The following is a 113638-nucleotide window of genomic DNA, read 5'->3' on the forward strand; positions in this document are numbered from 1 at the left end:
CAAAAACCCCCCCCTTGCGCCAGGTGGCGGGGGGCTTCTATTTTGCGCGGTACCTCCGTCCTTAATAAACCCCAAATAACTCGCCCGATGTGGGGGGGGCCCCCGGCAACGGGGACACGCACTGCCATTTCGCGCGAGGTCTTCGTGAAAGGCTTTGATGCGTTCAATGCGGGCGCGAAGCCATTCGCGGTCGAAAATTTGCTGTTGGTTGAACAAGCCGCAGAGCGGGCATTGCAATGCGCTTGAAGATCATCGGCTCGGCGGCAGGCGGCGGCTTCCCGCAGTGGAATTGCAACTATCGCCTGAGCCGCGCGGCTCGCACCGGGATGGCTGGCGTGCATTCGCGAACCCAATCAAGCATCGCCGCCTCAGTGGATGGGGCCGGCTGGGTTCTCTTCAACGCCTCGCCCGATATCCGCCAGCAGATTGCGCAAACGCCTGAATTGCAGCCGGCGCAGGATGCGCCGTTGCGTTCGACACCCATCCGCGCGGTGGTGCTGACCAATGCCGATGTCGATCATGTCGCCGGCCTGCTCAGCCTGCGTGAGCGGCAGCCCTTCGCCATGTACGCAACGACACAGGTGCTGGCGACGCTGGAAGCGAACTCGATCTTCAATGTCCTCGATCCGGCGCTCGTGCCGCGACGCATCTTGCCGCCGGCTGAAGAACTGGCGATCTGCGACGCAGACGGCCACGACACCGGCGTGACTGTCGAGAGTTTTCCCGTGCCCGGCAAGATTGCTCTCTATCTCGAGGAAAGAAGCCGGCCGGATTCCAATTTCAGTTCCGACGCCGGCGACACGATCGGCGTCCGCATCGCTGGTGCCGGCAGTCACGGCTGCGTCTTCTATATCCCGGGCTGCGCGCGCATCGATGCGGCCCTGCGCACGCGCCTGGCCGATGCCGCCTGTGTCCTGTTCGATGGCACGGTCTACACCGACGACGAGATGATTGCCGCCGGCGTCGGCCAAAAGACCGGTGCGCGCATGGGGCATCTGGCCATGTCGGGAGACGAGGGGTCGATCGCCGGCCTGGCCGATGTGGGGATCGGCCGCCGTGTCTTCGTCCACATCAACAACACCAATCCGGTTCTGGACGAGAATTCGGCCGAGCACGCAGCGGTCAAAGCGGCTGGCTGGGAAGTCGCCCGCGATGGGATGGAGATGGAATTTTGAGTGATTTCCACGACGCGGCGAGGGGCGGCCTGTCCTCCAGCGAGCTCGAAGCCGTGCTGCGGCAGGTCGGTGCCGAGCGCTATCACAACCGCCACCCTTTCCACCACAGGATGACCAGCGGTGCGCTGTCGAGGACCGAGATGCAGGCCTGGGCGCTAAACCGCTATTGCTACCAGGCCGTCATCCCGCGCAAGGACGCCATGATCCTCGCACATGCGCAGGATCCGGCGTTTCGCGCCGCCTGGCGCAAACGCATCGAGGACCATGATGGCGAGGACGGCTGGAGCGGCGGCATCGCGCGCTGGCTGCATCTGGCGACCTCGCTCGGCCTCGATGCCGATGACGTGAAGAGCGAAAGGCTGGCGCTGCCGGCGACACGTTTCGCGGTCGGCGCCTACCTCGCCTTTTGCACGAACCGGACGCTGTTCGAGGCGGTCGCATCGTCGCTGACCGAGATGTTCTCGCCGCTCATCATCGGCGAACGGGTCCCGGCGATGCTGGCCAAATATGATTACATCACCGAGGATACGCTGGCCTATTTCAGCCGACGGCCCGAACAGGCCTCGCGCGACGCCGACTTCGCCCTCGCTTACGTGCTCGGCCATGCCGACACGGCGGAACGCCAGCAGCAGGCGATCGATGCGCTGGTGTTCAAATGCGATATACTGTGGGCCATGCTCGACGCGCTTCAACACGCCTATGGCGAGCCCGGAAACATCCCGCCCGGCGCCTTCCGTCCGGAGCCAGCCGAATGATGGCGCTGCGCGAAAGAGCTTTGGTGTCGTCGGGATCGGTGCCGTCGCTGCCGAAGCACGTGCGCATACAGTACGATCCCGTGCGGCAGGCGTTCGCCGTGCTTTCGCCGGAAAAGGTGTTTTGGCCGAACGACATCAGCCTCGATATATTGCGCCGCTGCGATGGACGGTCCACGGTCGGCCACATCATCGCCGAGCTTGCCGCGGATTATGACGCCGAACAGGAGGCGGTGGCGGCCGACGTCGTCGCCTTCCTGCAAGAATGGTCGGACAAGCTGCTGGTAAAACTATGAGCGAGCCCCTTCTCCCTCCGATCGGCATGCTGGCGGAACTGACGCATCGCTGCCCGCTGCAATGCCCGTATTGCTCCAATCCGCTCGAATTGCTGAAAGCCAATCGCGAACTCGATACACAGACCTGGCTTGATCTGTTCTCGCAGGCCGCCGATCTCGGCGTTCTCCAGGTGCATCTGTCGGGCGGCGAACCGACGCTGCGCCGCGACCTCGAGCAATTGATCGCCGGGCTTTCGGCGCGCGGCGTCTACACCAACCTGATCACCGCCGGCGTCGGCATTGCCGAAGGCCGCATCGAGGCGTTTGCCGAAGCCGGGCTCGACCATCTGCAGCTGAGCTTTCAAGGCGCACGGCCGGCGACCACCGACCGCATCGGCAATCACAAAGGCGGCCACGAAAAGAAGCTGGAGACGGCACGCCGCGCCCGCGCGGCCGGCCTGCCGCTTACCATCAACGCGCCGATCCATCGCCACAACATCGAGGAAGTGCCGGAATTCATCGACCTGGCGCTTTCTCTGGGCGCGGAGCGGCTCGAGATCGCCAACGTGCAGTATGCCGGCTGGGCGCTGACCAATCGCGATCAACTGATGCCCGAGCGCGCTGCGGTCGACCGTCAGGCGGAGATCGTCGCGGCGGCGCGCGAACGGCTCACCGGCATCATGAACATCGATTTCGTCACGCCGGATTATTTCGCCATCTATCCCAAGCCGTGCATGGGCGGCTGGGCGCGCGACGCCTTCATGGTGGCGCCGGACGGCACCGTGCTGCCATGCCATGCCGCACAGACCATCCCGTCGCTCAGTTTTGAGCGTTTCGGCCCGCGCACCCTGGCCGAAATCTGGACCGATTCGCCGGCATTCAACGCCTTTCGCGGCACCGACTGGATGCAGGAGCCCTGTCGCAGTTGCGAACGGCGTGAGATCGACTGGGGCGGTTGCCGCTGCCAGGCGATGGCGATTGCCGGCGACGCCGCCGCGACGGACCCGGCTTGCGCGAAATCGCCGATCCATGCGCGCATGGCCATGCTGATCGACGAAGCCCAGCGTGCTGCGGCAGTTCCTTCGAACGACGAACAATTCGTCTATCGGCGGATCGGCGTCGTCACCGAGCCCGCCTGACGCGCCTTCTTGTTTTTATGCATGTCGTTATCCCAAAACCGCTGCGCACCCTCGGGTCAGGGCCCGAGGGCATGCTTTTGGGCGACATGCATTATTTCCCGGTCTCGCGCTCGCGCACCGCGTCGGCGAATGCCAGTGCATCGCGATTGACGGCAATGTTGTGCACGCGAAAGATCGCAGCGCCTTTCAGCCGCAGGATAACGCTTGTTGCCGCTGTGCCGACGTCTCGCCCCTCGTCACTTCCGCCGACCAGGTGACGGGCAAGGCGCTTGCGTGACGTGCCGACGAGCAATGGAAAACCGAGCGCGCGCAATTCACCGAAGCGAGCCATGAGCTCGAGGTTTTCCTCGCCGTCCTTGGCGAAAGCGAAGCCGGGGTCGAGCACGATCCGCTCGTCCGGGATGCCGGCGTCGCGCGCGATCTCCAGCGATCTGTTCAGGAACAGGAACTGGTCCGCGATCACATCCGCCAGTTTTTCGCGGCCGCGCCCGGTGTGCATGATGACGAGGCCGGCGCCGGTTTCCGCCGCAACCTGCGCGATGTCGGGTTCGCGCTGCAGGCCATGCACGTCGTTGACGATATGCGCGCCCGCGGCGACCGCCAGCCGCGCCGTCTCAGCCCTGTAGGTGTCGACCGAAACCAGGCTGCCGCCGTCGGACGACAGCGCCTCGATGACCGGCAGGATGCGCGCTTGTTCCTCGCGCGCCGAAACGGCGCCGGCGCCGGGCCGGGTGGATTCGCCGCCGACATCGATGATCGCCGCGCCCTCGCCGATCATGCGCCGCGCCTGCTGCAGCGCCCGCTCCGGCCGGTCGAATTCTCCGCCGTCGGAGAAACTGTCCGGCGTGACGTTCAAAATCCCCATCAGCAACGATTGCGCGCCAAGATCGAGGTACCGTCCATGAGCAAGCTGCCAGCGCGTCATGCGTCAACCTTTTTCATCTCATTTTCATATCAGATGCAATTCGCGACAAGATTGTCACTCACACGAACCCGGTTTCCCCATCTACCTATGCTCGCGAAACAAAAGGAGCGTAGCAATGACCAGGGAAACGATCAGCTTTACTTACACGACCTATATTGTCTCGACACCGGGAAAGGTGTTCGAGGCCATAACCAAACCGGACCTCGCACGGCGCTACTGGGGCCACGAGAACGTCTCCGACTGGAAGCCCGGCTCGAGCTGGCAGCACATCCGCGCCAATGACGAACGGACCGTCGAACTCGTCGGCAAGGTCGTCGAGGTGTCGCCGCCGACCCGTCTCGTCATCACTTGGGCAAACGCTTCGCAGGCGTCCGATCCGGCGAGCTACAGCCGGGTGACCTTCGAGCTCGAGGAATACGAGGTCATGGTCCGGCTGACCGTCAGCCATGACGACCTCGAAGCCGGCAGCGGCATGGCGAACGGCATCAAAAAGGGTTGGCCGATCGTCCTCTCCAGCCTGAAATCCTTCCTCGAAACCGGCCAGGCGATCGATGTCTTCGCCAGGCCGCGCGCGTCCGAACGGGCGGCCTGAGCAGAACAAGGACCGAGCAGATGAGCACTCTCTACACCGGCGGATGCGCGTGCGGCGCGGTGCGCTACGAGGCCAAGGCAGCCCCGATCTTCGAGAACCACTGCCAATGCCGCGACTGCCAGAAAAGAAGCGGCACCGGTCACGGATCTTACCTGACGTTTCCGTCGCGGGCGGACGTGACGATCACCGGTGTGACGACGGACTGGCGTGTCGCGGCGGACAACGGAAATGTCAAAATCCATTCCTTCTGCCCGGTCTGCGGAACGCCGACCCACCTGACATACACTGCCATGCCGGACGTGATCACGGTCCATGCCGCAAGCCTCGATGATCCGGGCCGGTTCAATCCGACCGTGGTGACGTACGGTATCCGGGCCCTCCCCTGGGACAAGATGGAAACCGGGCTGACGACGTTCGAGAAAATGCCATCAGGTTGACGGCCCGGCGGGAGGGCGGACGCGCACTATTGTTCAGGAGGCGGATCTGCGCCCCTGCGACATTCAGCGGTTGCCGTACTCGTCATGGCGGCGCCACCACTCCTGGGGGAACTCGAGCCCGTTCTCGTTCCTTCCCCACGGAGCCAGGTCGAGGAAACGGTAGACCCCCATAAACGCCTCGGTGCCACGGGCGTAGGTCGAGTAGGTGTGGTAGACGGCACCGTCCTGGAGCGCGAAGACGCTCATTCCCTCCTTCTGCGGCTCGGCCCTGTCGACACGCTGATAGTTGTAGTCGGCGCCGTCTCTCTGCTGCTCTTCGGTGAAGGCGGCGCCGAGGTCGTATTTGAAATCGCTGCCGAGCGACGAAACCCACGGGAAGCGCCAGCCCATTTGCCGCTTGTAGTCCTGGATCTCCTGCAACGGGGCGATCGATTCGCAAACCAGGGTAATGTCGCGGCCGTTCAGGTGGGGGATGACGCAGTCGAAGTGATCGGCGATCAAGGAGCATCCGGTGCATCCCTGGCGCTCATCGGTGAGCCGGTATCCGTAGCCGAACATGAAATGATAGACGAAGAGCTGCGAGCGCCCCTGGAAAAGGTCGGCGAGCGAGGCGCTGCCCTCCTCGGTCTCAAACAGATACTCCTTGTCGATCCGAACCCAGGGCAGCTCCTGTCGCTGTCGCGCCAGCTCGTCGCTCTGCCGCATGAGCCTTTTCTCCGCCTCGAGCAGTGCGAGCCGCGCTCCGAGCCATTCCTCGCGTGTTCCGGTCTTGTGTTTCGTCATCGCTGCTGTCTCCTTCCTCGGGGATCTTCCTTTCCGTTTCTCGAAACAACTTGTTGCGTCAGGCGTTAAACTCAATGCCGGAGGCGAAACATGGCAGATGTGGCGGTTTCCGATGCACTGCCTGATCCCTACCCGCTTGTTGCGGCGCCCGTTGAGGGCGCGGGCGCCTCGTCGAATCATTTGCGTCGTTTGGAGGGCAGCATGAAATCGCCGACAGTGAGGGTTATGGCCGCGTCCGATGAAGATCCGGCGATCGGAACAATCTCGCTGGCGTTTGCAGCGGATCCCATGGCACGATGGACCTGGCCGCATGCACACCAGTACCTTGCGGCCATGCCGCGAATGGTCCGCGCCTTCGGGGCCAGGGCATTCTCAAACGGAAGCGCTTTTTGCACCGATGGCTATGTCGGGACGGCGTTGTGGCTGTCGCCCGGTGTGCATCCCGACGAGGAAGGGCTTGGTGCGGTTGTCGAGAGCACGGTTGCGCCCTCCCTTGCCCCTGAAGTCGCCGCTGTATTCGAGCAGATGGCCAAGTACCATCCGGCCGAACCGCATTGGTACTTGCCCGTGATCGGCGTCGACCCAGCGCATCAGGGCGAAGGCCACGGCGAGGCCTTGATGGCATACGCGCTCGCGCAGTGCGATCGCGATCACGCGCCCGCCTATCTGGAGTCCTCGAACCCGCGCAACATTCCGTTCTACGGGCGCCACGGCTTCGAACCGCTCGGCGCGATCCAGGTCGGTTCATCGCCGACGCAAGTCCCGATGCTGCGGCGACCGCGTTGAGCCAGGCAGGGCAGACGAGCGAAGCGTCAGCCGCCATCCCGTGGTGTCGGCGCAAGGGTATTTCGGTGAAGGGCATTTCGGTGACAGTGGACTTTTTGCCGTGCTCGGCCCGCCACGCCATCTGACAGAGGCGGAATTGGGAGAGGCCCGGCAACGCATTGAACCGCTCGTCCGGGCCGCCCAATCGAGCTTGGACCGGCTCTATCTTGCGGTGGGCGATGTCGGATGCTGCGTCCTGCTCGCCGATCGTGACGGCGTGCCGGTCGAACGGCGCGGTGCGCCTGTGGATGACGAGGCTTTTCATTCCTGGGATGGCTTCGGCTTCTCACCAGTCTGCCTGTTGCGGTCTGTCTGCTGGGCAACGCTGTCCGCCTGCACTTCCGTCTCGTAGGGCGAAGGCTGACCGCCACCGACGTCGCCCGCATCGGCGACACGCCCGTCTGGTTCTTCCGACGTTTTTTCTTTCGCTTCGCGCTGGGGTGTCGTCTCGGAACTCTTCCATACCTCTTCCGGGTCAGTCGGATCATCGGCGTCGGGACGAGCTTTTTGTCGTTCATGTCTCGAGTCAACGCCCGTGGTTTTAGAGATGTTGGGAGAATCGTCCTTGCGATTCCGTTTCTGGTCTCTTTGCATGATTTGGCTCCTTATCTCGCCGAAGGCCAACGAACGCAGGGAGCCGTTGTTCCTCGATGCGATCAGGATGCTAAACGGCAGCGATCCACTCAGGACGAGCCCCAAAACCGTTCACCGAGACAATTCGCCTGCGCCCCGCCCAAGATCATCAGACTAATGCGCTGGCCGGGGATGGAAGCCTGGACGCGCAGCGCATTGGAATTCGCCGGTCGTCTCCGCATGGCCAGCTACGGCCGGAACAGCCGTTTCAATACGAGATGGACCGGCAAGTAGGCGACCAGGGGCAAAAGCACCATGTACAGGCCGAGATACATGCGTGGCGGCAAGATCCTCTGCGGCTCCGGACCAGGCCCGTGCACCCAGTTGATGTTCTCGTCGGGCCGGGTGAACCAGTAACTTGCAACCAGTACCACCCAGGCGAGAGCGGTCTGCGCTTTGAACGCGCGGCGGTCGTAGCCTTGCCGGATCAGCATGAAAATAATGATGACCGGCATGAACAAATGAAAGCCGGACAGCGTCCTCGCATATGCGGGCTCCCTTGGATCAAACATGTAGGCAGCGAGCCCGGTCAGCTTGCCGCCGGTCACGAAGTCCGCCAACCAGGCGAACTCGAGCGGCAGAACGCCGACTGCCATCATCGAATAGAGGAGTCGGCTGCCGGTCCACAACGCGATCAGCACGGCAAAGAGCGCAATATCGGAGAACCACAGGAAATTGCCGGGGCCGTATCGCAACCAGTATACCGGCGTGAGCACGGCGACAAAAAGCGTATAGGGCAGAGTGATCCAGAGCGGGTATTTGGGGATTGGGGCTTTACTGCGCTGCTTTGCCGCCATGGCCGGCCCTTTCGCGGACTGGCGCGGCGGCAAACGCCAATCGTAGGCGCAAGGACTGCTCTCGAGCCATCAATGGCTTCGCCGCCTGGACTCAATCAGCTTTATCGATCCTGGATCCTTTATGCTTGCGAGGGTCTCGAAACCGACTGAGGTGAACGCGCGGATCTCGGGGATAAATGTTTGCAGCCTCATAGCGTTCCATCGCCGCCGCTTCAGCCGCCCGTCGGGCTAAATGTCGGGTGTTCAGTGGGAAGCTCTGGATCTCACTGAGGCTCTGGCCGGCGTTTCGGTAACCGGAGGATATGATGAAGGCGGATACGGTACGGTCGAGTTGATGTGGGGCGTCCTGGCATCGACTTCAACGGCATCGTGGGCGGCAATATAGGCCCCCGCGAACGATCGGTTCTACCCTCATCGGCCACAACTCGACTGTCGTTCCGCCTGGTTGGTGGTCAGCGACCGGAACATATCCGCGCCTTGTTTCGAAACTTCGTCGAGGCTCGCCTTCCTGCCGGCTGTCAGGTTGTGTTCGAGGGGGCCGGCGGGAACGGTGACGAAGCCAGCCCCTACATCGCAGCCACGGCGCGAGCGCTTGACGCAGAATGGCCAGAGCCGACGCTGATCAAGGGAACAGGCGGCACCGTTCCACTGATCGGGCTCCTCACCGACCGCCTTTGCTTCAATTGCATCGTCACGGGCTTCATCCTCGCCGACGATGCCATTCATGCCCCTAACGAGCGGTACGGTGTCGATCGGCTTCGCAAGGGAATACGCGGTTGGGTGCGCATCCTGTCGGAATTGCGGTAACATTACTCGGTTCGGTTCAGAGTCCGTGCCGAGACTCGTAAATCCCCATTTGGAGCACCGACAACATCCGATCCAGGACAGCAAGCATCAGCTTGTCATCGGGTGACGTGCTTGTGCTCCGTTGACCACGCATGTGATATAAAACACCGTGGCGCCGTTTTTGCGGTGCAATGGGAAGCTATCGTCGGCAATGAAGATCAGCGATTGCGATGAAATTGCCACCTGGCTCGCGGAGGCTGGGCTGCTTGGCATCCGCAGCGAGGAATCGCTTGTACAGGCCTTCTGCGAGCGTTGCGTCGAAGCAGGGCTGCCGCTGGGCAAGGCGTTTGTGATGATCGACACGCTGCACCCGATGCACGAGGCACGCGCCTTCTTCTGGGACGAAGACGAGTCGATCAGCTTCCGCGAAGAAGAATACCCGTCGAGCCGTGAGGGCAAGGGAGCGGAGTTGTGGAAGCGCAGCCCGTTTCTGGAGATGCTGCGGCGGCGTGAATTGACCCTACGTTGCCGGCTCGAAGCAGGCGAAACGCGCGGCTTTCCGGCGATCGAGGAGCTGCGCGATGCCGGCCAGACGGACTATCTTGCGATCGTCTATCGTATCCGGCAGGCGATGAGGGTCGAGGATGTCGATGCATTCTACGCCCGCTGGACCACAGCGCGCCCGGGTGGATTTTCGGAGGAGGAAGTCGCTGTTCTGTCCCGGCTTACACCGCATCTGGGATTGGCGGTTCGTTCGGCTGCGCAGACAAGGCTCACCAAGACGCTGGTCGAGGCATATCTCGGCCGGGGGCCTGGTCGCCAGGTGCTGAGCGGCGGCATCCGCCACGGCTCGGTGAAGAGGATCAACGCCGTACTCTGGTTCTCCGACATTACTGGCTATACGAACCTGTCCGAGTCGGTTCAAAACGATCAACTCGTGCCGTTGATCAATGACTACGCCGAAGCGGTCATCGGCGCAGTGAAGGCCGCCGGCGGCGATGTGCTGAAACTGATCGGAGATGGAGTCCTGGCCATCTTCACCAGTTCGCGGCCCGAATATTCCTGTCGCGCCGCGGTGGAGGCAGAACGCGACATGCGCACACGGCTGCTGCAGCTTGCCAAACGCCGCAAAAACGATGGCCTTTCTGTCGCCGACATTCACTTGGGCCTGCATGCCGGCAGGGTCTTCTACGGCAATATCGGCACTCCGGACCGTCTCGATTTCACCGTTGTCGGCCCGCCGGTCAATGAGGTCAGCCGGATCAGCTCCATGTGCGAGTCGGCCGGTCGCAATATGCTTTGCTCATCGGAATTCGCCGAGCTGCTACTCGGCGAGGAGCGCAAAAAGCTCGTTTCAGTCGGCCGGTTCGCGTTGCGTGGCGTCGGACGCGCGCAGGAGCTCTTTACCCTTGATCCCAGCCTGAGCCTGGAAGGCTCGCAGCCTTTGCCTGGTCCGCGGCGCCGGCAGGGGCGGGGCTAGTCGGAGGAAGGTGGACAAGCATGAATTCCCGGAACTCCGGAACATCAGATCAGTAGTCTCTCATGTTCCAACCCGCGGATGAGACTCTGATCAACCGTCGTCTCTGAATGTGAAAGCGCGCCGAAAATTAACCCCGGGGCACCGGAACGCTTAAATGTCTGATGCAGCGGCCCTTTCCGGGATATTCGAAGGGTCACGATAGGCGCCTTCTGAGACCCCAGGGCCACACTAATTTTGCGCCGCGATATGCCGCTCTGTAATTTCGGCCAGGCTGGGCCCGGCCCCCTCAATCCTCGCTTCAACCATGCCGCATCAGCTCCTTTTCAAGCGGCCACCCTTCTTTCCCTTCCAGTGGAAGGCAGGGCAGGCCTCGTCCTGCCCCTGCCTGTCCGGCGAGGACCGGGAGAACGGGGGACAAGCTGAAAACCGGAACGGGGATCGCCCACCCGAAGGGCGGGCCGGAGTCCCCGGAGCGGATTTCGGCCGGTGCTGCAGGCCGAAGCATGGGTACGGCGACCGTCGTCGACATGGTTCAGCGCCCCTGTGTTCGATCGGTCGCGATGCTCCGAGCGCGTCGTCGAGATACCGCTCGAGCTCGTCGGCGGCACGCCGGGCGCCGCCGACCTGCCTTTGTGCGGCGCCCTGTGCGGCTGCCGCCTCGCGGAAGCGCAGCTCGTCCAGCAGACTCCGGGCGAGCGCCTGCACCGTCTCTGCAGTGGCGTCGTCCGTGCGGAGCTCGAGGCCGGCACCGAGCTCTACAACCCGCCGCGCCACCATTGGCTGGTCCGCCCCCTGTGGCACGACGAGTGTCGGCACCCCGGTCCGCATCGCCTCGTTGACACTGTTCATGCCGCCGTGGGTCACGAAGAGCGCCGCCCGGGCCAGCACCTGGAGCTGCGGCACGGATTGGCGGGCCAGCACGTTGGCTGGCAGCGGACCCAGGTCTGCCGGTCGTCTTGACGTGCTGCTCAACAATGCCGGCTACGCTCATCTTGCTCCGTTTGAACAGACCTCCGAGGCTGACTTCAAAGCCGAGATCGACACCAATTTCTATGGTGTAGTGAACCTGACCCGCGCGGCGCTCCCGGTCATGCGGAGGCAGAAATCGGGACACATCATCAACATCTCGTCCAGCTCCGCTCGCTTCGGAAGTCCGGGGTCCACCGCTTATGCCGCCGCCAAATGGGCGGTCAGTGGTTTCACCGCATCACTGGCCAAGGAGGTTTTACCCTTCGGCGTCAAGACCATTGCCATCGAACCGGGCAGCATCCGCACCAACTGGACGCGGGTTGCCCGTGGCCACGCGCCGGCACTGCTCGACGAGTACGATCCGACAATAGGCGAGGTCATGCGGATGACCGAGAATTATGCGGGAAACGAGCCCGGCGACCCTGGCAAGGTCGCCAATGTGATCTTCGACTTATCGATAATCTGCCCGAGCAGCTGATTCTGGGACGTGATGCCTTAGAGCGCATAGCACAGACGGATGCCGTCCGAGCCCCGGCCGCGCTCAAGTGGGACGAGGTCAGCCGATCGACGGATTATTGAATGGAGGGTGTAAGGGCCACACGTGCTCTCCCAGACGCCGGTAATGTCTGGTTTTGGGCAGTGGCAATGGTACCCGGAATGACCAAGATCGGGCGCGAAGCTGCCGTTCACGTCGCGGCTTGCGTAAGTCGCTCTCCGGCCATCAGCGCTGGTTGCCACGAATGTCGGCTATCGGGCAGCAAAACGGGTTGCTGAAGGTCGGCTTGGGGTCATGATTCCGGTTCATCGCCGCTGCAATGACCGATGGATCACAGGACGCTCGGCATTTCGCGTTAGACTGCAGCTACGGCATTTTCGATCATACACTCAACCATCCTATTCGCACGTCGTTGCCGCCGTTCGCCGCACCTACCGATCGGAGGCCTTCCTGTGTGTAGTTGAACGCACGGCTCGACTAGCATCGCCGCGCTGCCGATGTCGGCATCTGAACGGCCGGAGGGCGGCGAACCACTTCTGGACCGGATTGCCGAGCAAACCGGAAAAGCCGTGAAATCGGGAAAACGCGGCCAGGCGGGGAAAGAAAATAGTGCACTGTCACCGTAATTCCAGGACGCTGGCCAAGGCGCAACAGGTCCGACAGCGCGGCGCGAAGTTGCGGCCCAGGAATTACGATCCTGACGCCAGACCAAGCGTTTGGCGCGCCTCGTTGACGGTGGCCACACGCCGGCCAAACTTCCCGACTGAGGCCGCCGCGATTTCAACAAGCTCGGCGTTGCTGCGCGCCAGGCGTTCCCTGGTGATCCTGATATTGTCCTCAAGTCCGGTGCGCACTGCGTCTGCTCCGCGCGCCAACGCCCATTCCATGACGATCGTCTGGTTGCGGCCTATTCCGGCCGCTGTCCAGGTGGATTGTGGAAACAGGAGTTTCGCTTCCGTGAGGAGCACATCGAGCAATCTCTCCTGCGCAGGCAGTGCGTTTTGCACGCCCATGACAAACTGGATGTGCGGGCGCTCGCCGATAAGCCCACCGTCGGCCAGCCGCCTGGCAGTGTGAAGGTGCGACAGGTCGAAGATCTCGATCTCCGGCAGCACGCCATTTGCCTTCATCGCGGTTGCGAGATCACCGATCAGGGCGGGATGGTTCTCGTAGACGATGGATGGGAAGTTGACCGAACCGGTCGAAAGCGAGGCCATGTCCGGTTTCAGATAAAGTGCCGAGCCACGCGCGGCAGGATCACGACCGCGCCCGCCGGTCGAAAACTGGACGATCATACCGGGGCAGTGCCTACGCACCCCCGCCTGAACAGCAGCGAAGCGCGTTGGTTCAGACGATGAACTCTGATCGTCATTGCGCACGTGGATGTGCACCAGCGACGCACCTGCTTCAAAGGCTTCCTGGGTCGACTCGATCTGTTCGGCCACGCTTATCGGCACCGCAGGATTGTCTTCCTTGCGCGGCAGCGAGCCGGTGATCGCAACAGCGATGATACAGGGTTCAGGCATGGCGATAAACTATCCGTCTATCTGGTCCATGAGCCAGCGGATCGCGAGCGGATAGCCCGCGGCGCCGAGCCCCGCGATCACGCCGGTGGCGACCTTCGATACCAGCGACCGATGATAGATCTCCTCGCGGCGATGGATGTTCGAGATATGCAGTTCGACGATCGGGCCCGGAAACATTTTGAGCGCATCGAGCACCGGGATCGAAACAAAACTCAAACCCGCGGGATTGATCAGAATGCCCGCGCCGTCGTCGATCGCCTCATGCACCCAATTGACGATTTCGCCCTCAATGTTCGACTGGTGAAAACGGACCGGATGGTCGCCGGCGGCGGCACGGCACATCGCCTCGATTTCTGCGAGTGTCGTCCTCCCATAGATCTCCGGCTCGCGCATGCCGAGCCGGTTGAGATTGGGGCCGTTGAGAACGAAGATTGGCTTGGTCATGGTCCTATCCTTGATAGCCCAGCAGGCGCGGCAGCCACAGCACCAGCGATGGGAAGAAGGTGATCAGCATCAGGGCGGCAATCATGGCGTAGAGAAACGGCATTACGTCGTGCACCAGGTCGCGCAGCGGCACCTCTGCGATGCGGGTCATGATGAACAGCAGCAACCCGTAGGGAGGGGTGACGAGCCCGAGCATGATGTTGACGACGACCATTACGCCGAAATGCACCATGTCGACACCGAGCGCCTGCGCCGTCGGAATCAGCACCGGCACGATTACCAGCAGGATAGTCGTGCCTTCCAGCACGCAGCCCAGGAGCAGCAGCAGGATGTTGACCAGGATCAGGAAACCCATCGGCGAAAGATCCCAGGACTTCAGGATCACTGACAGGGACTGCGGAATGTTCTCGACCGTAACAACGTAGTTGAACACCAGGGCGCCGGCGATGAGCATGCCGATCGAGGCGGTGGTGCGGGCGCTGTTGAGAAGCGCATGGTAGAGTTGGCCCGGCGTCACGCTGCGATAGATCGCGACCGAGATGAGCAGCGCGTAGCCGGCGGCGACCGCCGCGGCCTCGGTCGGGGTCATCACGCCGCCCCTTATGCCGACCAGCAGAACGACCGGCAGCATCAGCGCCGGAAATGCGCGCAAGGTGATCCCCGGCAATTCCCTGAGCGGCACCGGCTTCTCGACCGGAAAGTTCTTCCGGCGCGCGTCGATGGCGACGATGATCATCTGCGACAGGGCGAGAAGAAGGCCCGGCACGATACCGGCAATGAACAGGTGGCCGATCGATGCATCCGAGATCAGCGCGTAGATGACCAGAGGAATCGACGGAGGAATGATCGGGCCGACGACGGAGGTGACGGCTGTCAGCGCAGCGGCATAGCTCGCCGGGTACTTGCCATCCCTGGTCATGAGTTGCTGCATCATCTTGCCGGTGCCCGCGGCGTCGGCGATGGCCGAGCCGGACATGCCGGCGAAGATGATCGACTGCAGCACGTTGACTTGCGCCAGACCGCCGCGGAAACGGCCGACGACGGCGTTGCAGAATTGCAGCAGCCGGTCGGTCATGGTCCCGGCGTTCATCAACTCCGCGGCGAGAATGAACATCGGTACGGCAAGCAGAATGTAGCTTGTGTAGAGCCCGTTGAGGAGTTGCTCGGCCGACGTGCCCATGTCGAGCCCTGCAAGCCAGAGATAGAGGATCGACCCGGCGATCATCGAGTGACCGATCGGCAGGCCAAGCAGGGCCAGCGCTGTGATCGCAACGACTGACAGCGAAAAAGGGCTTGCGAGATTCATACGCCGGAGCTCGCTTTCGTGGGGTCAAATTCCGCCGGTGCTTCGCCGCGCAGAGCACGCCACGCCAGCCACAGGTAGCGGGCGATCACGGCGACCACGAAGACGAGATAGATCGAGAACAGCCAGTCGAAGCGTATCTTGAGATAGGCGGTGCTCTCGACCTTCATGAAGGTCACGTAGCTGAAGACGGCCGGAAAGGACCAGCCATAGAGCGCGACGAGAGCGATTGCGAAGGCAAGCGTCATTACCCGCCTGATGTCCGGACCGACTGTGGCGTAGAGGAGATCAAAACGGATTTCCTCCTCTTCACGAACGACGAACGCTGCGCCGAACAGCACAACCCAGATCCAGAGTACGACGGTGAGCTCGTTGCTCCAGCCGGTCGGCCAGTTGAGAAGGTAGCGAAAAGCAACCTGCAGCAGAAACGCGGCGAACATGGCGCCGATTGCGATGGCGATGGCGTTCTCGGCGCGCCGGTAGAGCCAGCCGCCGACCTTTCTCAATCCCGGGTTCATGATGCCTCCCTGACGGGCGTCTGGCCAAACCGGCCAGTCGGTCGCAAGCGGACCGGCCGGCGCGTTCGTCGCGTCAAAGCGCGTTGATCTTGTCGACCATCCCGGCAGGCCATTCTTTGGCCAGGTCGGAGGCAAGATATTGCTCCTGCACATGCTTGCGGAATGCTGCGACATCGGGCTCGTAGATCTTCAGGCCCTTGCCCTTGAATGTTTCAACGAGTTCCTTCTCGCGCGTCAGGTGTTTCTCTGTCGAGAAGTCGATCGCCTTGTCCGCCGCGGCCTGGACCTTTGCCTGCTTCTCGGCCCCCATCTCGTCCCACAGCTTTTTCGAGATGCTGAGAAGGTCGAAGCCGACAAGGTGCGAGGTAAGCACGATCTGCGACATGACCTCGTAGAATTTCATGTTCTCGACGTTGGGCAACGGATTGTCCTGCCCGTCGATTGCGCCTGTCTGCAGGCCGGTATAGACCTCGGCATAGGCCATTGGCGTAGGGTTCGCACCGAGCGCCTGGCCGAGGAATTGCCAGGCGTCGCCACCCGGCATACGCAGCTTGATGCCTGCCATGTCGGCGGGAGTCTTGATTTCCTTGTCCGGCTTCAGGCCGACCTGGCGCAGGCCGAAATAGGTAGGGCCGAGCACCCTCACGCCGAGCTGGTCCTCGGTCATCCTCTTCAGCTCCGCGCCGGCATCGCTGGCAAAGAACGCCTTAACGTGCGCAGCGTCACGGAACAGGTAGCCGGCGGTGACGATAGACCACGCTGGAATCTGCTTGGAGATGTCCTGCGGGGCAACGTTGCCCATCTCGAGGTTGCCGCGCTGGATGGCGACAAGTTCGGTGCCTTGCTTGAACAGGTTGCCGCCGTAATAACCCTCGAAGGCAAAGTCGTCCTTGATGGCTTCGGCGAACATCTTCATCATCTCGGCCCGGATGTCCTGTTCCGAGAACACGGCCGAGAAACGCAGCTTCGGCTTGTCCTGCGCGAAGGCGGGAATGGCGGTCGCGGCGGCGAGTGCGCCGGCGGCGACCATAAACAGGCGTCGGTTGATTTCAGCTTTCATGTCGATTTCCTCCCTATGGTCTTCATATGGTTATAGGCGTCATTGCCTTATGCGGCGGCCTCGAAATGATCTGCCATGGCGCGGCGGTCGGCCTTGCGCCCGGTGAACAGCTCGAACGCGCGGACGGCCTGATGGATCGCCATGCCGATGCCCGGCAGCGTTCTGCAGCCGATCGTACGGGCTGCGACCAACAACTCTGTTTCGGTCGGAAAGTAGATTATGTCGGCGACCCATTTTTCGGCTGTCAGAAGAGCCGTGTCGAACGGTGTTCCGGGGTACTTCGCCATGCCCACCGGGGTCGTGTTGACGATGCCGTTTGCCATGCGCACGGCTGCGGCCGGGTCCGGCCAGGTCTCGACGCGACCGCCGAACAAGGCGCCCATGCGCGACGCAAGATCCGAGGCGCGACCGGGTTGGCTGTCGAGGACGAACAGCCGGCCAACGCCCATTTGCATCAGCGCGTTTGCGACTGCGGCGCCCGCTCCGCCGGCGCCGAACATTGCGACACAGCCCATCGATGCGCCTGTCATCGCTTCGCGAAAACTCTCCGCGAAACCCCAGCTGTCGGTGTTGTGGCCTTCCTTGCGTCCGCCAGCGAAGACGACCGTATTCACCGCGCCTATCGCGCGCGCTTCCGGCGACAGCGCATCGAGGACGGGAATGACAGCCTGTTTAAACGGATGCGTGACGTTGAGGCCGTGAAAGCCTGCAATTTCCGCCGCCACGATCAAGTCGCTGATCGCCGCGTCCGGAATTCCGAGCCGGTCGAAATCGAGCAAAAGATACGAATAGCCGATGCCGAGGCGCCGGGCTTCACGCTCGTGCATGCCGGGAGTGCGCGATGACTGAATGCCGCGTCCGACGAGGCCAATCACGACCTTTTCGCTGTCGCCGCTGGCGGCGCCCTTGTGCTCGTCGGCAAGACGGCAAAGCAGGTCGACAAGGCTGTCGTCGCCCATCTCCCGAAATTCCTCCCTGTGCGGGCCGCCTCCCAGCCCAAATGCGGCAATTCCCGGATCGCCCTTGTGTTCACGCCAAACGCGCCGATAAATGAGCCGTCGTGATTTGCGAATAATGTACTAACTGGTTAGTTTAGTCAAATACCGGCTGCGCCGGGGCGGGAACTCAAACTGCATGGCCGTTATCAAGAAAGAACGAAAGCCGAAGCCGGACGCGAGCACGACGCGTATCCAGGACCCTGAGGGCACGCGCCGAAACATCCTGGAGATCGCCTCCAAGGAGTTTGCCCTGAACGGTTTGTCGGGCGCGCGCATAGACGAGATTGCGGCGCGCACACGCTTCAGCAAGCGCATGATCTACTACTATTTTGGCGACAAGGAAGGCCTCTACCTGCGCGCGCTCGAGAACGCGTATCGTCAGGTGCGCGAGGGCGAGGCTCAACTTGATATCGAAGGTCTGCCCCCCGTGGCGGCACTGACGCGCCTGGTGGAGTTCACGTTCGACCACCATCACCGACACGAGGAATTCATCCGCATGGTGATGATCGAGAACATCCATCACGGCCAATACCTCCAACAATCGGATGCGATCCGCGAACTGAACGTGACGGCGATCGACCACATCTCTCGCATCTATTCACGCGGTGTCGAAGAGGGGGTCTTCCGGCCGGGACTCGACGCGATCGAACTCCATTGGCAAGTAAGCGCGCTGTGCTTCTTCAACGTTTCCAATCGCACCACCTTTTCGATGATCTTCGGACGCGACTTCGGCGCGCCGGCACAACTCGAGCGGCTCAAACGCAACAGCGTGGAGATGCTGTTGCGTTTTGTCGCCACGGACGAAGCTCCCGCAGAACGCTGAGCGGCCGAAACTTGCGGTGCTGCCAGCGTTGCCTTAGTTATGTACGAACTGGTTCGTTCACGACAAACCAGGGAGGAGGCGCGTTTGAAGACGTCGATCGCGACGGTGTCGATCGCCGGTGACCTGGCGGAGAAATTCGCGGCAATTTCCGCCGCGGGCTTCGACGGTGTCGAAATCTTCGAGAACGATTTCCTCGCCTTTGACGGCTCACCGCGCGACGTCGGCCGAATGGCTGGTGACACAGGCCTGACCATAACGCTCTTCCAGCCGTTCAGGGATTTTGAGGGGTTGCCGGAGCCGCAGCGCAACCGCGCCTTCGATCGTGCCGAGCGCAAGTTCGACGTCATGCAGGAACTCGGCACCGATCTGATGCTGATATGCTCGTCGGTGTCGCCCGTCTCGCTTGGCGGGATCGACCGGGCGGCCATGGACTTTCGCGAGCTTGGCGAGCGCGCCGCCAGGCGCGGTCTGCGCGTCGGCTACGAGGCATTGGCCTGGGGGCGTCACGTCAACGATCATCGCGATGCCTGGGAAATCGTGCGCAGGACCGACCATCCGAACGTCGGGCTGGTTCTCGATTCCTTCCACACGCTGGCCCGCAGGATTGAGCTCGGCTCGATCCGTTCGATACCCGCGGACAAGATCTTCATTGTCCAACTCGCCGACGCGCCGCTGATCGACATGGACTTGCTCTATTGGAGCCGGCACTTCCGCAACATGCCAGGCGAAGGCGATCTGCCGGTGCGACAGTTCATGCAGGCGGTCGCGGCAACCGGTTATGACGGCTATCTGTCGCTCGAGATTTTCAACGACCAGTTCCGTGGCGGGTCGGCAAAGGCGATCTCCGTCGACGGACGGCGTTCGCTCGTATGGTTGATGGACCAGGTGCGGCGTGAAGAACCGGCACTTGACATGGCCATCCCGCCAATGCCCGACCGCATCGGGGTCGGAGGGGTCGAGTTCATCGAGTTCGCGGCCGATCGCCAGGACGCCGGACAGCTTGGATCGCTGTTGCGCATGCTCGGCTTTGTCGAGGCCGGTCGGCACGTCTCTAAGGAGGTCACGCTCTACCGCCAGGGCGAGATCAATATCGTCATCAATACCGAGCGGCAGGGCTTTGCCCATTCTTCCTTTGTTGTCCATGGCACGTCGGCATACGCGATGGGCCTGAAGGTCGAGGACGCCGCCGCCACGGTGGCGCGCGCCGAGGCACTGGGCGCGGAGATCTTTCACCAGCGGGTCGGGCCCGGCGAGTTGTCGATCCCGGCGATCCGCGGCGTCGGCGGCGGACTGATCTACTTCCTCGATGCCAAGACCGACCTGGCGAAGGTCTGGGACATGGAGTTCACGCCGGTCACGTCGGCAAGTTCCGGCAATGGCGTCGGCCTCACCCGTATCGATCATGTCGGGCAGACCATGGCACAGGAGGAGATGCCGAGCTGGCTGCTGTTCTATGTCTCGATCTTCAGGACGAGCAAGACCCCGATGGTCGACATCGTCGATCCGGCCGGCCTCGTGCGCAGCCAGGTTATCGAAGGTCTGGACAAGCGCTTCCGCCTCACGCTGAACGGCGCCGAGAGTCACCGCACCCTGGCTGGCCATTTCATCGCCGAAACCTTTGGTTCCGGCGTCCAGCACCTGGCACTCGCGACGGATGACATCTTTGCGACGGCGGCGAAGCTGCAGGCCAACGGCTTCGAACCGCTTCAGATATCGATGAACTACTACGACGACGTAGAAGCGCGCTTCGGTCTGGATCCGGAGGTCGCCGATCGGTTACGCTCGGCCAACATCCTTTATGACCGCGACGACAACGGCGAATTTTTTCAGCTCTATGCGCCGACATTCGGAGAGGGATTCATTATCGAGTTCGTTGAACGGCGCGGCGCGTATGCAGGCTATGGTGCGCCGAACGCACCATTCCGCATCGCCGCGCAAAAACGGCTGATGCGGCCCAAAGGAATGCCAAAGCTATGACGGATATGAACTTTGCTCGCATTAATGGCGCGACGATCCACTACCGGCATCGTCCCAAAACTGGCAGGCCGACGGTCGTCTTCGCCAACTCGCTCGGCACGGATATGCGCATCTGGAACGAGGTCGAGCGAAGACTGGCCGACGACTGTACATCCGTGGCGTTCGACAAGCGCGGACACGGCCTGAGCGAACTGGGTGGCGCGCCGCAAACAATCGAGACCCATGCGACGGACCTTACAGGGCTGCTCGACCATCTTGGCGTAAAGCGCGCGGTGATCTGCGGGCTTTCGATCGGCGGCGTCATTGCGCAATGCCTTTACAAGACGCGGCCGGATTTGATCGAGGGCTTGATCCTTTGCGATACGGCAGCGAAAATCGGCACAGTCGAGATGTGGAACGGGCGCATCAACGCGACCCTGTCGGAGGGCATCGCCAGCTTTGCCGACGACGTGATGCGAAAATGGTTCACGCCGGATTTCCATAAGAATCGCGGCGAGGAACTGGCGGGCTATAAAACGATGCTGACGCGCCAGGTTCCGGCCGGCTACGCTGCTGCCTGCGCGGCTATCCGCGACGCCGATTTCACCGCGACGACCGCCGCAATCAAAGTGCCGACACTCTGCATTGTCGGCGATCAGGACGGATCGACGCCGCCTGAACTGGTGGAATCGCTGGCCCGCTCAATCCCCGCCGCACGATTCGAGGTCATCTCCGGTGCGGGCCACATCCCATGCGTCGAGCAGCCGGAGAGGCTGGCCGGGCTGATCCGTGGCTTCCTGAACGACATGCCAAGAGAGCGCAAATGAGCAAGCCACGACACGGCGACCGATACGTCGAAGGGATGGCGACGCGCCGTTCGGTGCTGGGTGACGCCCATGTCGACCGCGCAGAGGCGGCCAAGACCGAATTCGACATTCCTTTCCAGGAACTGATCACGGAGGCTGCATGGAGCCACGTCTGGTCGCGGCCGAACATCACCAGGCGCGAGCGTTCCATGATCACCATCGCGCTGCTCGCCGCGCTGAAGCAGGACGAAGAGGTTGCGATGCATATCCGCGCCAGCGTCAATACCGGGGCGACGCGCGACGACATACGCGAGGCGCTGCTGCATGTGGCAATCTATGCCGGGGTACCGGCGGCAAATCATGCGATGAAGATCGCCAGGAAGACGTTCGACGAAATCGACGCTCAAGCCGGCTAATCATGACCAAGTCGCGCTTTCCCGCCAACCGCACGCCGGAAATCGGCGCCTTCTTTCCGCGCGACCGCAACTGGCATCCGCCGGCCTTCACGCCTGCCTATAAGACGTCCGTGCTGCGCTCGCCGCAACGGCCGCTTCTTTCCCTCGACAACACGCTGTCGGAGCTTACGGGGCCGGTCTTCGGCCAAAGTAATCTCGGTGAACTGGACAATGACCTCATACACAATTTTGCCGGGCCGGGCGAAAGCGCGATCGGGTCGCGCATCCTCGTCTATGGCCGCCTGCTCGACGAGCGCGGCATCGGCGTCGCCGGTGCGCTGGTGGAGGTATGGCAGGCCAACGCCGGCGGACGCTATCGACACAAGAAGGAGACTTATCGCGCGCCGCTCGATCCGAACTTCGGCGGCTGCGGCCGCACCATCACCGGCGAGGATGGCTCCTATTGTTTCCGCACGATCCAGCCGGGGCCATATCCCTGGCCAAACGGACCCAACGACTGGCGTCCAGCGCACATCCATTTCTCGATCTTCGGGCACGGCTTCGCGCAGCGCCTGATCACCCAGATGTATTTCGAGGGCGACCCGATGATCTGGAGGTGCCCGATCGTGCGGACCATCAACGACCGCCGCGCTATTGAAGGCCTCACCGCCGCACTCGACATGGAGGCAACGATACCGATGGATGCGCGGGCATACAAATTCGACATTGTACTGCGCGGCCGCCGCTCGACGCTGTTCGAAAACCGCATCGAGGGCAACTGATGGTCCAGGCTCTCGGCCGGCTGAAGGAAAGCGCCTCGCAGACCGCGGGACCCTACGTCCATATCGGGCTGACGCCCAACTTTGCCGGTATCTCGGGCGTCTATGAACGCGACCTTGGCACCGCGATGGTCAACGACAAGACCAGGGGCGAACGCATCAGGGTCAACATCCGAGTGATCGACGGCGCCGGCTCGCCGCTGAAGGACGCGCTCGTGGAGATCTGGCAGGCGGACGCCGCCGGCATCTACAATTCGCCCTCGGATCTGCGCGGCTCCGCCGACCCGAACTTTACCGGCTGGGGCCGGCTGCCCACCGACATGACGACGGGCGAATGCCTGTTCGAGACCATCAAACCCGGTCGCGTGCCGTTTTTTGACGGCCGCAAGATGGCGCCGCATTTGACGGTCTGGATCGTCGCGCGTGGCATCAACATTGGCCTTCACACCCGCATGTATTTCGGCGATGAGGAAACCGCCAACGCCGAGGATCCCGTCCTGATGCGCATTGAGCAGAAAGAGCGCGTGTCAACGCTGGTCGCGCCGCGCGATGGCGACATCTACAAGTTCGACATTCATCTCCAGGGCATCAACGAGACGGTCTTCTTCGACATATGATCGCAGCATTCGACAATCCCCTTCTGTCCGGGCCCCTCCTGTCCGGGCTTCTCGGCGATGAGAAGATGGCGACGCTGCTCGGCGTCGAGGCCGAACTTGCGACGATGCTGCAATTCGAGAAGGCGCTCGCCGACGCAGAAGCTGCGCTCGGCATCGTCCCGGCGGCTGCAGCAAGCGCCATCGGGCGCGTCCTCGACAACTTCCGGCCGGAAATCCAGGCCCTGAGGGACGCAACGGCGCGCGACGGCGTCATGGTGCCGGAACTCGTGCGGCAGATCAGGCATGCTGTCGGAGAGCCGCATTCGCAGCATGTGCATTTCGGTGCGACCAGCCAGGACGTGATCGACACGGCCATGATCCTGAGAATTCGCGCCTGTATCGACCTGTTGGAAGGACGGCTTTCGGCTCTGGTGGTCGCCTTCGCCGATCTCGGCCATCGGTTTGGCGATCGCACGCTGATGGCCCGAACCCGCATGCAGGCAGCAATTCCGATTTCCGTAGCCGACCGCGTCGCAAGCTGGCGCGAACCGCTCGTGCGCCACCATGAGCGGCTTCAATCGGTGCGGGGATCGGTTCTCGTCGTCCAGTTCGGCGGCGCCGCCGGGACACTCGAGAAGTTTGCTGACAAGCGCGCCGCCCTCCGTGCCGCGCTGGCCCGGCAGCTAAGCCTTGGCGACGCGCCGCAATGGCACAGCCAGCGCGACCGCATCGCTGAACTGGCCAGTTGGCTGTCGCTTGTGACGGGCGGCCTCGGCAAGTTCGGGCAGGACATTGCACTGATGGCGCAGGCAGGCGACGAGCTGCAACGGGCGGGCGGCGGTTCGTCGTCGGCCATGGCGCACAAGCGCAATCCCATCGACGCCGAGATGCTGGTGACGCTTGCCCGCTACAACGCGGTCCAATTGTCGGGAATGCATCATGCGCTGATCCATGAGCAAGAGCGCTCCGGTGCAGCCTGGACGCTGGAATGGTTGATCCTGCCGCAGATGCTCATGGCGGCTGGAGCATCGACCTGTGTCGCGGACAGGCTGGTCAGAACCATAGCGGCAATCGGAGGCAAGGTCGACTGATCCCAGCAGGGCGGCTCACGCCGTGGATCTTGCGATTTGGCCGTCTGCGCTTACCACTTGGTCAGACGATCAAGCGATCACGTGAATTACCACCAGCCACACTGAGCGCTCTCGCAGGCATCGAGTGGGTTGGAAATGGCCGTGCCCTGCTTTGCCGACAATTGTGCGGCCATACCCATGGCGACAGCTTTCCAGCCATCGTCCAACGTCACCTCGACCGGCCCTTCGCCTCGCAGGGCAGCGCAGAACCGCTGATGCTGATAGAAAGTCGAGCCGTTGTGATCGCCGGCCGTCAACAATTGCGGGTCGACCGGGATCTCGACGGTGTACGGTCCCTGCGGAGAGCGCGGGCTGACAATCAGCTGCGGCGTCGGCGCCGCGCCGAGATGAGCTGGCCAGAAGCGGCCGGGACCCGGCACCAGGCATTCGACTTTACCTCGCGCACCGACGGCGCTGATCTCCTCCTGATAGCGGCTGCCCTCTGCATACATGCACAGTTCCAGCATGGCGCGCGCGCCGCTGGCGAAATCGACCAGCACGTAGCCGCAATCCCAGATATCGGGTGTCTCGCCATCATAATTTTCGTCGAGATGGTTCACTTCCTGTCCGGCCGACGCCATGATCCTCACCGGTTCCGATTTCAGGATCAGCCGCATGAGATCGAAGAAATGGCAGCATTTTTCGACGAACGTGCCTCCCGATCGACGGTTGAAGCGGTTCCAGTGGGCCACCTTATCCAGGAACGGGTAGCGATGCTCACGGATTGTCAGCATCCGGATGCCGCCGGTGGCGTCCTGCGCCTGCTCGATGAATCGAGCGACCGGCGGCATATAGCGGTATTCCATCGCGACCCAGACTGGTGCGGTGAAAGTCGCGGCGAACGCCTTCACCGCGGCTGCGTCGACCGGATCGGTGAAAAGCGGCTTCTCGACCAGGATGGGCAGCGCACGGACAGCAGCGACTTCCCTAAGCTGCGCGAAATGCACATAGTTCGGACTGGCGATGAGCAAGCAGTCGACGCGCGGATCGGCCGCCACCTCCGCGATTGAGCCGGCGATCGACGCTTGCGGGGCAAGGTCTGCCGCGCGTGCGCGCATTGTCGCGTCGGGCTCGAAGATCGAAGCGACGCCGACATCGGGCAGCAGCGCGATATTGCGAAGATGCTCCTGCCCCATCATGCCGCAGCCGATGATGCCGTAGGAAATGTGCTTCGCCATAGCCGTTCCTTATCGCAGCCGCGCGACGTAGCGTGCGACGCCATGATCAAACCAGGTCCTGGAAAACTCCGCGCTGGCGCCGTCCTGCATCCAGCCGGTACGCTCGATGAAGCCGGCGGCAGCGCCCGGCGCGAGGCCGAACTCAGGCAGCGCCCATCCCGGCACCTGGCCGACCCCGACGCGGTCCTCTGCACGCAAGATCCAGATGCCGAGCGCCTTGCGGTAGTAGAGATAGAGCGAATCCGACAGTTCTTCGATAGCAACCGTCTCCGCACGGGAACCGTCGAGCCAGATCTCCTCCAGCGCCGCCGGCTTGCCGCTGAGGCTCCGCAGCCGTCTTATTCTATGGGCCTCGCTGCTCGACCCGAACACCGGCAGGTCCATCGGTTTCGCCAGCCGATCGACTGACAGAACGCGCGCCGTCGGCAGCCCGCCTCCCTCCAGGAGTTCCAGCCGGAACATGGAATAGACACTGGCCACGTCAGGTTGCGACCGTACGTAGTTGCCGGAACCCTGGATGCGACTGAGCAAGCCCTTGCGCTCGAGATCGCCGAGCGCCTTGCGCAAAGTGCCGACCGCTATTCCGAGCCCCGCAGCCATGTCGCGCTCCGGCGGAAGCTTCTCGCCCTCAATCATCCGCCCGGCCGCGATCTCGCGAATCAGCATTTCGCTGACCTGCTGATGCATCGGAAGCGCATAGGCGTTTCTGGACGTGGTCACATTGTCTCCAACGCAAAATTGATACACTATTGATCTACACAAACACGAATGATATGCAACAGGGAAATCCAGTCTCTGACAACAAGGAGTGCCGACATTGACGGTCGTTCCGGTGACGTCCGCAGATCTCGATGCTGCTGAAGTGTCGTGGTTTTCTGCTTTGTGTTCCGATGATTTCCGCTATCTCGGCGTACCGGATGGTACGCTGCGGTCGAGTTGGGAACACTGCTCCGATATCGTCAAGACAGCCGAAGGACTGGGCTTTCGCAATATCCTGTGCCCCTCCTCCTATCAGGTTGGCCAGGATACTCTGTCCTTCGTGGCGGGCTGCGCTCCGATAACCTCTTCGATCAACCTTCTCGCGGCGGTGCGTTGCGGCGAAATGCAACCGATCATGCTGGCGCGCACGCTCGCAACGCTCGACCACATGCTAAAGGGAAGGTTGACTATAAACGTCATCTCTTCCGACTTTCCCGGCGAACTCGCCGACAGCCGCTTCCGCTATCAGCGTTCGCGCGAGGTCATCGAGATCCTGCGTCAGGCCTGGACGCGCGACGAAATCAACCATCAGGGCGAGGTCTACCAATTCGGGAAAGTAACCGCCGACCCCGCAAAGCCCTATCAACAGAATGGCGGGCCGCTGCTCTATTTCGGCGGCTATTCGCCCGACGCGCTCGAACTCTGCGGCGCGCAGTGTGACGTGTATCTGATGTGGCCGGAGGCGAAGGACGTGTTGGCGCAACGCATGCGTGACGTTCACGAGCGTGCGGCCGCCCATGGCCGCACATTGGATTATGGCCTGCGCGTCCACGTGATTGTGCGCGATACCGAAGCCGAAGCCCGCGACTATGCCGAGGAGTTGGTTTCGAAACTCGACGACGAGCAGGGCAGAGTCATCCGCGCCCGCGCACTGGACGCGACATCCCTGGGCGTCGCGCACCAGGCAAAGAATCGCGCCGGCGCCGACGCACAAGGCTATGTCGAGCGGCATCTGTGGACCGGCGTTGGCCGCGCACGCTCCGGTTGCGGCGCCGCGATCGTCGGCTCGACCGATCAAGTCATGTGTGAGATCGAGGAATACCGGAAAATGGGCATCCGCGCCTTCATCTTCTCCGGCTATCCGCATCTCGACGAGGCCATGTCCTTCGGCAAGCGCGTGCTGCCGAACATCAACACCTGCTCGCTGCCGCATGCCTATGGCCGGGTGCCGGAAATCACCCCGCCGACTCCGCTCGGAACCGGGGAGCGGCGATGATGATGATGATGCGAATGCGCCTCAACGAGATTGAAGCTTCTATCGCAGCCCTTGGCCAGGAGGGCGCCTGATGTACCACTTCCTCAACCCCGAGCAGCAACCGATGAAAAGCTTCGTGCCCGGCCCCGACCGCAAGCGAGAGTTCCGCGACGCGCTCGGCCGGTTTGCGACCGGTATCACCGTCGTCACCACGTTGACGCCTGACGGTCCCGTCGGCATCACCGCGAACAGCTTTGCATCGGTGTCCCTCGACCCGCCGATCGTGCTCTGGTCGATCGGCCGGCATTCGAGGCGTTTTGCCGCCTTCGCAGGTTGCGAGCACTTCGCGGTTCATGTTTTGGGCGCGGAGCAGATGGAACTGAGCCAGCGCTTCGCTCGCACCGGTCAAGCTTTTGACGGCCTCCCGCACGACCTGAACGATGCCGGCGTGCCGCTGCTGGGTGGCTGCCTGTCGCGGTTCGAATGCGTGCGGATCTCCGGGCATGAGGGCGGCGACCATTTGATCGTCGTTGCCCGCGTAACCGCCGCGACCTTGCGAGACGGCGAACCTCTGCTTTTCTTCGGCGGAGGTTACGGACGCTTCGAAGACGGTTCGAACGTGGCCACACCGATGTAGTGATGGCCTGGCCCGGACAGCGGTGTGAACCATACGTCTCAGGCGCGAACCGGGCCGGTCGACTGGCGTTGCACGATATGGCAGGCGAATTCGATACGGCGCGGCGGCAGGTCCCCGCCGAGATCGGCGAGCAGCAGGTCGAGCGACGCCGCGCCGATCTCGCGCATCGGGATATGCATCGTCGTCAGCGGCGGGTTTTGGAAAGCCGCCTGCGGAAGGTCATCCATGCCCATGACCGACACGTCGGCAGGCACCTCGTAACCCGACTTCCGGATCGCCATCATCGCGCCGATAGCGAGGCTGTCGCCCGCGGCGAGCACAGCTGTGAAGTCGAGGCCGCGCGTCTCGATGCGCCGCGCAATCGCTTCGGCCGCAAGGTCCGGCAGCCAATCCGCCACCTCTACGGCCAGGTCGCCGGCCGCCAGGCCGCGCTCTCGCAGTGCATCCTGCCAGCCCTCGAAGCGGCGCTCGATCGTGCGCCGCCCGCGTCGCATCAGGAACAGGATGCGCCGGTGGCCGAGGTCGAGCAGGTGCTGCGTCGCGAGATGCGCCGCCGAGCGGTTGCATGGCGTCAGGCTCGAATGGTGCATAGCCGGGTCGTCGCCGTTTATGAGCACGATCGGCTTGCCGAAACCGCCGCTCAGCGTCAGCACCGCCTCGTCGTCAAGCGTCAGAAACAGGCAGCCGACGACGCTCTTGTCTTGCCTGGCGTCATCGAGCAGCGCGATCTGATCATCGGCGTCGGCGATCGAGCGCGGCACCAGCTCGACACCGAGAGTTTTTGCACGCTCGTTCAGTCCGTCGAGCACATAGAAGGTGAACTGGTTGCGGCCATAGTCGATCATCGCAGCGTTGCTTGCGGCGAGGATCACCTTGCGGCCGGCGATCGAAGTGGGGATCGTATAATTCAGCTTCCTGGCGGTTTCGATGATCGCCGACCGGAGGTCGCCGCGCACGCCCTTGCCGCCGGCAAGCGCCCGCGATGCCGTGCTGACGGATACGCCACAGCGCGCGGCGACGTCTTCGAGCCGCACGCGCCGGCTGGGCGTGCCGCGCTTCCCGCTTTCGACCTTGACGACCATCGGCTGTTTCCTCGCCAGGCCTGCATGCTGCAAAAAAATTTCAGATTGCGCAATAAAAAAACTTGTGGCACCCATTTGCCCGACATCGCGCAAACTTGGGAGGAGTGGTGGCGTCGTCCATGAGAGATATGCGCTCAAAGCTCGACCTGCTCGTGCGCGGCATGACCGGCCTGCGCCATGACGGCCGTTTCGACGAGCCCAACCTCGACGGCACGGCCGGCGACTACATCAGCTTCGATTCCTGGGAATGGCCGCAGGGTGTAGGCCTCTACGGCCTCGTTTGCCTCTGGCGGCACAATCGCGACCCGAAACTCCTGAAGACAATCGAAGACTGGTACGAGCGCCATTTAAGGGCGGGCCTGCCGCCGATGAACATCAACACTACCGCTCCGATGATGGCGCTGGCATTGCTCTGGGGGGAGACACGCGACCCGCGCTGGGAAACGCCTCTCGGCCAATGGGCCGAAAGGCTGCTTCGCGACATGCCTCGCACGCCCGAGGGCGGGTTCCAGCACAATGTCTCAGACAAGATCAACGACGACGAATTGTGGGACGACACGTTGTTCATGGCCGGCCTGTTCCTCGCTTTCCACGGCCGCGCGGCCGGCCGGCAAGCTTGCATCGACGAGGCTGTTCGCCAGTTCCTCGTCCATGCGCGCTATCTCGCCGACCCGAAAACCGGCTTGTGGTTCCATGGCTGGACATTTGCCGGCCGACATAATTTTGCCGGCGCTCTCTGGGCCCGCGGCAACGCCTGGATCACGGTCGGCATCCTCGACCTGATCGAAAATGGCGGTGTCGGCAAGCCAGTCGAAGCCTATCTGCTCGGCGTGCTGGAAGCGCAGATCGAAGCGCTGCTGCGCCTGCAGGCGCCATCGGGAGCATGGCACACTTTGCTCGATGACCCGACCTCCTATGAGGAGATGTCGGCCACCGCCGGCATCGGCTATGGTCTCATGAAAGCTGCGCGCCTGGGCTTCGGGCCCAAGGCGTGCGGTCCGGCGGGCCGGCGCGCACTCGACGCGGTGCTGGCCAGCATCGACGAGAACGGCGTGCTCGGAAACGTTTCCTATGGCACCCGCATGGGCCATGATCTCCAGTTCTACCGCGACATCCCGATCCAGCCTACCGGCTACGGCCAGGCCCTGGCGATCCTCTGCCTCACCGAGGGGATGATCCATGCCGAAGCTGACGAGGCAGCGGCATGACGATGCGCGTTCTCTTCGGCGCCGGTCCGGGCGACATCGATGGCTACGGGACGGAGCGGCTGCGCGCCGAGTTTCTGGTGGAGCGGCTGTTCGAGCCCGGCCGTATCGCCTTCGCTTACACCCATGTCGACCGCATGATCGTCGGCGGCGCGTGCCCAACCGGAGAGCCGCTGAGTTTCGGCGATGGCGCGGACGTCGGCACGCCTCATCTGTTCACCGCGCGCGAGATGGGCATCGCCAATCTCGGCGGCGCAGGAACGGTGAGCGTCGACCAGCAGCGCTTCGCGCTCGCCAACCGCGATGTGCTCTATGTCGGGCGCGGCGCTAAGCAAGTGACGCTCGAAAGCGACAGCGCCGCGCACCCGGCCTGGTTCTATATGAATTCGGTTCCGGCCGGCGCAGACATCAAGCATCGGCTGATCACGAAATCCGAGGCGAAGCCGCTCGAACTCGGCGAGGAGCGACGCGCCAACAAGCGCACATTGCGCATGTACATTCATCCGGAAGTCGCGCCTTCCTGTCTGCTGCTGATGGGCATCACGGATCTCGCTGCGGGCAGCGTCTGGAACACCATGCCCCCTCACCTGCATGAGCGGCGCATGGAAGCCTATCTCTATTTCGATCTCGCGGCGGAAGATCGGGTAATCCATCTGATGGGACGGCCGGACAATACCCGCCATCTGATCGTGGCCAATGGCGACTGTGTCATCTCGCCGGCCTGGTCGATCCATATGGGCAGCGGAACCGGCCCCTACGCCTTCGTCTGGGGTATGACCGGCGAGAACCAGGCCTATAACGACGTGTCGCCCGTGCCCGTTGAGACGCTGCGATGAACATCTTGGGACCGATCAAGCACGATCTTGCGCTACGCCGGCCACTCGCGCTCGGCGGCCCCGTCGTTTACTGGCTCGTCGGCACGACGTCCGAGCAGCGCTACGATGTTGCGGATCAGCCGATGCAAGGGGAGATGGATCCCTTCTTCTTCCTGACCAAGCACAAGAATTTCATCCCGCACGAATATCCCTGCCGAACCGAGTTTGCCGCCGAACGCCGCGGGAAACGGCCCAAGCCGCAGGGCGTGTTCGAGCCGGACCGTGTTTGGCTTCCGTTCGGCTCGCCGCGCGTCGACCTGTCGGGCTTCTGGTTCCGCCCGACCGTGGTCGCCACCTGGGCAAGTACCGTGCTCGACGCAAGCTCGGGCGGCAGGGCGCGGCTGCGGCTGCGCACCTGCGGCGGCGCCGTTTTGTTCGTCAACGGGATAGAGGCCGGCTGGATGGCGCCCTACGGGCGCAATCTCGAGGCTTCTCAGGATTTCGAGGTCGATCTCGTCGCCGGCGCCAACGAGATCAGCATCTGGTTCGACGATCTCGCCGAGCGTGACGCACGCTACTTCTTCCAACTCGACTATCTCCGGGGCCCAGTTGCCGAACAGGTCTTGCCCACGACCGTCAAAGGCGACGTCGCATCGGCCATGGAAGCCGCTCTCGACGCGATGCATTTCGAGCGTCCATTTTATTCCGGCGGCGAAGTGGCGCTGGTGACGGATGTCGCGCTGCCGGTTGCCGTGGATGTAGCTGTTGTGATCGAGGGCGACTTCATGTCGATCGAGGCGCCCGTGATCTTCCGCCGCCGCATCGAAGCCGGGGCAAGACGCATCACGATTGCCGCCGCGGAAGACCTTCCCGCCGACTTCCGGCATTTTGCCGTATCGCTCTCATCTTCAGGCTTTGTTGCCCAGCGGGTCTTCGGCGTCGAAATCTGTCATGCGGCGCGTCAGGGCCGCGCTCCCGCCGTCCTTGCCGACAGGATCGGCGAAGCCCTGGAACAGGTCTCCAACTTCGCAGAGGCCGATACCGTGCGGGCGCTGGCGCGGCTGGCGACCGGCCGTGGCGGCGCCGAAACCGACGCCATCATTGCTGCTGCACTGCCGGCGATCGAGGATTGCCACGACTGCGCCGATTTCATCCTGGTTCCACTGCTCTGGTGCCGTCGTGCCTATGGCGACGCGATCGCGGTCGATCTCCGTCACCGCATTGACGAGGCGATCCTCAATTACCGCTATTGGATGGATGAGCCGGGCAACGACGTGCAGTGGTACTTTTCCGAAAACCATGCGCTTCTGTTTCACACCGCGGCCTATCTCGGCGGCCATCTCCTGCCCGATGCCCGCTTTGTCCGCTCGGGGCGCACCGGCGCGGAGCAGTCGACCGTGGGCCTTGCGCGCGTGCGCGCCTGGCTCGATCATTTCGAGGCATGGGAAATGGCGGAATTCAACTCCGCGCCTTATTTCCCAATCGATCTCAAGGGGTTGACGATCCTTTACGCGCTTGGGCCAGATGCCGACGTGCGCCGGCGCGCCGGGGCTGCGATCAACCGCCTGCTCGAGATCGTCGCCCGCTCGGCTCAGCAGGGCATGCTTACCGGGGCGCAGGGACGCTCCTACGAACACACGCTGCGCGCCGCCCGTTCGCTGGAACTTTCCGGCATTGCACGCATGCTGTGGGGCAAAGGTTTTTATGGCATGCGCTTCCACGCCCTGCCGCAGCTTGCGCTCTGCCTGCGCGACCATGGGCTCCACGTCCCGCAAGAACTGACCGGCATCGCTTGCATGGCGGGCGACGACGCGCAGGAATGGTGCTTCGCGCAGGGCCAGAACCGGATCGCCAAGCTCTACCACTACAAGACCCGCGATTTCGCCATGGGAAGCGCAGCAGCCTATCGCTGGAACGAATGGGGTTATCAGGAAACGGTGCTGCACCTGCGCCTCGGCGGCAATCCCGACGCGCAGATATGGATCAACCATCCGGGCGAGACAATTCATTCGGGCTATGGCCGGCCGTCCTACTGGGGCGGCTCCGGATCTCTGCCGCGCGTGCATCAATACCGCGACCTGGCAGTTGTGCTGTTCAGCTGCGCTGCCGAGCAACCCGACTTTACCCATGCCTGGTTTCCACAGAGCGCGTTCGACGAAGCGTGGGTCAAGGAACATATCGCTTCGGCGCGCGGCGGCGATGGGTTCGCGATGCTGAAGGCCGACAGCGCCTTCGAGCTGGTCGGCCGCGGACCGACCGCTGGAAACGAGCTGCGCGTGCCGGGCCATCAAGCCGCATGGATCATCCGCTTGGGCCGGCGCCGGCAATACGGGTCGCTGGAGGAATTCGAGGCGCGGTTTTCTCAGCTCGCGCTCGGCCACGGAAAAAACGGCCTTCTGCATGTCAATGACCCGGAATATGGCGACGTGCTGTTCCATCCGGATGGCCGCATGGAGGCTGAGGGCCGTGTCGTCGATCCGGCCGACTGGCAGGTCAGCGGCGAAGCCACGTTGTTCGCAGCCGACGCCATCGCAACCAGGTGAGGATTGGATCAAAAGGAGCAGGACAAGCAGCTCGGACAGCGACAATCAAGCGGTGAAGACCGCAAAAGCGGAGGAGTGAACCATGAGAATGAATTCGATAATCCTGGGCCTTTCGGCGGGCCTTCTGTCGTCGACCGCGTTCGCAGGCGACGTTCGCGTGATGTGGTACTCGGACGGCGTCGAGGGTGAGGTCATACAGGACCTGCTCAACCGCTTCATGAAAGACAATCCGGACATCAACGTCATTCTCGACAATGTCGCCTACAAGGTTGTCCAGGAGCAGCTTCCGGTCGAACTCGAGGCAGGACGGGGCCCCGATATCGCCCGCGTCACCAACATCAAGGAACTCGCCGATCATTGGCTCGACCTGACGCCTGTGGTTGCCGATCCAGCATACTGGCAGACGAATTTCGGCGACCAGTTCGACTGGATGCGCCCTGACGGTTCCAAGGTCATTCCAGGCTTCATGACCCAGATCACGCTGACCGGCGGCTTCGTCAACAAGACGCTTTTCGAACAGGCCGGCGTGCCGATCCCGGCCGACACCGCAACCTGGGACGAATGGGTCGATGCCGCCGGCAAGGTGCAGCAGAGCCAGCAACTCAACGCAGCCTTTGCCATCGACCGCAGCGGCCATCGTATCTCGGCGGCGAACATCTCTTATGGCGCCAACTACATCGGCGGTGATCGACTGCCGGCGCCGATTGACGCCGGCACGAAAGCCTTCGCCGAAAAGCTGGTCAATTGGGTTGCCGACGGCCGCATGAACAAGGAAATCTGGGTGTCGGCGTCGGGCACCACCTATCGCGCCGGGGCCGACGACTTCATCAATGGGCAGATTGCCTACTATTATTCGGGCAGTTGGCAGGTTGCCAACCTGGCCAGCAAGATCGGCAAGAACTTCGACTGGGTGGCGACGGGCTCGCCGTGCGGCACCGCCGCCTGCACCGGCATGCCGGGCGGCGCCGCGCTGGTCGCCGTCAAATACACCAAGAACCCCGCTGAAGTCGGCAAGGTGATGGACTTCCTGGGCCGCGAGGACATCATGCGCGAATTCACCGAGCGCACCCTGTTCCTGCCCGCACACAAGGGCGTTCTCGCCGGCAAGATCGATTACAAGACCGATGACGAGAACGTCAAGGCGTCGCTCGAAGCCTTCCTGAAGGCATCGGGCAAGATCGCGCCGAATGCCGCCGCCCTGCCGGCATGGAAATGGGGAACTCCGGTCTATGGCGCGCTGGTGACCCGCATCAGTCAGGTCATGGCCGGCGAGCTGAAGCTCGACGAGGCTTTCGTCCGTATCGACGAGGACATCAAGGCACAGATGGCCGAGGCATCGAAGTAGCGTCGCGGCAGTGTCATGGCAGACGTCCGAAACGGCATAGCAACCCGCGCCGGCGCCACGATCCTGGCGCCGGTCGGCTGGCTTGCGAATGTTTTCGATGCGCCACTGCGCATGTTGCAACGGCGCACGGGCAGCAATGGCATGGCCGTGTTCTTCCTGGCGCCGAACATGCTGGTGTTCGGCATTTTCGTGCTGTTTCCGCTGGTCATCAACATCCTCTATTCGATGACCGGTGGCGGGGCGCTGTTCCTCGGCGACCGCACCTTCGTCGGCGCCGATCAGTATGGGCGGCTGTTCAGTTGCGGCAGCTATCTCGACCCGAAGAGCTGCACCGAGGACCTGTTCTGGATCGCGGTTTGGAACACCCTGGCCTTCGTCGTGCTGCAAGTGGCGATGATGGTCGCCGTGGCGCTTGTCACCGCACTCGTACTCAACCGTGAGTTGCGTGCGCGCAGTTTCTGGCGCGCCGTGTTCTTCTTTCCTGTGCTTTTGTCGCCAGTCGTGGTCGGTCTCATCTGGCGCTGGATCCTGCAGCGGCAGGGACTGCTCAACCTGATGGTGTTCGAGGCGGGCGGAACCCCGGTCAACTGGCTGGTGGAGCGCAACTGGGCCTTCGCGGCGACGATCATGGTGTCGGTCTGGGCCCATGTCGGCTTCTATGCGCTGATCCTTCTCGCCGGCCTTCAGGCCATTCCGAAAGACCTCTATGAGGCCGCCGAGATGGACGGCACGCGGCCCATGCGCGTCTTCTGGCGCATAACGCTGCCCTTGCTGGCGCCCAACCTCCTGGTGGTGCTGGTGCTGACACTCATCCGCGCCGTGCAGATATTCGATGAGATCTATGTGCTGACCGGAGGCGGTCCCGGGACCAGCACGCTGTTCCTCACGCAGTACATCTACGAGGTCGGCTTCGCCTCGATGCTGCGCAATCCGGGGCTCGCCTCCGCGGCCTCGATCCTCATGGGAGCGGTGCTGGTCGTGCTGACCTTGATCCAGTTGGGCATCGCAAGGCGCAACGAGCAGCGGGGGAAAATGCGATGAGCAGGGTTGCGGAATTTCTGTTCCGCCAGCGCGGCGGCGCCGGCTGGCACTGGACCGACGTTTTCACCTGGTTCTGGCTGATCGGCGGGCTGCTTGTCATGTTCGGCCCGGCGCTGTGGCTGGTCAACTCGTCGTTCAAGACGCCTGCGGCGCTGGCCGAGTTCCCGCCGACTGTTTTGCCCTATGTCACCGCCGAAGCTGTCGTGGAAGGGTATGAGGAGCCGCTGCAGCTCTTCGAAGTGCGCAATGACGACGGCAGCGTGCGCCTGCTCGCCGAAGTGCGCCGCCTCGGCACCGTCGCGCAGATGGTCGATCCCGCCAACCCGGGCGAGATCATACGCGTCAACATCCAAAACCGTACGCCCAAGCGCAGCATTGCCTTCGCGCTCGACAATTATGTCCAGCCTTTCCTCGCCTTTGACTTCTTCCTTTATCTGCGCAACTCGGTCTTCGTCACCGTGGTCGCCACCCTGATTACGCTCCTGACCAATTCGATGGCTGCATTCGCACTGTCGAAGTACAATTTTCGGGGACGTTCGGCTGTGATGATGCTTATCGTCGCGACGCTGATGGTGCCGCTTTCCGTCATTCTGGTGCCGCTCTATTCGGTGATCTCGGCAATGGGACTGTTCAATTCGCTATGGGGCGTGATCCTGCCTACAGTGGCGACGCCCACGGGCGTCTTCATGCTACGCCAGTACATGCTGACGATCCCCGACGAGCTGATCGATGCAGCGCGCATGGACAAGGCGTCGGAATGGCAGATCTACTGGCGCATCATCCTGCCGCTGACCGCCCCCGCGCTGGCGGTGCTGGCGATCTTTTCCGTCGTCTGGCGCTGGAACGACTTCCTCTGGCCACTGATCGTCCTGTCGCGCAAGGAGGTCTATACACTGCAGGTCGGTCTCAACACCTATGCCGGCCAACTCAATGTGCAATGGCATTACATCCTGGCCATGACCGTCGTCACCATGATCCCGGTCGTGCTGGTGTTCATTTTCCTTCAGCGCTTCATCACCACCGGCATTGCCGGCTCCGGTCTGAAATAGAGGCTATCATGAGCCAGATCACACTTACCGGCGTATCGAGGGCTTTCGGCAAGGTCGGCGTGCTGCACGACATAAATCTCGACATCCTTGACGGCGAGCTGATCGTCTTCGTCGGCCCCTCCGGCTGCGGCAAGTCCACGCTGCTGCGGCTCATCGCCGGGCTTGACCGGCCGACAGGCGGCGTCATCGCGATCGACGGCAAGGACGTGACCACCGTTCCGGCCGCCGACAGGGGATTGGCGATGGTGTTCCAATCCTACGCGCTGTACCCGCACATGAGCGTGCGCCAGAATCTGGCCTTCGGACTGGAGAACGCCCGTATGGCGCGCGCCGAAATCGATGCGCGCATCGCCGAAGCCGCGCGGATGCTGGAAATCGCGCCATATCTCGACCGGCGCCCCGGCCAGCTCTCCGGCGGCCAGCGCCAGCGCGTCGCGATCGGCCGCGCCATCGTGCGCAATCCAACCGCTTTCCTGCTTGACGAGCCGCTGTCCAATCTCGACGCCGAGCTGCGCATCTCGACACGCGCCGAACTGGCCGCGCTGCACGAGCGGCTGTCGGCGACGATGGTCTATGTCACGCACGACCAGATCGAGGCGATGACGCTTGCCGACCGCATCGTCGTGCTGCGCGCCGGCCGCATCGAGCAGATTGGCACGCCGCTCGACCTCTACAACCATCCGGCCAATCTGTTCGTCGCCGGTTTCATCGGTGCACCGCGTATGAACCTTTTGCCGGTAAAGGCGGCACCCGGGGCCACTGGCCGGTCAAGCCTCACGCTGGACGGTTCAGCTGGATTCGAGATCGACGGGAACGTCAGCGCGGCCAATGGCGACGTGACGCTCGGGCTGCGGCCACACCACATCAGCCTCGCTGATGCCGGCAAGGGAGACATTGCGGCCCGCGTAGCGCTGGTGGAAGCCCTCGGCTCCGAGACAATCATCCACACCAAGACAAGCGGCGGCCAGACCATGCTGGCGGTCGTCGCCGGCCAATGCCAGGTGGCTTCAGGCGACACGGTGGATCTAAAATTCGATACCAGCCATCTGCATCTTTTCGACGACACCGGCCTGCGCATCGCTGTGAGTTAGAAGTTGGTTAGCCCCGTCTGGGGCGTCATCATCTGCATGCCCCGCCTCCTCAATGACGCAGGCTGGCGTGGCGGGCATGCTCGCGGATCTCTTCGCGAGAAATGCCAGCATCGGCCAGTGTGCTGTCTGGGGCCTGCCTCAAGCTCGCAAGCGTCTGGCGATAGGCAAGCCAGCGGGCGAAACGGTGTCGAAGTCTATACAACATGATCGTCTCCTTTGGCGCGCAGAAAGCCCGCGCGCCTAGGTTGGTCGAAAGCGCAAAGCATCTGCGCGAAGCGCATCCGCGATCGCAAGGATTGCGCTGGCTTCTTGGCCGGCCGAGGCGCTTGTCACTGTCGCTTCCAGGCAGAATTGTCCAACGCCTCCAATGCCTCCATACTTGCGCGTGATGCCCGCTTCGCGCTACAGCCACGCTCGAAGGAGTTTTTCATTTCTGCAAAATGGATATCGACTGGAACGATCTGAGGCTGTTTCTCGACGTTGCGCGGCTGGGTGGCTTGAGCGCAGCGACGGGAACGACGCGCCTCAGCGCAGCCACCCTTGGACGACGTGTCACCGCGCTCGAAAAGCAGATCGGCGAACCGCTGTTCGTGCGCCAGCAGACAGGCTACCGGCTGACCCCGATCGGTGAAGAACTGCTGCGGCGCGCCGAAGACGTCGAGGCAGCAATGCAGTCGCTGACCCGCTGGCGCGAGGGAAACCTGCCCGACCGCATTGTCCGCGTCTCGGCCGGGCCATGGACCTCAGCCTTCGTTTCCGCCCATATCGGCGAGATCTGGACGGTCGATGACGGCATAAGGGTGGAGCTCGTCACCACCACCGACCGTGTCGACATCGGCCGCCGTGCCGCCGACATCGGCATACGCAGCGAGCGCCCGACCGAGCAGTGGCTGGCCGGCCGTCAGAGCGGCAAGGTCGCCTACGCCATTTATTCCGGACGCCGCCTGATCAACGGCATCGCCGCCGGGTTGTTCGTCGGCGTCACCGGCGAAGCGGCAAACATTGCCTCGGCGCGCTGGCTGCAAGCCCATCACGGGGACCGCATCGCCGTGCGCGGCAACAACACCCATTCGGTGCGCGAACTGGTGGCCGCCGGCGCCGGCCTTTCGATCTTCCCGTGCTTCGTCGGTGACAGCGATCCGCGGCTGGTTCGCGTCGCTCAGCCTATCCCCGAACTCGAAACCGACCAATGGATCGTCACCCATCACGAGGAACGTCACGCGCCGCCGATACGAAAAGTCGCCGACCGGATTGCCGCCTTGATGCGGGTGCACCAGCCGCTGTTTCGCGGCGAGACGCCGATCCGGTAAGCCTAAGGCGTCGATCGGCCGTCAACTGAGCCGCATGCTGGCACTCATGCCGGACTCCTGCGCCGTCAGGCCTAGGCCGTAATACTTCAACAGGGACTCGAACTCGCCATGCCGCTGCGTCCAGCCGCTATTCGCGGCACCGACCATCGAGCCCAGCGGACGCTTTGTTCCATGGCTGACCACCGTCAAAAGAGCGCTGTTAACCAAATTTTCTAACCCGCCAATGCTTATTCGCGCGACTGAAGGGGTGAGGTGATCGATGTGCGATTCGAACATAAGCGCATTTCCGCTGCATCGGCGGCGGAAATTGGTCGAAGGGATCGCCCTGGTCCTGGAGTCTAAGAACGGGGAGGACGCGAACGCCTTCTGGCGCAACACCGCCAAGGCAATTCTCCTTCAATTATCCGAATCAGGAATTGCACCCGGGCTGGCCGAACAGGAAGTCGGAACGCTTCTTCATGCTGTCTTGGATGATATAGCCACCCGCAGTGCGGCGAAACTAGCACAATAGCATTGGCTGGCTCACGACGATGGATTGCCGCGTGGCACCACTGCATCCGTCAAATGCAAGGTTTTTCAATGCGGATGAAAAGATAGCCGCGTTCGTCGAAATCATGCCTCACCGTTGCAGACACCAGCCAGTCGGGTCAGGAAGGGCTCGGATGAGCCCTGACGCCCCTTACTGCGCAATCGGGGAGGAAATCCTGCGCATGGGCGCGATCACGTTCGGTCTATGTAGCTGCCCCCACCATGCGCGCCTATAACACGAAGAAGTCGTCCACTGTGAGGAATGTGCTCGGGTCCAGGGCGGCAAACTTGACAGTCGCCGCTCCTCCTGCCCCGTCCACATCGAACAACAGATCGCCGGTCTCCTTGTCGTAAATGATGTGGTCGTTGTCATCGATGGCGTGCTTGCCGACGACGAAAACCGCAGCGGAAAGCGAGCCGGCCGACAGCCCGACGAATGCGGAGCTGTCCAGCCAGAACACATCGTCGAGCGCATTGAAGTCTTCTATCCTGTCGTAGTTCGCCGGCCCAAGTGCGTCGAACACGAAGACATCCCTGCCCCCCTCGCCGGCCAGCCGGTCGCGGCCGGCGCCGCCATTGAGGATGTCGTCGGCAGCACCACCTCGCACGTCGTCGGCGCCGGCGCCGCCGTTGAGGACGTCGTCGCCAGTGTCACCGCGGACGCCGTCTGCGCCCTCACCACCGCTGATCTCGTCATCGCCAGCGCCGCCCTTCAGCCAATCGGTGCCCGCGCCTCCAATGATGTCGTCCGCGCCCGCGCCGCCGAACAGCTGGTCGTGGCCGGCGCCGCCGTCGAGCGTATCGTTGAACGGGGTGCCGCTGATGCGGTCGCCCCCGCCCAGCGCGGCGACGAGCACAGCATGATCATGGCTTGCGTAGCTCGCGATGTTTTTGGCGTCGGTCAGGGTAATGGATTCAGCCGGCGGAGTGACGGTGATCGTAATCGTCGCCACATTGCTGTTGCCCTGGCCGTCCGTAGCGTAAACCGTAAAGCTGTCGGTGCCGATGAACCCTGCCTCCGGTGTGTAGTCGAACAGGTTTCCACTCAGAAAATCCGCATGATAGTGCAGGGTAGTGCCATAATGACCCTGGTGAAATGGGTAGTAGTTACCGTCGAAACTCGTCTCCTGCTCCAGGGTGCCGCTGTCCGGCCCGTCCAAGACGACAAAGTTCAAGAGATCGTAGTCGGCATCTGTCGCGCTGAACTTGACGTCGTCGAGAGATTGCGCCTGCGAAATCGACAAGTCCAGGTCGGCAACGTTGGGCGCGTGATTAACGAAGGTGTCGGACTGAAGCACGCCCCCTTTCAAGATGATCTGATGCTGACCGTATTGAGTGTTTTCGCCGCCGAAATATTCGTTCGCCCCGATCCATGTCACCGTGAGGTCGTCGGGGCTGTCGGCGCTGATCGAGATGATCCGGACCGACTGGAAGGCCGCCTGGTCGGACACGGTGCGGAGAAAATTGCCTTCGTTGTCGAAGACCTGCGTTTCCACTGTCGTCCAGGTTTCGGTCCTGCCCTCGTGGGTGAAGCTGGTGATGGTGAAGAAGCCATCGAAGACATCGACCGAAGCCAGTTCGATCCCACCGAAAGGGAAATCCGGCTTTGCGCCTATCGGTCCGATTACGTCGCCGTCTGTTTCCGTAATGCTGAAAAGGACCGAGTCAGGGGTCGGATTGGGATTCTCGGGTTCGTTCCATACGATGAGTTCGCTGCCATTGCTTAAGGTCGGCATCCTGTCTCTTCCTTGCCTTTGCCTGGACGTGCTGCGGATGGCCCCAATTCCAACGGTAACATGTTACGCGAGACGGATCGGTGACAAACCCAACCGCCTTTCGCCTTCTACGAATGTGGTTAATTCGGTGATCATGCCGAACTGTCTGATTGGATTCGGCAATGGGCCGACGCTGGTGAAATCCAGTCGGCGATGCGGCGAGCCGACGAGGTGCGGTCGTGCTGGCATCAGGCACTGCGGACCCGAAGCGATCTCTGCTCCAAAGGATCATTCGCAGGATCACCCTCAACTCGTCTCGCCCGTTCGGCCCGACCTTCCGCTTGCGAACCGGACGGCCTATCTCGACTCGCTCGTTGGACGCGGCGACCGGCCCTGGCGGCAGCATCTCATGCGCCATTTCTTGTAGGAGGGCAAAGCGTTGGTTTCGCGCCGAACGACACTTAACGTCGCCTCCCGAAGTCAGCAACGGCGAGCCTTGAGCGCACGGGTGAGGAGCCGGGCGTCATTTAGCTGGGTAGCGCAGGTTTCGAACGCTTTGGTCGGCCCGTGCCAGCGCAGCTCCTCGACATTATCGAACAGGCGAGCGTCGGTGCGCAGCGTCGCGAGATTTTTGAACAAAAGCGCGATCTCTCTCCGCTTGCCGAGGGTTTCGGGCGGAAAGCTTTCAAGCGGGCCGTAGCGGCCAAGCAGCCGGGCGGCCGAGACCAGGCCGATGCCTTCGAGACCCGGGTAGCCATCGGCGGCATCACCCACGAGCGCGAGGAAATCTGGGATCAAGGCCGGCTCAACTCCGAACTTCTCGCGCACGCCGGCGGCATCGCGAATTTTCTGGGTCCTGCGGTCTACCTGGACCACATGGTCACCGCGCACACACTGCGCGAGATCCTTGTCCGGCGTCCAGATGCACACCTTCTGCACGCCCTCATCGGCAGCCGCGCTGTGTGCCGCGGATGCCAGCGCGTCGTCGGCTTCCAGCTCGATCATCGGCCAGACCGCCATGCCCATCGCCGCCAGGGCGTCCTCGAGGGGGTGGAACTGCGCGAGCAATGCCGGCTCGATGCCATCGCCGGTCTTGTAGCCGGGCCAGAGCTGATTTCTGAACGATTCGATTACATGATCGGTGGCCACCCCAATATGTGTGGCGCCGTTCTCGATCATCTCCAGCACTGTATTCAGCACGCCGACGACGGCGCCAAACGGCTTGTCCTGGCCATTGTTGAACCGGCGTTGGCCATAGAAGTGGCGAAACAGTTCGTATGTGCCGTCTACCAAATGAATGATCATCGCAATCCTTAGGGAAAAAACATCCGGCCCGGTCTGCAAAGCCAGACCGATGGCTGGCATCCAGGGAAGGTTTAGTCGAAGAAGCCCGCATCCTCTTCCCTGAGATACTTTCGGGCTGCTTCGGCGTCGAGATCGAGGCCCAGCCCCGGCGCTTCCAGCAGATCCACCATGCTGTCCGTCACGATCTGCGACGGCAGGCCGATTACGAGGTCCTCCCACCAGGGGTCGGAGGCGCTCGGATATTCGAAGGCGATGTAGTTGGCGGGCAAGGTGGCGCAGACGTTGATCAACGCGCCGAGGCCAAGCAGGCCGTTCGCCGTGCCGTGCGGGGCCATCAGGATCGAGTGCATATGGGCGTGCTCGGCGACCCATTTGAGCTCGGCAATGCCGCCAATATCGGCAGGATCGGGGCCGATGACGCGCACCGCCTGCGTCTCGATCAGCTCCTTGAAATTGTGCCTGAGGTAAATCTGCTCGCCGGTATGGATTGGCGTCGAGGTGGAGGTTGTCAGCTCCCGATAGGCCTGCGGATTGACCCACGGCACATAGTCGCCAGTAAGCATGTCCTCGAGCCACATCAAATTGTATTTTTCGACCGCGCGAGCGAACTTGATCGCATCGGGCAGCATCCAGCCCGGGCCGCAGTCGAGCGCCAGGCTCACCTTGTCGCCCAGTACTTCCTTCATCGCGATCACGCAGTCGAGCATGTGATTGAAACCGCGCTCGCTGATCACACCCTGATCCATGGCACCGTGATAGCCGGCCTGCTTCTGCGTCACGCCGTAATGGAAGCCGTCGATGGTGTCCTTCATGTTGGAGTGGAACGAGATTCCCTGCTTGATCATGAAGAAGTTCTGCGGCTGTTCCATCATCCATTTGACGTCAGCGGCGTAATCCTCCGGCCGGTCGCCCGTGCGTTTCCTGCGGATCGAGCCGTTGTAGACGCGCACCTGGTCGCGCACCTTGCCGCCGAGCAGTTTGTAGGCCGGCACGCCTGCGGCCTTGCCGGCAATGTCCCACAGCGCATGCTCGATTGCGCTTACCGCCGCGCCATAGGGCTTGAAAGAACCGCGTTGGCGGATCTTCAGCATCACCCGTTCGACGTCGGTCGGGTCCTCGCCGATCAGCGCCTCGCGAAAATGCAGGACCCAGGGCTTGAGATAGGGCTTGGTGTACTCGACCTCGCCCAGGCCATGGAGGCCCTCGTCGGTGACGATGCGAACGATGGGGTGCTTGCCGATAACGGCACAGCGGAGGTCGGTGATCTTCATCTTCGGTTCTTTTCGCCTCAGCTCCAGGTGCGATCCCAGGAATACTCGTTGTCCCAGTGATCCGTGGGCTGCCAGATGCCGGTGACGCCTGGCTGCAGATGCTGCGAGATCACCTCGTCGACGACGTCGTCGATCCCCAGGCCCGGCTTGTCGGGAACAGTGATAAAGCCGTCCTTCACGAGCGGCCTGGCAACGCCGGTGACGATATCGTCCCACCAGTCGACGTCGGCAGAGTGGTATTCGAGCGCCATGAAGTTTTCGGTCGCGGTCGCGACATGTGCCGCGGCCATCGCCGCGATCGGACTTTCCGCCATATGGATGGCCATTGCGACGCCGTGGTCCTGCGCCATGTCGCCGATCTTCTTGGTCTCGAGGATGCCCCCGCTGGTGAGCAGGTCCGGGTGGATAACGGAGAGGCCGCCGCTCTTGAGCAGAGGCTCGAAGCCCTCCTTGAGGTAAATGTCCTCGCCGGTGCAGATCGGCACCGTGGTGGCGTCCTGCAGCTGTCGGTAGTGCTCGGTGTACTGCCATGGGATCACATCCTCGAGCCAGGCCGGCACATATTTTTCAATCCGCCTGGCGAGGCGAATACCGTTCTGCAGCGAGATGTGGCCGACGTGGTCGATGGCGAGCGGAATATCCATGCCGATAACCTCGCGAACCTCGGCAATGTACTGCTCAAGCAAGTCGAGGCCCTTGTCGGAAAAGTGGAGGCCGGTAAACGGGTGGGGGACGTTGTGCAGATCGTAGGCCGCGTTGCGGGCGCGCCGCTCTTCAAGGGACTTGACCTGGCCGCGGCCGGGCTGGACGCGGTACCCATCAAGTGAGCCGGCAGGTGACACGACCGCACCGGGGACATCGGCGATCTGCATCAATCCCAGATCCATCTTGAGGAACGTGAAGCCGAGCGCCATGCGCTGCTTGAGGCGCTTGCCGGTCTCGGCCGGCACGGTGGCGTCGGTATCGCAATAGAGGCGCACCTTCTCCCGAAACCGGCCGCCGAGCATCTGGTAGATGGGCACGCCATAGGCCTTGCCGGCGAGATCCCACAACGCGATTTCGACCGCCGAGACGCCGCCGCCTTGCCGGCCGTGTCCGCCGAACTGCTTGATCCGGCGAAACAGGCGGTCGATGTTGCAGGGGTTCTCGCCAAGCAGCCGGCTCTTCAGCATCAGCGCGTAGGTGGCGCTGGCGCCGTCGCGCACCTCGCCAAGCCCGACGATGCCCTGGTTGGTGTAAATCTTGAGCAGGGTCGAGGTGAACGGCGCGCCGACGATTTCAGCTACCCGCATGTCGGTGATGCGAAGCTGGGATGGCTTGGAGTTTGCGTTCACCCGATTGAGCGCCTCGTCGGCCGTCTTTGCCATGACTTGTCCTCGTTCTGGTGGGTGGGGCTGGTCGTCGCCCGCATGCCGGCATGGAGCGTTGCTAGCCCAGCTCGATCTCGTGGGCCTGCAGGTAGTCACGGTCCATCTCGATACCGAGACCAGGCCTCGACGTCAGCTTGAGGCTGCCGTTCGAGACGTCGAGCGGTCTGTCGATGAGGTGATCGTATTTGCCCAGGTTCCACTCCGACGTTTCGAGCCTGTAGAAGTTAGGAACGGTCATCATCACCTGCGCTCCCGCAACCACGTTGATCGGTCCCGCGGCGTCATGTGGCGAGACCGGGATGTAGTAGGCTTCGCATAGGGCAGAAATCTTCTTGAGTTCGGTAATGCCGCCGGTCCAGGTGATATCAGGCATGATGTAGTCAGCGAGCCTGTTCTCGAGTACCGGCACGAAATCCCACTTCGTGTGGCCGCGCTCGCCCCACGCGATGGCGGCACTGACTTTTTCACGCACCTGCTTGAGGGCGTTCAGACTCTCGGGCGGGCAAGGCTCCTCGAACCAGTCGATCTGGCCGGCTTCCTCAAGACTCCGACAGAGGCGAATGGCGGTGGGAACGTCGAAGCGGCCATGCGCGTCGATGAGAACGTCGACGTCAGGCCCCGTCGTTTCGCGGATCAGCGCCGTGAGTTCGGCGGCTTCGCGCTCGTCCTTGCGGGTCATGCTGCCATCGAGGTAGCCGTCCCGCTGTTCGCGGGGCAGGCCATCGGCGCTGTGGCCCTGGTGGGGGAAAGGATCGAACTTGAGCGCAGTGTGTCCGGACTCGACGATGTCCAGAATTTCGCGGACCACCGCCTCCTTGCTGGTGAATTTGGCCTGGTTGGGATGGGTGTAGAGCGCGATTTCATCGCGTACCGGTCCGCCCAGCAGCTCGCAAATCGGCTTGCCGAGGACTCTGCCGCGGATATCCCAGAGGGCAATATCGATGGCGCTCACGCATTCGACGGCGGCGCCGCGGCTGCCCATATAGGTGAAGCTGCGGAAAATCTTGTGCCAGAGATGCTCGATGCGCGCTGGATCCTCGCCTGTCACGGCGACGCCGATCTGCCGCAGGATCGTGCAGAGAGCGCGGTTGGCGAGCCTTGTCGTGGTGGTGATCTCTCCCCAGCCACTCACCCCCTCGTCGGTCGTCACTTCGACGAACAGGAACTCTCCCCAATAGGAAGCATCGGACTTGATCAGCCACGGCCGAATGCTCGTGATTTTCATCTCAATCCCTTTATCTGAAATGCTTAGGGCTAACGGTGTTCGAGACTGGACCTTCGTTCCTATCCGGCCCGAGCGGCGTTGCGCGCACGCATCTGTTCGAGGATATGCCGGCCGGAACCCTCGACATGGCGGGAAACGAGTTCGGCCGCCTTGTCGGCTTCTCCCGCTTTCACGTGCGCGATGAGTTCGCGGTGCTCGCGAATGATCGCGGCACGCCGCGCCAGCGTGAAATTGAAACGCCGGCTCACGGCTCGCAGCACTTCGCGATGCTTCCACCAGAGTTCGGCGGCATGGCGGTTATAGTGCCGCTGGTACATCACGGTGTGGAAGGCGGTATCGAGTTCACTGTGCCTGAATGTGTCGGCAAAGTTGTTCTCTTCAATCAGCCCCTGGAGACGTTCGAGTTCGGCGATGTCCTCGCCGGTCGCCATGTTGACAAACCATCGCGTCAGGGCCGGCTCGATCAGAACACCGATTTCATAGATATCCCGGACAAAATCCTGATCTATGGGTCGCACGCGCGCCCCGCGGTTGGGGAGAAAGGTGACAAAGCCCTCCCCGCGCAAGAGCTGCAGGGCCTCGCGCACGGGGTTTGTCGAGGTGCCGTGACGCCGGGCGAGATCGGTGACCACGAGCCGTTCGTTGGCGGCGAGCCGTCCCTCGATGATGTCTTCCCTGATCAGTTCATAAAGCGAGGCGCCCTCGCTGGAGGCCATGGGGTCAGTCTCCACCGGTGGCATGGCTTTAAAGTCATCTATTTCGGCCAAGACCGGCTCCCCTGATCAACACATACCCTGCCCGATATCACACACGGTTTTCACAAACAATGTACGATCCAGCGCGTTGACAGGCAATCCACGATCTGAAAACGTACAAAATGATCGAAGGGATACATAGAACAGAAAGCGTCCCGCGGTCGAACGAGCTAGACCGCCTTGCCTCGGCGCAGGGCGGCATGGAGAACCAGGGAGGATACCTATGACGAGGATTACGCTCGGCAGTGCGGTCCTGCGCGGCACTGTCGCCACTGCTTTGATGGCATCGCTGATGTCCACATCGGCGCTCGGAGCGCCCGTCGACCTCAGCAAGTGGTCGCCGGAATATGTGCGCTCCATTGCGGGCACAGAGGATTTTGACACCGCGGCCGATTGCGCCAAGGTCACCCCGCTCGACTACAAGGGGCGACTGACTTTCTGGTATCAGGGCGTGTTCGAGGGCGACCCCGACCTTTTGCGCCAGTACTACAAGGATTTCTTCGAGACCTTCCGCAAGACCTATCCGAACATCCAGCTCGAGGAACAAGCCCTCACCTATAACGACCTTCTGGACAAGTTCCGCACGGCGCTCCTCGGCAACGCCGCGCCGATGGCGGTCCGCCTGCAAATCCTGGGTGGTACCGAGTTCGCCTCAAAAGGCTATCTTGAGCCGCTCAAACCCGAGGATGTCGGGTATTCCACCGAGGACTTCTGGCCAGGCGCCATGAAGGCCGTGACCTGGGAGGGAGTGACCTACGGCATTCCAACCAACAACGAGACGATGGCGTTCATCTGGAACGCCGACATCTTCAAGCGTGCGGGCCTCGATCCGGACAAGGCTCCGGCAACCTGGGACGACGTCGTCAAATATTCCAAGCAGATCCACGACAAGCTCGGCATTGCCGGTTACGGCCTCGTGGCACGCAAGAATGCCGGCAATACGCCGTACCGCTTCATGCCGCAGCTGTGGGCCCATGGCGGCGGCGTCTTCGACGAAGCCACCGCGAACCCGACCTATGAGGAGGTCAGGCTCGATAGCCCGCAGAGCAAGGCCGCGCTGCAGGCCTCGTACGACATGTATGTTCGCGACAAGTCGGTTCCGGTTTCCGCGCTCACCAACCAGCAGGCCGATAACCAGCCCCTGTTCCTCGCCGGCCAGCTCGGCATGATGATCTCGCACCCGTCCGACTACGACGTCATGCTCGACCTGCAGAAGAAGGCGACGGGCGCCGACAAGGACAAGGCGCAGACCGTCATCGACAACATGCGCTACGGCCTGATTCCCACTGGCCCCGACGGCAAGCGCGCCGTCGTTTTCGGCGGTTCGAACATTCACATCCTGAAGCCTGAATATGTCGAGGGCGGCAAGGTCGACGAGCCGGCTGCCAAGGCGATGGTCTGCATGTGGACGAGCCCTGAATGGTCGCTGAAGATGGCCTATGCCGGCTCGAACCCCGGCAACCTTAACGGCTTCAAGACCAAATGGATGAAGGAACGCCTGGACAACATCAAGTTCCTCGACGTGACGACCTCGATGCTGCCATATGGCATCCCGTTCCCGGCGCTGCCGCAGGCTCCCGAGATCATGAACATCATCGTCCCGGACATGCTGCAGAACGCCCTGACCGGCGCGATGACCGTCGACGAGGCAGCGGACGACGCGGCCAAGAGGGTAAGAGAGCTGATGGGCGGACTCTGATCAAAGCCTGACCGGCTGCACCGATAGTGCAGCCGGTTCGTTCAGAAGAAACAGGGGCGCGCCATAGTGACGATCGTGACCGGCAAGGCCGAGGCTCGCCGAAGATTGCAATCCGGCAGGTCCGGCGCGTTACGCCAGATCTGGGAGCATCGCGCCGACTACGCGTACGTGCTGCCTGCGATCGTCGTGATGCTGATCGTCATCGCCTATCCGATCTACTACACGATCGAGCTGTCGTTCTTCAAGACGCCGCCTGGCCTGCAGCTTCGCGACAAGACCTTCATCGGCGTCGACAACTACACGACCATCCTCACCAGCGAGGTGTTCTGGAGAGTTACCTGGAACACTCTGATCTGGACGCTGGGCTCGACTTTGATTGCCTTTGTCCTGGGGTTTGCCACCGCGCTGGCACTCCACCGCGAGTTTGTCGGCCGCAGTGTGCTGCGCGCGATCCTGATCATTCCCTGGGTCATCAGCGCGGTCGCCGCCTCCTATATCTGGAAGTGGATCTATCATTCGGACTTCGGAATCATCGGTGCGGTGCTGGTCGGCCTCGGATTGGCCGACCGACCGCCGAATTTCATCGACAGCGTCAACACGGTGCTGCCTTCCCTGATCGTCGTCAATATCTGGCGCGAGTTTCCGTTTGCCATGATCATGATGATGGCCGGCCTGCAGACCGTGCCCGAGCAGTTGCTGCGCGCCGCGCAGGTCGACGGCGCCAGCGCCTGGCAGCGCTTCTGGCACGTTACCTTCCCGCACTTGCGCAACGTCTCGACGGTGACGATCCTGCTGCTCGCGGTGGCCAACTTCAATTCCTTCATCATCCCCTGGATCATGACCGGCGGCGGCCCGTCCAACGCATCGCATATCTGGATCACCCACATTTATGAGCTCGCCTTCGGCCGGCAGCGCTGGGGCGTGGCATCTGCCTATTCGGTGCTCCTGTTCCTCACCCTGATGACGCTCGGCTACTTCTACGTCCGTGCGCTAAGCGGTAACGAGCGGCAAGAGGGGAGCGCATGAGCACGACTGCCGAGACCGCCCCGCGAGCCCTGAGCCGTCGCCGGATGCGCGTCGACGGATGGCGGTGGACCGGGCGCATCTTCCTCGCATTCATGCTGCTTTACACCGCGGTGCCGATGATCTGGATGCTGATCACCTCGATCAAGTCCGGGTTCGCGGCGTTGCAATTCCCGCCGCAATGGTGGCCGGACGAACCTACCCTCGCCAGCTACGAGAAGCTGCTCGATCCCCAGAACAGCGTCGGCCAGGACTTCCTTCGCTTCTTCTGGAACAGCCTTTTCGTGTCGACCGTCACGACAATCCTCTCGGTGATCGTCGCCGTCCCTGCGGCCTACGCGTTTTCGCGCTTCAGTTTCCCCGGCCGGAACTTCCTGTTCTTCGCCGTGCTGCTGCGCAACATGTTCCCGGCGGTGATCTTTCTCGTGCCGCTGTTCATCCTGATGCGCCTGCTCGGGTTGATGAACACGCATGGCTCGCTGATTCTCACCTATCTCACCTTCGGCCTGCCGCTGGCGATCTGGTTGCTCAAGGGCTTTTACGACAACATTCCGGTGCAGCTCGAGCAGGCGGCGCGCATCGATGGGGCAACGCGGTTCCAGGCCTTCATCCTGATTGTGATGCCGCTCTCGACGCCAGGGATCATCGCCACCGCGATCTATTCGTTCATCGGCGCGTGGAACGAGTACATCTACGCCTACACCTTCCTCACCAAGAACGACCAGTTGACGCTGCCCGTCGGCATCCAGCGCTTCTTCTCGGAAAATACGACGGACTTTCCGGGCCTGATGGCGGCCAGTTTCATGATGAGCGTGCCCGTCGTCGTGCTGTTCCTCGTCCTGCAACGATACTTCGTACGCGCCCTTACAGAAGGCGCGGTCAAGCACTAGGGAGTTGCCGATGGCCCACGTGGTCCTCAAAGATCTCGTCAAGTCCTATGGCAGCTTCAAAGCTGTCAACGACGTGTCGCTGACGGTCAATGACGGCGAGTTCGTTGCGCTCGTCGGCCCTTCAGGCTGCGGCAAGACAACCACGCTCAATCTCGTAGCGGGGCTGATCCCGAGGACATCGGGCGACATCGTCATCGGCGACCGGGTGGTCAACGACCTCGACCCCAAGGACCGGGACATCGCCATGGTGTTCCAGAACTACGCGCTCTATCCGCAGAAATCGGTTTACAAGAACCTGGCGTTCCCGCTGCAGATGCGCAAACTGCCCAGGGACGAGATCGACAAGAAGGTCAAGGAAGCGGCGCGAGTGCTCGACATGACGCACCTGCTCGAGCGCAAGCCGCGCGAACTTTCGGGTGGGCAGCAGCAGCGGGTGGCCCTGGGCCGTGCGCTTGTCCGCGACCCCGCCGTGTTCCTGATGGACGAGCCGCTCTCCAACCTCGACGCCAAACTGCGCGTGCAGATGCGGTCTGAGATCAAGCGCTTCCACCAGGACCTCAAGGCGACGATCATCTATGTGACGCACGACCAGCTCGAAGCCGTGACCATGGCCGACAAGATGGCGGTGATGAACGGCGGCTACCTGCAGCAATATGATTCACCGGCGCAGGTCTTTGCCCATCCGGTCAACATGTTCGTCGCCAGCTTCATAGGCAGCCCGGCGATGAGCCTTATTCCGCTGCAGGCATCGACGGCAAACGGCAACGCTGTGCTGACCAGCGCGGAGGGCTGGAGCTTTGAGCTCTCGCCGCGCAACGCTCGGAAGGTCGCAAGGGCAACGACCAGGAAAGTCGTGCTCGGCGCACGTCACTCGACGATCAAGCTGCGCAACAGCGCGGTCCCCGGTGCCATTCCGGCCAAGGCCTACACGGTGGAGCCGACCGGAGACGTCACCTTCGTGCAGGCATTCCTGTCCGGCGCCATCGTCAACGTCAGCGTGCCGCCGAACATTGCCGTCGCGCCCGATGAACAGATCTGGCTCGAGTTCGACCAGGAGCGGATGCATCTGTTCGACGGCGAAACCGAAATGGCCCTCAAGGCCGACTGAGAGAGGGCGGATGCGTGGGCGCGGATGACTACGAAGCTTAAGATCACCGCGATCAAGCCCTATCCAGTGTGGGTAGGAACGCGCAACCAGATGCTCGTCAAGGTCGAGACCGACCAGGGCATCTTCGGCTGGGGCGAGAGCGGCTTGAGCGGTCGCGAGAAAGCGGTGGCCGGCGCGGTCGAGCACTATCGCGAGTTTCTCATCGGCCGCGACCCGATGCAGATTGGCCGGATCTGGCAGGAGCTTTATCGCAGCCAGTACTTCGAAGGCGGACGTGTTCTGCAGGCGGCGATTTCCGCCATCGACATCGCCCTTCACGACATCAAGGGCAAGGCGCTGGGAGTGCCGGTTTACGAGCTGCTCGGCGGCAAGCAGCGCTACCGCATCCCCACCTTCGCCTCGACCGGAGACGAGGCCGAAGGTGACGCTGCCATCGAACGCGCCCGCGAGCTACGCGCACAGGGGTGGCAGGCGATCCGCTTCTTCCCCGCCGGGCAAAACAGCAGGGACATCTTCGAGCCGCGCGAGTCGATCGGCACTACCGCCAGTATCCTCAACAGGGCGCGCGAGGCGCTGGGCGATGACGTCGTCCTCGGCATCGACTATCATCATCGGCTGTCGGTGGCCGAGGCGGCGAGCTTCTGCAACAAGCTCGGCCGCGGCGTGCTTGATTTCCTCGAGGAGCCGATACGGGACGAGACACCGGGTGCCTACGAATCGCTGCGTACGATGACCGACATCCCCTTTGCCATCGGCGAGGAGTTTTCCAGCAAGTGGCAGTTCCTGCCCTACATCGAGCGCGGCATTCATCAGTTCAACCGGCTCGATGTTTGCAATGTCGGCGGGCTTACCGAGGCGATGAAAGTCGCTGGCTGGAGCGAGGCGCACTATGTCGACCTGATGCCGCACAATCCCCTTGGTCCGGTGTGCACGGCCGCGACCGTGCATCTCGCTGCCGCGGTACCCAACTTCGCGTGGCTCGAGACCAGGGAACCCGAAACCAAGCTCGGCTTCGACAATTCCGACTTCTTCCCCGTGCAACCACGGCTTGACGGGACCGACTATCCGGTCGGCGATCTGCCGGGGCTCGGCGTCGAGGTCAACGAGGAGGCGATCCAGGCGGCGAGCTTTCGTTTTTGGGAAGCGCCTCACCTTAAGCGCCGCGACGGTTCTGTTACGAACTGGTAGTTGCCTTTCAACCGGAGTCCACCATGACACATGCTCCCGACATCACGCGGCCGCCAAAAGACCTAATCGACGCGCTGAGGGGGATCGGCGCCGCGACGGTTGCCGGCACGCTTGGCCACATGGGTTTTCGCAATCCGCACATGGTCGGACCGGTGGCGCAGAACCACGGCAAGTCGATCGTCGGGCCGGCGCTGACGCTGCAGTTCATGCCACAGCGGCCGGACCTGTTCACCGAGGGAGAATATGCCGATCCGGAGACGCAGCTGCATCGGCACGTGCTTTATCACGCACAGGCGGGCGATGTGGTCGTGGTCGACGCGCGCGGCGACATGAGCTCGGGCGTCTTCGGCGATATGATGTCGACGTATTTCAAAGGCAGGGGCGGCGCCGGCATCGTCATCGATGGATGCATGCGCGACCGGCCCAATGTCGAAAAGCTCGATCTGCCGCTTTGGCTGCGCGGCTGGACGCCGAATTATCATGTGCAGACCAGCATTTATCCCAATGCCGTCAACGTTCCGATTGCCTGCGGCGGTGTCACGGTGATCCCCGGTGACATCATCGTCGCCGACGACGACGGGGTGGTGGTGCTTCCCGTCGCAATGGCCCCGGCGGTAATCGAAGAATCACAGAAGCATCACGATTGGGAGGAATTCTCGCGAGTGAAGCTGATGGAGGGCGGGCCGTTGCAACGCTACTATCCGCTGCATGACGATGCCCGCGGGGAGTACGAGGAGTGGCGCAAGACAAACCGCTCGGAGAATCCCCGTTAGCGCATGGATTACCCCGCGCGGCTGCGGGCAACCGTTCGCAGATGGCGCGGTACTGGTTTATTCGGCAGCTTCGGCCCTCGCCGCCGGCGCTATTCGCGCGGCGCAGTATTTGAACTCCGGGATCTTGCCGTAGGGGTCCAGCATCGGGTTGGTGAGCGCGTTGGCCGGGCTTTCGTTAAAGCAGAACGGCATGAACACCATGCCGTCGGCGACCTCCCGGTCGGCGCGGAGGATGGCGTCTACCGTCCCGCGCCGGGTCTCGACCGCAATCATCTCTCCTTGGCGCAGGCCGTGCCGCTTGATCTCATAAGGGTTCATCGCAGCGATGCCTTGTGGTTCGATCGCGTCCAGCACGCCCGCCCGGCGGGTCATCGAGCCGGTGTGCCAATGCTCGAGCAGGCGGCCGGTGGTGAGCACCAGTGGAAACTCTTCATCGGGCACTTCGTCAGGCGGCAGCAAATCGGCCGGCACGATGCGGCCGCGTCCGTCCGCGGTCGGGAATCCGGACGAGAAGATGATCTCATTGCCGGGCTTGTCGGGACCGTCGGCCGGATAGATCACCGATCCCTCGCGCTCGATGCGGTCCCAGGAAATATGTTTCAAGGACGGCATCACGGCCGCCATTTCCGCATAGACCTCGGAGACATGGCCGTAATTCCAGTCCAGACCGATGCGCCTCGCCAGTTCGACAATCAGTTCCCAATCCTGGCGCGCTTCGCCCGGCATGTCGAGCGCCGGCCGGCCGATCTGCACTTGCCGGTTGGTGTTGGTGTATGTGCCGAGCTTTTCGGCATGCGCCGAGGCTGGCAGCACCACATCTGCGTGCCAGGCGGTCTCGGTCAGGAAGATGTCCTGCACCACGAGATGGTCGAGCATGGCCAGTGCTTGCCGGGCATGGGTTTGGTCCGGATCGGACATGGCCGGGTTCTCGCCCAGTATGTACATGCCTTTGATTTCGCCGTCATGGATGGCGTCGATGATTTCGACGACCGTCAGGCCGCGTTTCGGGTCCAGCGTCTGGCCCCAGAAATTCTCGTACTGGCCGCGGATGTCGACATTCTCGACTGATCTGTAGTCCGGAAAATACATCGGGATGAGCCCGGCATCGGATGCGCCCTGCACGTTGTTCTGGCCGCGCAGTGGGTGCAGGCCCGTTCCCGGCCGGCCGACATGTCCCGTGATCAGCGCCAAAGCGATAAGGCAGCGCGCATTGTCGGTTCCGTGTGTGTGCTGGGAAATCCCCATGCCCCAAAAGATGATCGACCGCTCGGCGGTCGCATAGGTGCGGGCGACGTCGCGCAGCACGCTGGCCTCGACGCCGCAGACCTCGGCCATCGCCTCGGGCGAAAAATCCTTCACCTTGGCCTTCAGGGCCTCGAATCCGGAAGCGTTGGCCTGGATATATTGCTCGTCGTAGAGCTTTTCCTCGACGATGACGTGGATCAGCGCGTTCAGCATGGCGACGTCGCTGCCAGCCTTGAATCGCAGCGAATGCGACGCATGGCGCATCAGGTCCTGGCCGCGCGGGTCCATGACGATCAGCTTGGCGCCGCGCTTGGCCGCCTGCTTGAAATAGGTCGCGGCGACCGGATGGTTGGTGGTCGGCCGTGCGCCGATAACGATGATGCATTCGGCCTTCAGCGCGTCGTTGAAGGGCGCCGAAACCGCACCCGAACCGACGCCTTCCATCAGCGCCGCCACCGAAGATGCGTGGCAAAGCCGCGTGCAATGGTCGACATTGTTGGTGCCAAAACCCTGGCGCACCAGTTTTTGGAACAGATAGGCCTCTTCGTTCGAGCCTTTCGCCGAGCCGAAACCGGCCAGCGCCTGCCCGCCATGATCCCTGAGGATCGTCTTCAGCCCGCCGGCGGCGCGTGCGAGCGCCTCTTCCCAGCTAGCCTCGCGAAACACGGTCAGCGGATCGACGCCGCGCATATCGGCATCGCCCGACTTCGGCGCATCGTCGCGGCGGATCAGCGGCTTGGTCAGCCGTTCAGGCGACATCGCATAATCGAAGCCGAAACGACCCTTGACGCAGAGCCGGTTCTCGTTGGCATAGCCATTGCGGCCATCGACCTGAACTATTCTGTTGTCCTTGACCGCAACGCTGGTCTGGCAACCGACGCCGCAGAACGGGCACAGCGTGTCGACGACCTTGTCGAATTCCTGGATGACCCGGGTCTTGCCTGCATCATCCATCAGCGACTTTTCGTAGAGCGCGCCGGTCGGGCAGGCCTGCACGCATTCACCGCAGGTGACACAGGTCGACAGGCCCATCGGATCGTGCATGTCGAAGACGGGAAGCGAGTGATTGCCGCGCTCGGCCATGCCAAGCACATCGTTGACCTGGACCTCGCGGCAGGCCCGGACACAGGCGCCGCAAGTGATGCAGGCGTCGAGATTGACGGCAATGGCGGGATTGGTGATGTCGAATTCTGGCCGGACATCATCGGTGGCGAATTTCGAGCTGTAGCGAGCGCCGGAAATGCCCATCGAACCAGCCCACTGCCAGAACATCGACTGCTGATCCGGACCGTCGGCCGCCGGCCGCATGTTGCTGGCGAGAAGCTCGAACACCATCTGGCGCGATTTCGTAGCCCGTTCGGTATCCGTCTTCACCACCATTCCGGCGGAAGGCTTGCGGATGCAGGAGGCGGCAAGCACCCGTTCGCCCTCGACATCGACCATGCAGGCGCGGCAATTGCCGTCTGGCCGATAGCCGGGCATGTCGACATGGCACAGATGCGGTATCCTGGTGCCTTCGCGCTTTGCAACGTCCCAGATCGTCTCGTCGTCAGCGGCTGTGACCGTCTTGCCGTCGAGGGTGAAAATGACGCCATCTGCCATTTCAAAGATCATCCCTAAAATGCGTCAAAAGGTGATTGACCGGATTGGGCGCCGCCTGGCCGAGACCGCAAATGGAGGAATCGCGCATCACTGTTTCAAGGTCGCGCATCGCCGTCTCATTCGGCACGCCCTTCTCTTTCAAGAGCGTTACCAGCTTTTCGGTTCCTTCCCGGCACGGCGTGCATTTCCCGCAACTCTCATGTTTGAAGAAATTCATGAGATTGAGGGTCACATCCCTGATGTTGTCGGCTTGCGAAAGCACGACCACCGCATGTGAGCCGACAAAGGCGCCCTGTTTGGCGAGTTCGCCGCCGAAATCGAGTTCAATGTCGCCCATCGACGCCGGAAGGATGCCGCCCGAGGCTCCACCTGGCAGATAGGCCTTGAATTCATGCCCGTCTGCCATGCCGCCGCAATAATCCTCGATCAGTTCGCGCACGGTGACGCCGGCCGGGGCGAGCTTGACGCCCGGCTCCTTCACATGTCCGGAAACCGACCAGGAGCGAATTCCCTGATGGCCGGGCTTGCCCTGCGCGGCGAACCATTCGGGGCCCTTCTCGACGATGTCGCGAATCCACCACAGCGTCTCGACATTGTGGTTGAGTGTCGGGCGTCCGAAAAGTCCGACTTCGGCAATATAGGGAGGTCGGTGACGGGGCATGCCGCGCTTGCCCTCGATGCTTTCCAGCATCGCGCTTTCCTCGCCGCAAATATAGGCGCCGGCGCCGCGCCGAAGGTCGATGAAACCGGGCTTGACGATGCCGGCTGCCTCGAGCGCCGCGATCTCGGCGCGCAAAATGGCGAGCACGGCCGGGTATTCGTCGCGCATGTAGAAATAAATGCGCTCGGCCTCAACCGCATGGGCGGCGATAAGCGCACCTTCGAAGGTGCGGTGCGGATCCTTTTCGAGATAGATGCGGTCCTTGAAAGTGCCAGGTTCGCCTTCGTCGCCATTGATCGACATCAGCCGCGGCCCTGGATAGCCGCGCACGAAGTTCCATTTCTTGCCGGCCGGAAAGCCGGCGCCGCCGAGACCGCGCAGACCGGCGTGCTCCATGATCTCGATGATGGCGTCAATGCCGGTCTCGCCCGCCTTCACCTTCCGGAGAAGCTGATAGCCGCCAGCGGCCCGATAGGCATCGAGGCCGACATAATCTGGCACGACAACTTTGGTGTCGCCCGAGCGAGCTAGATCGATGAGGATATGGCTGCTGGCTTGGTCGACCTCACGGTCGCCAATGCGCGCCGCGGGCGCTGCGGCGCAGCGGCCCATGCAGGGCGCACGCATGACGCGGACTGTGTTTGGGTCGGCCTTGGCGGCCAGTTCGCCAATCAGGTGTTCGGCGCCCGCCAGCATGCAGCTTATCGATTCGCACACCCGGATTGTCAGCGGCGCGGGTCTCGCCTCGCCTTCCCTGACGATATCGAAATGGTCGTAGAAGGTCGCGACCTCGTAAACCTCCACCTGGGACAGGCGCATGTCTTCGGCAAGCGCTCGCAGATGCGCGGCCGACAGACAACCGTAGCGGTCCTGGATCAGATGCAGGAATTCGATCAACAGATCCCGGCGCCGTTCGCGATGGCCAAGAAGTTCCCGGACCTCGGCCAGGGCAACATCATCCAGCGCCCGCCCTTTGGGTCCGCGATCGGGAGATCGCCGTTGCTGCATTGTCATCCTCTCTCCTCCCGGACCCTTCGTCTGAGGAAGGCGGCTCCCGCCACCAATGTGGTTGTGAGCTCCCTCAGCCCGGCGCACCTTGGGATCAAGGACTTGGCACACAAATCGACTTGGCAGACAAGTTGAACCAAATGCCGGTTTGACAATTTTAGCATGGCCGGGGCGCCGCGACAGAACTGATCTGCGCCCTGATTTGTCGCACGGCCTATACCGGGGCAGCTTGCGCCTTTTCGATCAAGAAAACGATGTGGTCTCCCTGCCGTTGCATCGCCTCCAGGCGGTCGCCCATTTCGTTGATCAGATTGGGAATGTCTATGGCTGCCAGCGGATCGGTGCAACGGACCTCAAGGCGCTCGCCTGGGCTTATGCCGCTGAGCGCCTTGCGGGTTTTCAGCGCCGGTAAGGGACATTTCAATCCCGTCAGATCGAGCTGTCTCGTCGTCATGGTGGCGCACCATGGCGGACCGCTTACCGGTCGTCAACGGTCGCCGACCCAGGGTATACTGCAGTTGAGAGCGGCCAGGCGTCGCACCGCATTTTGGCATACTGCATGCCCACCGGCTCGACGGCGTTCGTCAATACAGGTCCGAATAGGCAAGGAACTGAACGGTCTGGCCCGGCTCGACCTCGGCTATTTCCTCGCCGAGTTCGACAAGGCCGTGCGTTTGAACCAAAGAAGACAGCATGCCAGCGCCCTCGCGCGGGAATTTGACGGCTTCATATGTGCCATCCTGCGTCCCACGCAGGCTTACCCGCACATATTCGCGTCGCCCCGGCTTTTTGCGGTAGGAGAAGGCGGCCCGCACCGGCCGCGAAATTGGTGGCTGCTGCCGTGCGCCGGCCAGTGCAAAGATCGCGGCGCGCGCAATATGGGCGAATGTGACGAAGCTCGCCACCGGATTGCCGGGCAGCCCAATGAAGGCTGTTCCCCGGATCACCCCCATGGCGACTGGGCGGCCGGGTTTTATGGCCACCCGCCAGAAGACCAGGGTGCCCACACTCTCGACGGCGGCCTTGACGCAGTCGGCCTCCCCGGTCGAGACCCCGCCGGACGCCAGGATCAGGTCCTGTCCTGGCGCAGCCTTGCTCAGCACATCCGCGATCAGCCTGCTGTCGTCGATCAGAATGCCCAAATCGGTGGTCTCGCAGCCCAATCTTGCCAGCATGGCCATCAGCATGAAGCGGTTCGAATCGAAAAGCTGGGCCGGTCCCCGGACCTTTCCCGGCGCGACGATCTCGTTGCCGGTCGAGAAGATCGCGACGCGAACTTTGCGCCGCACATCGATCTGCGTCATGCCGAGCGCCGCGGCGAGCGCAACATCCTGCGGGCGCATGCGCTGGCCGGCCTGCAGGACCACCTTGCCTGTTGCGACGTCCTCGCCCGCCGGCCGCACGTTGGCTCCTCTTTTCAGGCCGGGCGGAAGAATGACCCTGCCGCTATCGTCGACACGGACATCTTCCTGCATGTAGACCGTGTCTGCCCCCTCCGGCAGCGGAGCGCCGGTGAAGATGCGTATGGCTTGTCCGGGCGCGGCGTGCCGATCCGGCGCCATCCCAGCCTGGATCCTGCCGCTCACCGGCAAGGCTTTTTCAACGGTTCCCGGCAGGTCGTCGCCGCGCAGTGCATAGCCGTCGACGGCTGAGTTGGTGAAAGGCGGCAGGGGCAGCGGCGCCACCAGATCACTCGCCAGGACGCGCCCATCGGCAATCGCCAGCTGGACGGCTTCGGTCTCGTCGACAACGGTCAGCCGTGAAGCAATCAGTGCGGCAGTATCATCGAGCGATCGCATCGGGCCGCCGAAAGCGAAGCAGTCATCTGAAAGTTGCGCCATCGAGCCTTCAGCCTCTATGGACCTGGCCGAGCCGGCAGCTCGGCGCCATCCGGCAAGCCCAGTCTGCGCCTGTGCGCGCTTTTGTGGACCGGCATCGGTTTGAACAGGCTATATAGTGCAGGTCAAGCCGGAGATAACGCGTCCACTCCGGCGAGCGGGATTGCAATTTCAAGAGAGCGCCATGCAACAGATGAAAACCCGACCAGACCCCGCCATCATCATGCCGAGCCCGGATGACATCCGATTGACCGAACAGGTCAGCGGCATCGATCATACGGGCGCCGCTATTCAAATCCGCGTCCCCGTTGAACGCCCGCTGACGCTCTATCTGAATGCCCAGGAGATCGTCACGATGATGACGATCGGCGACTATCCCGAATATCTGGCGCTGGGCTACCTGCTCAATCAGAACATGCTTAAATCTGACGACGTCGTAACCGAGGTCGAATATGACGACGACGTGCAGGTCGTGGTCGTCCGTACCGAGCGCAACACAAATTACGAGCAGAAGCTTAGAAAACGGACGCAGACTTCAGGCTGCGCGCAGGGGACCGCTTTCGGCGATCTTCTCGAGGCGCTCGATACCACTCTGCCGCCAGCCGCGCTGCACACCTCCTGGCTTTACCAAATGACCCGCACGATCAACACGACGCCGTCGCTCTATCTTGAAGCGGGCGCGATTCATGGCTGCGTGCTTTGCAAGGAAGGCACGCCGATCTGCTACATGGAGGACGTCGGGCGCCACAACGCCGTCGACAAGATCGCCGGCTGGATGTATCGCCACGGCATCGATGCCGCTGACAAGATCCTTTACACGACGGGCAGGCTGACGTCGGAAATGACGATCAAGACGGTTCGAATGGGCATTCCGATCCTCGTCTCGCGCTCGGGTTTCACCGCCTGGGGAGTAGATCTGGCGCGTCAGGCCGGCCTGACGCTGGTCGGTCGGGCGCGCGGCAAGCGGTTCGCCGTGCTATCGGGCGCGGACCGCATCGTCTTCGACCAGGACCTCGCTTCCGTCGACGAGGAAGCACCGCGTCACAGACGCAAGGGAGCCGACGATGGCGAATGAGAAGGTGCCGACCCTGGGCGTCGTTCTCGCCGGCGGGCTCGCCCGGCGCATGGGCGGTGGCGACAAATCGATGCGTCGGCTCGACGGACTCACCATCCTCGAGCGTGTCCTCGAGCGCCTCAGCCCGCAATGCGACGGGCTGTTGCTGAACGCCAATGGCGACCCTGCCCGCTTCGACCGCTTTCGCCTACCAGTCGTCGCCGACCCGGTCGAGAATTATCCGGGCCCGCTTGCCGGCGTGCTTGCGGGCCTCGACTGGACCGCGGCGAACAGGCCCGATGTCGAATGGATCGTCAGCGTCGCAGCGGACTGTCCTTTCTTGCCGCGCGACCTCGTCGAACGGCTGCATCGGGCGCGCATGGCGAAAGCTGCGGATCTGGCGGTGGTGATGTCAGCGGGTCGGACGCATCCTGTCATCGGGCTGTGGCAAGTGGCGATGCGAGATGCGCTACGCCATGCACTGGTCGAAGAGGGCGTTCGCAAGATCGACCTGTGGACGGCTCGCTACAAGGTTGCAACCCAGTCCTGGCCGGACAAGCCGGTGGATCCCTTCTTCAATGTCAACACGGTCGAAGATTTTGCCGAGGCCGAACGGCTGGTTGGGCACCTTGCCGACCCTTAACCCGGATATCTCACACTTGGCCAGGTCGGGTAAAACCCATGCGCTCGACCGCCTCGTTGAATTCAGGCGAAGCGAGCGCGGTTAGGAAGGCCTGCACCGCGGGTCGCTGTTTGCGGGCAGAGACCAGCGCGAAATCATAATGCTCTTCCTTCAGCGCAATGAAGCCGAGCCCGGCTGAGCGCGCCACCGGCGCAATGGTGACGCCCCAGTCGGCTCGGTTCTGCGCCACGGCCGCCGCGACGGCATTGTGCGAGCGGGGCTGGTTCCAATATCCGTCGGGGCGCGCGGCACCAAGCAGTTGGTCGATCAGGATGCGCGTGCCCGAGCCCTGGTTGCGGTTGACCATCATGCAATTGGGATCGGCGAGTGCGGCTCGCACCGCCTCCTCTGGGTCGGTCCCCTGGAAGCGCAGGTCGCCCGGGCGGTAGACGATGCCCTGCATGCGTCGCCATCCCTGCACGAGTCCGAGGCCTTCGCTCAGGAACGGCGCATTGTAGCTTTGCGTCTTGGCATCGAAGAGGTGGATGGGCGCGATATCGCACTCGCCTCGCCTGGCCGCGGCCAGGCCGCCCAGGCTGCCGACCGCGATGGACCGCACCGTCAGGCCGGCGCGAAACAGAATGCCCACGACAAGATCGAGGCCGGTGCAGTTGCTGCCGATCACCACGAGATCGGGAACACGGACGTGCGGGGTGAACAGCGTCACCGACGCCTCGCTTCCGGCAGGCATATTGTCGGCTAGAGCTTCGATGCTGATGAAGCCGTCGGCCTGGGCAAAGGACGTTATCGCCCCCGAGCCCTTGCCGGTGGGATAGGCGACCAGCCCCTGCTCACCCTCGACCAGCGATACCATCACGAACTCCGTGCGGCCGAGGTCGGACTGAATGCGCAGTGGGACCTTTGCAGCGACCTTCGCTTCGGTCCGAGGCGGCAGGCCCGCCATGCGGCGCAGCACGGGTACGATCATGTCGTGGAAGGTGAACATGGCCGAAGTCGGGAATCCCGGCAGCACGACGACCGGCTTGCCGTCGCAGACGGCGAGGCAAAGCGGCTTTCCCGGCTTCAGCGCCACGCCATGGGCAACGATGCCGGGCGCGCCGAGACGGTTCACGATGCGGTGGCTGACATCACCCGCGCCCTTGGACGTCCCACCCGACAGTATCAGCACGTCATGCGCCGCCAGCGCCTCGCGCATGGCGGCTTCAAGTGTGGCTTCGTCATCCGGATAGGCGCCGAGAAAGCTCGCCTGGCCGCCATTTTCGGTTATCGCGGCGCTGACGATTGCGCCATTGGCGTCGTAAATGCCGGCGGGTCGAAGGGTGTCGCCTGGTTGGACAAGTTCGTCGCCGGTCGACAAAACCGCCACCCGCAGCTTGCGCGCCACCGTCACCAGCGCAATTCCACAGGCGGCAAGCATGCCGATTTCACGCGAGCCGATCACCGTTCCGGCGCGCAGCAGAACCTCACCGCGGGCAATGTCGGATCCGGCATGCGAGATGAACTGGCCGGGCGAGGCTCCGCGCCTGACCTCGATGGCATCGCCTTCGGCTGGGTGTGTATGCTCCACCATGACGATGGCATCGGCGCCGCGCGGCACCGGCCCGCCCGTCGCGATCGAGGTGGCGGTGCCTGCGAGCACGGGTGTCTGCGGGGCGACACCGCAGGCGATGGTTTCGCGGTTGAGCATGAGTCTGGCAGGAAGCGCCTCCGACGCGATCGCTATGTCGGCGGCGCGCACGGCAAAACCGTCGACGTTCGAACGGTCGAAGGGCGGCACGTCGATCGGAGCGGTGACATCATCGGCAAGCGCCAGCCCAAGCACCTCCGCAAGCATCAGTTCTTCGGTCGGGATCGTCCTGGGAAATAGCGCCGCCTCGAAACGGGCGAGCGCCTCGTCGCGCGACAGGATCGTCAGGAACTGCTCCTGGCCGGCGTCTTGGCGGGTGGATCTGGTCATGACGGACTCATCCGGCACCGTCGAACACAAAGGCGCCGACCGGTGTTCCCGCGGCACACCCCTCACTGCCGCCTGGGATGGCAAGCCATGCATCCGCCCGGCGGATCGCCTCCAGCGAAAAATCGCCTATCGCAAGCGGCCGCCATCTGTCTTGTTGCTGCTTCAGCAGGACGATCTCGGCCAGTCCGACCGTGGACGAGATTTTCCGCTCCAGCGCCAGGACCGTCTGTCGCCGGGCGCTCCTGTCCGTCAGGCGATCGATAGCCGGCTGAACCAGCGCCAGAAAGGCGGCAAGAGCCTGATCGGGCGCGCCGGGCAGAGCAATGATCGGGACCGCATCGAGCCGTCCGATCGCCGCGGTTCGGCCGGGCTGCAGCGCTATGTTGTGGGCGATGAGCGCCCCACACGCGGCAAGCGCGTCAGCTGTAGCGTCGGCGCGCCCCGCACCAGTGCCTCCAATCAGGATGATCAAATCGCCGGCTGCATTGCCAAGCGCCTGGGCGACGGATCTGGCGTCGCGCGCAACCGTTTCGATATCGAATACGGTCGCGCCAGAGGCTCTTGCAAGGTCGGCGATAAAATGCGCCGTGAAAGTATCGCTCGTCGGGGCGGCGACATCGATCAGGCGCACCTGCGGCATCCGCACCGCAATTTCACCAATCCCTGCGCTTCGCACGGTCAGGAGGTCAGCGGCCGACAGCCTGTTCCCTGCAATGATGAGCGGTCGGCCCGCCACCATGTCCTCGCCGGCGCGTCGCACGCCCTGGCCCGGTGCCGCTTCATCGAGCGCCTGGGGCATCGGGCCGCTGCAATCGATGAGATCGGCATCGAGAACGCAATCGCATCCCTCCGGCATGGCGCCGCCTGCCTCTATCCAGACCGGCATTGCCATCAGCGGCAGCGGCGAATAGGCCGACGCACCAGCAAGATCGAGCGCGCGGCACGCCCAGCCGTCTGTCCTTGCCGTGTCGCGGATGGGCTGCGCGCGTGCCAGGGGCGGCATGGCGGCGCCGATCTTCCCAGGCGTCTGGTCAAGCGGCAAAAGAGTGGGCGCGACCGGCTCCACTCCGTCGAGGAGTGCGGCGAGAGCCGCTTCGAGACCGGTCAGCGCGCCGATGGAAGGCTGCATTCTCATCATGTCCGATGATGGGGCAGATGCAACCCGCTTTGCAACCGACTTCAGGAGCGCTTCTGCTCAGCGTTCGGGAAGAACAGTTGCTGGCCGTCAATATTGTATTCGCCGATCGCCTGCTGTCCTTCAGGCGAGATCAGCCAATCTATGAAGAGTTGGCCGGGTTCAGCCTTGACGCTCGGGTGCCTCGCGGGATTCACCAGCATGACACCGTACTGGTTGAACAGCCTTTTATCGCCTTCGACCACGATCTCCAGTTCGCCGCGGTTCTTGAACGCCAACCATGTGGCGCGATCGGAAAGCACATAGGCATCCATGGCGCCGGCTGTGTTGAGTGCAGCGCCCATGCCCTGCCCTATCTCCTTGTACCAGGACCCCTTCATCGCCGCGATATCGACACCTGCCGCCTTCCAGAGTCCGAGTTCTGCAAAGTGGGTTCCGGATTTGTCGCCGCGGGAAACAAAAACAGCTTTTTTGCTCTGGATCGATGTCAAGGCGACTGCGATATCCGGCGAACCCTTGATGCCGGCCGGGTCGCTTCTGGGCCCAATCAGGACGAAATCATTGTACATCACATCGAAGCGTCTCACGCCAAAACCTTGCTGGACGAATTTCTCCTCCTGCGCCCTGGCATGGACGAAGACCACGTCTGCGTCTCCCCGGCGGCCGGCGTCGAGCGCCTGGCCGGTTCCCTGCGCGACCACCCTCACCTCGATACCGGTCCTTGTGGTGAACAACGGCAGTATGTGGTCGAAAAGGCCGGCATCCCGGGTCGACGTCGTCGAGGCCACCACGATCGACTGTTCCTGTGCGCTGGCCGATGCGCCGCTGGATGCGAGGAAGGTCAAAATGACCGCAATTGCGGTAAACTGCCGACGGTTCAGCACTGGACGCTCTGTTTCCGCGATCAAAGAACAAGCTCCCCATGGATGAAGGCGGCAGCTTCTGCGGATGACGGGCGATCGAAAAAATCACCGGCGCTGGCGTGCTCGCACAGTCGGCCGCAAACGAGGAAGACGACATCTCCCGCAAGCCGTCGCACCTGGCCGAGATCGTGCGAAGCCATGACGATCTTGGTACCCGATTGGGAGGCCATGAGGATGATCTCCTCGACATGGCGGGTTGCAGCGGGATCAAGGCTGGCGGTGGGCTCATCGAGCAGCAGGATCTCGGGTTCGCGCGCCAGTGCGCGGGCAAGCGCAACGCGCTGTTGCTCACCGCCGGACAAGCGCCGCGCAGGTCGCGCCGCCAGGCCCAGAAGGCCCACACGATCGAGAAGTTCCTCGGTGCGTGCCGCGCGACGATGGCGCGGACAACCAGCTTGCGCCAGTCCGTAAGCCACGTTGGCGGCGACGGAGCGCCGCAGCATCACCGGTTTCTGGAGCAGCATTGCCCGGCGCCCGAGCCCCCGATCGGTGCGCCCACCCCAGCTCACAGTTCCTGCGGAAGGCGCGGCAAGTCCCATGCAAACCCGAAGCAGTGACGTCTTGCCCGCGCCATTGGGACCGAGCACCAGTGTCGGCGCACCGGGAGCAATCGCCAGGTTCAGGCGGTCGAGCATGGTCGTGGCGCCGGCGCTGAGCGAGACCCGGTCCAGAACGAGAGGAAGGTCGGTCAGCGCGGCCCGCATCATCAAGCCACCCGTTGCTCCGACCACAATCGCAGGCCCCAGGCAGCGGCATTGATGGCAAGAATGAGGCCGATCAGGATGACGCCGAGCCCGATCGCGAGCGGCAGGTCTCCCTTTGATGTTTCGAGCGCGATCGTGGTGGTCATGGTTCGGGTAAAGCCCTCGATATTGCCGCCGACGATCATGACCGTGCCGACTTCGGCGGCCGCCCGGCCGAAGCCGGCGAGCATTGCGGTGATCAGGCTGAAACGGCTGTCCCACAAGAGCGTCGCCACCCGGCCTGTCGGGCCGACGCCCATCGCCGTCAGTTCCTCGCGATATTCGCGCCACAAATCCTCGATGGTCTGGCGCGTCAGAGCCGCGATAATCGGCAGGACGAGAAGCGCCTGCGCGATGACCATGGCGGCCGGTGTGAACAGCAGGCCGAACGCGCCGAGCGGCCCTGATCGCGACAACAGCAGGTAAACGGTCAGGCCGACGACTACGGGCGGCAGGCCCATGAAGCCGTTGACAAGCACGACGAGCGCGGAACGTCCCGGAAAACGGGTCAGTGCCAGCAACGCCCCGAGCGGCAGTCCCACGACGGCCGCAACTGCAACGGCGGCCAGGGTAATGGTCAGCGAAAGCCGCACTATCGAGATCAGCGTCGCGTCGCCGCTCGCTATAAGCTGCCATGCATCTAGGCCTTCTGACATTCCCATTCGCCTGCGCTGCGTCCTTCCCTGCTATTTCTGCTGCATTTACTCCGTATTCGTCAAACAATTGAACTTGCGCAGGAATATGCATAAGATTGCAGGATGGATTTGCTGACGACTGTGGAAGCCGCAGACTATTTGCGCCTTGGCGAACGCAAGCTTTACGAATTGGTCGCCAAAAACAGCATCCCGTGCAGCAAAGTGACGGGCAAATGGCTGTTTCCGCGTAACGAGCTCGACCGGTGGGTTCTGTCGGGATTGGCGCGTCCCGACGGGATGATTGCGCCCGAGCCGCCGCCCATAGTCGGCGGCAGCCAGGACGACCTGCTGGAATGGAGCCTTCGTCAGGCGGGCTCCGGCCTTGCCTCGCTTACCGAGGGGACGGCAGGCGGCGTTGCGCGTCTTTTGCGTGGCGAGATTGCCGCTGCGGCGATCCATTTCCACGGTGATGCCGCCGACCCCAATGTGGAGGCCGCGCGCGCCATGCCGCGGCTGCACGATGCGGTGCTGATCGGTTTCACGCGGCGCGAACAAGGGCTGCTGCTGCCGCCGGGCAACCCCCGATCGCTCAACAGCCTGGCCGATGTCCTAGAAAGCGGCGCCAAGATCGCGATGCGCCAGGTCGGGGCCGGAGCCCAAATGCTGCTGGATGTCCTGGTCGCCCGCGCCGGCGCCAGCCAGAGGCGGTTGAACCGGCTCGAGCCGCCATGCCTGACAGGGCCGGAACTCGCTGCCGCGATCCGGACCGGCAGGGCCGATTGCGGCATTGCCACACGCGCCGCCGCGCGCGCCGCCGGCCTCAAATTCGTGTCATTGGCGTGGGAGAATTTCGATCTGCTGATGCGGCAGCGAACCTATTTCCAGCCTTCGATCCAGGCGCTGATCCGCCTCATGGCCCAGGACAGCTTCGCTCAGCGCGCCGCAGAACTCACGGGCTATGACACGGGCCCGGCCGGGCAGGTCCGGTTCTTCCATTGATGTGAGGTGTCGATGGGGCGCTGGGCGCACCGCCAAACCTGTTCAGCCAAGGTCGATTTCGCCTTCGACGACGTGGTGCAGACCGGCGCGTTCAGCCGTAATCACGGCCCTCACGGTCAGGCGCCCCTGCCCTTTCAGTCCCGCATCCGCCACGGCCTTTTCGATCGCCTGCTGCGAGGTGACGCCGACCTGCTTCAGGAACTTGCGCATCGACACGTTGAAGGCATCGGTTTCCATGTTTTGAGTCATAGGATTGCCTCTAATAGCTTGGACTGTGCGGCTGGTCGGGTCGCGATCGCATGCTGTTCCTCGGCAAAGACGCTGCCCGCCAGCGGAACACGGAAACGTATGATGCGCAATGCATAAGACGCTCGCAACAGCTTTGCTCGCTGCTGTTTTCCTCGCCGGCGCGACGGCACATGGTGCGGAACTGCGCGGGCATGGCGGTCCGGTGCGGGCGATTTCCGTGGCGCCGGACGGAAAGACGGTGGCAACCGGCAGTTTTGATACCAAGGCAATCATCTGGTCGCTTGAGACCGGCGAAGCACGCGACGTGCTGCTCTTTCATGAAGGTGAGGTAACTGCCGTCGCTGCATTGCCGAACGGGCGCTTTGCCAGCGCCGGTACGGATGGTCGCATCGCGATCTGGCAAATCGGTCGAGGCGAGCCGGCCCGCATCCTGGAGGGCCACACCGGGCCTGTCGCCGACCTCGAACTGTCACCCGACGGATCGATGCTGGCTTCGGCGTCCTGGGACACCACCGTCCGGCTCTGGCCGCTTGCCGGTGGGCCAGCGCGCGTCCTGGAAGGCCATCGTGCAAACGTCAATGCGCTCGCCTTCTTGGCGGACGCAACCCTCGTCAGCGCCGGCTATGACGCGACAGTCATCTTTTGGCCGAGCCAGGCTGGGGCGGCTCCGCTTCGGGCCATCATGCCGACGCCGCTCAACGCGCTAGCAAGAGCGTCCGGCGACCGCCTGTTCGTCGCAGGTGCTGACGGGCAGCTGCGGCTGCTCGACCGGCGCGGCAAAGTGCAGCTGGAAGTTCCGGTCTTGGGCAAACCGGTGATTGCTCTCGCCGCCACCCCAGACGCGAACTATCTCGCCGTCGCCGGCATCGGTGATGGAATCCTGTTGCTGGACGCCATCAGCCTCTCCACCATCCGCACGCTCGACACCTCCGGCGTGGCGGTATGGTCGCTTGCGTTCGCGGCTGGCGGCAAGACGCTTCTGGCTGGCGGCGCCGACCATCTGGTGCGGGAATGGAACGTCGAGACGGGCGAGCGCCTTGGAGCCGCTACAGCAGGCAGGACCGATCCGATGGCCAGATACGCGGGCAATCCGGACGCAGAAGTATTTCGCGCCTGCGTTGCCTGCCATACGCTCGACCCGAACGATGGCAATCGAGCCGGGCCGACGCTGCATGGCATTTTCGGGCGCAAGATAGCGTCCGTGCCGGGTTACCACTATTCGCCCGCTTTCCGGAAAATGGACATCGTCTGGGCACCGGAAACCGTGTCGGAGCTGTTCGAGCTGGGTCCGAACGCCTACACCCCCGGCACCAAGATGCCTGAACAGACGATCAGCAATGCCGAGGATCGGGCAGCCCTGATCCGCTTTCTTCAGGCCGAGACACGCACCGACTGAACTTCGACATCACCGCATCGACCGAGTGCCCAAGCGGCTCGATGACTCCAGCCTGTGGAACACCGCCCGATTGCGGCCGGTCTGCTTGGCAACATAGAGTGCTTCATCGGCCTGCCGCTGGAGCTGCTCCGGCGATATGACCTGGTCCGGCGCCTGGACCGCCACGCCGATGCTGAGGGTGATATAGCGGGACACGCGGGATCCAGGATTAGGAAGACGAGCAGCTTCCACACACTCGCGAATTCGCTCGGCTACAATGGCGGCCTCCTGCTCGTTCACACTTGGAAGCAGCACGAGAAATTCCTCACCGCCGTAGCGCGCAACATGATCGCGATCGCGCCTCACGTTCTCCCGGATCAAGCGGGCGACCTCGATGAGGCAACGATCGCCCTCGGCATGACCGAGACGATCGTTGAGCTTCTTGAAGTCGTCGATGTCGCACATCAGCATGGCGGCGCCGCCGGGGCATTTGCCGCCACCGCCCCAGACGTGGTCGAGCGTTTCCGTCATCCGGCGCCGATTGTCGACGCCGGTCAGCGGATCGGTTCTCGCCAGAAGCTCCAGCCGATCGTTCGCTTCTGCCAGTTCGGCAACCCTGTGTCGGTCTCGAAGCTCGAACAGAAAAGTCTTCTGAGCCAGAATTGTCATCGTACGCCGCGCGGCGACCGTAGCGAGAATGCCGCTGGCAAAAAACAACGTGGCAGCCACCGCATTGCCAATCTCAAGGCCCGGGTTCTGCACCTGGAAGACGAGATAGAGACCGAGAGCCAAAGCCGCGACCGTCACGGTCCATGCCTGAGGGACGCCGAAGATGATGATGGCGGTAATCGCTACGAACAGCATGATGTTCAAGTGCCGCTCGTAGAACTCGCCGCCGGCGCTTGCGCCGACCAATACGATCGACAACAGGATGAGGAACATGCCTGTGATCAGGGAAACCCCCTGGACCCAGGACGGGCGCCGTTTTCGCCAGACAAGGACCACGGCTGCAGCGACGGGAGGGATGATGGCGCCAGGCAAGAGCATGGATAGCGCGATCGACCTTGGAAGCATCACCAGGTTGAGCGCCAGCGTCAGGACATCCAGGAACGCCACCCATGTCATCCAGGCGCGGATGATCTTGGCCGTTTGCGACCAGACACGTGCCTGAAACAGGCGCTTGATCTCGCCTTTGAGCCGGATGTCGCGCGTGCGCTGCGCCAGAAGTCGCTCAACTTCCGCCGTGACGGCAGGATCGTCCTGCATGTCGAGGTGCGTTCGATCTATCAATCGACGGGCCCTGAGGCCCCCCTTTCCCATACATCCATTCGAGCCACCCGGTGGTCAGCCGAGCGGCAAGCATGTCACGCTATGCCTAAGATTTGATTGCTGAAACCGTTTATTTGCGTGTTGATCGTGTAACCCTTTTGGTCACCGTCGTAGCCGGCTCATCGCCCCGATCGCCGGGAAACGCATTTTTGAGGGCGACCAGCCCAAGGCTCAGACCGCCTTGTCGCTCGAGGCCTTGCGCTCCCGCAGATAGTCTTCAGTGGTTCGCGGCGGCGAGCGACCAGGGCCTGCATAAGGATCGAAGCCCTCATTCATCGCCGCATCGACGCGGCAATTGTCGCACATCCGTACAAGGTCGAGCCGCCGTGCGTTCTCGCCTGCAAACATCCAGTGTTTGCCTTCGAGCTTGGCGACGATCCGCTCGACGGTGCTCCTTGTGCCGAACGGCTTTGCGCAGCGGATGCAGTTGTACGGCTCCTCTTGCTTCACGACCCGGCTGCGAGCACCCCATGCCTGGAAATCCACCTGCGGCGTCAAGGTGATGACCTTCTCCGGGCAGGTCGCGGCGCAAAGGCCGCACTGCACGCAGGCGCTCTCGGAAAAATACAGGGCCGGCTGCTGTTCGCTGTCGGAAAGCGCCCCGGTTGGACAGGCGGAGACACAAGAGAGGCAGAGCGTGCAGCCGTCGACATTGACGTCCAGGCCGCCGAACGGAGCTGCAGCAGGCAACGCCACCCGGTCGACCGGCGTCGGCGCGGCTCGATGGAGCTCGAGCATGGTGCTCGTCAGCAGGCTGCGCTTCTTGCCGAGCGGCAGGAATGCCGCCGGGCGCCGCGACGCAACATCTGGAGTAATCAGGTCGAGCGCCGAGGCGAGTATGTCGGGATCGTCCACTTCGATCAATCCGCAGACCTCCGCGCCATAACCGAGAGACCGGCTCAAAAGATTGGCGATTGCGATGTTTGCGGCAATTCCGGTAAGCTCATGCCTTGGCTTGGCCGACGACAGCGCCCTTACGGCGCAAGCGCCCCAGGCGACCGGCGCGGTCCACGCCTCGATCCCTAACTGGGTTATCTCGTTCACCGCGACCGGCAGGACATTTGCGGGCAGACCCGCGCCGAAGCGGGCAAGTGCGTCGATCAGCGGCTCGCCATGGCCGAGATCATGGAAAAGCACAATCGCATCCAGGCCGCCCGCCTCACGATAGGTGACAAGAAGCGTCCGCAGCCGCCGAAGCAGCGACTCGGCATCCGGCACGGCGTAGGCGGCAGCGCCCGTGGGACATGCCGCCGCGCAGCTGCCGCAGCCGGCGCATACTTCCGCATCGATCGCGACGTGGTTCCCGGCGGGCGTTATCGCCCCAGTCGGGCACAGGTCGAGGCACCGTGTGCAGCCGGTGATGCGCGATCTCGAATGGGCGCACAGATCGGAGGAGAAATCGATGAAGCGCGGCTTGTCGAACTCGCCAACCAAATCGGCTGCCGTTGCGATCGCAACGGCGACGGAGGCGCGATCGCCGGGATCGGCCTTCACGTAGCCGTCGCGCAATTCATGAGCAGGAAAAAGCGGAGCCCCGCCGGAGAGATCAAGGATGATGTCGGCGTTCGAGACCGCTCCATCCCGCGATATCCCAAAGCCAAGCCGATCGCGCGAAGATGGATTGGGCGCCGCGAAATCGTCGACTGTCAGCTCGAAGGCGCCAAGATGGCCTCGCGCTTGCCGGATCGTTCCCTGCAAGACGGGAAAATCCCAGACCCGGTGCGGCGCGATTTCGCGCGGACGGCTAAGCAACACGGTGACGTCCAGCTTTTCGGCGAGTTGCCGGCCCGCATCGATCGCCGTGGCGTCGCAGCCATAGACCAGGACGACACCATTGCTCGAAAGCGTAACCAGCGCGGGTGGCGAAGCGGGTTCGGCCGCCATGGCGAGCAGAGCCGCCGCTTTCGGGCCGGCAGCAGCAGCATCCTGCGACCAGCCGCCCGTCTCGCGAATGTTTGCGAAAACCAGATCGCCTGCGAAACCGAGTTCCTCGGCGAGGTCGCCGAAAAGCGGCGCCTGCTGCGTGCAGCTGATGGTGACTGCTTCGCCGCCGCTCAGGGCGCTGCGCACCCGGTCGAGTTCCGCGCCGCAGAACTGGTCCCCCGCCTCGACCCGTGCGCCCTTGCATCCGCGGGCGACGCTGGCGCCGAAGCGTGGCATGCTCCGCTCGCACGAGCAGACCAGGACCGTGCGTGGTTTGTCCAGACTCATTCCGACTCCCGTGGCATCTTCCTTGTCCACGCGGTAGCGCCTCTTGCCTGGAAGTATTATAAAGACATTACAGTCGCCGTCATCAAAATATGGATCGGCCTATGCGGCCCTCTGTCAGCGACCTCCAACTGCCACCGCCTTACAGCCTCGTGCCGCTGAGAGAGGCCGGTGACGCCTTTGCGCACGCCTGCGCGATTGCGGCAGACGAAGGGGCAGGCACGCTTGCCTGGGTGCGCCGCTACGATCTGGCCGAATTCGCAGTGGTGCTCGAGCCTGAAGAGCCGCTGGAGGATGCGCGTCGCGCGATCTATGCCGGCATGAACGCACTTGCCGATGCGCTTGCGGTCCATGCTCCGCCGTCGCGGCCCATCACCTTCGACTGGCCCGACACTGTTCGCGTCGACGGGGTTCTCGTCGGCGGCGCCCGCCTGGGCTGGCCGGAAGGGGCACGGGAGAACGAAATCCCCGACTGGATCGTCTTCTCCGGCATGATCCGCACCGCCGTCATCCGCGCCGGCGAGCCCGGTCTGCGGCCGCTGCTTGGCGCGCTTGACGAACTCGGCTTCGTGGCGCTCGATGCCGGTGAGATCGTTGCGAGCTTCTCCCGCCATCTGATGGCCGCATTCCACGAATGGAGCGATACCGGCTTCGGTTCGATCGCCAGCCGCTGGCTCGACCGGCTGCCCCGAAAGGGCGATGAGCATGCAGAGCTTGCCGGCAACGGCGATCTGCTGATTTCCGACACGGCCTCTCACGGGCTTCGCGAGCGAAGAAGCCTGCCCGAGGCGCTTGCCAGGCCCTCCTGGCTCGATCCGATGACGGGCACGCCATGGCTTTGAAGCTGCCGCGAACGATCCGCCTCGATCCATCGGATACGTTTGTCTATTCGCGCGCTGCAGAACCGGGCGAATGGGCGGTGACCGGCACCTTCCTGTTCTTCGGCGCCGATGTGGCCAGGCTTTCCGGCAAGCAACGGCAGGCGTTCCGCGCCGGGTTCCTCGGCATTGATAGCTTCGGCTGGTCCACCCTCGTCGTGGTCACGGACGCGACCGTGCATGATCGCGCGGCGGCCGTCGATCGGCTGGCCGAGCAGCTTGTGGTGCGATGCGGTGCGCCGGACACCGAAACGGCGCGCGCCGCCGCCGAAGAGGAGATAGAATTCGCGCAATCGCTGTGCGACCACCCGCCAAACACGCTGATTGCGGTCAACCGCACCAGCGAACAGGCCGGCACCCGCGAGTGTTTCCGAACCCTGCATCGCAAGGCGAGCCGGCTGGAGCCGGCAACGGCATTCCGCTTTGTCGAAATCGACGGCGAGGAGGAGTCGACGGAAAAGTTCGATCTCCTAGCATTGGCCGGGAGGCAGAAGTGAAGGATTTCTGGGTTTCCTCAGGTCATCACCTTCTCGACAGGGATGAGGCCGGGCGCCTGCTGGTGACCGACTCCTTTCTGAAGGCATATTTTGCGCGGCCAGAGCTTCTCCCTCCCGAAACGGCCTGCCCGGCGGAGCTGCGCCTGCATCACGAGCTTTTGATGCATCATCCGCGCCGGCCGGTCGCGAAGCAGGAGATCGCCGCCCTGGAGGACCCGGATGCGCGCGAGAACTGGGAGTTCATGATCGCCTTTCGCGACCATGTGTTGGCCGCTCCCTCACTCGAGGCCGCATATCTCGCGCTGGCGCGCGGCTCGGCCGAAACTATCCCGCCGCTGTTCATGAACCAGCTTGCGCAGGTCGTCCTGCGCAATGCGCTGGATGGTCAGCACGACGCCTGCGTCGTGCGAGCCGCGGAGCTGTTTTATCGGCCGCAACGGGTGACGTCTAACGAGGGCGCCGTGCTTCTCGCCGATGCCGAAACCATAGAGCTGCATGAACAGAACCGCCATGCCTCGCCACTCCTGAACATGCTTGGTGGCCCAGCCGTCACCGAACTGGAGATACTCGACGAGAACAATGCCGAGCGTTACTTCGCCAGGAGCGACGCTTTCGATATGGTGCTCAAGCTGGGCAGCGCGCGCAGTCCGACCCGGCGCGGCCTTGCCACAGCAATGGAGATCTGGGTTCGCCATCTACTTGCGGTGGACGTGGAGATCGAGCCGGTGGAGCGGATCGAGGACGAGGACTGGGCCTGGTTCGTCGGCCTCGACGCCGAAGCGACCCGCATCGGCAACACGCTCTGGGCCGGCGATGAACTTGACCCGGAGGCTGCACAGCGCGTGATTGCACTGTTCCGGCTCACCTTCTCCGACACAGGCGAAGTACTGCCGCAGGTGGGCGCCAGGCCCGTCTGGCTCATAATGGCCATGACCCCTGACCGAACGATCCGCATGAAGCCGCAGAACCTTGTCGCAGGCCTGCCGTTACGCGCCCCAGGGACGGTGAACTAGGAGGATTGGTGCCATGGTGCGGGAGACGGCGGAAGTCGGGGTGATCGTCGAGCGACGGGCTCTGGACAACCCGTGGATCGACCATGTCTGGGTTCCCGTGGCCGTGCTGGCGGGCGCGCCGAGCGCGGCGCCATGGTCGGTGCTGCACGAATCAGACGGCGTGACGCGCTTCTATGCCGGAACTTTCAAGCTTGAGCTCTTCGGGTGCGACACGGGCATGTACCGGGACAACCTCCGTTCGGGGCGGCCTAGCCTGTGGATCGCGCTCCGGTCGAGCGATGCTCCACCCGGAGTTGTGCTGCACCTGGTGACCGCTGACCCTTTCGAGGGCGAGTCGCTGACCGAGGCTGGCCCCGACATCATCGAGGCCGTGCCGATGCCGATCGAGCTTCAGCAATGGCTGGCCGCCTTTGTCGAGACGCATCACGTCGAGCGTCCTTTCATCAAGCGCAAGCGCGATCGGGCGGACCCTGATGCCCTGGCGAGGCGCGGTCCTCGTTCCGGAACAACGGATGATGCCGAATGAGCTCGGGACGCGACAATGTCTTCGCCCGCTGGTCGCGCCTGAAACAGGCGGGGCGTTACAGTTCGACTGCGGGGCCGCAGAACGATCAGCTTTCGCCTGACGAAGTTGCGGCGCCAGCCGATACTGGTGAGCAGCTTGCACCAGCAATTGTCGAGCCGGAGGCCGCCGAGCCCGCCGAGCCCCTCCCTCGCCTCGAGGATCTGACCGCTCAAAGCGATCTCTCAGCCTTCCTGCGCAAAGGCGTGCCCAAAATGTTGAAGCGCGCCGCATTGCGCAAGATGTGGTCGCTCGATCCGGCAATTCGTGATCATATCGGGCCTTCCGAATATGCCTGGGACTTCAACAGCCCTGGATCCATGGCGGGATTCGGCCCCTTGAAAGCATCCAGCGAAGCTGTCGTGGATTTCCTGTCGAACGGCGGCAACCCGACCGATCCGGCACCCGCCGCCATGGCTTCGCAGGCGCCGGAGAAGGCGCCAGCGACCAGCGCCGTTTTGGCGGACGAGGGCGTGAACGCCTCAGCCGATGGGTCGGATTCTGTCACGCCGGACAGTTCGATCGAACCGGCAAACCCCGAATCTCCTTCGGCCGACGGCGCCGGGACCGCCATCGACCGCGACGAAGGCGCCGGCGCCGGCGCCGCGGAATCATCGCCGATCGATCGCCAGCGACGCCATGGCGGCGCCATGCCGCGCTGATCTGGATTTGTTGCCATTTTGGCACAGTCGCTGTTGCAATTGCCGGGCGGGGCACTAGTATTCACTTTACCCACTCGTTGAGGGGCACGGTCGAGGTCAGTAGATGAACCCAGACTTGCGCCTGGAGGAGGCAATCGGCACGTCGTTCGGAGCTGACGCTCTGGTTCCCGGCGTAGAAGATGCTGACGTCAACGACGTGAACAGCGCACGCGCGGATGAGTACGCGCTGCTCGCCACGCTTCTCCTGGCCGCTCCGGATGCAAACCTCATGGCGCGGCTTTCCGGGTTGCGAGGCGACGCCGAGACCCCGCTCGGCAAGGCTCATGCCGCACTCGGCCAGGCTGCTTCTTCAGCCTCTCCGGTTGCCGTCAGTCGCGAGTATTTCGAGCTCTTCATCGGGGTCGGGCGCGGCGAACTCGTTCCCTACGCCTCCTACTACCTGACCGGCTTTCTCAACGAACGGCCGCTTGCCCGCCTGCGCGGGGACATGAGGCGCCTCGGCCTTGAACGCGCGGACGGTCATTTTGACCCGGAAGATCATCTCGGCACGCTGTTCGAGATCATGAGCGGCTTTGCCGCCACCCATTTCGTGGTTCCCGCCGGCGAGGAGCGGGACTTCTTTGAACGTCACATCGCGCCGTGGGCGAGCCGTTTCTTGGCCGATCTGGAAAACGCGGCCTCGGCCAGGTTTTACCGGGCAGTCGGCGCGTTGGGGCGGATTTTCATCGACATCGAAGCCGAAGGCTTTGCCATGGAGGCGCGACCAAGCTCGTGACCTGATCGCGTCGACGCATAGGGAGGAAGGCAGATGCAGGAAAAGCAACAGACGGCAATGAACCGCCGCAGTTTCCTTCGCGCCTTCGGCGGCGCATCCACTACCGCCGTGGCCGCCGCCGCCGTGACGCTCACCCCAGGAGAAGCGCAAGCTTACGATCCCGGTGAGGAGGAGACGAGGGCTCGCTACCGCGAGACCGAGCACGTCAAGGCATTCTACCGTGTGAACGGTTATGAGACGTTGAAGAAATGAGGGCGCCATGCTGACCAAGCGCAAGAGCGGTCAGGCGAGCCGCACAAGATTGCACACACTGATGGGCACGGTCGCCTCCGCTCCCATCGACCGGCGAACCTTCCTTCGCCGTTCCGGTCTCGCGGCCGGCGGAATGGCTGCACTCGGGTCGTTCCAGCTCGGCACCGTTCAGAAGGCGGCGGCCATCAGTCCGCCGCAGCCGGGCGTGCCCATAGAACTGAAGAAAAGCGTCTGCACCCATTGCGCGGTCGGCTGCACCGTTACCGCCGAAGTCCAGAACGGAGTTTGGACCGGTCAGGAGCCTTCGTGGGACAGCCCGATCAACCGCGGCTCCCATTGCGCCAAGGGCGCAAGCGTACGCGAGCTCGTACACAGCGACCGCCGGCTGAAATACCCGATGAAGCTCACCGCAGGGCAGTGGGAGCGTGTCTCCTGGGACGACGCAATCAATGGGATTGGCGACAAACTGCTCGAGATCCGTGAAAAGTCCGGCCCGGAATCCGTCTACTGGATGGGGTCGGCCAAGTTTTCCAACGAAGGAACCTATCTCTTCCGCAAGCTCGCGGCGCTGTGGGGAACAAACAATCAGGACCACCAGGCCCGCATCTGTCATTCGACGACCGTCGCCGGCGTAGCCAACACCTGGGGCTACGGCGCGATGACGAACTCCTTTAACGATATCCGCAATTCGAAGACCATGATCATCATGGGCGGCAACCCGGCTGAGGCGCATCCGATAGCGATGCAGCATCTGCTGGAAGGCAAGGAACTCAACCAGGCCAATCTGATCGTCATCGATCCCCGTTTCACGCGCACCGCCGCCCATGCGACCGAGTACGTCCGGTTCCGGTCCGGCACTGACATAGCGCTGTTGTGGGGCATGCTATGGCACATCTTCGAGAACGGCTGGGAGGACAAGAAATTCATCGCGCAGCGCGTCTACGGGATGGATGAGGTCCGCAAGGAAGTCGCGAAATACACGCCGGAGGAGGTTGAACAGATCACCGGCGTGCCTGGCGATCAGGTGAAGCGTGTCGCCGAGATGTTCGCCACGCAGAAGCCGTCGACGATGATCTGGTGCATGGGCCAGACACACCACACGGTTGGCACGGCCAATACACGCGCAAGTTGCATACTGTGTCTCGCCACCGGCAATGTCGGCAAGCCGGGGACGGGCGCGAACATCTTCCGCGGCCATGACAACGTCCAGGGCGCGACGGATATCGGGCTCGATGTGGTCACCCTGCCCTTCTATTACGGGCTGACGGAAAGCGCCTGGAAGCACTGGTCGCGCGTTTGGGAGATCCCCTACGAGGACCTGCTGAGCCAGTTCGACTCGAAGGATGCCATGGAAACCCCGGGCATACCGCTGACAAGGTGGTTCGATTCCGTCTCGCTGCCCAAGGACAAGATAGCGCAGCGCGACAGCATGCGCGCCATGTTCATTCAGGGCCACGCCAGCAACAGTATCACCCGTATCCCGGATTCGATGAAAGGCCTGACAGGCCTGGAGCTGCTTGTCGTCGCCGATCCCCATCCCACGACCTGGGCATCGCTGGCGGTGGAGGCGGGGCGAAAGGACAACACTTATCTGTTGCCGGTCTGCACGCAATTCGAGACGTCAGGCTCGCGCGTCGCCTCAAATCGGGCCATCCAGTGGGGTGAGCAGATCGTGAAGCCGAGCTTCGAGCAGAAGGACGACTACCAGGTCATCTATCTGTTGTCGAAGAAGCTCGGGCTTGCCGACAAGATGTTCAAGAAGATAGCCGTCGAGGGCGACCGTCCGGTGCCGGAGGACGTGCTGCGCGAGATGAACCGCGGCAGCTGGTCGACGGGCTATTGCGGCCAGTCGCCGGAGCGGCTCAAGGCGCATATGAAGAACCAGCACAAGTTCGACCTGGTGACGATGCGGGCTCCCAAGGACGATCCCGAGGTCGGCGGCGACTATTACGGCCTGCCTTGGCCATGTTGGGGCAAGCCTGAGATCCGCCACCCGGGTACGGCCAATCTTTACAGCACCGGCCTGCATGTCATGGACGGCGGCAGCCCGTTCCGCGCCCGCTTCGGCGTCGAACGAAACGGCCAGACCCTATTGGCGGAAGGCTCCTACACGCAAGGCTCGGAACTCACCGACGGCTATCCGGAGTTCACCATGGCCGTGCTCAAGAAACTCGGCTGGGACAAGGATCTGACGGCGCAAGAACGCGCCGTGATCGAAAAGATCGGCGACGACATCAACAAGGTCTCGTGGTCGACGGATCTGTCAGGCGGGATCCAGCGCGTCGTGCTCAGCCATGGCTGCCATCCCTACGGCAACGGCAAAGCGCGCGCAGTAGCGTGGAACCTGCCCGACCCGGTACCCACCCATCGCGAGCCGATCTATTCGCCGAGGGTGGATCTGGTCGCAAAATATCCGACCTATCCCGACGCCACACAGTTCCGGTTGCCGAACATAGGCTTCAGCGTGCAGCAGGCGGCGGTGGAAAAGGGCATCGCCAAGTCGTTCCCGCTGATCCTGACCAGCGGCCGGCTCGTCGAGTATGAAGGCGGCGGCGAGGAAACGCGGTCGAACAGATGGCTGGCCGAGCTGCAGCAGGAGATGTTCGTCGAGATCAACCCGGCCGATGCTTCCGAACGCGGCATCGGCGATGGGACCTGGGTTTGGGTGAATGGTGCGGAGAACAACGCGAAGGCGCGGGTGAAGGCTCTGGTCACGGAGCGCGTCGGCCGCGGCGTCGCGTTCATGCCCTTCCACTTCGGCGGCTGGTTCCAGGGCAAGGACCTGCGCGCCAACTATCCGCAGGGCTCCGATCCATATGTTCTGGGAGAGAGCGTCAACAGCATCACCACCTACGGCTACGACCCGGTGACGGGCATGCAGGAGCCGAAGTGCACGCTCTGCCAGATCGTTGCGGCGTGAACGGGAGGAACAGAAATGGCCAGGATGAAATTCCTTTGCGACGCTGATCGTTGCATAGAGTGCAATGCCTGCGTCACCGCCTGCAAGAACGAGCACGACGTACCATGGGGCATCAACCGGCGCCGCGTCGTCACCATCAATGACGGCAAGCCCGGCGAACGCTCCGTCTCGATGGCGTGCATGCATTGCACCGACGCGCCTTGCGCGGCGGTCTGTCCGGTCGACTGCTTCTACACCACGGCCGACGCGGTTGTGCTCCACTCCAAGGACCTGTGCATCGGGTGCGGCTATTGCTTCTACGCCTGCCCGTTCGGCGCCCCGCAATATCCGCGTGTGGGCAATTTCGGTTCGCGCGGCAAGATGGACAAATGCACCTTCTGCGCCGCAGGCCCGGAAGGTGATTCCACCGAAATCGAATATGCCAAATACGGCGCCAACCGGCTGGCTGAAGGCAAGCTGCCGCTTTGCGCCGAAATGTGTTCAACCAAGTCGCTCCTGGCCGGCGACGGGGAGATCATCGCGGCGATCTACAAGGAGCGTGTGACGCAGCGTGGCTATGGTTCGGGAGCCTGGGGCTGGCAGACGGCCTATCGGGAAACAATCGACGTGTAGGAGGCAGTCGGGCTCGTCCCGCGCGCAACGGAGCTATCACGGAGGATGCAGAAATGCCGGACAACAGGCTTGGTCGACTGATTCCGCAGGCTATCGCGGCGTTCATGACGCTCACGCTGCTGGTCGCGGCGCCCGTGTACGCGCAAGCCCCATCCGGGAGCAACCCGACCGCTCAGGCGGTGAACGAACAGCAGCTTCTTGATGAGCTGCGCAAGATCGAGGGGCGCGTCACCCTGCCCAATACGGCCGCCGGCTTGCTCGAGCAACCGCAAGGCCGCGATTACCGCGGCTTCCACGAGGGCTGGCTGCCGTGGATCGGCGGCATCGCGATAACAGGAATTTTGCTGCTGCTGGCGCTGTTCTATGTCTACAGGGGCCGCATCCGTACACTGGCGCCCGAATCGAGCGTAAGGATTTTGCGCTTCGGTGCTCTGGAGCGGCTGACCCACTGGATGACTGCCACGGCGTTCATCATCCTGGCCATCACCGGCTTGAACTTTATCTTCGGCAAGCGTCTGTTGATGCCGCTGATCGGGGCCGATGCATTTTCAACCTGGTCGATCTGGGCGAAATACGCCCACGACTTTGTCTCCTGGGCTTTCATGCTCGGCATATTGGTCATGCTGGTGACATGGGTCTGGGACAACCTTCCCGATCGCCATGACGCGCATTGGCTCAGAGTAGGCGGCGGCTTTTTCGACAGGACCAACAGGACGCACCCGCCGGCCGGACGTTTCAACACCGGCCAGAAGCTGATCTTCTGGGCCGTCGTGCTCGGCGGAATTGCGCTGTCGGTGTCCGGCATATTCATGCTGTTTCCGTTCGCGTTCACCGACATAAACGGCATGCAGACGGCCCAGTATGTTCATGCGACTGTCGGCATAATCCTGATCGCCGTCATTATCGCTCACATCTATATCGGCACGCTCGGCATGGAAGGCGCCTATGAAGCAATGGGTTCGGGCACCGTCGATATCAACTGGGCGAAGGAGCACCATAGGCTTTGGGTCGAAAGCCAGGAGAAGAAAGGTGCGATACCGCCGCGCGCGGCGGCCGAACCGGCCGAATAATAGCTTCTGCGCACAATCGAAATGCCTGGGCCATTGGTCCGGGCATTTTTTTGGCGTGCTCGCAGGCTTTCATTGCGCGGGCCTCGAAATCCACGTCAGCGACCGTAGGTCTTAGGAAGGTGTCTCCTCGCCCTCCGCGGCTGCGGTAGAGTTGTCGCCCGGTTCGCCCGTCCAGTTTTGACCGACCAGATTGTGCCCCGGATCGCCGACGCGAGTGCTCTCGCTGCTGTAAACCTGCCATGCCGGCTGTTGCTGCTGCGCGCTCAGAAGAAAATAGCCGGCCCCGAACGCAATCGCGATCGAAACGACAATTCCGGTCAAGATCATACCCATCCCGCCTTCTCCTTTCACCTGCTCAAACTCCCAGTCATGCTCTCATTGCGGCGGCGGCGCCTGCTGCGCCGGATCCTGCCCCGTCACAGGTGGATTGCCAGATCCCTGAGGGGCCGCACCGGACTTTTGCTGATGCTGCAGGTCGAGTGCCGCCAGCGCAAGCAACGGCGGCGGCATGGCGACGCCGGCCACTCGCATTTCCCGCGCGGTCTTCTGGCATTGTGCAATGTCATTGGCGGCGGCCAGTTCCTCCGCTTTCGCGGCATTGATCACGGAATCCTTGGGAGTGCTTGACGTATCGGAGGGGGGCACCGGCGCGGCCCTGCTTTCCTTCTGGGGCGCGTTCGTCGCCGATCCGCTGGCCACCTTCTCTTTGTTCGGTTGTGGAGCATCGCTGGCAACCCCAGCCTGCCCGGTAATTTTCTGCGCCGAGCCCGTCCCGGTCTCGGGCTTGGCGGGCGCGGCTGCGCTGGTAGAAGATGTGCCAGACTGCTGAGCCGGGGCAGCAGCGGTCGGGCTGGCCGCTTCGGCAGGCGCCTTCATGAAGGCGAGGAGTTCCTGGCAGAGATTTGCCGGCCCGCCTGGCTGCTGGGCAGCAGGCGGCGCAGGAACGACCGCTGGCGGCGTGGGCTGGGGGGCCATGCTCGTCTGCGCCAGCGACGCCGACGCCGACACGGCAACGAACCCTGCGAGAAGCATTTTTTTCATCGCCTTGCTCCTTCCGTAATGAAATCACCCGCCTCGGCGACAACATAACGTCAGAGGTGCCCGAACGATCCATGGAATTGCGACGCCTGCCTCGCAATTCGGCCATCGGGCGATCCCGCGGCCTTCCCGACTCTTCAGCTCAACGAATGCGCCCGCCCTCGACGAGGCGAGCACGATGATTGTCGAAGTCGCAAGGGCTGCTCGGCGAGCGATTGGATGCGCCCGCCTTGGCTAAAGCGAAGGCCAATTGCGGACGGGGATTCGAATGTCCGCCGAGAGGGGTACGTGGTCGCTCAGCTTTGTTATGGCGATCTCGTCATAGGTGCCGAGTTCGACAAAGGAATGGGAACGTTCCGAGGCACAAATGTATAGTCGATATGGAAGGCCTGATCCTGCTTCCATCGATGGAAGTAGGTGGTGACTTTTCCTCGCCGAACCTTTCGTCGTGGAATTCATGCCATGCGCTTACCAGACCAAGTCGAGAGATAAGCTCCAGGACGCGCGCAAAATGACCGTCCGGACTTCGATTCGCGTCGAACCTTGTAGATTGATTGAAATCGCCCGCACCACAGCAGCACGCTTCCGATAAGGTGCTTGACCGGTTCGCGCCATACATGCGCCGCTTATCGACGATCTTTTTTCCAAACTGCAGGAGACGAGCGGATGTGCGGTTGTCACGTCCCAATGCTATGCGGGTGGTGCAATAGCGTTTTCGGAGTGTAGCAAATGTCCAATCTGCCGATTTAATCGAAGCCTATATCGCCGCCTATAACCGCAGAATGAGAAGCAGGTCGGACCTCCATGCGATAGCGGCCCTGTTCCTCCCGACACAACCGCCGCACATCGGGATGCGCAATGGCTCGTCAGATCCGCTTTTAGCTCGAGCGCATGGTGATGCCTACGCAGCGGATAAACGCGAGATGTGCGTTCGCGCTCCCCGGTTAGCCGCTTCCTTGTCAAGATTGACGATGTTCGATGTTTGTTCAATAGCAAGCTGTCGGTTGTGGTGGTCAGTACAAAAAATTGATTTGTGCGGCACACCCGCTGCCTAGATGTTACGGACTTCGCATGAAGGACCGATTACGAGGGGTAACCATGGTTCACGCTGCACGCCTCCGCCACGATTCTCTGGCCGCCCCCTCCAGCAGAAACGTCCCTGCAAAATGGCTCGCCGCCGCGGCCTTCGCGGCGCTCGGCTTGCTCGCGGCCCCAGCCGCACAGGCGCAGGAAGCGCCTCCCGCGCCCGTCGTCACGGTAGCCAAGCCGCTGGTGCGCGATATCGTCGAGGACGATGAGTTCGTCGGCCGTTTCGAAGCCGTCGACCAGGTTTCGCTGCGCTCCCGCGTCGGCGGCTATCTCGACCGGGTCCATTTCCAGGACGGTACGCTGGTCAAGCAGGGCGACCTCCTGTTCACCATCGACCAGCGGCCGTTCAAGGCGGCGCTGAACCAGGCGCAGGCGCAGGTCGACTCGGCCAAGACCCTGGTCGAATTCAGCAAGATGCAGTTCGAGCGCGCCGAGACTCTATCGCGCGAAGGCAACATACCGGTTTCGACACTGGACGACCGCCGCCGCGAATATCTCGCCGCCCAAGCGCAACTGGACGGCGCGGAGGCGGCACTTGAAAACGCAAGTCTCGATCTCGAATTCACCGAGATCAAGGCGCCGTTTTCCGGCCGGGTCGACCGCCGGCTCATCTCGCCGGGCAATCTGGTGCAGGCCGACCAGACCGTGCTGACCACCATCGTCTCGATCGACCCGATCGACTTCTATTTCGACATCGATGAGCGGAGCTACTTCGCTTATGCGCGCGACGCCCGCGAGCGCGGCGGCGTCATGCAGGAGGGCGCCGGCGGCGTCGATGTTATTGTCCGTGTCGCCGACCGTGATGAAGCGACGGTCAAGGGCAAGCTCGACTTCGCCGAGAACCGTCTGGACGAAGCTACCGGCACGATGCGGGCCAGGGCGCGCTTCGACAACAAGGACGGCGTGCTGCAGCCGGGCATGTTCGGCCGCATCAACGTGCCCGGCTCGCTGCCGCACCCGGGCGTGCTTCTGCCTGACGAGGCGATTGGCGCCGACCAGAACCGCCGCATCGTCTTCATTGTCGACCAGGCAGGCCTGATCTCGGCCAAGCCGGTCCGCACCGGCCCGCGCATCGACGGCTATCGCGTTATCCGTGAGGGCCTCACCGGCGAAGAGACTGTGGTAGTCAACGGGCTGGTGCGAGTGCGGCCGGGCGTCACCGTCAAGCCCGAGATGACCAAATTGCCGCCCAAGGTTGAAGCCGAAGGGCAGACGCAATGAACTTCGCCCATTTCTTCGTCAACCGCCCGATCTTCGCGGCGGTGCTGTCGATCGTGCTCGTGCTCGTCGGCGGCATCGCCTATACGCAGCTTCCGGTGGCGCAATATCCCGAAATCGCGCCACCGACCATCGTGGTGCGCGCCTCCTATCCGGGCGCCGACGCCGAGACGGTCGCCGCGACCGTGGCGACGCCGATCGAACAGGAAATCAACGGCGTCGAGCACATGCTCTACATGTCGTCCTATTCGTCCGGCGAAGGCTCGATGTCGCTCACCATCACCTTCCGCCCCGGCACCGATCTCGACGCGGCGCAGGTGCTGGTCCAGAACCGCGTCTCGATCGCCGAAGCGCGCCTGCCGGAAGAGGTGCGCCGGCTCGGCATCACCACGGCGAAAAGTTCGCCCGACCTGATGATGGTCATCCATATGCTGTCGCCCGACGACACATATGATCAGCTCTACGTCTCGAATTATGCGCGTTCGCGCGTGCGCGACGTCCTGCTGAGACTGGACGGCGTCGGCGACGTGCAGATCTTCGGCGAGCGCGAATATTCGCTGCGCGTCTGGCTCGACCCGGAAAAGCTGTCCGCCTACGGCATGACCGCAGGCGACGTAGTCCAGGCGCTGCGCGACCAGAACGTCCAGGTGTCGGGCGGCTCGATCGGCGCGCCGCCGATTGGCGACGGCTCGGCCTTCCAGTATACGGTCACCACGCAAGGGCGCTTCGAAGACGCGCGCGACTTCCGCTACGTCATAGTCAAGTCGACCGAGGACGGCCGCTTGATCTCCCTGCAGGACGTGGCGCGCATAGAGCTCGGCGCCAGGGACTACGTCACCAATTCCTATCTCAACAACAAGGCGGCGGTGGCGCTCGGCATCTTCCAGCGGCCGGGCACCAACGCCTTGGCCTCGGCGGAAGAAATCCAGGAGACCATCGCGAAGCTTTCGGAGGATTTCCCGGAGGGGCTGGGCTACGAGATCATCTACAATCCGACCGAGTTCATCGCCGAATCTATCAACGAGGTCTATGTCACCATCGCCGAGGCGATCCTGCTGGTGGTGATCGTCATCGTCGTGTTCCTGCAGTCATGGCGTATGGCGATCGTGCCGATCGTGGCGATACCGGTCTCGCTGATCGGCACGCTTGCCGTGCTGCTCGCCTTCGGCTTCTCGCTCAACATGCTCACTCTGTTCGGGCTGGTGCTGGCGGTCGGCATCGTTGTCGACGACGCCATCGTGGTTGTGGAAAATATCGAGCGGAACATCCGGCTGGGGCTCGCTCCGCGCGCCGCTGCGCACAAGACCATGGATGAAGTGGGAAACGCGGTCCTCGCGATCTCGCTGGTGCTGATCTCCGTCTTCGTTCCGGCGGCTTTCATTCCCGGGATTTCCGGCCAGTTCTACCTGCAGTTCGCCATCACCATCGCGGTCTCCACGGCGATCTCCGCATTCAACTCGCTGACGCTTTCGCCGGCTCTCGCTGGCGTGCTTTTCAAGCCGCACAGCGAGGAACATTCGAACTTCTTCCTGGCGAGGTTCGGCCGCGCTCTGGCGAACGGGTTCAACAACGGGTTCGACAGGATGGCGGACGGCTACGCGTGGCTGGTGCACAGACTGGTCGGCACGACTCTGGCGCTTGCCGCCATGCTGCTCGTCTTCGCAGGCCTGCTCTACGCGACCTATCACATGCTGCAGACGGTGCCGCGCGGCTTCATCCCGAACATGGACCAGGGTTATGCGATCGTCGTCGTGCAATTGCCGGAGGGCTCTTCGCTCGCCCGAACGGACGCAGTCATCCAGAAGGCGTCGGATATCATCCGCGAGACGCCGGGTGTCGCCAACGCCGTCGCCTTCGCAGGATTCAACGGCGCGACATTCACCAACGCCAGCAATTCCGGCGTGATCTTCGCGCCATTCAAGAGCTTCGAGGAACGGCTCGAGAGCGGCGATACTTCCGACAAGATCATCGGCACGCTGTTTGGCAGCCTGCAAAGCATCCAGGAGGCCTTCATCATCGCGCTGCCGCCGCCGCCAGTGCGGGGCATCGGCAACTCCGGCGGCTTCAAGATGATGCTCCAGGAGCGCAACAGCGCCGACATGCGGCCGATTCTGGCGCTGGCCAACGAGATCGCCGGCAAGGCCAACCAGACGCCCGGGTTGATGGGCGTCTTCACCACCTTCTCGGCCTCCAGCCCGCAATTCTTCCTGGCGATCGACCGCGACAAGGCGCGCATGCTGAACGTGCCGATCCCCAACATCTTCGAGACGCTGTCGATCAATCTAGGCACCGCCTACGTCAACGATTTCAATGCCTTCGGTCGTGTCTACCAGGTGCGGGCGCAAGCCGACCAGGCTTTCCGCATCGATCGCGACGACATATTGAAGCTGAAGGTGCGCTCGGCGGCCGGCGACCTGGTGCCGCTCGGCACACTGATCGAGATCCGCGACGTCACCGGTCCCTCGCTCGTGCAACGCTACAACATGTATGTCTCCGTGCCGCTTCAGGGCAATGCAGCGCCGGGTGTCGCCACGGGCACGGCGCTCGACCTGATGGAGGGGATCGCAGCCGAATCGCTGCCGCAGGGCACTTCCTTCGAATGGACTGAACTCGCCTTCCAGGAGCGGCAGACCGGCAACACGGCAGTCTTCATCTTCGGCCTGTCGGTTTTGTTCGTCTTTCTGGTGCTCGCCGCGCTATACGAAAGCTGGATTACGCCCTTCGCCATCGTGCTTATCGTCCCGCTCAGCGTGCTGGCCGCCCTCTTGGGCGTCGCCTTCCGCGGTCTCGACAACAACATCCTCGTGCAGATCGGGCTGATCGTGCTCATCGGCCTGGCGGCGAAGAACGCGATCCTGATCGTCGAGTTCGCGCGCCAAGGTGAGGAGCGCGGCCTTGACGCCGTCGAGGCGGCTGTCGAGGCCTGCCGGCTGCGGCTGCGGCCGATCCTGATGACGGCATTCGCCTTCATCCTGGGCGTGGTGCCGCTGGTGATCGCCAGCGGGCCTGGCGCGGAAATGCGCCAATCGCTCGGCACGGCCGTGTTCTCCGGCATGCTGGGCGTGACGTTGTTCGGCCTCTTCCTGACGCCGGTCTTCTACGTTGCTCTGCGCAGGACATTCCGGCGCAGGCGGCCTGAAGCCGGCCCGACCCTGGCTTCCGAGAGCGGCGCAGCCGAGTAGACGCCGAGCCGATGAGGCGCCGGGTTCAGGCTGAAGCCGGACCGGCGGGTTTTTTCATGGGCTAGTTTAGTTTCGAAAAACCCTCTCGCATCGTTCCGTATTGCTCCGCGATTGATGGCAACGTCGAGCAATTCACTTCTGGTGGCACCGTGCACGCTCAATGGCCGGTTGCCGTGAGCCGCGTGCCAACCGTCGTCACGGCGCTCACAGAGAGACGACTTGCTACCCCAGAGTTAATCGTACCCACAACAGTTGGTTGTCGCCTTCTCCGCCAATGTCACGAAGCTCGATCCTGCTCTGAAGGACTCAGGAAGCATATCCGATCGCCTATGCATACGTGCGGATGGACGTAGGAGTCATCAGGCCCGACGACGCCGGCCGTGGCGGTACACCAGAATGTTGCGGTCGAACTGTAGCCTGCGTTGAAGTCGACGCCGCTCCCGTAACCTGTCCCGGGTGCGCCCTTGGAGCGCAACCGTCGGCAGACTGCCGGCGCCGCGTGTGGCTGCGACGTTGCCGAACCCATTTTGGACGGCCCCAGCTAGCCCGCGGCAGCAGCCAGGATCGTGCGGCGAACGACCGTCTCCAGCACTGGCACCTTATAGCCGTTCTTCGCCAGCGGCGTAGCGCCGGCCACCGCGGCACGGGCCGCCTGTCGCGCCAAGCCGTCGGTAAGCCTGTTGCCGATGAGGAGACGTTCGCTTTCGACGGCGCGGCGAAGCGTTGGTGCGACCCATCCCATGACGATCGAAGCATTTTGCACTGTCTGGCCCTCCATCGTCAGCACCACCGCCACATCGCAGATCGGCCAGTCGTAGCTGTCGCGCTCGGTCTGCTTGCGGTAGGCGGCCTTCGCCCCGGCGTTCAGCGGCGGAACGATCACGCGCGTCATAACCTCGCCAGTCTCGATCCTGGCATCGTGAGCGCGCTGCATTTCGGGTGGCAAGAAGAAATCCGAGAGCTTCACGACGCGTGAGCCGTTGGCGCCGCCGGCAAGTTCGGCGCTTGCATCATAAGCGACCAGTGCCGTCGCCGGCGTCGAGGCGTGGACCATCGCGTTTTTGTCGTTGTCGAAGATCGCATGATGCTGGTTCTCGTCAGCGCCCCTGCTCCCCATCTCATCTGCACCTTCGCCATGGAAATGGTCGTGCCGAAAATACCAGCAGCGCGGCCGCTGCAGCAGATTGCCCCCGATCGTTGCGGCGTTGCGGACCTGCGGCGTCGCCGCATGTCCGGCAGCATCCGACAGCGCCAAGTAGCGCGCGCGGACCTGTGGATCGTTGTCGATGCGGTCCAGCGTCACAAGCGCGCCGAGCGACAGCCCGTTTTCCGTGTCGACTTCGTCGAGACCGCGGATGGTCTTCAGATTTACGAGTCGCATCGGCGCTAGAATCCCTTCCTTCATCAAGTCCAGAAGGTCGATCCCGCCCGCCTTCGCGATGACGGGGCGTTGCTCGGTGCTTTCGGCAAGCAGACCTGCTGCCTGCTCGACCGTCGTGGCATCCACCCATTCGAAGCTGTTCATGGCCATGATGGACTCCTTCTGGCCGATCTCAGGCGCTGAGCGTCGCCAGCACATTTGCCGGGTTCATCGGCAAAGTGCGGATCCGCTTTCCGGTGGCGTTGTAGAATGCATTGGCGATCGCGGCGCTGGTCGCCACATTGCTTGCCTCGGCGATGCCTCGCGCGTCGGTCGACGACTGCGCCCCGATCTGCTCCATGAGCAGCACCTCGATCGCCGGAGTCTCGCGTGATCCGACCATCTTGTATTGATCGACATTGGCGTTGAGTTGATGGCCGCTCGCCGCGTCCATGATGCGGTCCTCGTAGATCGCGTAGCTGACACCCTGGATGATGCCGCCGATCACCTGGCTCTCGACCAGTTTGGGGTTGATCGGCCTGCCGCAATCGCTGGCAGCGACGATGCGCTCGACCTTGACCACGCCGGTCTCGACATCGACCGCCACCTCGGCGAATTGGACACCGCCCAGCCCATGCCGGCTGATGGAGAGCTCTCCCGGCACCGCAAATCCCTCATAGTCGTCGTGCCGCTTGGCGAGTTTCGAGATTTCGCCGAATTTGGCTTCCTTGGCTGCATCCTTGAGCGGCCTTGCGGCCCCTTCCTTGCCGCGGACGCCCACCTTGCCGTAGGCGAAAAAAATGTCATCGGGATCGGCGTCGTCGAAAAGCGGCGCGAGGCGCGCGGCCAGGTCGCGTGCCGCCGCATAGGCCGCATTGCGGGCAGGCGCCGTCACCGACGCAGTCACCCGGCTGCCGCCGGACGGCGGTCCCCACGGGAACCGCGTGTCGCCGATAAAGACGCCGATGTCCTTGGCATTGAGGCCGAACTCCTCTGCAACCACCTGGGCAAGCACAGTCCGCGTGCCGGTGCCGACATCCTGCGTGCTGTTGTAGACGGAGACCGACCCGTCATCGGCGACCCGCACCTCCACCGTCGTCGGAGGGCTGACGACATACACCCACTGCGCCTGCGCCATGCCAATCCCCCGCTTGATCGGCCCGGCGTCGGCGTTCGGCCGACGCCGGCGGCCCCAGCCGAACCGCTCGGCCGCGACCTTGCGTTCATGCGCCCGTGCAAGCATATCGTCGGTGGGCTTTGTGTCGATGCGATCGCGCAGGATCAGCGGGTCGAGTTGCAGCCGATCCGCGAGTTCGTCCATCGCCTGCTCGAGCGAGAAGATGCCCTGCACCTGTCCGGGTGCGCGGAAAGCCGCGCACGGGCCGGCATTCGTGAACACGTCATACTGCTCGGTGCGCATGTTCGGGCACGGATATAGCGCATTGTAGCAGAAGCCTATGCCGGCGCCCCCAGCGATGCCGCCGGAGCCCCAGCTTATGACGTCGATGGCGGTAAGGGTGCCATCTTGTTTGGCGCCGATCCGTACGCGCTGCAAGCTGTTGGGGCGATTGCCCGCCGAAACATGCTCTTCACGGCGGTCCAGCATCATGCGCACGGGCGCGCCGGCCTTTTGCGACAAATGAATGGCGAGGAGGCCGAAATTGTTGATCCCATATTTGGCGCCGAACCCGCCGCCGGTGAAGTCGCTGATTACCCGGATCTTGCTCTTGGGCAGATCGAAATATTCGGCGGCCTCATCGCGCACGCTGTGCGTGTGCTGCGTGGAGGCATAAATGGTCAGCCCGTCATCCTGCCAATCCGCGACGATGCCATGTGTTTCCATCGGCACATGAGTCTGAACCTGCGTGCGATATTCGGCCTCGACGATCACGTCCGCCTCCGCCAGGCCCTGGTCGATATCGCCCGTGGGCGTCATACCCGGCATGCCGAAGTTGGGACCGCGCACATTGCCCTTCTGCGGCAAGCCTTCCGGTGCGCCGCCGCCGCCGGCCGTCGATGGCTGCTCGACCGGTCCTGGAAAGACGATTGGTGCCTCATCGTCCATCGCCGCATCGAGGTCAGTGACATGCGGCAAGCGCTCGTATTCGACCTTGACGAGCTTCGCCGCCTGGTCGGCGATCCGCTGCGTCTCGGCGGCGACCGCGGCAACGGTCTGGCCGGCGAAGCGGACCGTCGGGTATTTGTTGCGGGCCTCGGCGTCCGGATCGCGAAGCCTGGCGGATTGCAGCAGTGTCTCGAGCACATGTACAGCACGGACGCCGGGGTAACGCTCAGCCGCCGAGGTGTCGATCGAGATCACCCTGGCATGCGGCCATGGGCAGACGATCTGTCGTGCGTAGAGCATTCCCGGCAGTTGCACGTCGAATGTGTATTTCGCCGCGCCCGTCACCTTCTGCACGGCATCGAGCCGCGGGATCGACTTGCCGATGGAGCGCAGTTCGGCGTTCACTGGCAACTGCGGCGGCTCATCGTCCGGCACCTGCCGAGTCACCTGCCTCATCTCCTGCCCGACGATACCGTAGAGCAAGGACTGGGACCGTAACGAAGGCCGGTCGGCCCGTGCCTGATTTTCGGTAGCCATCAGGTGCCCCTCCTCCGATTCTCGCCGGCGACGGCGAGCACTGCCGCAAAGATGTTCGGATAGGTGCCGCAGCGGCACAGGTGACCGCTTATCGCGGCCTTCACCTCGTCGATGCCGGCGTCGGGTTTACGATTTATGAGCGCTGCGCAACTCATTACCATTCCGGGCGTGCAGAATCCGCATTGAAGGGCGTCGTGCTCGACGAACGCCTGCTGCACCGGATGAAGCTTGCCGCCCTTGGCCAGCCCCTCGATCGTGGTGATGTTCCTGCCCCGGGCGTCGAGCACCAGCGTCATGCAACTGCTGGCAGGCTGACCATCGAGCCAGACCGTGCAGGCAGAACAGGCTCCGCGATCGCAGCCGATTTTGGTGCCGGTCAGGCCGAGGTGATTGCGGAGGACGTCGACCAGCGTGGTGGCGGGTTCCGCCTGCACCGGGACCCGTCGTCCATTTATCGTGAGGTCGATCGGGATCAGACCAGGGCCAAGCACTTCGTTGGCATCGTCCTGCATAGAACCATCAACGGCTGCCTGCGCCGCCCCTGCTTCCAGCAACGCCGCCCCTACGGCCGAGGTGCCACCGTGCTTCAGGAACGTCCGACGAGAGATGCCCGATCTCGTGGATCCCGGAACTTGACTGCGGCTCAATTCTGCCATGCTGTACCTCCGGATTTGTTACAGCGGTTACCAAAACTAGGGTGATCGGATCAGCACCAAGCTAGGGGACCGATCGGTTCGCGCCAGACGCCATCACAACGAAGTGACCGTCGAGGCGATCGCGACGCTGGGCATGCCGTCGAGGCCGCAAAGCGGCTTGAGGCTTACCATGATCGCCGGCGGCAGCGCCGCCGCCGCTGCGGATCGTCAGCAAAGAAACCGGGGCGGCGCGAGCCGCCCTTTTTCGTTGCTGCCGGGGCGCTGCCAAATGCTGCCAAATCGGCTTGGCAGCACCCATTATAACCCATTGATAACAAAGAAAAAATGGTGGTTGTCGCAGTCTCTGGCGAACCGGTCTCTGTCCAATTTTCCCTGATAGGCGCCGAAAAACAGTGAACTTCGAGGTTTTTGAGGGCCTGACCCAATTTTCAATCAGAAATCGCTGCGCAGATTCAATGCTTTAGCGCCAAATTCCCTACACGTACTAACAGGGAATTGTTTAGCAGCTAGCAGGGAATCCAAATCGGAGCAGGCCAAGATGGCAAATCGCGGACTGGCGGCCGGCTCGCTAGCTCAATTGTCGAGCGCTACTGCTGGTTTGCTTGTCGGCCTATGGAAGATATGAGTCTCCCCTTACGCAATACGACTTGCTGACATCCTCGGAATGACCACCGTTCACGTCAACCGAACGTTGAGGGAACTCCGAAAGGCCGATCTCGTCTCGTTCAGGGGCGGCCATGTAAAGGTGATCAACCGCAAGAAGCTGGTCGAAATAATCGGATTCGACAACGAGTATCTCAGGTAACGGCTATCTCCTAGCGCGGCAACGCATGGGCCATTAGCAAATTCTCTGCCGGAAGACGACCCCTCGGCCGTCGCTGGAACAGTTCCAGCCGAGTTTTTCGGGACGACTGGTCGTGCGCGGCCTGGCGGGGCGTGATATTATCTCGACCACACGGTATCCGCATCCGGCTTGCGGCGAAGGACGGGCCGAACGAAACTCAACCTCGTTCGTGTTGAGCAATATGCAGAAAGGTCCGATCATCATGACGGCGACACGGCCTATCGCGCGACGAGAGAGTGCTGCCGAATACGTGCAGGTGCCTGACACACTGCGGCAGACCTGACCACGCCAACGTCCACCTTCAGGAATCCTCCTCTATCGTTGCAATCGCCGCAGGCACTACCCGATCGTCGTTCGACTACCAGCGGCTTGAGATGGCTAACCCGTGCCATCCCTGCGTCTTCAGGCAGATTGCCGCCCCGGGTTCTAGCTTTACGTCGGTTTGCGGCGAAATTTAACGAAAAAGCAACCTATGTTAGTGACTACTTATAAATAGTCCTTACACTGCCCAACCTGTTCTCGCCAGGAGGGAGTGAGGAACTGCAAGAGACTCAATCCGAGGGCATCGAGTGCAGTTGGGGCGTGGAGTGCTCTACTCGACGCGTGTACTTCGATCGCGCCGAAGCGGGAGGCAATGATGACAGGAGAATCCTTTACAACAGTACTTGTCGGGCCGAGCGAGTTACTCCGAGAAGGCCTTAGTCGAATCCTGGATGCGACAAAGTTTCGTGTCCTTTTCTCTGCGGCTTGTGTTCACGATCTTCTGGAGAAGCCGCTAGCCCAGCACCGGTCCATCTTGCTCATCATAGATGTCGGCGGTACTGATGCGGATGCTGATTTCGCTCAAATTGCAGAATTCAAAGCGATTTATCCGACCAGCCATGTCGTCGCGTTAGCCGATCACTGTCGATCGACCGATATAGTTTCAGCTTTTCGTGCGGGGGCAGACGGGTATTTGATAAAAGTCGCTGCTTACGACACCTTCATCAAAGCTCTGGAATTGGTTATGCTAGGGCAGACGGTGTTACCTGCCGAAACTTCAACGGCTATTCAAGAAATAAGGCATGATCTGAAACCTGACGCAGCTGATGAGTTAACAAAGGTGGCTGTTAACGTGGAGCATGAGGATCATGAACTATCAATTTTGTCAAATCGGGAAAACTGTATTCTACGCCGCTTAATCGAAGGGGAGTCTAACAAAGCCATCGCGCGCGAGATCGACATTGCCGAAGCTACGGTGAAGGTACACGTCAAGGCCATCCTCCGAAAGATCCGGGTCCGCAACCGTACACAGGCTGCAGTTTGGGCGATGAACCATGGCATGCTTACTCCCGCATCCGGCAATGCCCCGTCGGGGAGCGACATGGCAACTCAGCCGTCTTACAATATATAATCATTCGGGCTGGTGCATTCGCTTTTGCCAAAGCTTCGCCCTGATATGAGCCTCCGCTATCTAGAACCATACGCTCAAATCATCCCCCGGCGATGGTAGCGCGGTGGAGACGGCATCGCAGGGGCGCATGAGGGGGACCCCACCAGTGTTACTGCCATTTTGAAGTTGAGGGCTTTATCAAAGTGGGCAAAGCAAAAATTACTTCTGGATTCTCGTTTAGCGAAGTGCGGATCGGAACGGTCGAGGGCGGAGAATCGGGGGTTCTGGTGTGGAAGTGCGACCAACTGGTGGCGGTCCTCACGCAGATCGACGAGGAAGCCTACTCGACGAAAGGCAAATGGTTTCTCGAGACGGGCTTCGGGCTGCTAAGCGGGCAGCACAAGAATTTCGATACGATAGAGGAGGCAATAAGATGGGTTGGCAGATACACCTTCCCCGAGCCTGCTTACACTGCAGATTGAGCGACCCTTCCGAGGCAATTGGTCCGAGTCCAAGCCCACACGCCAACCGCATATTCTTTAGGAAAACCCTACGCCAAAACACCCCTCATTAGGCGTAGGGCAGCATCGTCGTGGCCCATCCGGATTTCTCAAACCTGAGGCCTTGGGGAAGGGCACGAGCCCTGGTTTTCAGCCGCTACGGGCGACGGCCATCGTGGCGCCGATGCGCGGCCGCCAGGGTTACCGGGGCTTTTCGCGGGCCGATGAAAGAAAAACATGAGGCGGCCAGTTCCGATTATGGTTACCTCGATACGATTGCCAAGATTGACGGCTTGGTCGATGTTCGCGTCTTAATTCATCTGGCGCGTCAAGCCGTGCATCAGGTCGTCCACGTAGCAAGCTTTGCCAGTTGCTGCGCGAAGGCGCTCACCTTATTGCGCCGCAAGCTGCCTCCGCCGCGTGAAGAGTGCGAGAAGCCGTTGCAGTTGCTCACGCCGATGGCAGCCTGCAGGTCCGTCAGGCGGTAATTGTAGCCGAGTTCAGGATAGCTCTCGTAGATCACCTGTTTCGAGCCGTGCCGTTGGCCGCCTAGCATGCATGACCTTGTCCCCTGCTGCTCGGGAGTAGGGTCACGCGTGATCCGAGTACTAGGCGACGTTTGCAATCCGACGTAGGCGCAGGCTTGAACGCAGCGCCGATCACCCGGGAGAGTCTCAGTATAGCCCTATCCACGCCGTATTCTGAACATGAAGGTTAGCATTATATTACCAGACGAAATTTCTGGTTGTATAAGCGGAGTTTCGTCAAGACGATAAAATATCGTTTATCGTCGATGGGTGTCCTTAGTGATACTTATAGTGAATTCAAATTTTTAACTGGAGAAGCACATGAAGCACATGAAATGGATGAATTCTGAAAATGGAATACAGTGGGAACACTCGGAACGGTTGAACAACTTACGCGCGAGGGCGGAGACAGCCGCGTCGAGTCCGACATCGACCGAGACGACCGAGGCTCCCACTTCCACCGCTTCCGCGCCGACGGAGACAGCCGCGTCGAGCCCGAAATCGACCGTGACGGCCGAGGCTCCCACTTCCGCCGCTTCCGCGCCGACGGAGACAGCCGCGTCGAGCCCGACATCGACCGTGACGGCCGAGGCTCCCACTTCCACCGCTTCCGCGCCGACGGAGACAGCCGCGTCGAGCCCGACATCGACCGTGACGGCCGAGGCTCCGACTTCCACCGCTTCCGCGCCGACGGAGACAGCCGCGTCAAGCCCGACATCGACCGTGACAACCGAGGCTCCCACTTCCACCGCTTCCGCGCCGACGGCATCCACGCAGCCGGCGCAGGGTCTTACCCACACCACCACACCGATCCAATCGGAGTACGATGGCCAGGTGATTGAAAATCTTGACATCCACGTCACCAACGGGGACGCAGTCACGATTACGCATGACAATGTCATCCTGCGCAATGTTCGTATTCATCACGCCGAAGGCGACGGGGTGTCGGTATCGGGCGCAACCGGCGTCACCATCGAGAACACCGAGGTCATCAACGCCGACCCGCCGGCGGGAATCGACGCCGAGACGAGCCCGGACATCATCAACATCAGGGCAGAAAACGCCGCGAACCTGACCGTTCAAAACACCACGGTGCGGGAAGGCTCGACCGGTATCTATCTCGTGGACTCGCCCGGTGCGAATCTCTCGCACGTCGATGGCTACGACTTCCATGGCCCCTTCCCGCGCGGTCAGTTCGTCCAGTTCAACAACTCGGGCAATAGTTCGCTGACCGACTTCTATGCCGTCAACGACGCCGCCAACTCGCATCCTGAGGACATCGTCTCGGTCTATGGTAGCCCGAATACGACGATCTCTAACGGGGTGATCGACGGTAACAACTCCGTGACCGGCGTCGGCGTGATGTTCGAGAACGGATCGACCGGCGGCAGGGTGCAGAACGTTGACGCCATCCATCAGGGCAATGGCGCGTTCTCGTCCTACGCGAGCGATGTTACCTTCGACGATACGAGGTCGTTCGACGGTATCAACGCCGACCAAGGCCGCGGGGCTTCCTCGTCGAATGGACTGATCTGGAATGTCAGCTCCGGCGGGGTCAGTGTCCTGAACTCGAGCTACACCAACGCTGGCAACCCCAACAACATCATTTGGGACAAGTCAAAGGCGGTCGTAGCCGACGTGCACGAGGATGCCGCCGCCACCCCAATGGCACACATCGATAACCAGTTCGCCTGGGATTACGCAGTCTGAACAGGCGGCGCAACCCGCTGCAGCAGACGGTTGCGCCACACTTCAGCACGGTGTGATGGGGCAGGGCTCGCGCTCGGACCAACTCGGCGGGTGGTTCCGTCGGGGGATTTTTGCATGAGACCTCGCCTGCCCTGCCGCCTTCCTCGCTCGTGAACAGAGGCCTGAAAATGGCCAGGTTAGAGCGCCCTGCGACCGCTTCACTGGATTCGGATAATAGATGACAAATTTCTCCTTGCACGTGCCCTCGCCGCTGGCGGTGGCCTTGCGCGAGATCCGTCCGGGCCTCTGCGCGGCCGGCGGGCTCTCGCTCTTCATCAATCTTCTCATGTTCGTGTCTCCGCTCTACACGATGCAAATTTATGATCGCGTCCTAACGAGCCGTAATGCCGTCACGCTCGTCATTATTTCGGTGATCGTTGGCGTGTTGCTGATGACCTATGGGACCCTCGAACATTATCGGGCTCGTATCCTCCAGCAGGCTGGCGTGCGGTTCGACCGGCTCTTGTCTGGTCCCGCCTTCGAGGCGGCGCTTTCCTCGGCGCTGCGTACCCGCGGATCGAATCATGGACAGACCCTGCGCGATCTCGACCTCATGCGCGACATTCTTTCGGGCGGCGTCATCATGGCGCTGATGGACGCGCCCTGGGCTCCGATCTACATCGTGATCTGCTTCCTACTTCACCCGTTGATCGGCCTTGTGGCCCTCGTCGGCGCGGTGGCGATAGTGACGATCGCACTCGTAAATGAGCGAGCGACGAAGGGCTTGCTCTTGCGAGCCTCGCTCACGAACACTCGCGCGATCGACAGGCTGGGCTCCTCGCTGCGCAATGCAGAGGCAATTCGGGGGCTCGGGATGGGGCCCGCTATCCGGTCACGGTGCACCGGAATCCGCGAGGAAGCGCTAGGTTACTCCGTCAGCGCGGGCGAGCGCGGCGGCACATTTCTTGCGTTGTCCAAGTTTCTGCGCATGGCCATTCAAACGGCCATGATGGGCATCGGTGCGTACCTGGCTATTAACCAGGAAATCTCCGGGGGCGTCCTGTTTGCGGCGTCGCTTATCATGGGTCGGGCGCTTGCCCCTATTGAGATCATGGTGGCGCAATGGAAAAGTATCGTGTCCGCGCGCAGCGCCCATGCGCGCCTGGAACGCATATTCGAGGAGAACCCGCCCATTGCTGGACGCGTGCGTCTGCCTGACGTCAGGGGTACGGTTTCCGTCGAGAACCTTTTCGTCCTCGCCCCCGGTACGAACACGCCGGTCGTCATGGGCGCGACGTTCACGCTGAAAGCGGGAGAGGTGGTCGCCCTCGTTGGTTTATCGGGCTCGGGCAAATCCTCGCTCGCGCGTGCGCTTGTAGGTGCGTCGCCGCCGGCGCAAGGATGCGTGCGACTCGATGGCAACGATTTGCGCCATTACGATCCGGACCAACTCGGCACCGCGCTCGGCTACCTGCCCCAGGATATTGAGCTGTTCTCCGGTTCCGTGCGCGACAACATTGCGCGCTTCCGAGCTGACGCGGTCGATGCGCAGGTGACCGAGGCGGCAACACTCGCCTCTGCGCACGAGATGATCCAGCGCCTCCCCAAAGGGTATATGACCGACATCGGGGAGGATGGAGTCGGACTGTCGGGTGGGCAGCGGCAGCGGGTCGGTCTCGCGCGCGCCCTGTTTGGCGAGCCGAGCTTCGTCGTGCTCGATGAGCCTGATGCCAATTTGGACAGCGATGGCAATCGCGCACTGATCCGGGCAATCGAAGGGTTGCGGAGAGACGGAAAGACCGTTGTGATCGTGACCCACAGGCCGAACCTCCTGTCGGCGGTGGATCGAATGATCATCATGCAGGAAGGACGAATAGCGCAGATGGGCAGTCGTGACCAGTTGCTGCCGTCGCTCGTCGGCCCGAACGTAGCGCCGGCACCGCGGCGGCCCGTCTGGGATGGAGGGCGCGCCGGACCGCCGGCGTCAGATCCAGCGCACTCTCTCCTCCGCCGGACACGCGTCGATGCATAACGAGTCGAAACCAATGATGATGCCTGACACCTCGAAAAGGACGGCAATCATAGCACGGGTTCGCGGGCTCCCGATGCGGACGGCCCGCTCGACCCCTGCCCCCGCTTGTACAAGCGGGGTGGGGCCGACACTTTCCGCGCTCTTGCATGCAGGACGGGCGACTCGAGCTAGCTTCCCGCAGATTTTCGCGCCGTTAGATTTTGCCGGCTCAGACCACAAGCCGGCGCACGCAAACCTCTCCGGCGACTGGCGCAAGCCCGCGCGGATGGGCTTTGGCATCGTCGTGCTGACCTTCGGCATCCTCGGCGGGTGGGCCTCTCTGGCCAGCCTCGACAGCGCGGTGATCGCTTCGGGTACAGTTGTGGTCGAAACCGACCGCAAGGCGGTTCAGCACCTTGCGGGCGGTATCGTGCGCGACATTCTCGTCTCGCCCAACGCACACGTGACCGAGGGTCAGGTGCTCGTGCGCCTTGATCTCACCGAGGCGCAGGCGCAGGGCGAAATCGCGAGGTCCGCTGTCTTCTCGCTGCTTGCCGAGAAGGCACGGCTGCAGGCGGAACTGGACGGAGCCGAAATGGTCACTTTCCCGCGCGAACTCACGCTAGGGAGCGCCCCCCTCGCCCAGCGCGCGATGGAAGACCAGTTGCGACTGTTCAACAAGCGCCGCTTGGCCCGTACGAACGAGGTTCCCATTTTGCAGGAGCGCATCGCCCAGTCCGAACGGAAGATCGAGGCCATGCAATCCCAAAGCGAGGCTGTCCGTTTGCAGATCGAGAGTATCACAGAAGAGCACGATATGCTGGCGCCCTTAGCCCATAAGGGCATCATTCTGGGCACGCGGCTGACCGCGCTCAAACGGCAGCAGGCCGATCTCCAAGGTCAGCTTGGTGCCTTCCTTGCCGAAATAGCGGGCGAGCGCCACACTATCGGCGAGGCGCGACTCCAGATCGAGCAAGTCGGGCGCGAGGCCATCGAAGAGGTCTCGGCACAGTTTGCCGAGACCAGTGCCAAGCTCACCGACGCCGGCGAAAAGCTGCACGTTGCAGATGACGTGCTCAACCGCACCGAAATACGCGCACCGCGGTCCGGGCGCGTTGTCGGCTTTAAGGTACACACGATAGGAGCCGTGGTTCGCCCCGGCGAAACCTTGATGGAGATCGTCCCTGACGACGACACTCTGATCGTCTCGGCGAAGATGTCGCCGGTCGACATCAACAATGTTGCCGAGGGCCTTCCTGCCGAGATCCGACTGCCTTCGTTCAAGGCTCGCTCGACGCCGGTCGCGATCGGCGAGGTGCAGACCGTTGCCGCTGACGCGCTCCATGACGAAGTGACGCGTGAGCCCTACTACGAGTTGAAAGTTTCCGTGCAGGTCTCTCAGTTCCCCGAACAGGTCCGCGAGAAACTTAGGCCCGGCATGCCGGCGGAGGTGATCGTTGCGACCGGCGAGACGACCGTGCTGTCCTACTTGACGCAACCTCTGACGGACGCGTTCCGTCTCGGCATGCGCGAAAACTGACCCCTTCCCTTAGACGGGATCAGGGTAGACCGCAGAGACGCGGCAATATGGCAGGATGGATGACCGCTGGGGCAAAGATCGGGCGAGGCGCGCTTCCGTTTCCACGGCCGCCTCCAACCGGCTTAGGCGTTCCGGACTACACGTCATCTATGATCGGCCAGAACGACCAGAGGAACCATTCTAACGCTTGCGGCCAGGAGTGCGTTTCTTGCCGCCCCATCCATGTCCGGGACGTGCGCCATGCGATGCGGCAATAGCTTGCGAGTTCAGGCTCGTGCCAAGCAACAGAGCAATGGATGGAGGTGTTACAACAGCAAAACGCCCGGCATTCTTTAGAAATTCACGACGTGCCTGTTCTTCCGGGACAAGTTTATCTGTCTTTCCTTTGGAATATTTCTCGCTCTTCATCAAACGTACTCCGGCCAGCGCGACAACTCTAACCACACAATCTATCATATGCGACTCGTGAAGACAACGCGCCATCAAGATACAATTCAGGAAATTAAGTATTACTACACTTTTGACCCGAGATCGCCGTCAAGGAGGATGCTAGTGGCGCGGCGTCCAAAGTCGAGCGGACTCCGTCGGCCCAAGCCATCGCCATGTAGAAGTCGCCACATACCCCACAGCGAATTGCCGACCAGGCGCAATGGAACGCCGAGGACGGGATGATACAAGGGGAAGACACGCCGCCAGTGTTGAAAGCGAACCAATGGGCGCCGCACATATTGCGCCGGTGCTCTGACGCCAAAGAAGTGACTCAATGCCAGGAGTTGAGTATCGAACGCGTTCCGCGCGCTCTGGTCGGGCAAGGATGTTCGAAGCACCGCCCAATCCAGCTTATGCTGTTCCGCCAGCCGTGCCAGATCATAAAGGTGGCGAAAGTCGGTCCTTCCGCGCCAGTAGTCCGCCTCCTTGATGAGATCATGCATGATCCAGTGGAGGGCCCGCGACTGTGGGGCGGGGATTTTCGCCCTAAGGCCGTGACGGCGGGCAAGCCTCGGGGACTCGCGGTCAATCTCCCGGTACGGCCGGAGCTCCAGGAGACCGACGTCTTGCGGGCGCGCCAGGCTACCCGCGACCGTCACTTCGGCATAGCCAAGCTTGGCAAGGCAAGCCCGGGCAGCCCCTTCTTTGGCCGTTTCCACAGCCAAGTCGAGATCGCTCATGATCCTGTCGGGAACCCTGCCGCTCGACGAAAGGAACAAGGGAACGGCCCCTTTGAGCAGGACCGGAACGACGCCCCACTGATTGAGGGCAGCAACGGCTTCATTCAGTTGCCTGCGCAAGCGCAAATTGCGTTCCCGGTTGCAGCGGTAAATGAACTGAAGATACTGGCCCACGTCTTCGGGGAGCCGGTCAAGCTGGCCCGTGTGCGAAAGAGTGGCGAACAAGACGGGCGTAAGCAGAGTGTGGTTGGCGAGTGCAATTACCGCCTGCCAGTCGGCCGTTACCACCGGGCGGCCGCTAAGTCCCGCGATCAGGGCCTCGAGCGCATCCCTGGTGGGCTTCATCGGCACGCCTCCTTCAGCAGTTCCAACGCGTCATCCAATTTGGCATAGGTCAGGCAAAAGCCCTGTGCCGATCGGATGACTTGGCAAAGAACGTCGAACGCGGTGCTGCTTAGCTCTTTATTCCGCGCAAAGGCGCCGTTCAGCAAGCCACCCAGGATGTCGGTCGGGTCAATCACCCGCAGGGAAGGTTTGGCATCCTGCGTCCGACAGAGCAAGACCACCCAGCCCACGGGCCGGGGAACGGGAGGGACATGATCCTTAGGCACAAGAAAGCGCACGCGTCTGCGATCGGGGCGCCGGTAAACCGGAGACCTGCCGAGTTCGGGGAAATGTTGTCCGAGAATGGACCATGATCCCGATTTGACTGCAGGCGCAAAAGCAAGGCCGATACCGTGTCCGGCCGAGTCGAGAAGTGTCACATCGTCTGCCGCGAAGCCAAACCCCGCGTGGACCAGCGCCAAGGTCAGCGTCGTCTTGCCCGAGCCGGGGTTACCACAAAGGAGGAGCGTGCGGCCGTTCTTGAAAAGCGCCGCCGCATGGAGGGCGAGTTCATATTCACTGTGCCCAAGCACTTCGGCCAGCAGTTGCCCTTTGACCATAATGGGTATCTCGTCTCGACCACAGGAATCAGTCCAGTGGCCATCCCGGAACAGGTGGATCCGCTCCCTACGCTCAACCAGATGGAATAGAACGTCGACGGCCCTGTTTCGAACTTCGAGATGCTGAAATACGGTCGCGGCCGGAAAGGCGACGGCCGTCGGATACAGTATGCGCACACACACGCCTGGAACAGCAACGACCTGGCAGATATATTGATGAGCTGCGGTTGGGCACGGCGGTGGAGCAGGCTGGATTAGGCCGAGCCGTTCCCAGTCTTGAAGGGCAGCCTCGACATAGCCATAGGCGTCTTGCCTATCAACGCCACGGGCTGCCATCTCGCCCAAGATAGCCTCGACCGGCACGCCTTCTTCAAGCGAGCGCCAGATATCAGCCGCAGTGTCATTGAGCGCAAAAACTACCCCCTGCGTTGAACTGAGCAGGATATTTTGCCCTTTGATGCATGCAAGCCGCCCTTGGGGAACTAACCTCGCCGTAGCATACTCGACAAGGGAAGGCCCCGCAGTTCGGTCAGTGGTTCGGGTTTGTTGCGGACTCACAGAAGCCGTCATCCTCGTTTGGTGTGGGCGTGGAGATCGTTCGATTCGAGTGGAACTCACGACCAGAGAGACACGATCTGATAGCGTCGAAGAAGAGGTTCGCTCTTTCCGAGTGAGGTGTCGCTTGGCAGTTAATTGATGGGGTCGTCTGCCAGTCGCCACTCCTTGCAAATCAATCACTTGCCACACAAAATCGCCTCCAGCGGCCTCGAATCGGCAAAGTTGGGCTAGAAGGCGTTTCGCCCCGTCCAGATGCGGGGGATGGTCAGAAGCAGGATCTTTACGTCGAGCCAGACCGACCAGTTGTTGACGTACCACATATCGTGTTCGACACGCCTGATCATCATGTATACATGCGGCGTCGCGCCGCGGCAGCCATTTATTTGTGCCCAGCCGGTGATCCCCGGCTTCACCTTGTGCCGAGCCGGATAGAGAGAAATGATCTGACTGTATTCGCTGTCATGCGCCAGCGCATGCGGCCGCGGGCCTATCAACGACATGTCGCCCTTCAGCACGTTCCACAGCTGCGGAATCTCGTCGATACTGAACCTTCTCAATATGCGCCCAACGCGGGTAACGCGGGGATCGCCCCTGCAGGCTTGAGGGACAACAGGCCCGTCCTCCAGGATCGTCATCGTTCGGAACTTATAGATCTTGAACGTGCGGCCATTGAACCCGGCCCGACGCTGACAGAAGAGCACCGGCCTCCCGGATTCGAGCGCAATCAGCCCCGCTACAACGGCCAGAGGGGGCAGAAGAAATGGAAGGGCGGCAGTGGTCAACACAAGGTCGAAGAGCCGCTTCGTAAGCAGCTGAGGCGTCGTTAGGGGCGCGCGTTGCAGTTCTATCGCCCTCGTCCCCCCCAGGTTGACGACAGGCCGCTTCAAGAGCGCGCTAACAACGTGGTCCGGAAGGAGCCTTACGGGTACCGGAACCACGCAAAGGTAAGCGGTGATTTTCTCAATCAGGGAAATGTCAGCCCAACTGACAGCAAGGACTATCTCGTCGACAGAACGCCGACGCACATGTTCAATGAGCTTTTCCATACACTCAAGGAGCGAGCCCTCGCTGGATGCCGCCGGCAATGTAATGGTTTGGCAGACGTCGCATCCGGAAGCCTCGATTGCCTGGACTACGCCACTTGGCACGCGCACGTCCGATTGCGTTACGATCACTACTTGCGGTTTGGCAAGCATGTCCGACCTGGTCAAGGAGGCAAACAGTCGTCCGGCGCCCAAGCGCACGAAGATGATGCCGCCAAGTCCCGTCACGAAGAACAGCATAACGGCTTGGCGCGAAAACATGTCTCCCACCTTGAGTGTAAGCGCCACAACCGACAGGCAAAGAAAGACCGCCGTCCAGATCAGCACGACCTCCTTGATCTGTGAGGCCAGCGACCGCGGCTCGGAACTCAGATATAGGCCGCGCGCATATGCGGAAGTCGAAAAAAGGGCGGCTACAACAACACCAAGCCCGAAGTTCCGGCCGTACTCGCCGAAATGTCCGAAACTCACAAAATCATATACCTTTCCCGAGACGATGCTGAGCAGCACGACGGACATTGCCTCGAGAAGCGGAAACGACTGCAGAAGAACATTGCCTTTGACGTTCCACCGCGGTGCGATTGACGTGACGCCCGCACGGGGGTCTTCATGAAGAAGTGCCATGACGTTCACCTGCGTTCAAAGCCGCATCCATCCACCATGTCGTGACGACCGCCCCCTCCTCCGCTGAAAATCGCCGAAATGCCTAGCGTGACTGCATCCGCCGCCTGCGGTGATTGCCCCTTTCGAAGTTCGATTGCCGTGGTTGCGGCAGCACTCGGTTCTTGGAGTTGAGAGAATGGCAGCCACACTGTGCGAATCCAATTCGGCATAAGCTCTAACCCCAAAGGGCAGAGCCGGCGGACACACGACCTTCTCCTTGCCCGCTTCCGGCGCCTGTTAGCTCTTCGGAGTAGCTCGAAATGAAATGCTCTCGCGCGCAGCACTGGAGCGGGGGGACGCTCCGACAGAAGCAACCGGTTCGGAACTGCCGCTCTTTCTCATTGTTTGAGCACCGTTTGAGCACCGAACCCGAAAGCGGTTCCCGCTTTCGGGCCCGATCGTCTAGGCGAGCGCCATCGCATCGGCGGCGATCTGTCGCAGCAGGGACTTGCGAATATGGAGTCGCGGGAACGGCTCCATTCCGATCGTGACAAGGATGTGCTCCCAACGGTAAACCCAATCGTGCATCTCTAGGCAACGGACCGCGTTTGTCCTGCGCAACAATTCTGTGCGGCGGGGGTTTGCGTCGAGTTCGCCAATTACGTCTGCGACACTGCTCGAGTCTGGTGATACCTCGATCACCGCGTCTTGCCAGTCAAAGTGCTCACCGAATTCGGCGCATTGCGGCGCGGTCCCAAGCATGACGGCGCCGCCCGCGGCCCCTTCGAAGAAACGGGCAGGCAGCACCTGCTCGCCGGCAACCGTGACGGACTTGGAGTTTGCAAGTGCCGCTGGACTGAAAGCCATGAAGTAGCGCGTTCGCCTGATGATATTGGCGAGCAGCAACCGATGCTCATGCCAGTCCCTGACCCGGGAATCTGTGCTTGCGAGCGTGTCGTAGAGATAGAAGAAGTCCCGCTCTTCGGCCAGCTTCAGAAGCTGTCCGTGTATCTTCGCGGCTCGGTTGCCGATCGAGTATACGTCGATCACGCGTTTGACCGGCGACAGGTACGGCGTTGCAATGAGGCCGTCGACAGCCGTGGCAAGAAAGGAACAGGGCGTGCGGGTGTATTGAGGCAGGCGCGGTATGCACGCGCTGTGCAACAGGAACACGTGGTCGAACTGGTCCAGGAGCTTCAGATATTGGCGGTCCTCTTCGAGCGTGCTCGACCAGAGTTCGAACAGATACGCGACAGCAACCTTGCAGCGGCCGCGCCAGTTGTGGATCCGAGACAATTCAACAAGACTTTGCGGGCTCCAAGCGACGAAGAAGAAAAGGTCATAGTCTTGGGTGAGCCGAACAGGCTCCATGGTTGGTGCGTTCCTCAAGCCTAGCCCTTTGCGAATCGCGCTCGTCAGTCTGTTGAAGTCACGCTGGACGTTGTGAGGATCGTGCTTTGGCAAGACGGCGTGAAAGTATCTCGTCAGGTAGTTGTCGATGCCGGGGGCGATCAGATCGGCATCCTCGCATTCGGCAACGATGCGGCAAAACTCATACGCCAACGCAAAGTGAGCCCGGTCCTTCGCATTGAATTCAGAGGCAACCAGTGTACGTCTCTTCAAGGAATTCTCCCGGCAGTTGTCGGCCGACTTTCAACTATTCGGCCGCCGCAGGTTGGCCCGGCGCATGGCGCTCCAGTGCCGGGAGAGGTTGCCGACCCAGGATCATGTCTGCTGCCTTTTCCGCGATCATAAAGACAGCGGCCGAAGTGTTGGCCGAGGGAACGGAGGGCATGATGGAAGCATCAACGACCCTCAGGCCCTTGAGGCCGTGGACCCGCAACTGGTGGTCCACGACAGATTCAACACTGTCGGACGGGCCCATCCGGCACGATCCGCACAAATGATAGGCGGTCAGCCCGATTTCGCGGGCAAACTGGAGCCGGTCGGCGTCGTCCGTTATTTTCGGGCCGGGAAGCTCTTCCGTGCAGTTGTAGCGCCTTAGCTCGGGGGCCCGAAACAGCTGCTGCACAGTCCTCATGCCGTTAATAACGACCTGTCGGTCCTGATCATCGGCGAGATAGTTGGGCTGGATGAGCGGAGCTTGAAACGGATCTGCCGAGACCGCCCGAACATGTCCGATGCTCTTCGGCCGCAACTGATAGTAGCCAAGCTTGATGACCGGAAACCGCCGCGCGCCGTGATCGGTATAATTGCCCAGGGCAAGGTCAAGCTGGATATCGGGGGTGGAGTGAAGATCCCGCGAGTTGGCGAACCCGTAGACGAGCGACGGGCTGACGGCGAGAAAGTTCGGGCGGCCCAGCATCCATTTCGCTGCCTCGCGCAAGAGGGCGACGCCGTGTCCGCTGACCGTTTCGATGCCCTCCACCCGGGCGATCACATGGACGATGTAATGGTCCTGAACATTTGCACCGACACCGGGCAATTCGTGCACGACCGGAATTCCAAGGCCGGAGAGCATACTCGCAGCACCGACGCCTGACAGCTGCAGCAGCTTTGGTGAGTTCGCCGCGCCAGCGGAGAGGATCACCTCCCGACGGGCCTTCACACAGCTCGTGGGATGACTCGGCCCTCCTCGTGCATATCGAACGCCGATGGCACGCTTTCCCTCGAACAGGACGGCAGTGGCCTGCGCGTTCGTGCGGACGTCCAAGTTCTTCTTTCTGGCGACCGGCCGTAGGAAAGCCCGCGCTGCGCTCACGCGCCATCCGTTGTCGATATAGCGCTGATAGTAGCCCACGCCGGCCTGGCTTGCTGAATTGTAGTCGGGATTACGCGGGATACCGGCATTGAGCGCGGCCTCGATGAATGCATCACATAGTGGATGTCGCCAATCGCAGTCTGTAACTGGAAGCAGTCCGTCCGTCCCGCGGTAGAAGGGATCGCATGTCCCAAGCCTCCGCTCGGTTCTCTTGAAATAGGGCAGCACGTCGGCGTAGCCCCAGCCTCGATTGCCCTGGAGGGCCCACTCGTCGAAGTCCGCCGCCGCGCCGCGGTTGTAGTTCATGCCGTTAATTGCGGTCGAACCGCCTAGTGTCTTGCCCTGCGACATCGGAATAGAACGGTTGGCCGTCCCCGGACTAGGCTCCGTTTCGAACTGCCAGGCATATTTCGGATTCGAGGATGTCTTGTAGAGTCCCGCCGGAATGTGCAGAAGGATGCTGCTGTCGGCCGGCCCCGCCTCGAGCAGGCAGACCGTATTGGTGCCGTCAGCCGCCAGACGATTGGCCAAGACGCAGCCTCCCGCCCCGGCTCCGACGATCACATAGTCAAAGACGTCCGCTTCAACCGACATCGCCTCGCGCTCCGCTTATTACCAGCTTCGGAGAATGGCAGGGAATCCGGCAGATGGCACTTTGCCCATCGGAATTAAGCCTTATGAAGGGCTTTCGCGGCGGGTGGAATGGAGAGATGGTGTGCGGAGTCCTGTGCGGGCATAAGCCTGCCGCCGATGTGCATTCTTCGGGAACCTACGCCGCTGGCGCACAGGGGAAATGGGGATGCCTGACGACAACCTAGCCGAAGAAGCCGCCTTGCCGAGAGGTGGGGTTTATCTGCATCTCGTTGGCCACCTCGACGTCTCCGCACAAGCCGAGTCGACGTTTAGCACCCGAACTGCTGATAGATTCCATGTCGCGCGGCCGGCAGTCTCTTGAATCCCCGCGCCTTGACCGGCGCCGTCTCCTTGCCGGGCTGCTGGCGCTGCCTGCCTCGGGTGTCGTCGGTGCAGCGGTGCATCCTGCCCAGGGGGGATCAGGCGGTAAATGGTTCGGGGGTGCCGCCTCCTTTCTGCGTCCAAGCGGACCCGTGCTCACGCGCGCGGATGGGCAGATCATTGAAAATCTTGACATTTACGCCCCCCATGACAACGGGATCACGGCACTCCATCAGGGCGTCATCGTCCGCAGCTGCCGCATTCGTCATGCCATGGGCAGCGGGATATACGCCCGGGGAGCAGCCGGAATACGCTTGCAGGATCTCGAGATCGATCATGTCGGCGTTCCCCCCTCGGGGACCGGACCAAGCCAGAACCGCAACAACATAGAGCTGGAAAGCTGCCCCGATGCGATCATCATCCGTGTCAAGGCGTCCCGCGGCTCCTCCAATATCTACGTCGTCGACTGTCCGGGCACCCAGATGAGCTTCCTCGAACTCCACGACGCGCGCGGGCCGTTCCCCCGTGGACAGAATGTGCAGTTCAACCTCTCTCCGGAAACGAGCCTGGAAGAATTCTCGGCCGAGAACGGACCCACCTCCTGGACCGAGGACAATATTTCCGCCTTTCACTCGGATCGCTGTACAATTCGACGTGGACTCGTCTTCTACAACAACAGCCCCACGGGCGCTGGCGTCATGTTGGAGGGAAGCTTCAATTGCCGGGTCGATGACGTCGATGCCGTTCAACAGGGCAACGGCGCCTTCTCGGCCGTTCCGCAGGGTAAGGTCGGCAGTGGCGGTTGCTCGTTCAACCGCTGCCGGAGCCGGGACACCTACAATGGGCCACGGGACGGCAGGGACGCCCCGACATCCAACGGCCTGTCGTTCCATACCCGGATATCAGAAGGCGCTGAAAAGCACAGTGTTAGGGACTGCTGCGTCCACGCGCTCGCCAATCCCCGCAACATCATCTGGCAAAGGGCGGCCGTGCATGCCGGTTGGTCCATCGAGCGCAAGGTATTTGATCCCAGACCGCCATTGCGGCTTGCCTTCAACTGGCAGTGAGCAGCGAGTGCGCTGGTGCGTTGAATCCGACCAGGCCCTACCGGCGACGACGCCAAAAGAGAAGCAGGTCTGACAGCATTGACCGCGACGGGGACATCCCAAGCGTCCAGAGAGGCGCTGATGCAAGAATCATGCGTCCCGTCGTCGTGCTCGTATCGATAGGTGTGTCGACGATGCGAAGACCGACATCCTTGGTGCCAAGCCTTTCGATGAGCGCCAGCACTTCGCGGGTTGTGCGCGCAACACGGTACGGCTTCGTGATCGCAATCACGTCTCCTTTCCCGGCACATGCGATCGCCCTCTCCAGCTCCGGCGTCGAACCGAATATGCTGGTCTTCTCGCAGAAGAAGTTCTCGGCTCCCAAGCGGGCAAGATAAAGCTTTTGCGCCTCCAGCCTGGCAGCGGGTTCGAAGGTGTTGATACGACAGTAGCCGATGATCATCGCATTCCCCAACCGTAAGAAGCTTTCAGGGAATGGGATGTAAGGAGCCCGACAAGCCGCTGACGCGCGAGCCGCGGTTCGTCAGTCCCTTTGTCTTCCTCCCCCTTCACCGAGATTCCGATGTTGGACCGCAATCCGGAGGGGTTCGCGAGCTCCAGATATTGCTTTGCAACACTGTGAGCATCGAACTGTCTAACCCTCTCGCGGGCACCCGCCGACAAACGCGACCAAAGGTCATCATCGTCCAGCAGCGCCTTTAGCGTTGCGGCCATCGCCTCGGGCTGTGGTTCGACCACTGCCCCATTCACGCCATCCGCGAGGAGATCCCGGCTGAGCCTTGAAGTCCCGACGATGGGTGTGCCGCTGGCGATCGCCTCCATCACCGTTGCTGAGGCGACAGGAACCGTATAGCGCGTGGGGAAAGCGGCGACGCGAACGCGGCTGTGTAGCTCGCGAACGCGTGCTCCCTCTGCCATGCCGAGAAGGACTACGTGCCGCCTTATCGGTTCAGGAAGAGCATCGACCGCCTCCCGCACCGGTCTTGTGATGTCACCCGTCACGTAGAGCCGTACGGAAGGGTCGTTGAGGGCGCCGAATGCCCGAATCGTCGCCTCAGGCACCTTGTAGGGCGAGGTGCCGGCATGGAGGATTGCCCGCTCGCGCTCTGCCAGCCCACGAGACGCATATGACTGGCGATCGATGCATTTGGGAATTTTCAGGATTTGGTCCCTTGGCAGGCCAAGATCTCGCACCAGTTCCTCCTGAAGCTCGGTCGTGGAGGCGACGACGTAGTGGCAGCGCCGCATGCTCGCGCGTCGAATGGCTCGCCATGCTGCCGCAAGCGCCCCTTTCCGTCTCTCGAGATCGTGAACGATCTGGACGATCGTGCCACCCAGCGGTAGCGGCACCGTCTCGCTGTGGATGACAAGGTCCGGCCGGAACCGATTGATGATACCGATCGCCCGCAGCCATGCCGCGACTGAGGCCGGTCCGGTCAAAGGCGTGCGGCTCAATCCGATTATCGGCAACTCGAGGCGAGGCGAAAGAAGTCGCTGAAATTTTGCGGGGCTTTCGAAGGTGCCGACCACGATCTGCACCTGGTGCCCCAGTTCGAGCAACGCCTGGGCAAGTGCCACAATGAAGATGCTCACACCATCAGGTGAAT

At 62.4% G+C, this 113638-nt stretch carries 107 protein-coding genes and 1 pseudogene (1 of these 108 running past the window's edge); 58 read left to right on the forward strand and 50 right to left on the reverse strand.

All coding sequences use genetic code 11. From position 1 onward, the window contains the following. Positions 1-236 precede the first annotated feature (236 nt). Genes pqqB through pqqE form a run of 4 tightly spaced genes read left to right on the forward strand, consistent with a single transcriptional unit; the run spans position 237 to position 3341 of the window. Positions 237-1175 (forward strand): pyrroloquinoline quinone biosynthesis protein PqqB, encoded by a 939-nt coding sequence (gene pqqB, locus AC0L2C_RS05195; RefSeq protein WP_473522871.1) that lies wholly within the window; start codon positions 237-239, stop codon positions 1173-1175. Further along, positions 1172-1930 (forward strand): pyrroloquinoline-quinone synthase PqqC, encoded by a 759-nt coding sequence (gene pqqC / locus AC0L2C_RS05200; RefSeq protein WP_473522872.1) that lies wholly within the window; start codon positions 1172-1174, stop codon positions 1928-1930. The genes pqqB and pqqC overlap by 4 nt, the downstream gene beginning before the upstream one ends. After that, on the forward strand, positions 1927-2223 hold the full coding sequence (pqqD, locus tag AC0L2C_RS05205) for a pyrroloquinoline quinone biosynthesis peptide chaperone PqqD (RefSeq protein ID WP_473520410.1): 297 nt from the start codon (positions 1927-1929) through the stop codon (positions 2221-2223). The genes pqqC and pqqD overlap by 4 nt, the downstream gene beginning before the upstream one ends. Next, positions 2220-3341: a pyrroloquinoline quinone biosynthesis protein PqqE gene (gene pqqE, locus AC0L2C_RS05210; protein ID WP_473522873.1), complete on the forward strand. Its 1122-nt coding sequence runs from the start codon at positions 2220-2222 to the stop codon at positions 3339-3341. Before pqqD ends, pqqE begins: the two co-directional genes overlap by 4 nt. Positions 3342-3432: 91 nt before the next feature. Here the strand turns inward: pqqE and folP are convergent, their stop codons facing one another. After that, positions 3433-4266 (reverse strand): dihydropteroate synthase, encoded by an 834-nt coding sequence (gene folP / locus AC0L2C_RS05215; protein ID WP_473522874.1) that lies wholly within the window; start codon positions 4264-4266, stop codon positions 3433-3435. 115 nt (positions 4267-4381) lie between these two features. Between folP and AC0L2C_RS05220 the strand changes: the two genes are divergently transcribed. Then, entirely contained in the window at positions 4382-4858 is a 477-nt protein-coding gene (locus AC0L2C_RS05220; protein WP_473522875.1) for an SRPBCC family protein, read from the forward strand. Between the two features lie 20 nt (positions 4859-4878). Beyond that, entirely contained in the window at positions 4879-5295 is a 417-nt protein-coding gene (locus AC0L2C_RS05225) for a GFA family protein (protein ID WP_473522876.1), read from the forward strand. A gap of 63 nt (positions 5296-5358) precedes the next feature. Here the strand turns inward: AC0L2C_RS05225 and AC0L2C_RS05230 are convergent, their stop codons facing one another. After that, positions 5359-6078: a DUF899 domain-containing protein gene (locus AC0L2C_RS05230; protein WP_091596844.1), complete on the reverse strand. Its 720-nt coding sequence runs from the start codon at positions 6076-6078 to the stop codon at positions 5359-5361. Positions 6079-6279: 201 nt separating this feature from the next. Between AC0L2C_RS05230 and AC0L2C_RS05235 the strand changes: the two genes are divergently transcribed. Both AC0L2C_RS05235 and AC0L2C_RS05240 read left to right on the forward strand, forming a co-directional pair. Continuing rightward, entirely contained in the window at positions 6280-6864 is a 585-nt protein-coding gene (locus tag AC0L2C_RS05235; RefSeq protein ID WP_091596894.1) for a GNAT family N-acetyltransferase, read from the forward strand. Positions 6865-6973: 109 nt separating this feature from the next. Then, positions 6974-7174 (forward strand): annotated as a pseudogene (locus AC0L2C_RS05240) (sigma-54-dependent Fis family transcriptional regulator); the annotation flags it as partial. Here AC0L2C_RS05240 and AC0L2C_RS05245 read toward each other — a convergent pair. From AC0L2C_RS05245 to AC0L2C_RS05255, 3 genes are all read right to left on the reverse strand, one after another. Next, positions 7165-7497, reverse strand: coding sequence for a hypothetical protein (locus AC0L2C_RS05245; protein ID WP_473520450.1), 333 nt, complete (start codon positions 7495-7497; stop codon positions 7165-7167). The pseudogene AC0L2C_RS05240 and the gene AC0L2C_RS05245 overlap by 10 nt on opposite strands. Before the next feature lie 227 nt (positions 7498-7724). Next, the gene (locus AC0L2C_RS05250) at positions 7725-8333 is read right to left on the reverse strand and encodes a hypothetical protein (protein WP_473514982.1); all 609 of its coding nucleotides are present in this window, start codon (positions 8331-8333) and stop codon (positions 7725-7727) included. Between the two features lie 411 nt (positions 8334-8744). Continuing rightward, complete coding sequence (locus AC0L2C_RS05255) at positions 8745-9059, reverse strand: hypothetical protein (protein WP_473490824.1); 315 nt, start codon at positions 9057-9059, stop codon at positions 8745-8747. 271 nt (positions 9060-9330) lie between these two features. Between AC0L2C_RS05255 and AC0L2C_RS05260 the strand changes: the two genes are divergently transcribed. Next, positions 9331-10599, forward strand: a complete 1269-nt coding sequence (locus AC0L2C_RS05260) for an adenylate/guanylate cyclase domain-containing protein (protein WP_473490825.1) — start codon at positions 9331-9333, stop codon at positions 10597-10599. A gap of 312 nt (positions 10600-10911) precedes the next feature. On the opposite strand, the gene AC0L2C_RS05265 is transcribed toward AC0L2C_RS05260, so the two are convergent. Further along, entirely contained in the window at positions 10912-11520 is a 609-nt protein-coding gene (locus AC0L2C_RS05265) for a nucleotide disphospho-sugar-binding domain-containing protein (protein WP_473522957.1), read from the reverse strand. Positions 11521-11560: 40 nt separating this feature from the next. Here AC0L2C_RS05265 and AC0L2C_RS05270 point away from each other — a divergent pair, with 40 nt between their 5' ends. Next, positions 11561-12046, forward strand: a complete 486-nt coding sequence (locus AC0L2C_RS05270; RefSeq protein WP_473522877.1) for an SDR family NAD(P)-dependent oxidoreductase — start codon at positions 11561-11563, stop codon at positions 12044-12046. Positions 12047-12753: 707 nt separating this feature from the next. Here AC0L2C_RS05270 and AC0L2C_RS05275 read toward each other — a convergent pair. The 6 genes from AC0L2C_RS05275 to AC0L2C_RS05300 form a co-directional block, all read right to left on the reverse strand. Then, on the reverse strand, positions 12754-13590 hold the full coding sequence (locus tag AC0L2C_RS05275) for a 3-oxoadipate:acetyl-CoA acetyltransferase (protein WP_473514976.1): 837 nt from the start codon (positions 13588-13590) through the stop codon (positions 12754-12756). Between the two features lie 9 nt (positions 13591-13599). Then, positions 13600-14034: a type II 3-dehydroquinate dehydratase gene (locus AC0L2C_RS05280; protein ID WP_473522878.1), complete on the reverse strand. Its 435-nt coding sequence runs from the start codon at positions 14032-14034 to the stop codon at positions 13600-13602. 4 nt (positions 14035-14038) lie between these two features. Continuing rightward, on the reverse strand, positions 14039-15340 hold the full coding sequence (locus tag AC0L2C_RS05285; RefSeq protein WP_473522879.1) for a TRAP transporter large permease: 1302 nt from the start codon (positions 15338-15340) through the stop codon (positions 14039-14041). Further along, on the reverse strand, positions 15337-15855 hold the full coding sequence (locus AC0L2C_RS05290; protein WP_091595709.1) for a TRAP transporter small permease: 519 nt from the start codon (positions 15853-15855) through the stop codon (positions 15337-15339). Before AC0L2C_RS05290 ends, AC0L2C_RS05285 begins: the two co-directional genes overlap by 4 nt. 73 nt (positions 15856-15928) lie before the next feature. After that, positions 15929-16915 (reverse strand): TRAP transporter substrate-binding protein DctP, encoded by a 987-nt coding sequence (dctP, locus tag AC0L2C_RS05295; RefSeq protein ID WP_473522880.1) that lies wholly within the window; start codon positions 16913-16915, stop codon positions 15929-15931. 47 nt (positions 16916-16962) lie between these two features. Next, on the reverse strand, positions 16963-17874 hold the full coding sequence (locus AC0L2C_RS05300) for a shikimate dehydrogenase (RefSeq protein ID WP_473522881.1): 912 nt from the start codon (positions 17872-17874) through the stop codon (positions 16963-16965). A 175-nt stretch (positions 17875-18049) separates the two neighbouring features. Between AC0L2C_RS05300 and AC0L2C_RS05305 the strand changes: the two genes are divergently transcribed. The 7 genes from AC0L2C_RS05305 to AC0L2C_RS05335 all read left to right on the forward strand — a co-directional run bounded on the left by AC0L2C_RS05305 (position 18050) and on the right by AC0L2C_RS05335 (position 24359). Continuing rightward, positions 18050-18736 carry a TetR/AcrR family transcriptional regulator gene (locus tag AC0L2C_RS05305; RefSeq protein ID WP_473522882.1) on the forward strand — a complete coding sequence of 229 codons (687 nt, stop codon included), beginning with the start codon at positions 18050-18052 and terminating at the stop codon, positions 18734-18736. An 84-nt stretch (positions 18737-18820) separates the two neighbouring features. Further along, a complete protein-coding gene (locus AC0L2C_RS05310; protein WP_473522883.1) occupies positions 18821-20713 on the forward strand; it encodes a bifunctional sugar phosphate isomerase/epimerase/4-hydroxyphenylpyruvate dioxygenase family protein in 1893 nt (630 codons plus the stop codon). Between the two features lie 5 nt (positions 20714-20718). Then, positions 20719-21519 carry a 3-oxoadipate enol-lactonase gene (gene pcaD / locus AC0L2C_RS05315; RefSeq protein ID WP_473522958.1) on the forward strand — a complete coding sequence of 267 codons (801 nt, stop codon included), beginning with the start codon at positions 20719-20721 and terminating at the stop codon, positions 21517-21519. Further along, positions 21516-21914, forward strand: a complete 399-nt coding sequence (gene pcaC / locus AC0L2C_RS05320) for a 4-carboxymuconolactone decarboxylase (RefSeq protein WP_128166359.1) — start codon at positions 21516-21518, stop codon at positions 21912-21914. Before pcaD ends, pcaC begins: the two co-directional genes overlap by 4 nt. A 2-nt stretch (positions 21915-21916) precedes the next feature. After that, a complete protein-coding gene (gene pcaH, locus AC0L2C_RS05325) occupies positions 21917-22675 on the forward strand; it encodes a protocatechuate 3,4-dioxygenase subunit beta (protein WP_473522884.1) in 759 nt (252 codons plus the stop codon). Beyond that, positions 22675-23289, forward strand: coding sequence for a protocatechuate 3,4-dioxygenase subunit alpha (gene pcaG / locus AC0L2C_RS05330; protein ID WP_128246283.1), 615 nt, complete (start codon positions 22675-22677; stop codon positions 23287-23289). The genes pcaH and pcaG overlap by 1 nt, the downstream gene beginning before the upstream one ends. Next, a complete protein-coding gene (locus AC0L2C_RS05335; protein ID WP_473522885.1) occupies positions 23286-24359 on the forward strand; it encodes a 3-carboxy-cis,cis-muconate cycloisomerase in 1074 nt (357 codons plus the stop codon). Before pcaG ends, AC0L2C_RS05335 begins: the two co-directional genes overlap by 4 nt. Before the next feature lie 86 nt (positions 24360-24445). Here the strand turns inward: AC0L2C_RS05335 and AC0L2C_RS05340 are convergent, their stop codons facing one another. Next, positions 24446-25576 (reverse strand): Gfo/Idh/MocA family protein, encoded by a 1131-nt coding sequence (locus AC0L2C_RS05340; protein ID WP_473522886.1) that lies wholly within the window; start codon positions 25574-25576, stop codon positions 24446-24448. 9 nt (positions 25577-25585) lie between these two features. Continuing rightward, positions 25586-26263 (reverse strand): GntR family transcriptional regulator, encoded by a 678-nt coding sequence (locus AC0L2C_RS05345; protein ID WP_473522959.1) that lies wholly within the window; start codon positions 26261-26263, stop codon positions 25586-25588. Between the two features lie 130 nt (positions 26264-26393). On the opposite strand from AC0L2C_RS05345, the gene AC0L2C_RS05350 reads away from it, so the two are divergent. Together AC0L2C_RS05350 and AC0L2C_RS05355 are read left to right on the forward strand one after the other, a co-directional pair. Continuing rightward, a complete protein-coding gene (locus tag AC0L2C_RS05350; RefSeq protein ID WP_473522887.1) occupies positions 26394-27551 on the forward strand; it encodes an LLM class flavin-dependent oxidoreductase in 1158 nt (385 codons plus the stop codon). Positions 27552-27621: 70 nt separating this feature from the next. Then, positions 27622-28167, forward strand: coding sequence for a flavin reductase family protein (locus AC0L2C_RS05355; protein ID WP_473522888.1), 546 nt, complete (start codon positions 27622-27624; stop codon positions 28165-28167). Positions 28168-28205: 38 nt separating this feature from the next. On the opposite strand, the gene AC0L2C_RS05360 is transcribed toward AC0L2C_RS05355, so the two are convergent. Beyond that, positions 28206-29249 (reverse strand): LacI family DNA-binding transcriptional regulator, encoded by a 1044-nt coding sequence (locus AC0L2C_RS05360; protein WP_473522889.1) that lies wholly within the window; start codon positions 29247-29249, stop codon positions 28206-28208. A 119-nt stretch (positions 29250-29368) separates the two neighbouring features. On the opposite strand from AC0L2C_RS05360, the gene bglB reads away from it, so the two are divergent. The 7 genes from bglB to AC0L2C_RS05395 all read left to right on the forward strand — a co-directional run bounded on the left by bglB (position 29369) and on the right by AC0L2C_RS05395 (position 38338). Further along, entirely contained in the window at positions 29369-30457 is a 1089-nt protein-coding gene (bglB, locus tag AC0L2C_RS05365) for a beta-galactosidase BglB (RefSeq protein ID WP_473522890.1), read from the forward strand. Next, positions 30454-31290, forward strand: coding sequence for a 5-dehydro-4-deoxy-D-glucuronate isomerase (gene kduI / locus AC0L2C_RS05370; RefSeq protein WP_027151263.1), 837 nt, complete (start codon positions 30454-30456; stop codon positions 31288-31290). The genes bglB and kduI overlap by 4 nt, the downstream gene beginning before the upstream one ends. Further along, positions 31287-33812 (forward strand): hypothetical protein, encoded by a 2526-nt coding sequence (locus AC0L2C_RS05375; RefSeq protein WP_473522891.1) that lies wholly within the window; start codon positions 31287-31289, stop codon positions 33810-33812. Before kduI ends, AC0L2C_RS05375 begins: the two co-directional genes overlap by 4 nt. Before the next feature lie 82 nt (positions 33813-33894). Then, positions 33895-35157, forward strand: coding sequence for an ABC transporter substrate-binding protein (locus AC0L2C_RS05380; RefSeq protein ID WP_473522892.1), 1263 nt, complete (start codon positions 33895-33897; stop codon positions 35155-35157). A 15-nt stretch (positions 35158-35172) separates the two neighbouring features. Next, on the forward strand, positions 35173-36198 hold the full coding sequence (locus tag AC0L2C_RS05385; RefSeq protein ID WP_473522893.1) for a carbohydrate ABC transporter permease: 1026 nt from the start codon (positions 35173-35175) through the stop codon (positions 36196-36198). Then, on the forward strand, positions 36195-37247 hold the full coding sequence (locus AC0L2C_RS05390) for a carbohydrate ABC transporter permease (protein WP_473522894.1): 1053 nt from the start codon (positions 36195-36197) through the stop codon (positions 37245-37247). Before AC0L2C_RS05385 ends, AC0L2C_RS05390 begins: the two co-directional genes overlap by 4 nt. Positions 37248-37255: 8 nt before the next feature. Continuing rightward, a complete protein-coding gene (locus AC0L2C_RS05395; RefSeq protein WP_473522895.1) occupies positions 37256-38338 on the forward strand; it encodes an ABC transporter ATP-binding protein in 1083 nt (360 codons plus the stop codon). 49 nt (positions 38339-38387) lie between these two features. Here the strand turns inward: AC0L2C_RS05395 and AC0L2C_RS05400 are convergent, their stop codons facing one another. Continuing rightward, positions 38388-38543, reverse strand: coding sequence for a YjiS-like domain-containing protein (locus AC0L2C_RS05400; protein ID WP_473522896.1), 156 nt, complete (start codon positions 38541-38543; stop codon positions 38388-38390). Between the two features lie 235 nt (positions 38544-38778). On the opposite strand from AC0L2C_RS05400, the gene AC0L2C_RS05405 reads away from it, so the two are divergent. After that, positions 38779-39648, forward strand: coding sequence for a LysR family transcriptional regulator (locus tag AC0L2C_RS05405; protein ID WP_473522897.1), 870 nt, complete (start codon positions 38779-38781; stop codon positions 39646-39648). A 21-nt stretch (positions 39649-39669) separates the two neighbouring features. Here the strand turns inward: AC0L2C_RS05405 and AC0L2C_RS05410 are convergent, their stop codons facing one another. Next, the gene (locus tag AC0L2C_RS05410; RefSeq protein ID WP_236390699.1) at positions 39670-39924 is read right to left on the reverse strand and encodes a hypothetical protein; all 255 of its coding nucleotides are present in this window, start codon (positions 39922-39924) and stop codon (positions 39670-39672) included. A 31-nt stretch (positions 39925-39955) separates the two neighbouring features. Here AC0L2C_RS05410 and AC0L2C_RS05415 point away from each other — a divergent pair, with 31 nt between their 5' ends. Beyond that, complete coding sequence (locus AC0L2C_RS05415) at positions 39956-40159, forward strand: DUF6074 family protein (protein WP_473477754.1); 204 nt, start codon at positions 39956-39958, stop codon at positions 40157-40159. A 247-nt stretch (positions 40160-40406) separates the two neighbouring features. Here AC0L2C_RS05415 and AC0L2C_RS05420 read toward each other — a convergent pair whose 3' ends face one another. From AC0L2C_RS05420 to AC0L2C_RS05445, 6 genes are all read right to left on the reverse strand, one after another. Then, positions 40407-41912, reverse strand: a complete 1506-nt coding sequence (locus AC0L2C_RS05420) for a calcium-binding protein (protein ID WP_473522898.1) — start codon at positions 41910-41912, stop codon at positions 40407-40409. Between the two features lie 459 nt (positions 41913-42371). Further along, complete coding sequence (locus AC0L2C_RS05425) at positions 42372-43196, reverse strand: 5'-3' exonuclease (RefSeq protein ID WP_473522899.1); 825 nt, start codon at positions 43194-43196, stop codon at positions 42372-42374. A 71-nt stretch (positions 43197-43267) separates the two neighbouring features. Beyond that, on the reverse strand, positions 43268-44467 hold the full coding sequence (locus AC0L2C_RS05430) for a mandelate racemase/muconate lactonizing enzyme family protein (protein WP_473522900.1): 1200 nt from the start codon (positions 44465-44467) through the stop codon (positions 43268-43270). Positions 44468-44484: 17 nt separating this feature from the next. Next, positions 44485-45834, reverse strand: coding sequence for a mandelate racemase/muconate lactonizing enzyme family protein (locus AC0L2C_RS05435; RefSeq protein WP_473522901.1), 1350 nt, complete (start codon positions 45832-45834; stop codon positions 44485-44487). A gap of 61 nt (positions 45835-45895) precedes the next feature. After that, entirely contained in the window at positions 45896-47062 is a 1167-nt protein-coding gene (locus AC0L2C_RS05440; RefSeq protein WP_473522902.1) for a mandelate racemase/muconate lactonizing enzyme family protein, read from the reverse strand. A 59-nt stretch (positions 47063-47121) separates the two neighbouring features. Further along, on the reverse strand, positions 47122-47829 hold the full coding sequence (locus tag AC0L2C_RS05445; RefSeq protein WP_027151244.1) for a GntR family transcriptional regulator: 708 nt from the start codon (positions 47827-47829) through the stop codon (positions 47122-47124). A gap of 211 nt (positions 47830-48040) precedes the next feature. Between AC0L2C_RS05445 and AC0L2C_RS05450 the strand changes: the two genes are divergently transcribed. The 6 genes from AC0L2C_RS05450 (at position 48041) to AC0L2C_RS05475 (ending at position 54498) form a co-directional block, all read left to right on the forward strand. Further along, positions 48041-49516 (forward strand): ABC transporter substrate-binding protein, encoded by a 1476-nt coding sequence (locus AC0L2C_RS05450; RefSeq protein WP_473522903.1) that lies wholly within the window; start codon positions 48041-48043, stop codon positions 49514-49516. Between the two features lie 66 nt (positions 49517-49582). Beyond that, positions 49583-50542, forward strand: coding sequence for a carbohydrate ABC transporter permease (locus AC0L2C_RS05455; RefSeq protein WP_473522904.1), 960 nt, complete (start codon positions 49583-49585; stop codon positions 50540-50542). Further along, a complete protein-coding gene (locus AC0L2C_RS05460) occupies positions 50539-51429 on the forward strand; it encodes a carbohydrate ABC transporter permease (protein ID WP_023797625.1) in 891 nt (296 codons plus the stop codon). Before AC0L2C_RS05455 ends, AC0L2C_RS05460 begins: the two co-directional genes overlap by 4 nt. Before the next feature lie 10 nt (positions 51430-51439). Further along, entirely contained in the window at positions 51440-52537 is a 1098-nt protein-coding gene (locus AC0L2C_RS05465; RefSeq protein ID WP_473522905.1) for an ABC transporter ATP-binding protein, read from the forward strand. A 24-nt stretch (positions 52538-52561) separates the two neighbouring features. Next, on the forward strand, positions 52562-53725 hold the full coding sequence (locus AC0L2C_RS05470) for a mandelate racemase/muconate lactonizing enzyme family protein (RefSeq protein WP_473522906.1): 1164 nt from the start codon (positions 52562-52564) through the stop codon (positions 53723-53725). Positions 53726-53748: 23 nt separating this feature from the next. Next, positions 53749-54498: a ribonuclease activity regulator RraA gene (locus AC0L2C_RS05475; protein ID WP_473522907.1), complete on the forward strand. Its 750-nt coding sequence runs from the start codon at positions 53749-53751 to the stop codon at positions 54496-54498. 57 nt (positions 54499-54555) lie between these two features. Here AC0L2C_RS05475 and fdhF read toward each other — a convergent pair whose 3' ends face one another. The 4 genes from fdhF to AC0L2C_RS05495 form a co-directional block, all read right to left on the reverse strand. Continuing rightward, positions 54556-57345 carry a formate dehydrogenase subunit alpha gene (gene fdhF / locus AC0L2C_RS05480; protein ID WP_473522908.1) on the reverse strand — a complete coding sequence of 930 codons (2790 nt, stop codon included), beginning with the start codon at positions 57343-57345 and terminating at the stop codon, positions 54556-54558. A 1-nt stretch (position 57346) separates the two neighbouring features. Then, positions 57347-59020 carry an NADH-ubiquinone oxidoreductase-F iron-sulfur binding region domain-containing protein gene (locus AC0L2C_RS05485; protein WP_473522909.1) on the reverse strand — a complete coding sequence of 558 codons (1674 nt, stop codon included), beginning with the start codon at positions 59018-59020 and terminating at the stop codon, positions 57347-57349. 208 nt (positions 59021-59228) lie between these two features. Next, the gene (locus tag AC0L2C_RS05490; RefSeq protein ID WP_031254334.1) at positions 59229-59468 is read right to left on the reverse strand and encodes a sulfurtransferase TusA family protein; all 240 of its coding nucleotides are present in this window, start codon (positions 59466-59468) and stop codon (positions 59229-59231) included. A 130-nt stretch (positions 59469-59598) separates the two neighbouring features. Beyond that, positions 59599-60855, reverse strand: a complete 1257-nt coding sequence (locus AC0L2C_RS05495) for a molybdopterin molybdotransferase MoeA (RefSeq protein ID WP_473522910.1) — start codon at positions 60853-60855, stop codon at positions 59599-59601. Positions 60856-61036: 181 nt separating this feature from the next. Here AC0L2C_RS05495 and fdhD point away from each other — a divergent pair, with 181 nt between their 5' ends. Both fdhD and mobA read left to right on the forward strand, forming a co-directional pair. Then, positions 61037-61927, forward strand: a complete 891-nt coding sequence (gene fdhD, locus AC0L2C_RS05500) for a formate dehydrogenase accessory sulfurtransferase FdhD (protein ID WP_473522911.1) — start codon at positions 61037-61039, stop codon at positions 61925-61927. After that, positions 61917-62549 (forward strand): molybdenum cofactor guanylyltransferase MobA, encoded by a 633-nt coding sequence (gene mobA / locus AC0L2C_RS05505; RefSeq protein WP_473522912.1) that lies wholly within the window; start codon positions 61917-61919, stop codon positions 62547-62549. Before fdhD ends, mobA begins: the two co-directional genes overlap by 11 nt. 10 nt (positions 62550-62559) lie before the next feature. Here mobA and AC0L2C_RS05510 read toward each other — a convergent pair whose 3' ends face one another. The 5 genes from AC0L2C_RS05510 to AC0L2C_RS05530 are packed head-to-tail and all read right to left on the reverse strand — an operon-like array spanning position 62560 to position 67963. Beyond that, complete coding sequence (locus AC0L2C_RS05510) at positions 62560-64506, reverse strand: molybdopterin biosynthesis protein (protein WP_473522913.1); 1947 nt, start codon at positions 64504-64506, stop codon at positions 62560-62562. Positions 64507-64513: 7 nt separating this feature from the next. Beyond that, positions 64514-65644 carry a molybdopterin-binding protein gene (locus tag AC0L2C_RS05515; RefSeq protein WP_473522914.1) on the reverse strand — a complete coding sequence of 377 codons (1131 nt, stop codon included), beginning with the start codon at positions 65642-65644 and terminating at the stop codon, positions 64514-64516. A gap of 41 nt (positions 65645-65685) precedes the next feature. Further along, positions 65686-66498, reverse strand: a complete 813-nt coding sequence (locus tag AC0L2C_RS05520; protein ID WP_473522960.1) for an ABC transporter substrate-binding protein — start codon at positions 66496-66498, stop codon at positions 65686-65688. A 47-nt stretch (positions 66499-66545) separates the two neighbouring features. Beyond that, entirely contained in the window at positions 66546-67268 is a 723-nt protein-coding gene (locus AC0L2C_RS05525) for an ATP-binding cassette domain-containing protein (protein WP_473522961.1), read from the reverse strand. A gap of 2 nt (positions 67269-67270) precedes the next feature. Beyond that, the gene (locus AC0L2C_RS05530; protein ID WP_473522915.1) at positions 67271-67963 is read right to left on the reverse strand and encodes an ABC transporter permease; all 693 of its coding nucleotides are present in this window, start codon (positions 67961-67963) and stop codon (positions 67271-67273) included. Between the two features lie 102 nt (positions 67964-68065). Here AC0L2C_RS05530 and AC0L2C_RS05535 point away from each other — a divergent pair, with 102 nt between their 5' ends. Further along, positions 68066-68941, forward strand: coding sequence for a substrate-binding domain-containing protein (locus AC0L2C_RS05535; protein WP_473522916.1), 876 nt, complete (start codon positions 68066-68068; stop codon positions 68939-68941). A gap of 42 nt (positions 68942-68983) precedes the next feature. Here AC0L2C_RS05535 and AC0L2C_RS05540 read toward each other — a convergent pair whose 3' ends face one another. Beyond that, complete coding sequence (locus tag AC0L2C_RS05540; protein WP_473522917.1) at positions 68984-69190, reverse strand: DUF6494 family protein; 207 nt, start codon at positions 69188-69190, stop codon at positions 68984-68986. 109 nt (positions 69191-69299) lie between these two features. Between AC0L2C_RS05540 and AC0L2C_RS05545 the strand changes: the two genes are divergently transcribed. Then, entirely contained in the window at positions 69300-70586 is a 1287-nt protein-coding gene (locus AC0L2C_RS05545) for a hypothetical protein (protein ID WP_473522918.1), read from the forward strand. A gap of 9 nt (positions 70587-70595) precedes the next feature. On the opposite strand, the gene AC0L2C_RS05550 is transcribed toward AC0L2C_RS05545, so the two are convergent. Together AC0L2C_RS05550 and AC0L2C_RS05555 are read right to left on the reverse strand one after the other, a co-directional pair. Next, a complete protein-coding gene (locus AC0L2C_RS05550) occupies positions 70596-71831 on the reverse strand; it encodes a GGDEF domain-containing protein (RefSeq protein ID WP_473522962.1) in 1236 nt (411 codons plus the stop codon). A 234-nt stretch (positions 71832-72065) separates the two neighbouring features. Further along, a complete protein-coding gene (locus tag AC0L2C_RS05555) occupies positions 72066-74105 on the reverse strand; it encodes a 4Fe-4S binding protein (RefSeq protein ID WP_287171287.1) in 2040 nt (679 codons plus the stop codon). Between the two features lie 101 nt (positions 74106-74206). Between AC0L2C_RS05555 and AC0L2C_RS05560 the strand changes: the two genes are divergently transcribed. The 10 genes from AC0L2C_RS05560 to AC0L2C_RS05605 all read left to right on the forward strand — a co-directional run bounded on the left by AC0L2C_RS05560 (position 74207) and on the right by AC0L2C_RS05605 (position 83343). Then, the gene (locus tag AC0L2C_RS05560) at positions 74207-74944 is read left to right on the forward strand and encodes a biotin/lipoate--protein ligase family protein (RefSeq protein ID WP_473522919.1); all 738 of its coding nucleotides are present in this window, start codon (positions 74207-74209) and stop codon (positions 74942-74944) included. Next, positions 74935-75477 carry a DUF6505 family protein gene (locus AC0L2C_RS05565; protein WP_023797601.1) on the forward strand — a complete coding sequence of 181 codons (543 nt, stop codon included), beginning with the start codon at positions 74935-74937 and terminating at the stop codon, positions 75475-75477. Before AC0L2C_RS05560 ends, AC0L2C_RS05565 begins: the two co-directional genes overlap by 10 nt. Continuing rightward, a complete protein-coding gene (locus AC0L2C_RS05570; RefSeq protein ID WP_473522920.1) occupies positions 75474-76490 on the forward strand; it encodes a DUF6352 family protein in 1017 nt (338 codons plus the stop codon). The genes AC0L2C_RS05565 and AC0L2C_RS05570 overlap by 4 nt, the downstream gene beginning before the upstream one ends. Positions 76491-76503: 13 nt before the next feature. Continuing rightward, on the forward strand, positions 76504-77016 hold the full coding sequence (locus tag AC0L2C_RS05575) for a DUF3305 domain-containing protein (RefSeq protein ID WP_023797599.1): 513 nt from the start codon (positions 76504-76506) through the stop codon (positions 77014-77016). Further along, a complete protein-coding gene (locus AC0L2C_RS05580) occupies positions 77013-77714 on the forward strand; it encodes a DUF3306 domain-containing protein (protein WP_473522921.1) in 702 nt (233 codons plus the stop codon). Before AC0L2C_RS05575 ends, AC0L2C_RS05580 begins: the two co-directional genes overlap by 4 nt. A 103-nt stretch (positions 77715-77817) precedes the next feature. Then, entirely contained in the window at positions 77818-78489 is a 672-nt protein-coding gene (locus AC0L2C_RS05585) for a TorD/DmsD family molecular chaperone (protein ID WP_023797597.1), read from the forward strand. 33 nt (positions 78490-78522) lie between these two features. Continuing rightward, a complete protein-coding gene (locus AC0L2C_RS05590; protein ID WP_023797596.1) occupies positions 78523-78741 on the forward strand; it encodes a formate dehydrogenase in 219 nt (72 codons plus the stop codon). Between the two features lie 7 nt (positions 78742-78748). Then, positions 78749-81661 carry a formate dehydrogenase subunit alpha gene (locus AC0L2C_RS05595; RefSeq protein WP_473522922.1) on the forward strand — a complete coding sequence of 971 codons (2913 nt, stop codon included), beginning with the start codon at positions 78749-78751 and terminating at the stop codon, positions 81659-81661. Positions 81662-81676: 15 nt separating this feature from the next. Continuing rightward, positions 81677-82273 carry a formate dehydrogenase FDH3 subunit beta gene (fdh3B, locus tag AC0L2C_RS05600; RefSeq protein ID WP_027151217.1) on the forward strand — a complete coding sequence of 199 codons (597 nt, stop codon included), beginning with the start codon at positions 81677-81679 and terminating at the stop codon, positions 82271-82273. A 53-nt stretch (positions 82274-82326) separates the two neighbouring features. After that, positions 82327-83343 (forward strand): formate dehydrogenase subunit gamma, encoded by a 1017-nt coding sequence (locus tag AC0L2C_RS05605; RefSeq protein WP_473522923.1) that lies wholly within the window; start codon positions 82327-82329, stop codon positions 83341-83343. Positions 83344-83454: 111 nt separating this feature from the next. Here AC0L2C_RS05605 and AC0L2C_RS05610 read toward each other — a convergent pair whose 3' ends face one another. Together AC0L2C_RS05610 and AC0L2C_RS05615 are read right to left on the reverse strand one after the other, a co-directional pair. Continuing rightward, a complete protein-coding gene (locus AC0L2C_RS05610; protein WP_091597645.1) occupies positions 83455-83676 on the reverse strand; it encodes a hypothetical protein in 222 nt (73 codons plus the stop codon). Positions 83677-83718: 42 nt separating this feature from the next. Further along, a complete protein-coding gene (locus tag AC0L2C_RS05615; protein WP_473522924.1) occupies positions 83719-84384 on the reverse strand; it encodes a hypothetical protein in 666 nt (221 codons plus the stop codon). 1095 nt (positions 84385-85479) lie between these two features. Between AC0L2C_RS05615 and AC0L2C_RS05620 the strand changes: the two genes are divergently transcribed. Together AC0L2C_RS05620 and AC0L2C_RS05625 are read left to right on the forward strand one after the other, a co-directional pair. After that, the gene (locus AC0L2C_RS05620) at positions 85480-86691 is read left to right on the forward strand and encodes an efflux RND transporter periplasmic adaptor subunit (protein ID WP_473522925.1); all 1212 of its coding nucleotides are present in this window, start codon (positions 85480-85482) and stop codon (positions 86689-86691) included. Further along, a complete protein-coding gene (locus AC0L2C_RS05625; RefSeq protein ID WP_128246326.1) occupies positions 86688-89870 on the forward strand; it encodes an efflux RND transporter permease subunit in 3183 nt (1060 codons plus the stop codon). The genes AC0L2C_RS05620 and AC0L2C_RS05625 overlap by 4 nt, the downstream gene beginning before the upstream one ends. Before the next feature lie 541 nt (positions 89871-90411). Here AC0L2C_RS05625 and AC0L2C_RS05630 read toward each other — a convergent pair. From AC0L2C_RS05630 to AC0L2C_RS05640, 3 genes are read right to left on the reverse strand one after another with little or no spacing between them, the layout of a single operon-like run. Further along, positions 90412-91401, reverse strand: coding sequence for an FAD binding domain-containing protein (locus AC0L2C_RS05630; protein ID WP_287062358.1), 990 nt, complete (start codon positions 91399-91401; stop codon positions 90412-90414). 22 nt (positions 91402-91423) lie between these two features. Continuing rightward, positions 91424-93832, reverse strand: coding sequence for a xanthine dehydrogenase family protein molybdopterin-binding subunit (locus AC0L2C_RS05635; protein ID WP_287062360.1), 2409 nt, complete (start codon positions 93830-93832; stop codon positions 91424-91426). Beyond that, a complete protein-coding gene (locus tag AC0L2C_RS05640; protein WP_128246328.1) occupies positions 93832-94488 on the reverse strand; it encodes a (2Fe-2S)-binding protein in 657 nt (218 codons plus the stop codon). Before AC0L2C_RS05640 ends, AC0L2C_RS05635 begins: the two co-directional genes overlap by 1 nt. A 169-nt stretch (positions 94489-94657) precedes the next feature. Between AC0L2C_RS05640 and AC0L2C_RS05645 the strand changes: the two genes are divergently transcribed. The 4 genes from AC0L2C_RS05645 (at position 94658) to AC0L2C_RS05660 (ending at position 97186) form a co-directional block, all read left to right on the forward strand. Further along, the gene (locus AC0L2C_RS05645) at positions 94658-94864 is read left to right on the forward strand and encodes a hypothetical protein (RefSeq protein ID WP_128246329.1); all 207 of its coding nucleotides are present in this window, start codon (positions 94658-94660) and stop codon (positions 94862-94864) included. A gap of 288 nt (positions 94865-95152) precedes the next feature. After that, positions 95153-95293, forward strand: coding sequence for a helix-turn-helix domain-containing protein (locus AC0L2C_RS05650; RefSeq protein WP_128246330.1), 141 nt, complete (start codon positions 95153-95155; stop codon positions 95291-95293). A 676-nt stretch (positions 95294-95969) separates the two neighbouring features. Next, a complete protein-coding gene (locus tag AC0L2C_RS05655) occupies positions 95970-96725 on the forward strand; it encodes a LuxR C-terminal-related transcriptional regulator (protein ID WP_287062366.1) in 756 nt (251 codons plus the stop codon). 182 nt (positions 96726-96907) lie between these two features. Then, positions 96908-97186: a hypothetical protein gene (locus AC0L2C_RS05660; protein ID WP_206072727.1), complete on the forward strand. Its 279-nt coding sequence runs from the start codon at positions 96908-96910 to the stop codon at positions 97184-97186. Positions 97187-97544: 358 nt separating this feature from the next. On the opposite strand, the gene AC0L2C_RS05665 is transcribed toward AC0L2C_RS05660, so the two are convergent. Then, entirely contained in the window at positions 97545-97760 is a 216-nt protein-coding gene (locus AC0L2C_RS05665; protein ID WP_287342021.1) for a DegT/DnrJ/EryC1/StrS family aminotransferase, read from the reverse strand. A 276-nt stretch (positions 97761-98036) separates the two neighbouring features. Then, positions 98037-98585: a hypothetical protein gene (locus AC0L2C_RS05670; RefSeq protein WP_473522926.1), complete on the reverse strand. Its 549-nt coding sequence runs from the start codon at positions 98583-98585 to the stop codon at positions 98037-98039. On the opposite strand from AC0L2C_RS05670, the gene AC0L2C_RS05675 reads away from it, so the two are divergent. From AC0L2C_RS05675 to AC0L2C_RS05685, 3 genes are all read left to right on the forward strand, one after another. Continuing rightward, complete coding sequence (locus AC0L2C_RS05675) at positions 98566-99441, forward strand: right-handed parallel beta-helix repeat-containing protein (RefSeq protein WP_473522927.1); 876 nt, start codon at positions 98566-98568, stop codon at positions 99439-99441. The two genes, AC0L2C_RS05670 and AC0L2C_RS05675, sit on opposite strands and share 20 nt — an antisense overlap. 217 nt (positions 99442-99658) lie before the next feature. Beyond that, positions 99659-101452, forward strand: a complete 1794-nt coding sequence (locus tag AC0L2C_RS05680; RefSeq protein ID WP_473522928.1) for a type I secretion system permease/ATPase — start codon at positions 99659-99661, stop codon at positions 101450-101452. Positions 101453-101570: 118 nt separating this feature from the next. Continuing rightward, positions 101571-102971, forward strand: coding sequence for an HlyD family type I secretion periplasmic adaptor subunit (locus AC0L2C_RS05685; RefSeq protein WP_287062376.1), 1401 nt, complete (start codon positions 101571-101573; stop codon positions 102969-102971). A 180-nt stretch (positions 102972-103151) separates the two neighbouring features. Here the strand turns inward: AC0L2C_RS05685 and AC0L2C_RS05690 are convergent, their stop codons facing one another. From AC0L2C_RS05690 to AC0L2C_RS05715, 6 genes are all read right to left on the reverse strand, one after another. Continuing rightward, complete coding sequence (locus AC0L2C_RS05690) at positions 103152-103379, reverse strand: hypothetical protein (RefSeq protein WP_128246336.1); 228 nt, start codon at positions 103377-103379, stop codon at positions 103152-103154. A gap of 104 nt (positions 103380-103483) precedes the next feature. After that, positions 103484-104485, reverse strand: a complete 1002-nt coding sequence (locus tag AC0L2C_RS05695; RefSeq protein ID WP_128246337.1) for a nucleotidyltransferase family protein — start codon at positions 104483-104485, stop codon at positions 103484-103486. Then, entirely contained in the window at positions 104482-105654 is a 1173-nt protein-coding gene (locus AC0L2C_RS05700; RefSeq protein WP_128246338.1) for a PqqD family peptide modification chaperone, read from the reverse strand. Before AC0L2C_RS05700 ends, AC0L2C_RS05695 begins: the two co-directional genes overlap by 4 nt. 215 nt (positions 105655-105869) lie before the next feature. Next, the gene (locus AC0L2C_RS05705; RefSeq protein ID WP_128246339.1) at positions 105870-107309 is read right to left on the reverse strand and encodes an exopolysaccharide biosynthesis polyprenyl glycosylphosphotransferase; all 1440 of its coding nucleotides are present in this window, start codon (positions 107307-107309) and stop codon (positions 105870-105872) included. A gap of 441 nt (positions 107310-107750) precedes the next feature. After that, complete coding sequence (locus tag AC0L2C_RS05710; protein ID WP_128246340.1) at positions 107751-108911, reverse strand: glycosyltransferase; 1161 nt, start codon at positions 108909-108911, stop codon at positions 107751-107753. 34 nt (positions 108912-108945) lie between these two features. Beyond that, on the reverse strand, positions 108946-110604 hold the full coding sequence (locus AC0L2C_RS05715; protein WP_128246341.1) for a GMC family oxidoreductase: 1659 nt from the start codon (positions 110602-110604) through the stop codon (positions 108946-108948). A gap of 335 nt (positions 110605-110939) precedes the next feature. On the opposite strand from AC0L2C_RS05715, the gene AC0L2C_RS05720 reads away from it, so the two are divergent. Beyond that, positions 110940-112031: a right-handed parallel beta-helix repeat-containing protein gene (locus tag AC0L2C_RS05720; RefSeq protein ID WP_128246342.1), complete on the forward strand. Its 1092-nt coding sequence runs from the start codon at positions 110940-110942 to the stop codon at positions 112029-112031. Between the two features lie 37 nt (positions 112032-112068). Here the strand turns inward: AC0L2C_RS05720 and AC0L2C_RS05725 are convergent, their stop codons facing one another. Further along, positions 112069-112473 (reverse strand): recombinase family protein, encoded by a 405-nt coding sequence (locus AC0L2C_RS05725; RefSeq protein ID WP_128246343.1) that lies wholly within the window; start codon positions 112471-112473, stop codon positions 112069-112071. Further along, on the reverse strand, positions 112470-113638 hold the 3' portion of the coding sequence (locus AC0L2C_RS05730; protein WP_473522929.1) for a glycosyltransferase family 4 protein. 22 nt of this gene lie beyond the right edge of the window; 1169 of the gene's 1191 nt are visible here — the last part of the coding sequence; its start codon lies beyond the right edge, outside the window; its stop codon occupies positions 112470-112472. Before AC0L2C_RS05730 ends, AC0L2C_RS05725 begins: the two co-directional genes overlap by 4 nt.

The sequence above is a fragment of the Mesorhizobium sp. WSM4845 genome, assembly GCF_055811455.1.

Coding starts and splice junctions, on each gene's coding strand:
- AC0L2C_RS05380 (WP_473522892.1), top strand. CDS start 33,895: ATGAGAATGAATTCGATAATCCTGGGCCTTTCGGCGGGCCTTCTGTCG.
- AC0L2C_RS05535 (WP_473522916.1), top strand. CDS start 68,066: ATGGATTTGCTGACGACTGTGGAAGCCGCAGACTATTTGCGCCTTGGC.
- AC0L2C_RS05230 (WP_091596844.1), bottom strand. CDS start 6,078: ATGACGAAACACAAGACCGGAACACGCGAGGAATGGCTCGGAGCGCGG.
- AC0L2C_RS05450 (WP_473522903.1), top strand. CDS start 48,041: ATGACGAGGATTACGCTCGGCAGTGCGGTCCTGCGCGGCACTGTCGCC.
- AC0L2C_RS05515 (WP_473522914.1), bottom strand. CDS start 65,644: ATGATGAGAATGCAGCCTTCCATCGGCGCGCTGACCGGTCTCGAAGCG.
- AC0L2C_RS05670 (WP_473522926.1), bottom strand. CDS start 98,585: ATGTCAAGATTTTCAATCACCTGGCCATCGTACTCCGATTGGATCGGT.
- AC0L2C_RS05655 (WP_287062366.1), top strand. CDS start 95,970: ATGACAGGAGAATCCTTTACAACAGTACTTGTCGGGCCGAGCGAGTTA.
- AC0L2C_RS05635 (WP_287062360.1), bottom strand. CDS start 93,832: ATGGCTACCGAAAATCAGGCACGGGCCGACCGGCCTTCGTTACGGTCC.
- AC0L2C_RS05420 (WP_473522898.1), bottom strand. CDS start 41,912: ATGCCGACCTTAAGCAATGGCAGCGAACTCATCGTATGGAACGAACCC.
- AC0L2C_RS05645 (WP_128246329.1), top strand. CDS start 94,658: ATGATCGCCGGCGGCAGCGCCGCCGCCGCTGCGGATCGTCAGCAAAGA.
- mobA (WP_473522912.1), top strand. CDS start 61,917: ATGGCGAATGAGAAGGTGCCGACCCTGGGCGTCGTTCTCGCCGGCGGG.
- AC0L2C_RS05280 (WP_473522878.1), bottom strand. CDS start 14,034: ATGACCAAGCCAATCTTCGTTCTCAACGGCCCCAATCTCAACCGGCTC.
- pcaG (WP_128246283.1), top strand. CDS start 22,675: ATGGTCCAGGCTCTCGGCCGGCTGAAGGAAAGCGCCTCGCAGACCGCG.
- AC0L2C_RS05640 (WP_128246328.1), bottom strand. CDS start 94,488: ATGGCAGAATTGAGCCGCAGTCAAGTTCCGGGATCCACGAGATCGGGC.
- AC0L2C_RS05550 (WP_473522962.1), bottom strand. CDS start 71,831: ATGCAGGACGATCCTGCCGTCACGGCGGAAGTTGAGCGACTTCTGGCG.
- AC0L2C_RS05250 (WP_473514982.1), bottom strand. CDS start 8,333: ATGGCGGCAAAGCAGCGCAGTAAAGCCCCAATCCCCAAATACCCGCTC.
- AC0L2C_RS05360 (WP_473522889.1), bottom strand. CDS start 29,249: ATGGTCGTCAAGGTCGAAAGCGGGAAGCGCGGCACGCCCAGCCGGCGC.
- AC0L2C_RS05435 (WP_473522901.1), bottom strand. CDS start 45,834: ATGGCAAAGACGGCCGACGAGGCGCTCAATCGGGTGAACGCAAACTCC.
- AC0L2C_RS05260 (WP_473490825.1), top strand. CDS start 9,331: ATGAAGATCAGCGATTGCGATGAAATTGCCACCTGGCTCGCGGAGGCT.
- AC0L2C_RS05245 (WP_473520450.1), bottom strand. CDS start 7,497: ATGCAAAGAGACCAGAAACGGAATCGCAAGGACGATTCTCCCAACATC.
- AC0L2C_RS05580 (WP_473522921.1), top strand. CDS start 77,013: ATGAGCTCGGGACGCGACAATGTCTTCGCCCGCTGGTCGCGCCTGAAA.
- AC0L2C_RS05470 (WP_473522906.1), top strand. CDS start 52,562: ATGACTACGAAGCTTAAGATCACCGCGATCAAGCCCTATCCAGTGTGG.
- AC0L2C_RS05390 (WP_473522894.1), top strand. CDS start 36,195: ATGAGCAGGGTTGCGGAATTTCTGTTCCGCCAGCGCGGCGGCGCCGGC.
- AC0L2C_RS05690 (WP_128246336.1), bottom strand. CDS start 103,379: ATGAAGAGCGAGAAATATTCCAAAGGAAAGACAGATAAACTTGTCCCG.
- AC0L2C_RS05395 (WP_473522895.1), top strand. CDS start 37,256: ATGAGCCAGATCACACTTACCGGCGTATCGAGGGCTTTCGGCAAGGTC.
- pcaH (WP_473522884.1), top strand. CDS start 21,917: ATGACCAAGTCGCGCTTTCCCGCCAACCGCACGCCGGAAATCGGCGCC.
- AC0L2C_RS05475 (WP_473522907.1), top strand. CDS start 53,749: ATGACACATGCTCCCGACATCACGCGGCCGCCAAAAGACCTAATCGAC.
- AC0L2C_RS05490 (WP_031254334.1), bottom strand. CDS start 59,468: ATGACGACGAGACAGCTCGATCTGACGGGATTGAAATGTCCCTTACCG.
- kduI (WP_027151263.1), top strand. CDS start 30,454: ATGACGATGCGCGTTCTCTTCGGCGCCGGTCCGGGCGACATCGATGGC.
- AC0L2C_RS05545 (WP_473522918.1), top strand. CDS start 69,300: ATGCATAAGACGCTCGCAACAGCTTTGCTCGCTGCTGTTTTCCTCGCC.
- AC0L2C_RS05290 (WP_091595709.1), bottom strand. CDS start 15,855: ATGAACCCGGGATTGAGAAAGGTCGGCGGCTGGCTCTACCGGCGCGCC.
- AC0L2C_RS05300 (WP_473522881.1), bottom strand. CDS start 17,874: ATGGGCGACGACAGCCTTGTCGACCTGCTTTGCCGTCTTGCCGACGAG.
- AC0L2C_RS05305 (WP_473522882.1), top strand. CDS start 18,050: ATGGCCGTTATCAAGAAAGAACGAAAGCCGAAGCCGGACGCGAGCACG.
- AC0L2C_RS05565 (WP_023797601.1), top strand. CDS start 74,935: ATGGCTTTGAAGCTGCCGCGAACGATCCGCCTCGATCCATCGGATACG.
- AC0L2C_RS05540 (WP_473522917.1), bottom strand. CDS start 69,190: ATGACTCAAAACATGGAAACCGATGCCTTCAACGTGTCGATGCGCAAG.
- AC0L2C_RS05495 (WP_473522910.1), bottom strand. CDS start 60,855: ATGGCGCAACTTTCAGATGACTGCTTCGCTTTCGGCGGCCCGATGCGA.
- AC0L2C_RS05425 (WP_473522899.1), bottom strand. CDS start 43,196: ATGATCATTCATTTGGTAGACGGCACATACGAACTGTTTCGCCACTTC.
- AC0L2C_RS05725 (WP_128246343.1), bottom strand. CDS start 112,473: ATGATCATCGGCTACTGTCGTATCAACACCTTCGAACCCGCTGCCAGG.
- AC0L2C_RS05680 (WP_473522928.1), top strand. CDS start 99,659: ATGACAAATTTCTCCTTGCACGTGCCCTCGCCGCTGGCGGTGGCCTTG.
- AC0L2C_RS05560 (WP_473522919.1), top strand. CDS start 74,207: ATGCGGCCCTCTGTCAGCGACCTCCAACTGCCACCGCCTTACAGCCTC.
- AC0L2C_RS05400 (WP_473522896.1), bottom strand. CDS start 38,543: ATGTTGTATAGACTTCGACACCGTTTCGCCCGCTGGCTTGCCTATCGC.
- fdhD (WP_473522911.1), top strand. CDS start 61,037: ATGCAACAGATGAAAACCCGACCAGACCCCGCCATCATCATGCCGAGC.
- AC0L2C_RS05385 (WP_473522893.1), top strand. CDS start 35,173: ATGGCAGACGTCCGAAACGGCATAGCAACCCGCGCCGGCGCCACGATC.
- AC0L2C_RS05335 (WP_473522885.1), top strand. CDS start 23,286: ATGATCGCAGCATTCGACAATCCCCTTCTGTCCGGGCCCCTCCTGTCC.
- fdh3B (WP_027151217.1), top strand. CDS start 81,677: ATGGCCAGGATGAAATTCCTTTGCGACGCTGATCGTTGCATAGAGTGC.
- AC0L2C_RS05340 (WP_473522886.1), bottom strand. CDS start 25,576: ATGGCGAAGCACATTTCCTACGGCATCATCGGCTGCGGCATGATGGGG.
- AC0L2C_RS05595 (WP_473522922.1), top strand. CDS start 78,749: ATGCTGACCAAGCGCAAGAGCGGTCAGGCGAGCCGCACAAGATTGCAC.
- AC0L2C_RS05630 (WP_287062358.1), bottom strand. CDS start 91,401: ATGGCCATGAACAGCTTCGAATGGGTGGATGCCACGACGGTCGAGCAG.
- AC0L2C_RS05705 (WP_128246339.1), bottom strand. CDS start 107,309: ATGGCACTTCTTCATGAAGACCCCCGTGCGGGCGTCACGTCAATCGCA.
- AC0L2C_RS05590 (WP_023797596.1), top strand. CDS start 78,523: ATGCAGGAAAAGCAACAGACGGCAATGAACCGCCGCAGTTTCCTTCGC.
- pcaC (WP_128166359.1), top strand. CDS start 21,516: ATGAGCAAGCCACGACACGGCGACCGATACGTCGAAGGGATGGCGACG.
- AC0L2C_RS05700 (WP_128246338.1), bottom strand. CDS start 105,654: ATGACGGCTTCTGTGAGTCCGCAACAAACCCGAACCACTGACCGAACT.
- AC0L2C_RS05530 (WP_473522915.1), bottom strand. CDS start 67,963: ATGTCAGAAGGCCTAGATGCATGGCAGCTTATAGCGAGCGGCGACGCG.
- AC0L2C_RS05695 (WP_128246337.1), bottom strand. CDS start 104,485: ATGAAGCCCACCAGGGATGCGCTCGAGGCCCTGATCGCGGGACTTAGC.
- AC0L2C_RS05225 (WP_473522876.1), top strand. CDS start 4,879: ATGAGCACTCTCTACACCGGCGGATGCGCGTGCGGCGCGGTGCGCTAC.
- dctP (WP_473522880.1), bottom strand. CDS start 16,915: ATGAAAGCTGAAATCAACCGACGCCTGTTTATGGTCGCCGCCGGCGCA.
- AC0L2C_RS05525 (WP_473522961.1), bottom strand. CDS start 67,268: ATGCGGGCCGCGCTGACCGACCTTCCTCTCGTTCTGGACCGGGTCTCG.
- bglB (WP_473522890.1), top strand. CDS start 29,369: ATGAGAGATATGCGCTCAAAGCTCGACCTGCTCGTGCGCGGCATGACC.
- AC0L2C_RS05235 (WP_091596894.1), top strand. CDS start 6,280: ATGAAATCGCCGACAGTGAGGGTTATGGCCGCGTCCGATGAAGATCCG.
- AC0L2C_RS05720 (WP_128246342.1), top strand. CDS start 110,940: ATGTCGCGCGGCCGGCAGTCTCTTGAATCCCCGCGCCTTGACCGGCGC.
- AC0L2C_RS05410 (WP_236390699.1), bottom strand. CDS start 39,924: ATGTTCGAATCGCACATCGATCACCTCACCCCTTCAGTCGCGCGAATA.
- AC0L2C_RS05610 (WP_091597645.1), bottom strand. CDS start 83,676: ATGGGTATGATCTTGACCGGAATTGTCGTTTCGATCGCGATTGCGTTC.
- AC0L2C_RS05275 (WP_473514976.1), bottom strand. CDS start 13,590: ATGCCTGAACCCTGTATCATCGCTGTTGCGATCACCGGCTCGCTGCCG.
- AC0L2C_RS05220 (WP_473522875.1), top strand. CDS start 4,382: ATGACCAGGGAAACGATCAGCTTTACTTACACGACCTATATTGTCTCG.
- AC0L2C_RS05615 (WP_473522924.1), bottom strand. CDS start 84,384: ATGAAAAAAATGCTTCTCGCAGGGTTCGTTGCCGTGTCGGCGTCGGCG.
- AC0L2C_RS05440 (WP_473522902.1), bottom strand. CDS start 47,062: ATGAAAATCACGAGCATTCGGCCGTGGCTGATCAAGTCCGATGCTTCC.
- AC0L2C_RS05405 (WP_473522897.1), top strand. CDS start 38,779: ATGGATATCGACTGGAACGATCTGAGGCTGTTTCTCGACGTTGCGCGG.
- AC0L2C_RS05575 (WP_023797599.1), top strand. CDS start 76,504: ATGGTGCGGGAGACGGCGGAAGTCGGGGTGATCGTCGAGCGACGGGCT.
- AC0L2C_RS05355 (WP_473522888.1), top strand. CDS start 27,622: ATGTACCACTTCCTCAACCCCGAGCAGCAACCGATGAAAAGCTTCGTG.
- pcaD (WP_473522958.1), top strand. CDS start 20,719: ATGAACTTTGCTCGCATTAATGGCGCGACGATCCACTACCGGCATCGT.
- AC0L2C_RS05345 (WP_473522959.1), bottom strand. CDS start 26,263: ATGCATCAGCAGGTCAGCGAAATGCTGATTCGCGAGATCGCGGCCGGG.
- AC0L2C_RS05460 (WP_023797625.1), top strand. CDS start 50,539: ATGAGCACGACTGCCGAGACCGCCCCGCGAGCCCTGAGCCGTCGCCGG.
- AC0L2C_RS05485 (WP_473522909.1), bottom strand. CDS start 59,020: ATGACAATGCAGCAACGGCGATCTCCCGATCGCGGACCCAAAGGGCGG.
- AC0L2C_RS05620 (WP_473522925.1), top strand. CDS start 85,480: ATGGTTCACGCTGCACGCCTCCGCCACGATTCTCTGGCCGCCCCCTCC.
- folP (WP_473522874.1), bottom strand. CDS start 4,266: ATGACGCGCTGGCAGCTTGCTCATGGACGGTACCTCGATCTTGGCGCG.
- AC0L2C_RS05255 (WP_473490824.1), bottom strand. CDS start 9,059: ATGAATGGCATCGTCGGCGAGGATGAAGCCCGTGACGATGCAATTGAA.
- AC0L2C_RS05430 (WP_473522900.1), bottom strand. CDS start 44,467: ATGAAGATCACCGACCTCCGCTGTGCCGTTATCGGCAAGCACCCCATC.
- pqqE (WP_473522873.1), top strand. CDS start 2,220: ATGAGCGAGCCCCTTCTCCCTCCGATCGGCATGCTGGCGGAACTGACG.
- AC0L2C_RS05510 (WP_473522913.1), bottom strand. CDS start 64,506: ATGACCAGATCCACCCGCCAAGACGCCGGCCAGGAGCAGTTCCTGACG.
- AC0L2C_RS05650 (WP_128246330.1), top strand. CDS start 95,153: ATGACCACCGTTCACGTCAACCGAACGTTGAGGGAACTCCGAAAGGCC.
- AC0L2C_RS05605 (WP_473522923.1), top strand. CDS start 82,327: ATGCCGGACAACAGGCTTGGTCGACTGATTCCGCAGGCTATCGCGGCG.
- pqqB (WP_473522871.1), top strand. CDS start 237: ATGCGCTTGAAGATCATCGGCTCGGCGGCAGGCGGCGGCTTCCCGCAG.
- AC0L2C_RS05715 (WP_128246341.1), bottom strand. CDS start 110,604: ATGTCGGTTGAAGCGGACGTCTTTGACTATGTGATCGTCGGAGCCGGG.
- fdhF (WP_473522908.1), bottom strand. CDS start 57,345: ATGGCAGATGGCGTCATTTTCACCCTCGACGGCAAGACGGTCACAGCC.
- AC0L2C_RS05625 (WP_128246326.1), top strand. CDS start 86,688: ATGAACTTCGCCCATTTCTTCGTCAACCGCCCGATCTTCGCGGCGGTG.
- AC0L2C_RS05375 (WP_473522891.1), top strand. CDS start 31,287: ATGAACATCTTGGGACCGATCAAGCACGATCTTGCGCTACGCCGGCCA.
- AC0L2C_RS05555 (WP_287171287.1), bottom strand. CDS start 74,105: ATGAGTCTGGACAAACCACGCACGGTCCTGGTCTGCTCGTGCGAGCGG.
- AC0L2C_RS05585 (WP_023797597.1), top strand. CDS start 77,818: ATGAACCCAGACTTGCGCCTGGAGGAGGCAATCGGCACGTCGTTCGGA.
- AC0L2C_RS05465 (WP_473522905.1), top strand. CDS start 51,440: ATGGCCCACGTGGTCCTCAAAGATCTCGTCAAGTCCTATGGCAGCTTC.
- pqqD (WP_473520410.1), top strand. CDS start 1,927: ATGATGGCGCTGCGCGAAAGAGCTTTGGTGTCGTCGGGATCGGTGCCG.
- AC0L2C_RS05665 (WP_287342021.1), bottom strand. CDS start 97,760: ATGCTAGGCGGCCAACGGCACGGCTCGAAACAGGTGATCTACGAGAGC.
- AC0L2C_RS05285 (WP_473522879.1), bottom strand. CDS start 15,340: ATGAATCTCGCAAGCCCTTTTTCGCTGTCAGTCGTTGCGATCACAGCG.